Origin of the sequence: Texcoconibacillus texcoconensis (genome assembly GCF_014202575.1) — a bacterium.
Classification (GTDB): domain Bacteria; phylum Bacillota; class Bacilli; order Bacillales; family Salisediminibacteriaceae; genus Texcoconibacillus; species Texcoconibacillus texcoconensis.
The window spans coordinates 57672-173014 of the sequence record NZ_JACHHB010000005.1 but is presented as its reverse complement, the minus strand read 5'-3'; the positions used below and the strand labels follow the sequence as shown (position 1 = coordinate 173014).

General features: G+C 39.9%; 114 protein-coding genes, 1 other RNA gene, 1 riboswitch and 1 other annotated feature (2 of these 117 cut by a window edge). Of the genes, 75 read left to right on the top strand and 40 right to left on the bottom strand.

Annotated elements, in window-relative coordinates:
* The 3 genes from HNQ41_RS07205 to HNQ41_RS07195 all read left to right on the top strand — a co-directional run.
* Positions 1–442, top strand: the 3' portion of a protein-coding gene (locus tag HNQ41_RS07205; RefSeq protein ID WP_184663749.1) for a hypothetical protein. The gene continues 302 nt to the left of window position 1, outside the view; the window shows 442 of its 744 coding nt (coding positions 303–744); its start codon lies off the left edge, out of view; its stop codon occupies positions 440–442.
* Positions 442–1152 carry a hypothetical protein gene (locus HNQ41_RS07200; protein ID WP_184663748.1) on the top strand — a complete coding sequence of 237 codons (711 nt, stop codon included), beginning with the start codon at positions 442–444 and terminating at the stop codon, positions 1150–1152. The genes HNQ41_RS07205 and HNQ41_RS07200 overlap by 1 nt, the downstream gene beginning before the upstream one ends.
* 235 nt (positions 1153–1387) lie before the next feature.
* Positions 1388–2548: a cysteine desulfurase family protein gene (locus tag HNQ41_RS07195; RefSeq protein ID WP_184663747.1), complete on the top strand. Its 1161-nt coding sequence runs from the start codon at positions 1388–1390 to the stop codon at positions 2546–2548.
* Between the two features lie 344 nt (positions 2549–2892).
* Here HNQ41_RS07195 and HNQ41_RS07190 read toward each other — a convergent pair whose 3' ends face one another.
* Positions 2893–3102 (bottom strand): hypothetical protein, encoded by a 210-nt coding sequence (locus HNQ41_RS07190; RefSeq protein WP_184663746.1) that lies wholly within the window; start codon positions 3100–3102, stop codon positions 2893–2895.
* A gap of 230 nt (positions 3103–3332) precedes the next feature.
* Here HNQ41_RS07190 and HNQ41_RS07185 point away from each other — a divergent pair, with 230 nt between their 5' ends.
* From HNQ41_RS07185 to HNQ41_RS07170, 4 genes are all read left to right on the top strand, one after another.
* Positions 3333–5183 (top strand): serine hydrolase domain-containing protein, encoded by a 1851-nt coding sequence (locus HNQ41_RS07185; RefSeq protein ID WP_184663745.1) that lies wholly within the window; start codon positions 3333–3335, stop codon positions 5181–5183.
* A 24-nt stretch (positions 5184–5207) separates the two neighbouring features.
* Entirely contained in the window at positions 5208–5414 is a 207-nt protein-coding gene (locus HNQ41_RS07180) for a zinc ribbon domain-containing protein (protein WP_184663744.1), read from the top strand.
* A gap of 25 nt (positions 5415–5439) precedes the next feature.
* Entirely contained in the window at positions 5440–5994 is a 555-nt protein-coding gene (locus HNQ41_RS07175) for a GNAT family N-acetyltransferase (RefSeq protein WP_184663743.1), read from the top strand.
* A gap of 73 nt (positions 5995–6067) precedes the next feature.
* A riboswitch (TPP riboswitch) is annotated at positions 6068–6167 on the top strand.
* Positions 6168–6272: 105 nt separating this feature from the next.
* A complete protein-coding gene (locus tag HNQ41_RS07170) occupies positions 6273–6878 on the top strand; it encodes a YkoF family thiamine/hydroxymethylpyrimidine-binding protein (RefSeq protein WP_184663742.1) in 606 nt (201 codons plus the stop codon).
* Between the two features lie 32 nt (positions 6879–6910).
* On the opposite strand, the gene splB is transcribed toward HNQ41_RS07170, so the two are convergent.
* The 5 genes from splB to treP form a co-directional block, all read right to left on the bottom strand.
* Positions 6911–7939: a spore photoproduct lyase gene (gene splB, locus HNQ41_RS07165; RefSeq protein ID WP_184663803.1), complete on the bottom strand. Its 1029-nt coding sequence runs from the start codon at positions 7937–7939 to the stop codon at positions 6911–6913.
* A gap of 114 nt (positions 7940–8053) precedes the next feature.
* A complete protein-coding gene (locus HNQ41_RS07160) occupies positions 8054–8293 on the bottom strand; it encodes a transcriptional regulator SplA domain-containing protein (RefSeq protein WP_184663741.1) in 240 nt (79 codons plus the stop codon).
* Positions 8294–8392: 99 nt separating this feature from the next.
* Positions 8393–8716: a phasin family protein gene (locus HNQ41_RS07155; RefSeq protein ID WP_184663740.1), complete on the bottom strand. Its 324-nt coding sequence runs from the start codon at positions 8714–8716 to the stop codon at positions 8393–8395.
* Between the two features lie 2 nt (positions 8717–8718).
* Positions 8719–10389 carry an ABC1 kinase family protein gene (locus HNQ41_RS07150; protein ID WP_184663739.1) on the bottom strand — a complete coding sequence of 557 codons (1671 nt, stop codon included), beginning with the start codon at positions 10387–10389 and terminating at the stop codon, positions 8719–8721.
* Positions 10390–10629: 240 nt separating this feature from the next.
* Positions 10630–12033 (bottom strand): PTS system trehalose-specific EIIBC component, encoded by a 1404-nt coding sequence (gene treP, locus HNQ41_RS07145; protein ID WP_184663738.1) that lies wholly within the window; start codon positions 12031–12033, stop codon positions 10630–10632.
* A gap of 414 nt (positions 12034–12447) precedes the next feature.
* On the opposite strand from treP, the gene bioB reads away from it, so the two are divergent.
* Entirely contained in the window at positions 12448–13449 is a 1002-nt protein-coding gene (gene bioB, locus HNQ41_RS07140) for a biotin synthase BioB (protein ID WP_184663737.1), read from the top strand.
* A 281-nt stretch (positions 13450–13730) separates the two neighbouring features.
* On the opposite strand, the gene HNQ41_RS07135 is transcribed toward bioB, so the two are convergent.
* The 7 genes from HNQ41_RS07135 to HNQ41_RS07105 form a co-directional block, all read right to left on the bottom strand.
* Complete coding sequence (locus tag HNQ41_RS07135) at positions 13731–14786, bottom strand: ABC transporter permease (protein WP_184663736.1); 1056 nt, start codon at positions 14784–14786, stop codon at positions 13731–13733.
* Entirely contained in the window at positions 14776–15651 is an 876-nt protein-coding gene (locus tag HNQ41_RS07130) for an ATP-binding cassette domain-containing protein (RefSeq protein ID WP_343043339.1), read from the bottom strand. The genes HNQ41_RS07135 and HNQ41_RS07130 overlap by 11 nt, the downstream gene beginning before the upstream one ends.
* The gene (locus HNQ41_RS07125; RefSeq protein ID WP_184663734.1) at positions 15641–16036 is read right to left on the bottom strand and encodes a GntR family transcriptional regulator; all 396 of its coding nucleotides are present in this window, start codon (positions 16034–16036) and stop codon (positions 15641–15643) included. Before HNQ41_RS07125 ends, HNQ41_RS07130 begins: the two co-directional genes overlap by 11 nt.
* 184 nt (positions 16037–16220) lie before the next feature.
* Positions 16221–16973 (bottom strand): ABC transporter ATP-binding protein, encoded by a 753-nt coding sequence (locus HNQ41_RS07120; protein WP_184663733.1) that lies wholly within the window; start codon positions 16971–16973, stop codon positions 16221–16223.
* Positions 16970–17668 (bottom strand): ABC transporter permease, encoded by a 699-nt coding sequence (locus HNQ41_RS07115; protein WP_184663732.1) that lies wholly within the window; start codon positions 17666–17668, stop codon positions 16970–16972. Before HNQ41_RS07115 ends, HNQ41_RS07120 begins: the two co-directional genes overlap by 4 nt.
* 31 nt (positions 17669–17699) lie before the next feature.
* On the bottom strand, positions 17700–18545 hold the full coding sequence (locus HNQ41_RS07110; protein ID WP_246421532.1) for an ABC transporter substrate-binding protein: 846 nt from the start codon (positions 18543–18545) through the stop codon (positions 17700–17702).
* A 5-nt stretch (positions 18546–18550) separates the two neighbouring features.
* Positions 18551–19471 carry a substrate-binding domain-containing protein gene (locus HNQ41_RS07105; RefSeq protein WP_184663730.1) on the bottom strand — a complete coding sequence of 307 codons (921 nt, stop codon included), beginning with the start codon at positions 19469–19471 and terminating at the stop codon, positions 18551–18553.
* Between the two features lie 359 nt (positions 19472–19830).
* On the opposite strand from HNQ41_RS07105, the gene HNQ41_RS07100 reads away from it, so the two are divergent.
* Entirely contained in the window at positions 19831–20721 is an 891-nt protein-coding gene (locus HNQ41_RS07100) for an NAD-dependent epimerase/dehydratase family protein (RefSeq protein WP_184663729.1), read from the top strand.
* Between the two features lie 20 nt (positions 20722–20741).
* Positions 20742–21005 (top strand): CGCGG family putative rSAM-modified RiPP protein, encoded by a 264-nt coding sequence (locus tag HNQ41_RS07095; RefSeq protein ID WP_184663728.1) that lies wholly within the window; start codon positions 20742–20744, stop codon positions 21003–21005.
* Positions 21006–21148: 143 nt separating this feature from the next.
* Here HNQ41_RS07095 and HNQ41_RS07090 read toward each other — a convergent pair whose 3' ends face one another.
* Positions 21149–21415 carry a stage VI sporulation protein F gene (locus HNQ41_RS07090; RefSeq protein ID WP_343043338.1) on the bottom strand — a complete coding sequence of 89 codons (267 nt, stop codon included), beginning with the start codon at positions 21413–21415 and terminating at the stop codon, positions 21149–21151.
* 660 nt (positions 21416–22075) lie between these two features.
* Here HNQ41_RS07090 and HNQ41_RS07085 point away from each other — a divergent pair.
* Complete coding sequence (locus tag HNQ41_RS07085) at positions 22076–22933, top strand: polysaccharide deacetylase family protein (RefSeq protein WP_184663726.1); 858 nt, start codon at positions 22076–22078, stop codon at positions 22931–22933.
* A 56-nt stretch (positions 22934–22989) separates the two neighbouring features.
* Here HNQ41_RS07085 and cydS read toward each other — a convergent pair whose 3' ends face one another.
* Genes cydS through HNQ41_RS07075 form a run of 3 tightly spaced genes read right to left on the bottom strand, consistent with a single transcriptional unit; the run spans position 22990 to position 25534 of the window.
* Complete coding sequence (cydS, locus tag HNQ41_RS16760) at positions 22990–23124, bottom strand: cytochrome bd oxidase small subunit CydS family protein (RefSeq protein WP_281393985.1); 135 nt, start codon at positions 23122–23124, stop codon at positions 22990–22992.
* A gap of 13 nt (positions 23125–23137) precedes the next feature.
* Complete coding sequence (locus HNQ41_RS07080) at positions 23138–24166, bottom strand: cytochrome d ubiquinol oxidase subunit II (protein ID WP_184663725.1); 1029 nt, start codon at positions 24164–24166, stop codon at positions 23138–23140.
* Between the two features lie 6 nt (positions 24167–24172).
* Positions 24173–25534 (bottom strand): cytochrome ubiquinol oxidase subunit I, encoded by a 1362-nt coding sequence (locus HNQ41_RS07075; RefSeq protein WP_184663724.1) that lies wholly within the window; start codon positions 25532–25534, stop codon positions 24173–24175.
* 246 nt (positions 25535–25780) lie between these two features.
* Between HNQ41_RS07075 and HNQ41_RS07070 the strand changes: the two genes are divergently transcribed.
* The 7 genes from HNQ41_RS07070 to HNQ41_RS07040 all read left to right on the top strand — a co-directional run bounded on the left by HNQ41_RS07070 (position 25781) and on the right by HNQ41_RS07040 (position 31056).
* Positions 25781–26386, top strand: a complete 606-nt coding sequence (locus HNQ41_RS07070) for a response regulator transcription factor (protein WP_184663723.1) — start codon at positions 25781–25783, stop codon at positions 26384–26386.
* 109 nt (positions 26387–26495) lie between these two features.
* On the top strand, positions 26496–27221 hold the full coding sequence (locus tag HNQ41_RS07065) for an urease accessory protein UreH domain-containing protein (protein ID WP_184663722.1): 726 nt from the start codon (positions 26496–26498) through the stop codon (positions 27219–27221).
* A gap of 298 nt (positions 27222–27519) precedes the next feature.
* Positions 27520–28215, top strand: coding sequence for a CoA transferase subunit A (locus HNQ41_RS07060; RefSeq protein WP_184663721.1), 696 nt, complete (start codon positions 27520–27522; stop codon positions 28213–28215).
* Between the two features lie 23 nt (positions 28216–28238).
* On the top strand, positions 28239–28874 hold the full coding sequence (locus HNQ41_RS07055) for a 3-oxoacid CoA-transferase subunit B (protein ID WP_184663720.1): 636 nt from the start codon (positions 28239–28241) through the stop codon (positions 28872–28874).
* A 145-nt stretch (positions 28875–29019) separates the two neighbouring features.
* A complete protein-coding gene (locus tag HNQ41_RS07050) occupies positions 29020–30315 on the top strand; it encodes a globin-coupled sensor protein (protein WP_184663719.1) in 1296 nt (431 codons plus the stop codon).
* A 127-nt stretch (positions 30316–30442) separates the two neighbouring features.
* Positions 30443–30658 carry an alpha/beta-type small acid-soluble spore protein gene (locus tag HNQ41_RS07045; RefSeq protein WP_184663718.1) on the top strand — a complete coding sequence of 72 codons (216 nt, stop codon included), beginning with the start codon at positions 30443–30445 and terminating at the stop codon, positions 30656–30658.
* Positions 30659–30774: 116 nt separating this feature from the next.
* Positions 30775–31056: a hypothetical protein gene (locus tag HNQ41_RS07040; protein ID WP_184663717.1), complete on the top strand. Its 282-nt coding sequence runs from the start codon at positions 30775–30777 to the stop codon at positions 31054–31056.
* Between the two features lie 87 nt (positions 31057–31143).
* On the opposite strand, the gene HNQ41_RS07035 is transcribed toward HNQ41_RS07040, so the two are convergent.
* The 7 genes from HNQ41_RS07035 to HNQ41_RS07005 all read right to left on the bottom strand — a co-directional run bounded on the left by HNQ41_RS07035 (position 31144) and on the right by HNQ41_RS07005 (position 38780).
* On the bottom strand, positions 31144–32235 hold the full coding sequence (locus HNQ41_RS07035; RefSeq protein ID WP_184663716.1) for an ABC transporter ATP-binding protein: 1092 nt from the start codon (positions 32233–32235) through the stop codon (positions 31144–31146).
* A gap of 151 nt (positions 32236–32386) precedes the next feature.
* Positions 32387–33322, bottom strand: coding sequence for a PucR family transcriptional regulator (locus tag HNQ41_RS07030; protein ID WP_184663715.1), 936 nt, complete (start codon positions 33320–33322; stop codon positions 32387–32389).
* Between the two features lie 44 nt (positions 33323–33366).
* Positions 33367–33582 carry a DUF5342 family protein gene (locus HNQ41_RS07025; RefSeq protein WP_184663714.1) on the bottom strand — a complete coding sequence of 72 codons (216 nt, stop codon included), beginning with the start codon at positions 33580–33582 and terminating at the stop codon, positions 33367–33369.
* A gap of 159 nt (positions 33583–33741) precedes the next feature.
* A complete protein-coding gene (locus tag HNQ41_RS07020; RefSeq protein ID WP_184663713.1) occupies positions 33742–34875 on the bottom strand; it encodes a YheC/YheD family endospore coat-associated protein in 1134 nt (377 codons plus the stop codon).
* A gap of 59 nt (positions 34876–34934) precedes the next feature.
* Positions 34935–36314, bottom strand: a complete 1380-nt coding sequence (locus HNQ41_RS07015) for a YheC/YheD family endospore coat-associated protein (protein ID WP_184663712.1) — start codon at positions 36312–36314, stop codon at positions 34935–34937.
* Positions 36286–37398 (bottom strand): YheC/YheD family endospore coat-associated protein, encoded by a 1113-nt coding sequence (locus HNQ41_RS07010; RefSeq protein WP_184663711.1) that lies wholly within the window; start codon positions 37396–37398, stop codon positions 36286–36288. The genes HNQ41_RS07015 and HNQ41_RS07010 overlap by 29 nt, the downstream gene beginning before the upstream one ends.
* Positions 37395–38780, bottom strand: coding sequence for a YheC/YheD family endospore coat-associated protein (locus tag HNQ41_RS07005; protein ID WP_184663710.1), 1386 nt, complete (start codon positions 38778–38780; stop codon positions 37395–37397). The genes HNQ41_RS07010 and HNQ41_RS07005 overlap by 4 nt, the downstream gene beginning before the upstream one ends.
* 154 nt (positions 38781–38934) lie before the next feature.
* Here HNQ41_RS07005 and HNQ41_RS07000 point away from each other — a divergent pair, with 154 nt between their 5' ends.
* The 5 genes from HNQ41_RS07000 (at position 38935) to HNQ41_RS06980 (ending at position 44156) form a co-directional block, all read left to right on the top strand.
* Complete coding sequence (locus HNQ41_RS07000; protein WP_184663709.1) at positions 38935–40092, top strand: DUF445 domain-containing protein; 1158 nt, start codon at positions 38935–38937, stop codon at positions 40090–40092.
* 86 nt (positions 40093–40178) lie between these two features.
* Positions 40179–40541 carry a YlbF/YmcA family competence regulator gene (locus HNQ41_RS06995; protein ID WP_184663708.1) on the top strand — a complete coding sequence of 121 codons (363 nt, stop codon included), beginning with the start codon at positions 40179–40181 and terminating at the stop codon, positions 40539–40541.
* Between the two features lie 606 nt (positions 40542–41147).
* Entirely contained in the window at positions 41148–42008 is an 861-nt protein-coding gene (locus HNQ41_RS06990) for an HAD family hydrolase (RefSeq protein WP_184663707.1), read from the top strand.
* Between the two features lie 155 nt (positions 42009–42163).
* A complete protein-coding gene (locus tag HNQ41_RS06985; RefSeq protein WP_184663706.1) occupies positions 42164–43696 on the top strand; it encodes a coproporphyrinogen III oxidase in 1533 nt (510 codons plus the stop codon).
* Between the two features lie 31 nt (positions 43697–43727).
* Positions 43728–44156 carry a PaaI family thioesterase gene (locus HNQ41_RS06980; RefSeq protein ID WP_184663705.1) on the top strand — a complete coding sequence of 143 codons (429 nt, stop codon included), beginning with the start codon at positions 43728–43730 and terminating at the stop codon, positions 44154–44156.
* A gap of 61 nt (positions 44157–44217) precedes the next feature.
* On the opposite strand, the gene HNQ41_RS06975 is transcribed toward HNQ41_RS06980, so the two are convergent.
* Positions 44218–44403 carry a YhzD family protein gene (locus HNQ41_RS06975; protein ID WP_184663704.1) on the bottom strand — a complete coding sequence of 62 codons (186 nt, stop codon included), beginning with the start codon at positions 44401–44403 and terminating at the stop codon, positions 44218–44220.
* A 380-nt stretch (positions 44404–44783) separates the two neighbouring features.
* On the opposite strand from HNQ41_RS06975, the gene HNQ41_RS06970 reads away from it, so the two are divergent.
* The 7 genes from HNQ41_RS06970 (at position 44784) to HNQ41_RS06940 (ending at position 54216) form a co-directional block, all read left to right on the top strand.
* Positions 44784–45683 carry an ATP-binding cassette domain-containing protein gene (locus HNQ41_RS06970; RefSeq protein ID WP_184663703.1) on the top strand — a complete coding sequence of 300 codons (900 nt, stop codon included), beginning with the start codon at positions 44784–44786 and terminating at the stop codon, positions 45681–45683.
* The gene (locus tag HNQ41_RS06965; RefSeq protein WP_184663702.1) at positions 45676–46929 is read left to right on the top strand and encodes an ABC transporter permease; all 1254 of its coding nucleotides are present in this window, start codon (positions 45676–45678) and stop codon (positions 46927–46929) included. The genes HNQ41_RS06970 and HNQ41_RS06965 overlap by 8 nt, the downstream gene beginning before the upstream one ends.
* A 153-nt stretch (positions 46930–47082) precedes the next feature.
* Positions 47083–48333 (top strand): metallophosphoesterase family protein, encoded by a 1251-nt coding sequence (locus HNQ41_RS06960; protein WP_184663701.1) that lies wholly within the window; start codon positions 47083–47085, stop codon positions 48331–48333.
* Complete coding sequence (locus tag HNQ41_RS06955; RefSeq protein ID WP_184663700.1) at positions 48330–51338, top strand: AAA family ATPase; 3009 nt, start codon at positions 48330–48332, stop codon at positions 51336–51338. The genes HNQ41_RS06960 and HNQ41_RS06955 overlap by 4 nt, the downstream gene beginning before the upstream one ends.
* Positions 51339–51423: 85 nt before the next feature.
* Positions 51424–51993: a GbsR/MarR family transcriptional regulator gene (locus tag HNQ41_RS06950; RefSeq protein ID WP_246421531.1), complete on the top strand. Its 570-nt coding sequence runs from the start codon at positions 51424–51426 to the stop codon at positions 51991–51993.
* 214 nt (positions 51994–52207) lie between these two features.
* Positions 52208–52879, top strand: coding sequence for a response regulator (locus HNQ41_RS06945; RefSeq protein ID WP_184663698.1), 672 nt, complete (start codon positions 52208–52210; stop codon positions 52877–52879).
* On the top strand, positions 52876–54216 hold the full coding sequence (locus HNQ41_RS06940; protein WP_184663697.1) for a sensor histidine kinase: 1341 nt from the start codon (positions 52876–52878) through the stop codon (positions 54214–54216). The genes HNQ41_RS06945 and HNQ41_RS06940 overlap by 4 nt, the downstream gene beginning before the upstream one ends.
* Positions 54217–54404: 188 nt before the next feature.
* On the opposite strand, the gene HNQ41_RS06935 is transcribed toward HNQ41_RS06940, so the two are convergent.
* Positions 54405–55634, bottom strand: a complete 1230-nt coding sequence (locus HNQ41_RS06935) for a hydrolase (protein ID WP_184663696.1) — start codon at positions 55632–55634, stop codon at positions 54405–54407.
* A gap of 193 nt (positions 55635–55827) precedes the next feature.
* On the opposite strand from HNQ41_RS06935, the gene HNQ41_RS06930 reads away from it, so the two are divergent.
* Entirely contained in the window at positions 55828–56094 is a 267-nt protein-coding gene (locus HNQ41_RS06930; RefSeq protein ID WP_184663695.1) for a hypothetical protein, read from the top strand.
* Positions 56095–56103: 9 nt separating this feature from the next.
* Here the strand turns inward: HNQ41_RS06930 and HNQ41_RS06925 are convergent, their stop codons facing one another.
* From HNQ41_RS06925 to HNQ41_RS06915, 3 genes are all read right to left on the bottom strand, one after another.
* Complete coding sequence (locus HNQ41_RS06925; protein ID WP_184663694.1) at positions 56104–57168, bottom strand: P1 family peptidase; 1065 nt, start codon at positions 57166–57168, stop codon at positions 56104–56106.
* Positions 57169–57179: 11 nt separating this feature from the next.
* Positions 57180–58034 carry a D-amino-acid transaminase gene (gene dat / locus HNQ41_RS06920; RefSeq protein ID WP_184663693.1) on the bottom strand — a complete coding sequence of 285 codons (855 nt, stop codon included), beginning with the start codon at positions 58032–58034 and terminating at the stop codon, positions 57180–57182.
* A 194-nt stretch (positions 58035–58228) separates the two neighbouring features.
* Entirely contained in the window at positions 58229–59140 is a 912-nt protein-coding gene (locus HNQ41_RS06915) for a peptidylprolyl isomerase (protein WP_184663692.1), read from the bottom strand.
* Positions 59141–59511: 371 nt separating this feature from the next.
* On the opposite strand from HNQ41_RS06915, the gene HNQ41_RS16925 reads away from it, so the two are divergent.
* The gene (locus tag HNQ41_RS16925) at positions 59512–59592 is read left to right on the top strand and encodes a YjcZ family sporulation protein (protein WP_184663802.1); all 81 of its coding nucleotides are present in this window, start codon (positions 59512–59514) and stop codon (positions 59590–59592) included.
* 52 nt (positions 59593–59644) lie between these two features.
* Here the strand turns inward: HNQ41_RS16925 and HNQ41_RS16625 are convergent, their stop codons facing one another.
* On the bottom strand, positions 59645–59824 hold the full coding sequence (locus HNQ41_RS16625; RefSeq protein WP_246421530.1) for a hypothetical protein: 180 nt from the start codon (positions 59822–59824) through the stop codon (positions 59645–59647).
* Between the two features lie 124 nt (positions 59825–59948).
* Here HNQ41_RS16625 and HNQ41_RS06905 point away from each other — a divergent pair, with 124 nt between their 5' ends.
* Positions 59949–60533, top strand: coding sequence for a YpmS family protein (locus HNQ41_RS06905; protein ID WP_184663691.1), 585 nt, complete (start codon positions 59949–59951; stop codon positions 60531–60533).
* A gap of 115 nt (positions 60534–60648) precedes the next feature.
* Here HNQ41_RS06905 and HNQ41_RS06900 read toward each other — a convergent pair whose 3' ends face one another.
* From HNQ41_RS06900 to HNQ41_RS06880, 5 genes are all read right to left on the bottom strand, one after another.
* Positions 60649–61191: a DUF3267 domain-containing protein gene (locus HNQ41_RS06900; RefSeq protein ID WP_184663690.1), complete on the bottom strand. Its 543-nt coding sequence runs from the start codon at positions 61189–61191 to the stop codon at positions 60649–60651.
* A 154-nt stretch (positions 61192–61345) separates the two neighbouring features.
* Entirely contained in the window at positions 61346–61891 is a 546-nt protein-coding gene (locus tag HNQ41_RS06895) for an HTH-type transcriptional regulator Hpr (RefSeq protein ID WP_184663801.1), read from the bottom strand.
* Between the two features lie 235 nt (positions 61892–62126).
* Positions 62127–62486: a YtxH domain-containing protein gene (locus HNQ41_RS06890; protein ID WP_184663689.1), complete on the bottom strand. Its 360-nt coding sequence runs from the start codon at positions 62484–62486 to the stop codon at positions 62127–62129.
* Positions 62487–62545: 59 nt separating this feature from the next.
* Positions 62546–63631, bottom strand: a complete 1086-nt coding sequence (gene serC, locus HNQ41_RS06885; RefSeq protein WP_184663688.1) for a 3-phosphoserine/phosphohydroxythreonine transaminase — start codon at positions 63629–63631, stop codon at positions 62546–62548.
* A gap of 95 nt (positions 63632–63726) precedes the next feature.
* Positions 63727–64155, bottom strand: a complete 429-nt coding sequence (locus tag HNQ41_RS06880; RefSeq protein ID WP_184663687.1) for an HIT family protein — start codon at positions 64153–64155, stop codon at positions 63727–63729.
* A gap of 127 nt (positions 64156–64282) precedes the next feature.
* Here HNQ41_RS06880 and HNQ41_RS06875 point away from each other — a divergent pair, with 127 nt between their 5' ends.
* The 4 genes from HNQ41_RS06875 to HNQ41_RS06860 all read left to right on the top strand — a co-directional run bounded on the left by HNQ41_RS06875 (position 64283) and on the right by HNQ41_RS06860 (position 68266).
* Positions 64283–65437 carry an MFS transporter gene (locus HNQ41_RS06875; protein WP_184663686.1) on the top strand — a complete coding sequence of 385 codons (1155 nt, stop codon included), beginning with the start codon at positions 64283–64285 and terminating at the stop codon, positions 65435–65437.
* Between the two features lie 85 nt (positions 65438–65522).
* Positions 65523–66266, top strand: a complete 744-nt coding sequence (locus HNQ41_RS06870) for an ABC transporter ATP-binding protein (RefSeq protein ID WP_184663685.1) — start codon at positions 65523–65525, stop codon at positions 66264–66266.
* Positions 66263–67480: an ABC transporter permease gene (locus tag HNQ41_RS06865; protein ID WP_184663684.1), complete on the top strand. Its 1218-nt coding sequence runs from the start codon at positions 66263–66265 to the stop codon at positions 67478–67480. Before HNQ41_RS06870 ends, HNQ41_RS06865 begins: the two co-directional genes overlap by 4 nt.
* Before the next feature lie 27 nt (positions 67481–67507).
* On the top strand, positions 67508–68266 hold the full coding sequence (locus HNQ41_RS06860) for an EcsC family protein (RefSeq protein ID WP_184663683.1): 759 nt from the start codon (positions 67508–67510) through the stop codon (positions 68264–68266).
* A gap of 27 nt (positions 68267–68293) precedes the next feature.
* Here the strand turns inward: HNQ41_RS06860 and HNQ41_RS06855 are convergent, their stop codons facing one another.
* Together HNQ41_RS06855 and HNQ41_RS06850 are read right to left on the bottom strand one after the other, a co-directional pair.
* Positions 68294–69499 (bottom strand): amidohydrolase, encoded by a 1206-nt coding sequence (locus HNQ41_RS06855; protein WP_184663682.1) that lies wholly within the window; start codon positions 69497–69499, stop codon positions 68294–68296.
* Between the two features lie 82 nt (positions 69500–69581).
* Positions 69582–70322, bottom strand: coding sequence for a cytochrome c biogenesis CcdA family protein (locus HNQ41_RS06850; protein ID WP_343043337.1), 741 nt, complete (start codon positions 70320–70322; stop codon positions 69582–69584).
* Between the two features lie 528 nt (positions 70323–70850).
* Between HNQ41_RS06850 and HNQ41_RS06845 the strand changes: the two genes are divergently transcribed.
* The 19 genes from HNQ41_RS06845 (at position 70851) to yajC (ending at position 90522) form a co-directional block, all read left to right on the top strand.
* Positions 70851–73043, top strand: coding sequence for a transglycosylase domain-containing protein (locus HNQ41_RS06845; RefSeq protein ID WP_184663681.1), 2193 nt, complete (start codon positions 70851–70853; stop codon positions 73041–73043).
* 333 nt (positions 73044–73376) lie between these two features.
* Entirely contained in the window at positions 73377–74438 is a 1062-nt protein-coding gene (gene hemE / locus HNQ41_RS06840) for a uroporphyrinogen decarboxylase (protein WP_184663680.1), read from the top strand.
* A gap of 19 nt (positions 74439–74457) precedes the next feature.
* A complete protein-coding gene (gene hemH, locus HNQ41_RS06835) occupies positions 74458–75384 on the top strand; it encodes a ferrochelatase (RefSeq protein ID WP_184663679.1) in 927 nt (308 codons plus the stop codon).
* Positions 75385–75397: 13 nt separating this feature from the next.
* Positions 75398–76813, top strand: coding sequence for a protoporphyrinogen oxidase (hemY, locus tag HNQ41_RS06830; RefSeq protein WP_184663678.1), 1416 nt, complete (start codon positions 75398–75400; stop codon positions 76811–76813).
* 362 nt (positions 76814–77175) lie between these two features.
* Positions 77176–78336, top strand: coding sequence for a sensor histidine kinase (locus HNQ41_RS06825; RefSeq protein ID WP_184663677.1), 1161 nt, complete (start codon positions 77176–77178; stop codon positions 78334–78336).
* Between the two features lie 117 nt (positions 78337–78453).
* On the top strand, positions 78454–78993 hold the full coding sequence (locus HNQ41_RS06820) for a Spo0B C-terminal domain-containing protein (protein WP_184663676.1): 540 nt from the start codon (positions 78454–78456) through the stop codon (positions 78991–78993).
* Positions 78994–79037: 44 nt separating this feature from the next.
* Entirely contained in the window at positions 79038–80330 is a 1293-nt protein-coding gene (gene obgE, locus HNQ41_RS06815; RefSeq protein ID WP_184663675.1) for a GTPase ObgE, read from the top strand.
* 146 nt (positions 80331–80476) lie between these two features.
* A complete protein-coding gene (locus HNQ41_RS06810) occupies positions 80477–80929 on the top strand; it encodes an ACT domain-containing protein (protein ID WP_281393983.1) in 453 nt (150 codons plus the stop codon).
* Positions 80930–80946: 17 nt separating this feature from the next.
* Complete coding sequence (gene pheA / locus HNQ41_RS06805; protein WP_184663799.1) at positions 80947–81843, top strand: prephenate dehydratase; 897 nt, start codon at positions 80947–80949, stop codon at positions 81841–81843.
* 220 nt (positions 81844–82063) lie between these two features.
* A complete protein-coding gene (safA, locus tag HNQ41_RS16755; RefSeq protein ID WP_184663673.1) occupies positions 82064–83170 on the top strand; it encodes a SafA/ExsA family spore coat assembly protein in 1107 nt (368 codons plus the stop codon).
* Positions 83171–83301: 131 nt separating this feature from the next.
* A complete protein-coding gene (locus HNQ41_RS06795; protein ID WP_184663672.1) occupies positions 83302–84108 on the top strand; it encodes a YhcN/YlaJ family sporulation lipoprotein in 807 nt (268 codons plus the stop codon).
* Between the two features lie 152 nt (positions 84109–84260).
* Positions 84261–84995, top strand: coding sequence for a YebC/PmpR family DNA-binding transcriptional regulator (locus HNQ41_RS06790; protein WP_184663671.1), 735 nt, complete (start codon positions 84261–84263; stop codon positions 84993–84995).
* A 212-nt stretch (positions 84996–85207) separates the two neighbouring features.
* On the top strand, positions 85208–85765 hold the full coding sequence (locus HNQ41_RS06785; protein WP_246421529.1) for an intercompartmental signaling factor BofC: 558 nt from the start codon (positions 85208–85210) through the stop codon (positions 85763–85765).
* Positions 85766–85937: 172 nt separating this feature from the next.
* Complete coding sequence (gene ruvA / locus HNQ41_RS06780) at positions 85938–86558, top strand: Holliday junction branch migration protein RuvA (RefSeq protein ID WP_184663670.1); 621 nt, start codon at positions 85938–85940, stop codon at positions 86556–86558.
* Positions 86559–86590: 32 nt separating this feature from the next.
* Complete coding sequence (gene ruvB, locus HNQ41_RS06775; protein WP_184663669.1) at positions 86591–87592, top strand: Holliday junction branch migration DNA helicase RuvB; 1002 nt, start codon at positions 86591–86593, stop codon at positions 87590–87592.
* Complete coding sequence (locus HNQ41_RS06770) at positions 87589–87807, top strand: DUF2905 family protein (RefSeq protein WP_184663668.1); 219 nt, start codon at positions 87589–87591, stop codon at positions 87805–87807. Before ruvB ends, HNQ41_RS06770 begins: the two co-directional genes overlap by 4 nt.
* 85 nt (positions 87808–87892) lie before the next feature.
* Positions 87893–88927, top strand: a complete 1035-nt coding sequence (queA, locus tag HNQ41_RS06765) for a tRNA preQ1(34) S-adenosylmethionine ribosyltransferase-isomerase QueA (RefSeq protein WP_184663667.1) — start codon at positions 87893–87895, stop codon at positions 88925–88927.
* Between the two features lie 18 nt (positions 88928–88945).
* On the top strand, positions 88946–90091 hold the full coding sequence (gene tgt / locus HNQ41_RS06760) for a tRNA guanosine(34) transglycosylase Tgt (protein WP_184663666.1): 1146 nt from the start codon (positions 88946–88948) through the stop codon (positions 90089–90091).
* A 167-nt stretch (positions 90092–90258) separates the two neighbouring features.
* Positions 90259–90522: a preprotein translocase subunit YajC gene (gene yajC, locus HNQ41_RS06755; RefSeq protein WP_184663665.1), complete on the top strand. Its 264-nt coding sequence runs from the start codon at positions 90259–90261 to the stop codon at positions 90520–90522.
* Between the two features lie 101 nt (positions 90523–90623).
* Here yajC and HNQ41_RS06750 read toward each other — a convergent pair whose 3' ends face one another.
* Complete coding sequence (locus HNQ41_RS06750) at positions 90624–91004, bottom strand: TIGR04086 family membrane protein (RefSeq protein ID WP_184663664.1); 381 nt, start codon at positions 91002–91004, stop codon at positions 90624–90626.
* A gap of 140 nt (positions 91005–91144) precedes the next feature.
* Between HNQ41_RS06750 and HNQ41_RS06745 the strand changes: the two genes are divergently transcribed.
* On the top strand, positions 91145–92434 hold the full coding sequence (locus HNQ41_RS06745; RefSeq protein WP_184663663.1) for an ArsB/NhaD family transporter: 1290 nt from the start codon (positions 91145–91147) through the stop codon (positions 92432–92434).
* A 139-nt stretch (positions 92435–92573) separates the two neighbouring features.
* Entirely contained in the window at positions 92574–93248 is a 675-nt protein-coding gene (locus tag HNQ41_RS06740; RefSeq protein ID WP_184663662.1) for a YetF domain-containing protein, read from the top strand.
* A gap of 21 nt (positions 93249–93269) precedes the next feature.
* Here HNQ41_RS06740 and spoVB read toward each other — a convergent pair whose 3' ends face one another.
* Positions 93270–94823: a stage V sporulation protein B gene (gene spoVB, locus HNQ41_RS06735; RefSeq protein WP_184663661.1), complete on the bottom strand. Its 1554-nt coding sequence runs from the start codon at positions 94821–94823 to the stop codon at positions 93270–93272.
* A 216-nt stretch (positions 94824–95039) separates the two neighbouring features.
* Between spoVB and HNQ41_RS06730 the strand changes: the two genes are divergently transcribed.
* From HNQ41_RS06730 to HNQ41_RS06650, 17 genes are all read left to right on the top strand, one after another.
* Positions 95040–95348, top strand: a complete 309-nt coding sequence (locus HNQ41_RS06730; RefSeq protein ID WP_184663660.1) for a post-transcriptional regulator — start codon at positions 95040–95042, stop codon at positions 95346–95348.
* 149 nt (positions 95349–95497) lie between these two features.
* Positions 95498–96814: a protein translocase subunit SecD gene (gene secD, locus HNQ41_RS06725; protein ID WP_184663659.1), complete on the top strand. Its 1317-nt coding sequence runs from the start codon at positions 95498–95500 to the stop codon at positions 96812–96814.
* Entirely contained in the window at positions 96804–97748 is a 945-nt protein-coding gene (gene secF, locus HNQ41_RS06720; RefSeq protein WP_184663658.1) for a protein translocase subunit SecF, read from the top strand. The genes secD and secF overlap by 11 nt, the downstream gene beginning before the upstream one ends.
* Positions 97749–97915: 167 nt before the next feature.
* A complete protein-coding gene (locus tag HNQ41_RS06715) occupies positions 97916–98824 on the top strand; it encodes a cation diffusion facilitator family transporter (protein ID WP_184663657.1) in 909 nt (302 codons plus the stop codon).
* Positions 98825–98830: 6 nt separating this feature from the next.
* Positions 98831–99154 carry a LapA family protein gene (locus HNQ41_RS06710; RefSeq protein WP_184663656.1) on the top strand — a complete coding sequence of 108 codons (324 nt, stop codon included), beginning with the start codon at positions 98831–98833 and terminating at the stop codon, positions 99152–99154.
* A 76-nt stretch (positions 99155–99230) separates the two neighbouring features.
* Positions 99231–101594: a single-stranded-DNA-specific exonuclease RecJ gene (gene recJ / locus HNQ41_RS06705; RefSeq protein ID WP_184663655.1), complete on the top strand. Its 2364-nt coding sequence runs from the start codon at positions 99231–99233 to the stop codon at positions 101592–101594.
* A 43-nt stretch (positions 101595–101637) separates the two neighbouring features.
* Positions 101638–102150, top strand: coding sequence for an adenine phosphoribosyltransferase (locus HNQ41_RS06700; RefSeq protein ID WP_184663654.1), 513 nt, complete (start codon positions 101638–101640; stop codon positions 102148–102150).
* A gap of 609 nt (positions 102151–102759) precedes the next feature.
* Positions 102760–104940 (top strand): RelA/SpoT family protein, encoded by a 2181-nt coding sequence (locus HNQ41_RS06695; protein WP_184663653.1) that lies wholly within the window; start codon positions 102760–102762, stop codon positions 104938–104940.
* Positions 104941–104962: 22 nt separating this feature from the next.
* The gene (gene dtd, locus HNQ41_RS06690) at positions 104963–105400 is read left to right on the top strand and encodes a D-aminoacyl-tRNA deacylase (protein ID WP_184663652.1); all 438 of its coding nucleotides are present in this window, start codon (positions 104963–104965) and stop codon (positions 105398–105400) included.
* A gap of 86 nt (positions 105401–105486) precedes the next feature.
* The gene (locus tag HNQ41_RS06685; protein WP_184663810.1) at positions 105487–105678 is read left to right on the top strand and encodes a hypothetical protein; all 192 of its coding nucleotides are present in this window, start codon (positions 105487–105489) and stop codon (positions 105676–105678) included.
* Between the two features lie 60 nt (positions 105679–105738).
* Positions 105739–105979 (top strand) — a binding site (T-box leader).
* 98 nt (positions 105980–106077) lie between these two features.
* Complete coding sequence (hisS, locus tag HNQ41_RS06680; protein ID WP_184663651.1) at positions 106078–107346, top strand: histidine--tRNA ligase; 1269 nt, start codon at positions 106078–106080, stop codon at positions 107344–107346.
* Between the two features lie 18 nt (positions 107347–107364).
* Positions 107365–109170 carry an aspartate--tRNA ligase gene (gene aspS / locus HNQ41_RS06675; RefSeq protein WP_184663650.1) on the top strand — a complete coding sequence of 602 codons (1806 nt, stop codon included), beginning with the start codon at positions 107365–107367 and terminating at the stop codon, positions 109168–109170.
* A 181-nt stretch (positions 109171–109351) separates the two neighbouring features.
* A non-coding RNA gene (ssrS, locus tag HNQ41_RS06670) (6S RNA) lies at positions 109352–109539 on the top strand.
* Positions 109540–109977: 438 nt separating this feature from the next.
* Complete coding sequence (locus HNQ41_RS06665; protein ID WP_184663649.1) at positions 109978–111564, top strand: L-lactate permease; 1587 nt, start codon at positions 109978–109980, stop codon at positions 111562–111564.
* 232 nt (positions 111565–111796) lie between these two features.
* On the top strand, positions 111797–112516 hold the full coding sequence (locus HNQ41_RS06660) for a (Fe-S)-binding protein (RefSeq protein WP_184663648.1): 720 nt from the start codon (positions 111797–111799) through the stop codon (positions 112514–112516).
* Positions 112517–112532: 16 nt separating this feature from the next.
* Complete coding sequence (locus HNQ41_RS06655) at positions 112533–113954, top strand: LutB/LldF family L-lactate oxidation iron-sulfur protein (protein ID WP_184663647.1); 1422 nt, start codon at positions 112533–112535, stop codon at positions 113952–113954.
* Positions 113951–114667 (top strand): LutC/YkgG family protein, encoded by a 717-nt coding sequence (locus tag HNQ41_RS06650; RefSeq protein ID WP_184663646.1) that lies wholly within the window; start codon positions 113951–113953, stop codon positions 114665–114667. The genes HNQ41_RS06655 and HNQ41_RS06650 overlap by 4 nt, the downstream gene beginning before the upstream one ends.
* Before the next feature lie 531 nt (positions 114668–115198).
* Here the strand turns inward: HNQ41_RS06650 and HNQ41_RS06645 are convergent.
* Positions 115199–115343, bottom strand: the final stretch of a protein-coding gene (locus HNQ41_RS06645) for an RsfA family transcriptional regulator (protein ID WP_184663645.1). Its footprint extends 596 nt past the window's final position; the window shows 145 of its 741 coding nt (coding positions 597–741); its start codon lies off the right edge, out of view; its stop codon occupies positions 115199–115201.

Sequence of the window (115343 nt, the reverse complement as noted above, 5' to 3'; positions counted from 1 at the left end):
TCATTTGTCGAATATATCATTTCTTTTGACAACAAGTCTAATCGGAGGCGTTTCAGCATTATGTGCGAGTGTATTGCTTAAAGTGATCATTTATTTTATGAATGATCCTGAAGTGACGGTTATTAAAGATAGTTATGCACTACAAGAATGGATATTAGGTGTGTTAGTTATTGCGCTTTACTTATTTTTGTTGACATCTAGCGGTTATTTTGTAGGGATGCTCGTACAATTAAACAAAATATTTATCGTGATTTTACCGGCTATTTTATTTGGCTTTCTCATTTTAGAACTTATGTTTGGGGGGGCGTTTGTTTCTCCTATTGTACAATTTTTTGCTACAGAAACGTCATTTCTATTATTTTCACTGAAAGTATTAATCACAAGTAGCTTACTTTTTGTGAGTTCGGTATTTGTTGGCCGTCGATTGGAGGTGCGATCATAATGCGATTGTTCTTTGTGAGTACTTTTATTTTTACTGTTTTGTTTTTAATCTTAGCTGTGATTTTTAAGATATTGTCTAAATCCTCCTTTTTTCAATACCGAAAGAGAGCCCAATCCATATTAATTATGTACGCATCGGTTTTATTTATTGCGGTCATTACCTTTTATATGATTCCAGAAAACAAGGATGAAGCTCATAACGATGTAAGTGAAGATGAGCTTAGGGAGATCGAACAAACGAGCCTTGAATTCATGGAAAATAAGAGGAAAGGAACCTTAGATGAAATAGAAGGTGTGTTTGCCAATGAGCGATCAACATTCACATTCGACCAAGAAAAATTAGCAATCACAACCTCAAGGCAACCAGACCAGCACACGTCTTTACAAGTTTATTTTGAATACGCAGAAATAGATAAAATCGAAGTGACACATTACATGACGCCGATGGTCATCGGTGGAAAAGATATGACAAAAGAACGTGAAGCGCCGGATATGTCTTTACAACAAGATGAACTTGTTTTTGTTGAGTCTAATGAACTCACTTTGGAAGAGAAGTCCTTTATGAAGGAATTTCCGATTACGCAATTTACAGAGGAGGAACGCTTTGGACATAGGGGACCGTCTATCAGGGGCAAAGAAGCGGTCTATGTACAGATTCCTAAAGAAATCAACGTTACAAGAACAAGCGGCCAAGTTGAAATGATTCAGTAGTAAGTGAGAACTTGCTTCCCTCTTCAACTCACCTTTATTGAGTTGAGAGGGGGGTGGCTTTTTTGAGCTTCTTTTATAATGACTCGTTTCGTTTTTCCCCTCTTTTGTGTGATATTTATACATATGTTTTCATATCAGTGTAAGCACCATCGACTGATTAAACATTTTGCTGAGAATGTAAAAATATGCTATCTTCACAATAATTAACGATGAGATTAATAGGGGGGCGAAAGCAATGGAACGGATTTACCTGGATTATAATGCAAGCACGCCACTAAAAGAAGAAGTTATTCGTGCTATGGAGCCTTTTATATACGATCATTTTGGAAACCCTTCAGCGAGTCATTGGGCAGCAAATAAGGCGTCATCGTCGTTAGAACAGGCAAGACATCAAGTTGCTCAAAGCATTGGTGCTCAAACTGAGGAAGTGATTTTTACAAGTGGGGGGAGCGAGGCGAATAATTTTGCATTAAAAGGTGTATTTCAATCTTTACGTGATCGTGGAAATCATATCATTACGTCTAAGGTCGAACATCCAGCGGTGATGAACCCGTGCGATTATTTAGAAAAACAAGGAGCGCAGGTGACATACCTTGAGGTTGATGAGTTTGGCCAAGTCGACCCAGAGGATGTAGAAAATGCGGTGACTGATGAGACGATTCTGATTTCAATCATGCATGCAAATAATGAAGTGGGAACCTTGCAACCCATTTCAGAGATCACAGCGATTGCTAAGAAAAATGGGATTGTTATGCATACGGATGCTTCCCAGTCTATCGGAAAAGTGCCCATTGATGTTGACCAGTTACAAATCGATTTATTAACAGTTGCTGGACATAAAGTTTACGCGCCGAAAGGAATTGGTGCCTTATACATTCGCCAAGGTACCCCCATTGAACCGCTTATTCATGGCGCCGGTCACGAAATGGGGATGAGAGCCGGGACAGAAAATGTCATGCTTGCAGTAGGTCTAGGTGAAGCTTGTTCATCCTCCACGTCAACTTCATCATTTCATCAGATTGAGGAGATTCGTCAGTTACGTGATAAATTTTGGGAGCGATTACATCGTTTACTTCACGGCCAATTGACATTAAATGGTCATCCAGATGAACGTCTTGCCAATACGTTAAGTGTGAATTTCCCTGGGTTTACGGGAGAAGAGGTCCTAAGACAGATACCAGAAGTTGCTGCATCAACTGGTTCTGCGTGCCATTCAGGTAATGTCCAACTGTCGTCTGTTTTAAAAGCAATGGGTGTGGAAGAACATGTAGGAAAGGGAGCAGTTCGTTTTAGTTTAGGTCATTATACAACTGAAAAAGACATCGATCGCGTGATTGACCTCTTGGAAGAACGTGTTCTGCAAAGAAAATATCAAGATTTGAAAATGAACGATTAAATGCCAAGGAACAGGGGAAACGAGCAAAACACATGTAATTTCACACAAGAGATTACATGTGTTTTTTTGGTGTATCAACGGGGAACTCTTGAGGAAAGAATTTTTCCATATGGGAAGAAAAAGAATTCCTTCAAACGGGAGGAAGGTCCTAATTCACTCATAAAATGACGGATTCCACTCATAACGGACCACGTTTCACTCATAAACTTCCTGATTTGGCTCAATGTGAGAATGCATCTATGTTTTTCAGTTTGGCACCTCACAAGTTGTATCCGTTAGTATTAACGCTTGTGCTATTTACTTTGACATAATCAATCGTCTTTTGTCATGTCTTGATCGTTTACTTATTGAATGCTTTGCAATTTTTCAATGATTTCTAATATCCCGTATAAAATCGCAGCGATTCCAAAGAAAATAAGTGTCGTTGACAGAGACGAAGCCATAGTAGAAAAATCAGATGAACGGAATTCTTCGAGAGTAAATATAGAGGAAATAATACCGAACGTTAGCGAAAGAAATAAAATGATGTTTATAAAGCGGATACGTGGATTCATCCGAAATCCCCCTCTCTGAAAGAGTATTCTTCATCAAATTTAACATAATGAACGTAATAGTAATAGGTGAAAAAAGTGATGTTTACCCATTATTCGATTTGAATATCTCGAATTGATCAAGGGCGGTATATCAGTTAAAAATCTTTAATAGACTCAGCAAGCATTGAAGAAGGAAGCTATGGTACGATAATAGAAACACCAATGTTGTGAACACAAAAGGAGTAAACAGTATGAATAGGATAAGACAAGCAATTACCTTCTTTTTTTTGACACTGTTGTTCGTATTGATCATCTCACCGGTGGAGTTGAGTGCCAATGAAAACGTGGATGAGTTGGATTGGGAAGAAGTGATTAACAAGCAACTTGATGAGTATGGCATTCCAGGAGCCACAGCTGTGATCTATCACGAAGGAGAAACAATAGCGAACATCGGAGCCGGATGGGCTGATATTGAAAATGAACAAGAGGTTCAAAGTGATAAGACATTGTTTCATTTAGGGTCACTTCATCAATGGGCTACTTGGGTGGGCCTTCTACAACTCATTGAAGAACGAGAAGTTCGTTTTAATGAGCCAGTTCAAAGACACCTTGACATCGATGGGCTTTTCGATGACACAGGTAGGCAAGTGACGATTAAACATTTATTGAATCACACAAGTGGTTTTGCAGAAACGAAAAATCTCTCAACGTCAAATGAAGATCACGTGTTGCCTTTATCTGAATATTTACATGAGTTTACTCCAGCAGTCATACAACAACCTGGTAGCGAAGTGATGTATTCAGAATATGGTGTTGCTTTAGCAGGCCAGATTATTGAAGAAGCATCAGGCCAGTCGTATGAATCATATATTGAAGAAAATGTGTTAAATCAGTTAGATATAGAAGGGTACGATATTGGTCAAAGGCCACGAGATTCAGAGTCTGTAAGTGTTGGTTATATAAACAACAACGAACAAGTTCCCGCTGAGTGGTCGAATGTGTTACCAGCTAATGGAGGATATGCAACATCAGAAGCAATGGTCTCGGTGATTGAACTGTTTCTAGGCGAACGGGAAGGGATTCTATCAACACCATCACTTGAACGTATGTTGACAACCCAGTTTACTCATGACGAACGCTTACCAGGGTTAACGGATGGTCTATATGAAAAGGATGTTCATGGCGAGCGCTGGGTCGTACAAGAAGGGGAGTCAAATTCATTTCAAAGTCTGCTTGCGGTTCACGATGATTCGAATACAGGGGTGTTCGTTTCTTATAATCATCCTGAAGGCTTAAAAGCGCGGGATGATTTACTTGAAAAAGTCACTGAAAAATACATTGAAAGTGAAAATGCAGCTATTGATCCTGTTAAAAATGACGAAATGGAACCATCTATCGGTGAATATACGGGCTCATATATGATGAATCGTGCAGAATCCAGTTCATTTCATGCAATATCGGATTTATTATTTAGAACCGTACGTGTTAATGAAGGAAATGAAAGCCTGATGATTGATGGTTACACGTTTTTTGAAACAGGTGAACATTTGTTTATTAGAGAAGACGGGAAGGAACAAATCGCCTTTGCAACGAATGAATTTGGAGCTATTGATCGATTAGTTTTGGATAATCGACCACTGGCGGTCGCCTATAAGCAAGCGTGGCATGAAAGCCAGGTGACTCACTTATTGTGGATCGGAGTTAGTGTCTTTACGTTTATCACGACGATGGTATCAATCATCATTCGCTTCATACGTCAAGTGCGCCGTAAAGGACGTCACACAGGTAAGAAGACTCACTTGAAACGTGGTGATATGATTGCGTTCATTCAATCCTTGTTCTACATCGCTGGATTAGCTAGTGTATTATGGATTATCGGTACTGGCACAGTTTATGAACATCAAACATTCACAGTTGTTAGTCTGTTGATGCTCATATTAGGGGCAGTGATGTCTGTTCTGCTTATTCCGTCACTGATTGTACGTTGGCGAGATGATGAAGGGAAAGCGTGGATGAGAGTCTTTTTCGGTTTTCATGTGTTCATTTCCATGTTTTTTATTATGTTTTTAAGTTATTGGAATTTGCTAGGGTTTCATTACTAATATATTTGTTGGAGGAGAAATATCATGGAAGAAAAAGGATGTATTAAGTGTGGAACGCGGGATGCAGAAACGAAAGAAATTGCGACTACAGGTACAGGGTTATCCAAATTATTTGATGTACAGCATAATCGTTTTATCGTTGTCTACTGTAAAAATTGCGGTTATTCGGAGTTTTATAACAGAGAAACGACGACAGCTTCTAATGTCATCGATTTCTTTTTCGGTGGCTAAAAGCAAAATATAGGGAGGCGACTAGATGTTTACGTATCCAATTGACCGTGACACTTCTTTGGAATTACTCCAATATAAGCACGCAGAGGCATTGTTTTATTTAACGGACACAGGACGTTCTTATTTAGGGAAATGGCTTCCTTGGGTTGAATATACGAAAACAATTGCCGATACGCGTGCGTTCATTCAATCAACGCTTCAAGATTTTGCGGGACAGTTTGGAATGACCGTCGTGGTTTTGTATCGCGGAGCGGTAGCAGGTGTTGTCGCTTTCCACGCATTTGATTGGATCAATATGAAAACGAGTATCGGTTATTGGTTAGGTGAACAATATCAAGGTAAAGGGTTGATTACGAAAGCAGTCAAGGTGCTCATCGATTATGCGTTTGGAGAACTTCGCCTGAATCGCATTGTCATTCAGGCAGCGGAAGATAATGTGAAAAGTTGGGCGATTCCAGAACGACTCGGTTTTACGTACGAAGGGACGCAAAGGCAAAATGAGCGGATTGGTAACAGATGGGTCGACCATCGTACGTATGCTTTACTGAAAGAGGATTGGCAACCACTGACGAGTACTTAAGGTTGCTCGGTTCGTATGACTTTACAGATTTTTTAGTCGTCGTTAAACTGGCATTACAACATTGAAAATACTGCATACGCACTAGGGGAGCGAAAGCTGAGAAACAGGTGATCCTGTGACCCTAAATACCCGAACTAGGTTATGCTAGCGTGGGGAAGTGCGGTGAATGATATTGACTACTTGTCATCAATCTAAACATTTGAAGAAATTCAATATGTTGATTCACTGCATATCCCTTTAGATATGTAGTTTTTTTGTGGGAAAAGGAGGAGAGAAATATGGAATCGTTAACTTGTGGAAACAGTCGGATCGTTGGTTGTCGTTTTTCTGTTCACCCGATGGCAGATGATTTTAAGGAAATGATTTTAACAGCTTTAAATGAAGTCGATATGTCTAAGGTTTGGTCAGAAACTGACGACATTACAACTTGTATCCGTGGACGCAGTGAACATGTTTTTGATGTGACAAGAGCGATATATGCGCGCCTTGCTGATACTGGCGTACATGTGGCTTTTAATGGAACATTTTCTGTCGGTTGTCCAGGAGATACTCAAGGCCATGCTTATATGGACGTCGATGGTGAACGTTTAAATATACCATTAGAACGCCAATCGTCAATGGATAGTTCTGCTCACTTTGCTGTTTACCCGATGGGCACAGAGAATTATATGCCAATCATTGCTAGTGCTGTAGAAAAAGCACAAGAACACGGTACGTTTACAGAAGGGGTTCATTATGCAAGTCGTCTTGATGGAAATGTACATGATGTGTTTGCAACATTAGAAGAAATGTTTGTAACAGCAGCCCAGCAAGATGAGAATGGTCACTTGCTACTAACGGCAACGTTATCGGCAAATAGTCCGTCGAAACAGAAAACATCATGAAGAAAGAGCGGATGCATATTATGCGTCCGCTTTTACGTGAAATATTCAATGTTCGCTTCTGGAAAATAGGAATGAACAAGACGTGTCAACGTAGATTCGATTTCTTCTTGTTCATCCGTTTGGTACACATATTTTCCAATTCCGTACTTCCCCCATTTGTATTTGCGTCTCTCTTCATCTAATTCCAGCTTTGTCATTGGATAATTTTTTTGAATCACGCGTTTTGCAGGTTTTGTAAAACGGTGCTGAATTAATTCGAATGTTAAATCACGACGGGCGGCGTGTGGGAGCTGTTTGTCTAGTTTCTGAAACATATCCTCGTAGCCTTCTTTCCAACCTTCATGTAAGTAAATAGGAGCAATGATAAAACCGAGTGGGTATCCTGCATCAGCGACCTTCGCAGCTCCTTCTATTCGCTTTGTTAAAGGAGAAGTCCCGTGTTCAAAATTTCGAATCACGTAATCTGCGTTGATGCTAAATCGAAAGCGCGTTTTTCCGTTATGTTTTGCATCTAAAAGGTGATCAACGTGATGATACTTTGTAACAAAACGTAGTTTCCCTTTTTCTGATTGACCAAAAAATTCGATCGCTCGTTTTAACGAGTGAGTGAGGTGATCAATACCAACGATATCGGAAGTACAGGCGGCTTCGAACCGTGTTTCTTCTGGGAGGCGTTCTTCCATATATTTTGTGGCTGCATCGAGGATCTCCTCAACATTCACGTAAGTACGTATATACGGTTTGCTTCCCATCGTTGTTTGTAAGTAACAATATTGACAGTGTCCCATACAGCCTGTAGCCAAAGGAATCGCGTATTCTGCTGAAGGTTTTGATGTATCAAATTTTAACGTTTTGCGAACACCGATGACGAGTGTTGATTTTGCATTTCGATATTTTTGTAAGTCATTCTCACCTGGAATATTGCGAACTTGATTATGCGAAGTCGTTTGTCGAATTTCAATGCCCATCTCAGCGAATTTGTTTTGAAGTTGTCTTCCTAAATCGTATTCTAAAGCACGTGGTTCAATATAAACCCGTTGTGGAATAAATGGTTCAATGATGATAAACACCCTCTTTAAGTAGTAAGATTTTTGTGTTGTTAGCCGACTGAGTAGTAAATGAGATGTTAGCTGGACATTTAGCTTTTTCACCTCATAAGCTACGGAATAAAGGTGTTATTCGTGTGGAAAACCGAAGACATCTTCATAAACTTCAGCTGCTTTATCATAATTAGAGAAAACAGCGAGATCTTTACTGATTGGATAATATTCTTCTCTAGAAAATAAAGATAGTTCTCCAGGCTGATGAGGACTTTCTACAATCGTCGCTTCTTGAATTTGTGCGACTGACTGTGTATGAGGGTTACGTTGGATGACGTAAACAGAATCCCCAGCTTGCCATTTTTCGTCGTTCATGATGAACCTCCTTTCTGTATATGCTTAGTTTGAAAGTGTTTTAGCTCGTTATACATAAAAAAGCCAGCAGGATGGATTTCCTGACTGGCTGAAATTACGCTATTCATGATCTTTCTGTTCGTTTTCACTTGAGGGAAGTTTTTCCTCTAACGTAGCAATACGTTTTTTTAGTTCATCGACTTCTTCCTTTGTCGGAAGATTCATGTCGTGTAAAAAAGAACGCATTTTCTCTTTAGATTGTTCATTCCATTCTTGTTCCTTATCTTCTCCTTTTTTAATCAGCGAATCAAACATATCTTCTGCTTCCTTTGGCGTCATCTGCCCTTTGGTGACTAGATCATCTAGGTAGTTCTGTGCTTTTTCTTTACTAGTAATAGCAGCTCCTAAACCGAGTAAGAATCCTTTTTTTACGAGTTCATTCATGATTATCCACGCTCCTTTAGATTAGTTGACAAATTTGAAATTTGTTTTATCCATTTTTTATGATAACGCATCGTTAGCGCCACCGACAGAGAAGAAATGACAGTAATACTTCCTGTTATAAAAGCAAAAAGTTTTTGTTCTAATAAAATAGCGATAAAAGTGAATGTAAAAGACATTAAGAATATTAGAATCGTGGTGATCATTTTCACAAGATAAGTATGATGGGTATATCTTTGTGCTTGTTTTTGTTGATCCCAATGTCTTTGGTACTTTGGCGATTCTAACCACCTGTTAAGGTTGCGTGGTATTGAAAGCATTGGTTTTGCTGATTCTTTAAGTACATGAAATGGAAGTTTATCTGTATTATTATCATCAATGTTTTCCAGCCACTCTTGAACGACCGGTTTTCCGAGCTCGATAAAATCAACGTCAGGATCGACAATGCTTAATACACCGAGGCAACTCGAGATTGCGCGTCCTAAAAAGGCGAATTCAGCAGGGAGTTGTATTGGCTGCTCTCGAACGAGAATTTGGATATCTCGTAGTATTTGTTCGATCATGTGCCGGTCCAATCGGCGTAAATCTTCTTCAAGGTAAAAATCTACAGCATTACGCAAGATCGATTCTAGTTTTCTTTTATCGGTGTTTGGAAGTAAAAAATTTAATGCCTCTAATTGTTCGAAAATGAGGTCGTAATCATCTAGAACAAACCCTTCGATAATCAACTTTTTAAAGTGGTAGGCATCTTGATTACGCAATTCGCCAACCATGCCAAAGTCAATTAAAACGACATGACCGTGTTCATTTACAAATAAATTTCCAGAGTGAGGGTCGGCATGAAATTTCCCTTCATCTATCGTCTGTTCGACAAAAGCTTTAAACAGGCGCTCTGCTAATTGCTTTCTATTGATATTATGTCGATCGAGATAGGACGTGTCGGTAATTTTTGCCCCCTCTATCCATTCCATTACAAGGACATGTTGTGTCGATAAATCGTCATAGTATGATGGAACATAAATGTCATCGTGTTGCTGAAATTTCCTTTGAAAATAATGTGCATTTTGAAGTTCCTTTGAAAAGTTTAACTCATTGCCAATGATATGAACCATTTCATGATAGAGGACATTGATGTCTGTCGTTTTAGCGATTTTTGTGAATCGCTTTGTCATCCAGGCAACAATACGTAAAGCCTTAAAGTCAGTTTTAAATATCTTTTTAATGTTATGGCGCTGGATTTTGATTGCTACTTTCTCACCGTTATGTAGTGTTCCCTTATAAACTTCGCCAACGGAAGCGGAAGCGATCGGTGATGTGCTCAAGTCTTTTAAGTAATGATCGTACGTTCTTCCCCATTCATTTTCTAAAACTTGTTTAGAAATTGTAAAAGGAACAGGGGGGACACGATCAACGAGTTCGTCCATTTCTTTTAAAAATACTTCAGGAAAGATATCGGCTCGTGTACTTAAAAATTGTCCAACTTTAATTAAGAGTCCTTCTAAATGAATGGCTTTTTCTCGATACTCTTCTGCGATTCCCTTCAACAATTGTTTCCATTTTTCCTGCGTATTTGCATCCCACGTTCGATTTCGTTTATTGAACCAATAGATTTTAAAAACAAACTTGATGAACATGGTAATAATGACGCTAATGCGGTAAATGGAGAGATTTTTCATAGCGTCACCTCCGTGAATAACGTTGAACGTTCAATCATACACCTACCTATTCCCGTTTATTCATAAATGTATGTCAGAAATTCTCGATATTCTAGAAATTTTAATAATTTGAAGGTGAAATTTGAAAACATATCATTGAAAGCATGGAACAGCTATGGGGGGAGGCTGGTACGGTGTAACGCAATAGAGTGAGTAGATAAACAAGAAAGAGTGGCAAGTGCCACTCCTTTGTTAGCGAATTTATTTTTTGAATTTACCGTAAAAGTAAGTAAGAGCAAATGGTATGATAATCGCGATCGCCATACCGATGAAAAATGGACCCCAATCTTGTGGGAAAATTGACAAGAATGCAGGTAAACCACCAACACCAATCGCAGATGCAAGGACGCCATTCATTGTAATAAACACAGAGGCAGTCGCTGCTCCAATGATGGCACAAATAAATGGATACATAAAGCGAATGTTTACCCCGAACATGGCAGGTTCGGTGATACCTAGGTATGCAGAAATCGCAGATGTACCAGATAAACCACGTAATTTTTCATCACGGGAAACAAACATCATCGCAAGTGCAGCGGATCCTTGAGCAATATTGGAAAGCGCCAGAATCGGCCATAAGAATGTTCCGCCACCACCAGCAGTCAATTGTAAGTCTACGGCTAAGAATGTATGGTGCATACCTGTGACAACAAGTGGTGCATAAAGGAGACCGTAAACGAGACCACCAATTGCAGGGACTGTATCAAAGATTGTCATGAAGAATGCAGTAATACCATTACCGACAGCAAATGTAACAGGTCCAATAATAATGAATGCAAGGAAACCAGTAACGAGCAACGCAATCGGTGCAACGACGAGCATTTTAATTGCATCAGGCACTCGTTTTGATAAGGCCAGTTCAATTTTTGCTAATACGTAAGCTGATACAAGAACCGGTAAAACTTGTCCTTGGTAACCAATCTGGTTGACTTCAAGGCCAAATAAGTTCCACGTAGGGATTTCACCTTCTGCTGCGGCATCCCCATATGCCCAAGCATTTAATAAATCAGGGTGAACGAGAATTAAACCGAGCACAATACCTAATAATTCACTACCACCAAATCGTTTCATTGCCGACCAACCGATTAAGACTGGTAAAAATGTAAAGGCAGCGTTTGCGATTAAATCGATAATATCAGCAAAGTCACCCCACTGAGGATATACCTCAACAACAGCCTCTTCCATGAAGATGCCAGGAGCTGTGAGAATGTTGTTAATACCCATTAATAAACCGGCGGTTACAATAGCAGGTAAGATTGGTATGAAAATGTCAGCAAGCATTTTAACAAATCGTTTGAACCAATTTTGGTTCTCAGCGGACGCTTCTTTGACATCATCTTTTGATGCTTCACCGATATTGGTTTGAGCAACCATTTCTTTATAGACAGTATCGACAGTACCTTGTCCAATGATGACTTGGAATTGCCCATTTGTTGCAAAGGAGCCTTGCACGATGTCTATTTCTTCTATCGCTTCAGTATCGACGACAGAGTCATCTTTTAATACGAAGCGAAGGCGTGTAACACAGTGCGTTGCTGTTTGCACGTTTTCTTCCCCGCCAATGGCGGCGAGGATTTGTTCAACTTGTTGTGTGTATTTTGCCACAACGAAACCCTCCTGTCAGCGTTTTCATTTAAGGTAAATTAACGTTGGTCTAAAATGTGGAATGCATTTACATCACCGAACAAGATGATATCCATCGTTATTATTAAACAGTACTGTGTATATCATTCAAAAAAATTATGTATGATGGGCAGTTCAGTAAGATAAACGCATTCACAATAGTTTGTATAGACAAGTTACGACATAATTCTACCTTGTATATACAAGATTGACAAGAGGTTGAAACATTTTCTTGTTTATTTTTTGGTTCAGGTGTGTTATTTACGAATTTTGAAATTATTATAAAATTTTCAGTTCCCCTATTTAGTGAAAGGGTTGAAAATTCAGAAATATATTGTCATTAACAGCTTGCAATGTTAACCTAATTTTAAAATTAGTTAACGAAAGGGTGGGAGCATGTCACTTAATATTGTTTCACAACGGAGATGGGGGGAGTTTGCCGCAAAGGTGTTAAAGGGGGAGCAGTTAACAATTGAAGAAGGATTGGAAGTTTTACAAGCCGACGATGATGAAGTTCTCCCCATATTACAAGCGGCTTTTCATGTCCGAAAGCATTATTATGGGAAAAAAGTAAAATTAAACATGATTATTAATGCCAAAAGTGGCTTATGCCAAGAGGATTGTGGCTATTGTTCTCAATCAATTGTCTCTGATTCACCTATTGAAAAGTATACGTTTTTAGATAAAGAAACGCTCGTGTCAGGAGCAAAAGAAGCGATGAATCGAAAAGCGGGTACATATTGTATCGTTGCTAGTGGTCGTGGACCAACGGACAAAGAATTAGATCAGGTGATTGAAGCGGTTGAGGAAATTACAGAAGAGATGCCGCTAAAAATTTGTGCATGCCTCGGGTTACTCAAAAAGGAACAAGCAGATCGATTAACTGAAGCAGGGGTGCATCGTTATAATCATAACCTTAATACGCATAAAGACCACCATTCAGCGATCACATCTACGCATACTTATGACGATCGTGTAGATACTGTTGAACATGCGAAATCATCAGGGATGTCACCGTGTTCAGGCTGTATTATCGGTATGGGAGAGACAGATGAGCAAATCGTCGAAACAGGCTATGCGCTAAGAGAGTTAGATGTCGACTCGATTCCAGTTAACTTTCTCCACCCGATATCCGGAACGCCTTTGGGCGATTTACAACGTACGAAACCGATGAAGGCTCTCAAAGTACTTGCATTAATGAGATTTTTAAACCCGTCAAAAGAGATTCGTGTCTCAGGGGGAAGAGAGTTAAGTCTACGTACGTTACAACCTTTAGCACTTTACGCTGCAAATTCAGTTTTTGTTGGTGATTATTTAACGACAGAGGGACAAGAAGCGTTTGATGATCATAAAATGATTGAAGACCTAGGCTTTGAAATTGAAGAGTGTGCCTTATAGTCCTAAGATATGTAGGAGGAAGAAAATAGGGGACGCGGACATGTATTCCGTTATTTTAGTGAATATTTCCGATTTTTATGTGTTTGTGGACATGTGTTCCGCTATTGATTGAAAATGACTAAGATTTTGTTATCTTGCTGCTAAATAGCGGAACGAGTGTCCTCGTTCCCTTGAAAAAGCTGTATTTTTTCACAAATAAGGGATCACATGTCCGTTTGACCCCTTACCTTATTCCTTGAAGGGGGCTTACTTGTTGCCAAGAAGCAAGCCTCCCTTTTTTGTTACGTTTTGCTTTTTAATGTGATATTCATTCGTTGCAAACGTCGAACAAGTAAATAGGCGAAAAAGGCAAAAAGATTGAAACCAATCCAGTACAAAAAGATTCCGAAAAGACTTCCGTTTGATAGCTGAAAAGGGATGAAACTTCTGATGAACATGCCCCCTAGTAACCCAAAACAAACGACGATCCCTGTGTTTAACACAGGTTGTAACAACTTAAAAATAAGAAACTCACCGTTGTGTTCTACCTTATTTCGTTCATAAAGAAACATACCGAGGATGAGAAAAATGACGGTACCAGTGATAACGATGAACGTTTCTAAAATAAACGGTTCATACATACTAAGGTCGCTTTGATAAGGTCTTTCCAATACCATATAGTACGGCAGTGTAATGTAGCTGATCCATTCATAATAATTAATAAGGTTAGAAGTCGTGGTGCTTGTATGAATTCGTAAACCTTCATCAATTAAGATGATCAAACCAAATGGCAAAACAGAGAATATGAGCGTTAAAATAACTTGAGAAATCATTTCACCTGCAATTGTACCGATGAGTAAAGCAAAGGTGAAGAAAAGAATAAAACCTATCAAGCGAACAATCAAGTCACTCGTCATTTGTATATCATTTAAAATCGGTGCAAATTCAGAGTTAGAGACAATGATATAAGCCAAGCCAACATTAAAAACGAAGAAGGTTATGATCGCAAGTGTCCCCATCAACCATTTTGAAAAGAAAATGTCTCGTCGGTGGAAAGGCCAGGAAAGTAAAAAATCGTGTTTGCGTGTGTTGCGCTCTAAACCAATCATCATCCCTGCCAAAATCACGAGGACAAAAACCATAAAAACACCAGAACCAGGATTGACAAATACATTGTAAATATCCCTTGCGGTAATGTCAGCGATTGTATAACGATCTATTCTTTCAATACGATCTCGCCAACCTTCCATTGAAACTAAGGCATAGAAAGGGAAGGACATGAATAATACGACGAACATAATCCCTAACATAATGCGCGTTTGTTTCCAATTCCAAAGCCAAAGCGCTTTATGAAACATCAGAATCACCTCCAAGTTTTGTGACGAATAAATCTTCAAGTGAAATCGGTAATTCTTCAAACAAGACAGGTTGATGATTCGCGATAACTTGTTCTGCTTCTTCATCACTTTGATCAATGATAAGTGTGTACACACGTCCCGTTTGATTGAGAATATTGACATGTTTGGTAACATCAGCAGGCATTTCTTTTTCAAAAACGACTTGAACTTTTTTGTACATTGTTTTCATTTCAGCTAGCTCATAATGGCTTTCAATCGAACCGTCTTTCATTAAAATAATTTCATCGCACATAAATTCCAACTCATCTAAACGGTGGGAGGAAATGATGATTGATACATCTCCATCTGCGACTTCCTCAATCAGAAACTGTAGAATCTGTTTTTTCACGATGACATCTAGCCCGTCTGTCGGTTCATCGAGCAAAATGTATTTAGCACGAGTGGAAAAAGCGAGTATAAGTGAAAATAGTGCTTTCATTCCTTTAGAATAGTGAGTAATTTTTTTCACTGTAGGAAGGGAGAAACGTTCCATTAGTTCGTAAAAATAATTGCGATCAAAACGATGATACGTCGCTTCGTAAATACGCACGATTTCATTTGTAGAATACTGTTTCAAAGCTTCTGGTGAATCAGGGACAAACATGACATCTTGTTTTTTGGCAGGTTGTTTGAAAATGCTTGCTTCATCGATCATCACATCACCATTGGTAGGTAATAAAATGCCGACCATTGTTCTAAGTAATGTTGTTTTACCAACGCCATTTCTTCCGACAACACCGATAATATGCCCTAACTCAACATTAAAGTTGATATCGTTCAAAATCGTTTCTTTTTGAACAACTTTTGTTATACGTTCAACTTTCATCATCTTCTCCTCCAATCTCCTCATAAAAATCCTCAAGCCAAGAAAATAACGTTTCTTTTTGAACCCCCGCATAGTAGCTATCAATGACGAGTTGTTTTAATTCATTTTTAATCTTTTCGCGTTGTGCAGGGGTTTGTTCGGAAATGAAATCTTCAGATATAAAAGTGCCCCTACCATGAATTGAAACAATGACACCTTGCCTTTCTAACTCACGGTAAGCTTTACTGACTGTATTTGGATTAATCAGCATCTGTGCGGATAACTCTCGTACAGAAGGAAGCTTTTCATTTGGGGATAGTACGCCCCGAGCACAAAGTTCTTTAATTTGTTGTATGACTTGTTCATAAAGAGGAGTGACACTTTTTGGATCAATGTTCAAAAGCATTGGTTCACCTCCTTGTGATAAAAGAATGAGTTATCTGTATTATGTGTATTATATGTCATAGTACACTTGAAGTTTAACCATCATTTATCATTTCGTCAAGAACGTATTTCGATGAACTTAGGGAATAAGTTGGTTTGTGAGAAGGGATGGGGGAAACACAAATAAGAAAAAGCCTCGACCAGGGTTATTGCACCCCAGGGTCAAGGCCTTGTTTTAATTGATTCCATGCATGAAGAAAAGGAGCGGCAATATCAGAAGGGGCGTTCAGTACGTCTCGAACATTTCCTTTTTGAATGATTCTACCGTCTATGATTACTGCTAGTTTTTCACTCATTGCTTCGATTTCTAATAAGTCGTGACTGACAAAAATCGCGGTTATATCGCGTTCGCGTAAGATGGATTTTAGCTCATACATCAAGGAAGCTTTCGTTGGTGCATCTAATGCGGAGAAAGGCTCGTCCATAAATAACGCTTCAGGCTCTAAAGCAAACGCACGTGCTAAATTCATCCGTTGTGCTTCACCACCGGAAAGGTTGTACGCATGCTCATTTGATAGATGATCGATTCGAAAACGTGTGAGCCATTCGTGCACGCGTTGCTCGCGTTCATTTTTAGCAATTCCTTTGATCTTTAAACCGAGCGCAACATTTTGAAATACGGTCATATCAAAACGTTGAGAATGTTGAAATACCGATGCAGTACGGTGACGTAAAGAAATAGGGATTTTATTCGGGTTTATTTTCATGCCATCAAACGTAATTGTACCTGATGTCGGTGGCTCGAGCATTGCTAAAATGTTGAGTAACGTACTTTTTCCAGCACCATTAGGACCGATAATGCCAATATGATCACCGCGTTTGAGCGAGAGTTCATCAACTTGCAAAATCATTTTATTTTGTTTCTGATAAGAGATGGCCTCTAACTGTAGAAGTGTCATCTAATTACCTGCCTTTGTTGAAAATACGTTAATAAAAACGTGATGAGAAAAGCAATCGTCATGAGGATAAACGATAGAGCAAAGGCAACATCGAAATTCCCGCGTGATACTTCCATGACCATCGCCGTCGTTAAAATGCGGGTATCGCCTAGTAAATTACCGCCAACCATCTGTGCTGCACCAACTTCAGCTAATACTCTACCAAGCCCAGCCATAACAGCAGCGACAATCCCAAATCGTGCTTCCCTTAATAAGAACCACCCATATTGCAAGCGAGTCGGTCCGAGTGCTTTTAGTTGTTTTTTCAACTGAGGATCTAAACGCTGTAAAGCAGCATAAGTAAGCGATATAATAATTGGCAACGATACGACGACTTGGGCTATCACGATCGCAGTCGGTGTAAACAACCATTGTATTGAGCCAAGAGGACCCGAGCGCCATAGGAAAATCGTTACCCATAAGCCAGCGACGACAGGAGGGAGGCCCATTCCAGCTTGTGCTAAAACGATAAGGAATCGCCGGCCAATAAAATGCTTTAACGCTAGCAGCATTCCTAAAGGGATCCCGATGATCATACTAATGAGCGTCGCTAAAATGCACACACGTAAAGTGAGCCAAGTGATATCAAAAATGTCGCGGTCCAACTCAATAATCATGCGGAAAGCTTCACTTAATCCAGAAACAATTAACTCCATGGTGGTAATATCCTCTCATTAAAATCTATGATTACTCATTTGCAACGGGAAAGAAGAGAGGTTCTCCATATTCTTCGGTTCCAAAGACCTCAATGATATCTTGGATCTCCTCAGTTAACAAAAATTCTACAAAGGCTTCACCTTTTTCACCATTGACCATATCAAATTCATCAGGATTGACTTGCATCACGTGATAAGGGTTTTCTAAAACTTCATCTCCTTCAATCACGATATCTAGCGTCTCTAACTGTTCTTCTAAAGAAAGGTACGTTCCACGATCGGTCAAAATATACCCGGCGCGTTCTGCAGCGATTCGTAATGTATCGCCCATACCCTGGCCAGACTCTTCATAATTGGAGAAGTCCGTCTCTACATCTGCTTTTTCCAAAATAGATCGTTCTTTTTTATGTGTACCAGAGTCATCACCACGGGAGAAGAATGGTACGTCAGCTTCATGAATGGCTTGAAATCCTTCAGCAATATCGAGGTCGCTAACATTGGCTGGGTCTTCTTCAGGCCCTAAAAAGACAAAGTCATTATACATCACGTATTGACGATTGATAGCACTGCCACCTTCAACAAGTTCTTTTTCAGCATCTGGGGCATGTACGAGTAGGGAGTCAGCTTCTCCACGTTCTCCCATTTCTAAAGCTTGTCCTGTACCTACGGCAATGATTTTTACATTCACGTTTTCTTCATCTTCGAACTGTGGAACGAGTTCATCAAGTAACCCGCTATCATACGTGCTCGTTGTTGTCGCTAAAATCATTTCATCCATTTCATTTTGGTTTGCTTCGTTTGAATCCGTTGTTTCACCTTCTGCTTGACAAGCAGTTAAAAAAAGAATAGAACATATCGCTAATAAAGATTTTTTCATGTTTTTCATACCTTTGTTTTTGTTGTTTGGTACAGAATTTGTCCTGATTTCTCGAGGTCGTACCCTTCAAATGTTTTCAAAACATCAATAAGCTGTTCATTTTGCAAAGTGTCCAATAAAGCTTGTAGCTTTTGTGAGGAATTATCGTTCCACTTGATCACGAGGTCAAACTGTTCTTCAACAAGAGGGATGAAGTTCAAATCAAGTTGTTTGGCTGCGGCTTCAATGCCTAACGTTACATCGCCTTCGTTTGTTTTTACTTTCGTCGCTGTTGCAAAGTGGTTGACTTCTTCATCATCGTAACCACTAATGCATGAAGGGTCGATCCCTTGTTTTGCAAGATGTGTATCTAGCAAACTTCTCGTTCCTGAACCCCGCTGTCGATTGACGAATGTGACATCATCTCTCGTTAAATCAGAAAATGATTCAATTTGTTTCGGATTTTCTTTGGTGGTGATGAGACCTTGGGCTCGTTTGGCGAAATGAACAACTGTAATCGGTTCATTCATGAAAAAGCGTTCTACTAAAGGGACATTGTAAGTATTTGTTGACTCATCAAGCCAATGAAGTGAACATACGTTTGCTTCGTTTCGGTATAAAGACATGCACCCTTCGAGACTACCGGTAAAAGCCGATTGTATCTGCAAACTTTCTTTTGAATAACTAGATGCCAGATGGATAAATTTTTCAAGTAACAGGTCGTGACTTCCAGTTAAAATTAAATGGTTTTCAGAAGTAGCTTGATTTGTTTGTCCACCTATTCGTTGGCGCTTTTTATATGACTCAAAAGCAGTTGCTTCAATACGCATTTTGTTGCCAACTTTAAAAGCTTCTAATTCACCCCGCTTAATTAACTCATAAACGGTATGTTTAGATATTTGTAAAAGTGAAGCGATATCATCAGGTGTATATATAGGTTGATTCAATTTCTAATCCCTCCTTTACTCATTTAAGATCTCGTTGTTAGCCATATTGTTTTATGTTTTTTTGCATTTAAAGCGAACCTGAATGTGATATATAAAGCAACGATCAATGCTCACAAAAACCATGATAAAATAATGAGCATGTTTGATTCTGTGACTTTGCACACATTCCAGTTAATTTTCATTTGGTTTTGTTGAGTTTCGTTAAGGTTTGTTTAGAGAGTGGGCGCTGTCATAGAAGGGGAGGTTGTGCTATACTTCACATGGTTATACATTCGTAAAGTGATTTCTCCTGATTGTGATTTTCATCATCAATGACAAAGTATGGTCATGTTACTGTGAAAGAAAGCGAGGAATTTATAGTGAGTAAAGTCCTTATATTCGGTGGCACTAGGTTTTTCGGTAAACGGCTCGTTGAAAAATGTTTAGCTAATGGGGATGAAGTGACAATTGCAACGCGGGGCAAACAACGAGATGATTTTGGGAACCGCATAGAACGAATAACAGTCGATCGTGCCAACCAATTATCCATGGAGACCGTTTTTGCAAAATCATTAACCAAATGGGATGTTATTTATGATCAAGTTTGCTTTTCTCCTTATGAAGCACAAATTGCATGTGATTTGTTTGCAGGACAAGTAGGCAAGTATGTGTTTACATCTTCTTTGTCAGTTTATGATATAGACGATCAACCGCTGAAATGTGAAAAAGACTTTGATCCGTTTTCGTATCCAATTCGTTCAGGTGGGCAAGAGGCGTTTTCATATAGTGAAGGAAAACGACAAGCTGAAGCGTTTTTTGCTCAAAAGGCTAGCTTTCCAGTCACCATGGTGCGTCCACCTATCGTTTTAGGGGAAGATGATTATACAGAGCGCCTCCATTTTCACGTACGTAAAATATTAAAAGGTGAACCGATTGGTATTGATTATCTAAATACTAAGTTATCCTTTGTAGGTTCTGATGACTTAGCGCAATTTTTATGTTGGATTGGGACAAATGATTTAACAGGACCTGTCAACAGTTCAGCCCCTGACCAAATCACATTAAATCATTTACTAGCTATTATTGAAGGTGGAAGTGAACATCAAGCTGCGGTTGTCGATTCTAAAGAAACGGAAGCGGAATCACCATTTAATTTTCCGAAATCAATTTATCAAGATGTTTCTGTCGCTGAGGCATCTGGCTATTGTTTTCAACCACTGAATCGCTGGTTAGCTCCGCTTATCCACAAGCTCCTCGCTGCTGAAAAATAATCAGGGAGAGGGATAATCACGTGAAAAACAAAAATTGGTCCATTGATTTAGAACACGAACCACATGATCAAGACAAAGCGCTCGTTATAGAAGATGGATTGAAGGCTGTTGAAGAGACTGCGCCAGGTTGCTATGTCAACTTAGTAACTCCGAGTGCGTTTGGAAATCCTGAGTCTTACCTTGGAGAGAGAGTTAAAGACCGTTTTAGAGAGGCGGTAAGCGTGTCCTATATTGATCAGTGTGGGTGTGGTGGGCACGTGTTACGTGTGACAATCAAATACTAAAGAAATGACCATTTCGTAAAGTCGACTAACAATAAAAGGTTTGTGGTCGACTTTTTAAAAGAAATAATCGCTCATACGACGTAAAAGTTGATTTTAAGCAAATAAAAAACCAAGGGGGGACCCCCTTGGTTTAAAGTAGCATGTTAATCTTTCTTTTTGTTATTCATCATTTGGCTGACTGTATTAAAGTCAATGGATCCTGAATCGTTCATAATCTTTTGAATCAATTCATCCTCAACTTCTTTGGAAACCGGTTTGTTGGCTAAACTACCTACTTGTTGGATTAAATCTCTTACGTTTTCTTCATCCTTTAAATCGTAATCTTTGACGGACTCAGCTAATTTTTTCACTTCATCCATGTTGACGCCTGTTTTTTTCTCGAAGTTTTTAAAAAATGGGTTGTTACTCACAGTACGTCTCCTCCTATTCCTCATTTTTTCCGGAAAAAGTCATATGGCTTTCCTTTCCGTCCTATAAAATAACTATATGCATAAACACTGCAGACGTTTGGGCGACTAGTAGTATTCAGGAGAAAAATCAAAAGAAATTTCATTCGTACATGTCAGATGAATTGGGCATGAAGCGCACAAATATTAGGTATTTGCATAGAGTAGCTAGTGAAAGGAAAGGAAGAAAGGAGAGAACCACCCATGTTCTATCACCATCACCCGCATATGTTATGGGGCCATCACCCGCATCATCCAACAGGGCATTATCATTACGGATATATGCATCACACCCCATGGCATGATCACCATGGACATCACGGATGGCATCATGGAGGGCATCATGGAGGGCACTATCCATGGCAACACCATCACTGGCATCCTCACTGGACTCATCACGGGCATGGATTTCACCCTTGGTTCGGGCCTATCTCCCCTTACCTACAATGGTAAAAGAGAATTTTGATCGGTATTTCTTTATGGCGGAGAAGTGAATGTCTCCGTCTTTTTCTTATGCAAAATCGCATGTTTGAATATATTTTTAATTATTTTCGCGATGGGCGAATAAAAGATTCATGGTTATAGAAACTATTCATGGACTACAAAATGAAGGAGTTGGCAAAAATGAAGAGGACTTTGTCCAAGTTACTGTTTGTGATGGCTCTTTTCATCGGCCTTCAAGCGATTGGGTTAACAAATGTGCTTGCCAATGATGCTGTTGAACAATCTTGGTGGGGAAACGATGAAGAGGAACAAACAGAAGAATTACCTGATTTAAGGGGGGGTTCGGAATATGAAAATCGTATTCAAGAACCAGTTCCCCAAACACTGTTGCAACAACTATACCCTGATACTGTATTTTTAAGTGGTCCGTGGGCGGAAAAAAAGGTCGCAATCACCTTTGATGATGGTCCTGACCCTCGTTTTACACCTGGTGTTTTGGAAAAGTTAAATGAACATAATGCAGCTGCTACTTTTTTTCTCATGGGAGCAAGAGCAGAAGCTAACCCAGATCTTGCGAGACGAATTGTAGAAGAAGGACATGATATTGGAAACCACACATATTGGCATCCTGATCTTGTTGAAGAAGGAAGCGTGGATACACTTGTAAACGAAGTAACTAAAACAGAGGACCAAATCGCAGAAATAACTGGGAAACGGACAAGCCTGTTCCGCCCACCATATGGTTTCCTTTACGAAAAGCTTGTCGAAGAATTAGCGGATTTACAGTATAACGTGATCGGCTGGACTGTTGATTCTTTGGATTGGCAAGAACTTCCTGTCGATGAAATTACGAGTAATGTCGTTGATAATACGCACCCTGGTGCGATTATTTTGATGCACGATGGTGGTGTTGAAGAACAAGATTTGACGAATACGATCGAATCACTTGACCGCATCATCCCTGAATTGCAAGAGCAAGGTTATGAATTTGTTACTGTTTCTGAGCTACTTAATATTCCAGCTGAGAAAGCGGAATAATTATGAACAAAAAGTCCCGGAAGAACAAGAGCTTGTATACTTCCGGGACTTTGTTTTTATTGTTTTTGTTTTTCCTCTTCCTTTAACCAATCAGGTGTTTTTGCTTTAGCGCCCCAAATAAATGGAAAGGCAATTGAGGCAATTAATATAAGTGGTGATGCGATCATGATGAGAAACCAGCTCATGTCCATGTGCAATTCCTCCCTATGCTTTTTTGTCTGCTTCATGCCCTTTAACGTAATTCGTATCAAATAAAAATAGGCGCATGAGTAAATAAAGCGATGGAATCAATAACAACAATCCTGCTATGAATACAATGATCAAAGAAATGGCCATAGCGTCATTAGTCACGCCGTCATAGATTGTTAAATGTGGATACAATAGGTACGGAAGGTGAGCTGCCCCGTATGCAAAAAATGCAGTTGCAAATTGTAACATCACAAAGATAAAAGCAAGGCCATATCGTTTTCGTTTCCAAATGAGTATTACCGCAGCCAAAAAGAATACGACAGAAAGTCCATACAACCATGATAAATCTGTCATATTTTGAAAGTGCGATGGATTGCGTTGATTCATTCCGAAAAATGCAATTACACAAGCGATAATCGTAGGAAAAGACCAAGCCAATGCATATTTTCTTAACAAATCTAGCGCGGGTTGGTCACCGGCTTTGTGAGCATAGAAAGTCATAAAACTACCAGAGATAAATAAGACACTAACGATCGCTAATGCGACGACGCTCCAGGAATAAATACTCGTAAAGAGCTCGCCATACAGCAGTTGAACATGGTTTTCTTCAACGGAAACATAGCCTCCAACAGCAACCGTGAGAACTGTTGTGAGGGAAGCAGGGATTAATAGGCCTGTTCCCCCATACAAAAACGTATATAGGTGACTGTCCTTTGAACCGTAGGTCGCAAATGCATAGTATGACCCGCGAAGGGCGATTAAAATGATCGAAATACTCCCCGGTATTAAAAGCGCTGATCCATAATAGTACGCTGTGTCAGGGAAAAATCCGACGATTCCAACAAAGAAGAATACGAGGAAAACATTCGTTACTTCCCAAACAGGCGACAAATAACGTTGAATCATATGGTGTACTTTATGTTTGTTGTTCGTGATTCTGCTGTAATAGCTGAAAAATCCTGCGCCAAAGTCGATTGATGCAACAATCAAATAACCATATAAAAACGTCCAAAGAACGGTAATACCTATCAATTCATAACTCATAACTGATTAAGCCCCCTCTCTTTCAATCCCGCGTTCAACGAGCTCGTGTTCAACTGGATAATGCTTGAACATTCTACGAAGTACAATGAAGCTCGTAACACCTAAAATGGCGTATAAAATAGAGAAAAGGACGAGCATGATATCAACATGCTGTGATGATGTTGCTGCTTCGCTAACGGTCATAACCCCATTAATAATCCAAGGTTGTCGTCCGATTTCAGCGAAGAACCACCCCGATTGCGTTCCTAACATGGCAATCGGTCCTCCAGCTGCGATCGCCCATAACATTTTGTTACTGAACCCATTAAACCGTTTGATTGGATTAAAGCGGTTGTGCCAATTCATCAAGACAAATGCTACCGACACAAGGAGTAAATACATACCGATGAAAACCATGATATCAAACAAGTAATGGACAAAGAGTGGGGGTAATTCCTCTTCAGGAAATTCATTCAAACCGATTACTTCTTCACCAGTTGTTCCCCCAGCTAAGATACTTAATGCATAAGGAATTTCTAACGCATAATTGACTTCATTATCTTCTGTCAAAACGCCACCTAAGACAAGAGGCGCTTCAGATGTCGTTTCGAAGTGCCATTCAGCTGCTGCTAATTTTTCTGGTTGATATTCGTGTAAAAACTTTCCGGACAAGTCACCAATTGCAGCAGTAGCAATCGCAAACACAGCACCTGTAACCATTGTCATATGGAGTGCTTTTTTATGGTAAATATGATTGCTTCCACGCATTAATTTAAATGCTGCAATCGCCGCTAAGATAAATGCAGTCGTTAAATAACATGTAATAATTACGTGCGATACTTTCGTTGGTGTTGCAGGGTTAAACATCGCTTGTAGCGGACTCACATTCGTTAGAACACCATCAACCAAATCGAACCCGTACGGTGTATTCATAAAGCCGTTGACGGTTGTGATAAAGAACGCTGAAGCTGTCGCACCGATGACGACTGGAATAACGAGTAAGAAATGCTTCATTTTACTCTTAAAGCGATCCCATGTGTATAAATAAATACCTAAGAAAATCGCTTCAAAGAAAAACGCAAAAACTTCCATAAATAATGGGAGGCCAATCGTATGGCCAGCTGCTTGCATAAAGTTTGGCCAAAGCAAACTGAGTTGTAAGCCAATGGCTGTACCGGTTACGACGCCGACGGCAACGACGACGACAAAACCGCGCGCCCAACGTCTTGCTAACAGTGTATAATGCGGATCATTACGTTTGATCCCCATCCATTCAGCAATGGCGATCATTAGCGGTGCACCGACCCCTACTGTCGCAAAAATAATGTGAAAAGATAGTGTTATAGCCGTTAAAATCCGACTATATAACACCGGATCGTATTCAAACACGCTTCATCCCTCTTTTCTTTTAAAGTTATGTTCATTCTTTTGATCATCGACTGTTTTTGTAGTAAAACAAAGTTGTACTTAATGGCATTGTATAAAATCACACAAAACAGTAATATAGGGGTTAACACCTAGTATAGGAGATATTTGTTGCGAATGAGTGAACAAAAAATGATGATTTTTTGACAAAAATATTGACATTTTAAATGAAAACTTAAAAATTGGAAAAATGAAGAAAGGTTGAGGGCGATGAAAATTATTTTGGCAGATTCTGAGGCTGTCTTTCGTTATGGACTTTCCCAATTGTTAAACGATCTATTTACGGTTGAGGCACTTACTTCTGTTGATCATTTTAGTCATTTATATGAACAAGTTCATCGTTACACATTTGATATTATTTTTTTGGATGTGGAATTAGAGGGGGGAGGCGATGTATTTGGCGCTGTGCAACAACTTCGGTCAATACCGACACACCATCGCATTATTGTTACAAGTCGTGATGACAACCAAGAGATGGAAAAACAAGCGTATATGGCAGGAGCTGATGGGTTTTTAGAAAAACGTGTGTCACTTGATGAGGCGATTGATGATTTACAAAAAATTCATGATGGAGAAAAAGTATTTTATTTAGATCGATATCGCTTTCGTTCTACAGAAAACAATCTTACACAGCGTGAGAAAGAAGTTTTCAGGTTGACTGTATATGGATATACAATAAATGAAATAGCGGACATATATAACATCGCAACAAAAACCGTAGAAAATCACCGCAGAAACATTCGTAAAAAACTAGGTGTGAAGACGAAAAAAGAGTGGATTACTAAGGCAAAGGAAATAGGATTAATTAATTTTTAGTTGTTTAATAACCATCGATAATTATGTTAGCTATGCTTATTTCTAGTTTACTTTCGACATGATAGACTAGTTTTAATGAATAAGAAGTTTAAAAAATGGGGAATATATCATGTTTGAATTGGTCGATCAAATTAGCTATTTTTTTCGTGAACCATTTCTGAATGCAGCTAATCAGTTTGAAAATATCCCGATTTTAGCAGCGTTTTTATTAGGCGTCGTTGGTGCATTGGCACCATGTCAGTTTTCGGGTAATATTAGTGCGATCACTTTGTACGGAACGAAATCTGTCAATAAAGGCATTTCTGGGTGGGATACGTCTTTTTATGTACTAGGTAAAATCGTCGCTTTTTCAGGGATTGGTTTCATCGTATGGTTACTTGGACAAGAGTTTCAACAGTCTCTGACTGAATTTTTTCCATGGATAAGGCGATTGATTGGGCCGATGTTAATTTTGATCGGTTTATATATGCTCGGGCTCATTCGAATGCATTGGACATTGAATTTATGGAAGCAAAATGAAATGAAAAAAGAAGGAAAATGGGGTGCTTTTTTACTAGGTTTTAGTTTTTCGTTAGCATTTTGTCCTACGATGTTTTTATTGTTCTTTATGACGTTAATGCCACTAGTATTGTCAACATCTTACGGTGCAATTTTACCAAGTATATTTGCGGTTGGAACCTCAATTCCATTCCTTATTGTTATTGGGGTCATTTGGTATTTAGGCTTTAGTGGAGGTGTCATGAAGAAGGGACGTAAGCTCGGAATGGTTGTTCAAAAGGTTGCTGGAGGTATGATGATTTTTATTGGGGTTATGGATATTTTGACATTTTGGTAAATAGAGAAAAAAGAGGGTGTTTCAAACGTTGGTATAAAACTGATTTTTGAGGCACTTTTTTTGTGTCTTTCTAACGGATAAGTGAATGATTTGTTATCAATTTTTTGTAACAGTCTTTTCTTCGGACAATCAGAAGTCGGTTACGTGTATATTTCTCCATTTTGTTTCGTAAGTATCGAGTAGACGGTCAAGCATCAAAAAGGTGATGAGTCATCGATTATCGTCTTGGCTATGTATCTCGGGCGTCTTATTTCAAAAAATCACACCCGTCCGGTATCAGATGAAAGGGGGAATTATGATGAAGCATGTACACACGTCGTTCGATGAAGCTGTTGCTCCGATTCAAGATGGTGCAACGCTACTCGTGGGAGGTTTTGGGTTGTGTGGTATTCCTGAAGGGTTGATCCAAGCATTACAACGTTCTGGTGTCAAAGGATTGACAATTGTTTCAAACAATTGTGGTGTTGACGATTGGGGATTAGGTTTACTGTTAAAGAAAAAACAAATTGATCGCATCGTTGCATCGTATGTTGGTGAAAATAAAGAATTTGAACGTCAAGTATTAGCTGGTGAATTGGAGGTTGAACTCGTACCTCAAGGGACTTTAGCAGAACGAATTCGTGCAGGTGGGGCAGGAATTCCTGCATTTTATACGCCAGCTGGTGTCGGAACAAAAATAGCTGAAGGAAAAGAAGTTCGTACATTTGATAATCAAGAATACTTGTTAGAACACGCCATTAAGGCAGACTTTAGTCTTGTACGGGCGCAATATGGAGACACATACGGAAATTTAATTTACAACAAAACGGCCCGTAACTTTAATCCGATGATTGCAGCTGCTGGTGAACTAACGATTGCTGAAGTAGAAAACCTCGTTAAACCAGGGGATCTAGACCCTGCTGCTGTTCATACGCCAAGCATTTATGTTGATGAGTTGATTGTTGGGGAACAAGAAAAACGGATTGAACGAAAAACCGTTGCAGACAGCAAGTAATGAGAGGGGAAGGGGGAAAAAATATGGATCGAAAAAAAGTACGTGAACAAATTGCGCGAAGAGCTGCACAGGAAATTCATGAAGGTGACTATGTGAATTTAGGAATTGGTATGCCAACGATGGTGGCTAATCATATTTCAGAAAATAAAAAAGTGGTTTTACAATCAGAAAATGGGTTATTAGGTATTGGACCATATCCAACAGAAGAAGAGCTTGATCCTGATTTAATTAATGCAGGGAAGGAAACAGTTACAGCGATTGATGGAGCTGCTTATTTTGATAATGCAGAATCTTTTGCAATGATTCGTGGTGGTCACATTGATGTGGCGATTTTAGGTGGGATGGAAGTCGCAGAAAATGGTGACCTCGCCAATTGGATGATTCCAGGGAAAATGATTAAGGGTATGGGTGGTGCCATGGACCTTGTTCATGGTGCAAAAAAAGTGGTCATTATTATGGAACATGTTAACCGAAATGGAGATCCGAAAATATTAAAGCGTTGTCAATTGCCGTTAACAGGAAAAGGTGTAGTCAATCGTATCATAACAGACCGTGCTGTTATAGACGTGAAAGAGGATGGTTTGTACCTTGTTGAAACGCTAAATGGCTATTCGAGTGAAGAAGTACAAAATTCAGTAGAGCCAATGCTGATTATGTGAAATAAAAGCAGCAAAGTTGTGTAACATATAGAAGGTGAAAAAGTTGAGAAATTGTCAGAAACATCGTGTTTTATAGGTCTTTTATCCTGTTATCATGTTATCATGATTAGATCGCATGGTTTTAGAATAGGATAGGGGGCTTTTGATGTTTTTCAAAGCGAAAAAATCGATGAACCAACAACCTAAAAGGCTGAATACAGATTTAGAGGTAACTTTAGACATTCCGGATCAAATGACTAAAAAGCAAGTCCAGTTAGTAAAGCTGACGAAAACGGATTTATCTATAGCGAAGTCTTTACAGCCATTGATTGACCAACACTTAGATACAATAGTAAATGGCTTTTATGAACAAATTCTTTCGATTCCGAAACTAAATGATATGATCCACCAATATAGTACAACAGAACGGCTAAAATTAACATTGTCCACTCATATCCAACAAATGTTTTCAGGTTGTATAGATAATGATTTCTTTTCAGTTAGAAAACAAGTGGCTCAAGTACATTACCAGATTGGTTTACGTCCTAAATGGTATATGGGGGCATTCCAAAACCTTTTAACATCTTTAATGAGCGTTTTAAGAACAGAAATTGAAGACCCAGATGAATACGACCGAGCGTTTCAGGCCATATCAAAGTTATTGAATTTCGAACAACAACTTGTGCTTGAGGAATACGAAAATGAGGAAAAGTTGCAAAGAGAAAGAGTATACGAGCAAGTAAAGAATGACTTAAAGGAAAAAATCACTGTTCTATCCGAAGAATTAGCTACCTTGTCACAACAAACATCTTTGTCTGTGGAACATTTGATTGAAACTACAGATCATGTCAATCAGACGATTCAACATGGAGCGATGCAATCAAAAAAAACCTCAACCCACGCGCGAGATGGGAAAAGTCGTATGGGCGAACTATCCAATAATATGGATGATTTAAGTGAAAAGTCACAAAATATGCAAGGTTTTGTTAATCAGTTAGCGACGTCTTCAAATGAAATTAAGCGTGTAATTGGCTTAGTAAAAAGTATTGCAGAGCAAACGAATTTACTAGCGCTGAATTCTGCGATTGAAGCAGCTCGTGCTGGTGAATATGGAAAAGGTTTTGCAGTTGTTGCTGACGAGGTTCGCAAACTTTCTGATGAAACAAAAGATTCTGTCGAGGTCATTGAACAGCTTGTTCAGTCATCAATAGAAGATAACGAAAAAGTCACAATGGCTACCCAGGAAGTCGACGAACTTATTGTGAGAGGAACAGAAGAAGCAAAACAAACAGAGGAATCGTTTCAAAATATTGCTTCAGCGACCGACGAAAATATCGAATTGATTACAAGTGTTGATGATCAATTTAAACATATTGTAGAAACGGTTAAAGAAATAAGAAAAGCCTCAGAAGAAGTCGCTTCTTCAGCTAAGCAACTGAATGATAATACAAAAGAAGTCTAGAGCAATATTGAAAGCAGATAACCATAAAAAGCCAGGAAGTTTCTAAATTTTACTAACCCCTTCTTACACATAGGAATTGAACATCGACGTACACTATGCCTACAAACAAAAAGGGGGGTGAAAAAACATGGAAACAAACAACAGAAGTTCAAGCAGCAACCAATTAGTAGTACCTGGCGTACAACAAGCTTTAGATCAAATGAAGTATGAGATCGCACAAGAATTTGGTGTTGAGCTAGGTCCAGACGCGACTTCTCGCGCAAACGGATCTGTAGGTGGAGAAATTACAAAACGACTTGTTCAAACAGCTGAACAGCAATTTAGCGGTCAGCAACAACAATAAATAATAAAATAACATGGCTGTAGAAGAGGTGGAATCACTCCATCTCTTCTTTTTATCGATTACTTTGGGTAAATATGGTGGTGAATTTCATTTAACCTAAAGAGGAGGAAGAGGGTTTGTTATGTCCGGTTTGCAACGGGTTGACGGAAGTGAGTGTCCAATGTCCGACTTGTAAAAGTCCGCTTAAAGATCAAGGAAAAGAACTCGATCGATTAGATGATTATAGTGCCTATGAAGAAGTGGATACAGTGAAGCTAGCTGATGGTATTCCAGATGATGAACAAAATCATCGATGCCCCCATGCAACGATTTGTCCTGAATGTAACTGGGAAGGCATTGTTCTTGTAGAGGAGTGGCCAGAACAAGCTTTGAACTATGATGACCAGCATGATATGTGAAAAAGAAAAACATAAAAAAGGAGCTGACTCAAAGGGGGATCTTTGAAAAAAGTCAGCTCCGTAAAACACTTTTAAGGTTAAGTTTAATTAACGAATTCTCAGCTCAGTATCTGGGTCAAAGAAGTGTACTTTGTTCATATCTAATGCTAACTTAATGTTTTGTCCACCTGATACATCTGCACGAGAATCAACCCGGGCGACAAAGTCTTGTTCGCCAATTTTAGAGTATAAGATCGATTCAGCTCCCATTAATTCAGCAACGTCAATGAGTGCTTCTAAGCTAGTGTCAGGAGTTGATTCGATAAATACAGGTTCATCATGGATGTCTTCAGGACGAATTCCGAGTACAAGTTCTTTGTTATTATATTGTTCAAGTGATTTCAGTTTTCCTTCTGGAACAGTAAGCGCCATGTCCCCAATATAAAACTTACCATCGGAAAGTTTTCCTTCTAAGAAGTTCATTGCAGGTGAACCAATAAAGCCACCAACAAACATATTTTCCGGGTAGTCATAAACCTCTTTTGGTTTACCTACTTGTTGAATTAAACCGTCTTTCATAATGACAATTCGTGTTGCCATTGTCATGGCTTCGGTTTGGTCGTGGGTAACGTAAATCGTTGTCGTTTGTAGACGTTGGTGTAATTTTGAAATTTCTGCACGCATTTGTACACGCAATTTCGCATCTAAGTTCGACAATGGTTCGTCCATTAAGAATACTTTAGGATTACGAACAATCGCACGACCGAGTGCAACACGTTGACGTTGACCACCAGACAACGCTTTCGGTTTACGGTCTAGTAATTCATTTAACCCAAGGATATTTGCCGCATTATTTACACGTTCTTCAATATCATTTTTATCAAATTTACGTAATTTTAGGCCGAATGCCATATTATCGTAAACGTTCATATGTGGATAGAGGGCATAGTTCTGGAATACCATCGCGATATCGCGATCCTTTGGTGCAACATCGTTAACACGATTACTATCAATGTATAAATCACCGTTTGTGATCTCCTCTAAACCTGCTACCATTCTTAGTGTAGTTGATTTACCACAACCTGAAGGACCAACAAAAACGATAAACTCTTTATCATTAATCTGCAAATCGAAATCAGATACCGCTTTCACATTACCATCAAAAATTTTGTCAATATGGTTAAAAGAAATCTCAGCCATTGTATTCCCTCCTCGAATTTCGTAACGGAATGTATCCGTTTTCAACTAGATTTAGTGTAGCGTGTAATTGAGGTGTATACTAGTGTCATTGTGCACAAAAATCCGTGCGAACGTATTGTGCAAATTGCAATCGTTTTCATTGAAAGGTGTTTTAAAAGCTATTCGAGTGATCATGAAGGAGCATCATGATGACGTAAACGGCTGCAGCGTTATGAAACTTTTTAATATCAATATTTGTGCGTTCAATAAATTTGTCGATGCGATATTGTAAACTATTTCGGTGCATATATAAAGATTTGGCTGCAGAAGAAATGTTCATATTGCAATCGAGAAATGTTTTGACGGTTTGGAGTAGATTGTAATCATTACCAACTGGATGAAGCTTGTCTATAAATTTTTGCTTTGTTGTTTCGTCTAGTTGAGATAAAAGCCATTGGAGAATGATTTCTTGTTCGATAAACACAGACTTTCTTGGTGTTTGTTTTCGTGCGTAATAAAAACCTGTATTTTCAAATTGATAGCGATCATAAGCATGCTCAACACCCGTGAATGGAGAACCGATATATAGCCAAAGTTGAATAAAAAAATCGCTTACAAGTGTATCTACATATTGTTGAACATGATCATGTGGCTCGTCGTCGTTTTCATCCACACGTTGTATAAGGACGCCAGCCTGCCCAGATCGCCAAATAATGGTTTCCGTTTCAGGGAAGAGGCTCTCTAATGCTACCTGAAAAGACTCCGTCTCTGACGGCGTATCTTTTAGAAGGAAGTGGATAAATCGAAAGTTTTGCTTACGATCATTTGCAAATTTATAATCACTGTTTTCATTTGTTTTATTTTTTAATAAAAGGTTATACCAGAAAGAAAGAACTGGAGATTGTTCTTTTGTTTCTCCTTCGTAGACAACAGTATATAACGAACGGAGTAAGCGGATTTCTTCTTCAGTTAGTTTTTGTTTATGAAAGGTCAGTTTATTTTTAGATTCATCTTCCAATGTCAATACATCCATTGACGATGTTTGCATGTTTTTATCTTCATGATCGACAATTGCAAATTCATATGTGTCATATAATTTTTCTAACATCGGTCAATAACGCCCCTTTTTAAGCCTGTTCTAAAGAAGTTGTTTTAATGTTCGTAAATATGAAAGAGCATTAAATCATGTACAGCTGATTCAAGGTCTGTTTTGTCTTGGAGGTTTTCACTGTCAGGAGAAAGCCATTCAATTTTTCCGTCATAATGATAGATGCCCCGATGTTTCTTTTGTCGGTAAAAAAATTGAAAGGACCACGATTTTTTTCCTTCATTGGAGATTTTAGGTGTGTAATGGAAATGGCTAATCATCGTTTTTCCTCCTTTTGTGATTATGTTCGTTTAGTCGATCGGTGAACATTGATATTTTCATCGTATCATATCTCAATGTCATCGTGGTATGAACGTTATATCGTCATAAATTTTCCACAGGTGCTTCCGGAAAACAAACCGATGGATCATAGCAGGATGTTACGAACCATCGGTTTGTTTGATAAAACCCTCTTGAAAAATAGAAACGAGGGCGTTATTCACTGACTGTTGTATATCTTTTTCATCAAAGGACATCGGTTTTGCATTGATATCTACAATCCATAGTCGATCTTTTTCATCGACGAGTACATCAATAGAAAATTCTTGTATGCGAGAATCTACTTGTTGGATCATTTTTCCGGTCATATTTACCAAAGCTTCAAGTTTCGAATCGATCTTGGATACGTCAAATTCATCCTTCGATCCGATTTCTCCTCCGCGTGGTACGTGTGTCGTCAGTTGCTGTTTATTAGCAAGTCGTATGCCAACCCCTGTTCGTTGCCACGCGTTGTTTAATTTGTGAGCGATGATGCGAAAGTCATAACGTTGACCTGCTTTTGATTTATAAGTGAGCGCAGGTTGGGCAATGTATCGAGTTTTTGTCAACGCAGGGGACAGCTTATACCATAGTTTGTTTAAATTAGGAAAATGGAAACGGTCTGTTTGCGTTGTTAATGACCATTTTTTGTCATCCATCTGATGGACGAGGGCAATCCCTTTTCCTAAAGAACCGATTACGGGTTTTAAATAAATGGATTGATATTTATAACAAAAAGAGCAGAAATGATCTAAATCAGAGATGTTTACTGTTTCGGGAATATATTTGCGTAAATGCAGATTTCTCGTCAAATGATTGAAAATAACATCTTTTTCAAAAAATGAGGGGTTGAAGAGTGGAATGTCGTGTTGATCTAATTCTTTACAGAAGTTTTGGAATTTACTCGAATGTTCTCCTCTCCGTGATGGATAGCGATTGTATACGATATCAGGTAAGGGACAATGTGTTTGATACCACTTGTTTCTTTTAGGAGAAAACAACCAACCATTTTTTATCGTATCACTTAGTGTATGAGATAACGGAAGCATATAGAGAATGCCTCCGTTATTGGATAAATGTTTTGCTAGTGCTGTGAACCAAGGCTGGTCGTGATGAGGTATTTGTTGTATTGATTTTCCTACTAGTATGCCCACAATTGGACCGACCCGTTGTTGATGATGGAGGACGGAAAAAAAATCTTCTGTTCTTTTATTTTCTTGATATTGTACGAGTTCTTCGTTTTTTCCGATGTACAATGGACAGGCTCCAGGATGGCAGTGAAACCATGTTGATTGTTGTAAATCGAAATAAATATTCATGATAGGATCGTACGCTCATTTTCGTGATGGAGCGCTTGTTTTTGTTGTTTAAATGCGTAGACGGCATATTCAAATGGGAGAGTTCTTGTTTTCCAATCACTTTGTTGCATTTTAGGGTGGTTAAAAATGGTGCGTCCTGGTTTGGAGTTGGCTTCGAACATCCATACATTGTAATCGCGATCGATTCCTAAATCAAAGCCGATTTCTGCAACGTGTCCCCGCACTTTGTCGTCGATCACTTCACTTAAAGTAAGTGCTGTTTTTCTCAGTTTATGAAGTAATGTTTTTTTCTCCTGTAATGTTTCTAAAATTTCTTGAGTGGTTTTCACTTCACCCCCACTGCGGACATGGGTTGTGACGCTTCCGGATCCAGCAATTTTTGCAGCGGTTGCGCTAATGATCCATTTCCCATCAATGTTTTTGTTTGTATGCAAACGAAAATCGATGGCGTGTCGGTCGTGTTGTAGTAAATCAATCCCTTGTTGGGCGATGAGGTGTGAGCGATCATGACCAATTTGTTGTTCGAGTAGTCGTTTTAAAGAAGAGTAGCGTCGCAGGCGGTTTTGTTTACCGTCTCGAAAACGACAATAGTAAAATGAGTCATTCGCCGGTTGGATAATTTGTTGTACACCATGCCCAAGACTGCCATTCACGGGTTTAAGGTATACGTGGTGGTAGCGTTGCATGAGTCGTTCGATGTCCTTATCGCTCGGGTATTGGATCGTTTCTGGCATATATTTGGCAGTGTCAGGATCGTGCAATAATTGCTCATACATATCCCATTTGTTAAAGAAACCAGGGTTAAACCAATGAATAGCGTATTCTCTCTTCAGTTTGTTACACACTGTTTGGATACGTTCGTTTTTCTCTGCCCGGCGATTAGGAAGACGGTCATAAATCACATCAGGAAATGGGACTTCGATTTTTTCCCAGCCGCTTTTATGAAAGAAATACCCTTGGATTCTTCCTCGTTTCCAATCAATATGAGGTGTGCCAAAAACGAATGCAGTCACACCTGCTTTTTGTGCGGCTGTTAAATATTTTGCAAATAAAAAAGAACGCTCTCCGATTGGACGTAACGAATGGTTTGTAAATCCTGCAGTAAAAATACCTACCAATGGTCCAATAGATAGATGCTCAAGGCTTTTGGTGAAACGAAGGGTTTCGGGAAAAGGTAAAGACAATTTTTTTAAGACGTCCTCACTAATGAACCACGAGCTTCCTTCAGCCTCATGAGGTGAAACATTGATCTGTGTGTGTTCGCTACCGAAGGACAATTGTTTAGGGATGTGCTCTTTTTGCCAACTTTGAAATTGTTCTTTCGGAACATAAATTTGTTTTTTTTCACTAGATTTCGCTTTCTGAATGTGGATCATTTGGGTGATCACCCCTTTCTGAATGTTTCCTTGGCAAGTTTCGGTCGTTTAAAAAGAGACAGTAATCAATAAGGTTTTGATATGCAATCGTTTTTTGTTGCTCACTACCTATCTTACGAATCGTTTCATATCCAGGTTTTGAATTTACTTCTAGAAGGTAAACATCACCTTGGAGAGTAATGCCGATGTCGATACCAATCTCAAAAAGTGGTGGAAATGAACGATCCAATTGATATAGTAGTTTTGTGTTTAATGACTCAATCACGTATTCTAATTTCTCTTGCGTTGTATCTGTATATATTTCTTTCCATTTTTGCCAGTCATAAACAACGCCACCTGTATGAAGATTAGAAGTCAATTGTGAATGTGGTGCACAGCGTACACCTCTTCCTAGTTCTGTCCACTGTCCGAAGCCGTCTTTTTGTAATAGAATCCTTAAATCATATGGATGGTGGTCTTCTGTCGTTAATTGTAAATAAGGTTGAATGATGTAAGGTTCATCGTGAAGAAAACGAAGTTGTTGGTTGTTTTGGGTATCTAGTGTAGACAGTTGTTTTTCTTCATGGTTCCGATTTCGAATGGTAAGGTGGTTGCCATTTTGGGTAAGTTGATAAATGTCTCTTCCTTGCGAACCATAAACAGGTTTGACGATGACTGTTTTAAAACGTCTGAGCATTGATTGGATGGTTTTTGCACTAGCCAGTTTTGTATAAGGTAAAAATGGCTTTAAGTTATCTTCCTCTTGTAGTGCATTGTAAACGCGCCATTTATTTGGTAAACCGTAACCAATAAAGGTGGTTTTTACTTTTAAGTGTTGGACGCGTTGCCATGCGATTTTAGATGCTTTGGTTGGTCGATAAAAACAGCGGTCGTAAATAAATTGTGGAAGTGGAAAAGTCCTTTTATCCCACATATTTGTTTGTTTATCGTATGCGCGTCCAAAGATGGTATTTCCCCCTTTTTTTATATCAAAGGGGGAAAAATGATAGACTTGCACACCTTTTTGTTGGCCATATTGAGCCACAGCCTTGTGCCAAGAACTTTTGGCATCATTTTGAAACTCGACGATTCCTAATGAAATCATTGATACGCCTCCTGTCCTGCAAAGGTCGAGGACATTGCTAAAAAACGTGCATACTGAACGAGGTGACGAGCAGAGGGGCGAATCGTCGCTTCGGTTTCACCGAACGATTGTTTAGAAGGTTTGGTATTTGCCTCGATAAACCATGGATGACCATTTACGTCAAAGGCAAGGTCGATGCCTAGTTCTGCGTACGTCCCTCTTGTATAAGCATCAATTGTTTTGCAACTCGCTGTGGCGAGTTCGATTAACATCCGTCCTGCGTGCTTGGCTTCATATTCTGGAAAAAGTTGATCTAAAACATCTTTTATACGTTGCTTTTCTCCCCCTTTAGATAAATTTGATACAATGGAATTCCAATTGGCAATACGAGCAACGCCTGATACGACATTCCACGCCTCGGTTTGATCTTTAATGCAGAGAAGTCGATAATCGATACTCCGTCCGTCTAGGCGTTGTAAATGAAGGTGTTGTTGAGCTATATAAGATTGGTAATTTAATCGGTTAGAAAAAGCTTTGAAAAAAGATTGCTTTGATGAAAATGTATAGTTATCGTATTGTGAGTGAGATGGATAAGTGACATGAAGCGCATTTTCCCGCTTTCGAACTAAGAAAATCCCTTTTCCTTCATGGCCATCTATTGGTTTTAAAATGAGTTCATCATATTTTGATAGCATGTCATAAAGGTCTTCTTCATTTTTTATTGGACGAGTATCAGGGACATATGGTGTTAAGCAATCTTCATTTTGTAATATTTCATTGATTGTCGATTTATTGATGAAAGAATCATTGAATAAACAAGTACCCTTTGATTTTAAAAGCTGAAACTGCTTTTGTACGTGACGTTTTCGTTCGCTTTTTCTCGAAGTTAATCGATTATATGATACGTCCGGAAATGGAAAAGTCCCTTGTATCCAACCGTGTTCGTCGCTCCATGTGAAACCGTGAACTGATTCAGTTGAAATATCTTTCGTTTGAAATACGTAAAAACCGATTCCCATTTTCATACTTACTTGTGCTAATTCTTCTATAAAAGGTGCTGTACGCTGTACAGGAAATTCACGTTCATAAAAGGAGGGGACGATGACAGAAAAAATAGGACCGATCTGAACACGTTTTTGTTCATGAAAGTAGCAACTTAAAACCTTTGTTGGATTGAAACATAGATCAAATGAAACAGGAGGGTAACTGACAACATTTCCAGTTAATTGTGAATCAATGAAACAAGTGACGATTTTAGAAAAGCGACCGATCGTGATTGTCACGGTTTGTTCGTTTTCAATGTGCCATGCCTTACTAATAGCTGGAGAAATGCGCCAATAGGTTTCAAGATCCGTATTTTGTGGAACGCTTTTATCAAAGTGTAGGAACATTGACCGTTCCATAATGATCACCTATTTTCTTAAGACCTTTTTGTATGAAAGTGATTCCTTCTTAATAAAAGGAATGAGCGCCTTATTGTCAAAGGAGTCATGTTTTAATCTATGTAGGCCATTGTTGATGCGTGAAATGTTAATTAAGTAGAGAAGGTGACGGTAGATGATACAAATGATTTTGGTTGTTTTATCAATGACATTGATTGGAGCGGTGATCGGGGCATTGACCAATGTGTTTGCGATCAAAATGCTTTTTAGACCGTTTCGTCCTATTTACTTTGGGCGCTTTCGGTTACCTTTTACACCTGGGTTGATTCCAAAACGACGAAAGGAATTAGCTTTACAATTAGGTAAGCTCGTTGTTGATCATTTATTGACACCAGAAGGGATCGCTAATCGTTGGTTGCATGATGAATTAAAAGAAGACGCAAATCAATGGTTACGTCAACGGTGGCATACGGTGGCAACGAGCCAACAAACACCGAGTGATTGGGTAGCTGATCATTGTTCTTCTGAATTTCAAACAGGCAAACAAAGACAAATGGATGTATTCTCAATTGAAGAACGAATCGACATTCTTGTAGATGAATGGACGAATCAGCCGATAGTTTCATTAATATCTAATGAAATGGAAGCGGATTTACGTAAACAGTTTCAAGATTGGTCGAACTATTTGTTAAAACGAGGTGTCGAATATATTGAGTCGCCAGAAGGGAAAATGCAACTGGAAACGGTCGTGAGTCGTTTTTTTGATGGGAAAGGAACGATTGGTGGGTTGGTTGGTCGTTTTGCAACGTCAGATAAGATTGTTGAATGGTTGCGTGAAGAAATCGTTCGCGTATTAAAAGATGATTATAGTATTGAACTGGTTACACAACTGATTGACCGAGAATATGAGGAGATTCGCAATTGCCAAGTGAACGAACTTGTGAATGCAGAAGCGATCGATGCTGCAAAAGTCACCCTAAAACAAACATTATATGAACAGGTGCCGATGTTAAAACATTGGAACCAACCATTTATGAACTGGATGCCAGAATATGAAGAGCGTGTTTTTAAAGAATGGACACCAGTTGTTATTGATTCTTTGTTTGAATTTGTGAAAAATCGTTTAGAATGGTGGATAGAACAGTTGCGCATCGATGAGATTGTTCGTGATCAAGTGAACGGTTTTCCACTAGAGCGTCTAGAGGCATTGGTATTATCGATTTCTAGGCGTGAATTGAAAATGATCACATTATTTGGTGCCTTATTAGGAGGAGGAATTGCTGCTCTTCAAGGAGTTCTTATGATTATTTTCGGCATGAATTTTTCCTCATGAGGTGAATTCTGTCGTTAAACATGTTATAGTCGGGTCTAGAATGCCGTTCACATGAATGGTTAGTTTTTAAAGGAGGAACATTCCCTATGACAAAAGTGTACGATAAGGCTCACGAATTAGCGCGTGAGTTAAATGAAAGTGAAGAATTTACAAATCTAGAACAACTTCATCAACAAATTAACGAAGATGAAGTGGCCAAGCGTATGCTTGATAACTTCCGTCAAGTTCAAATGGACTTGCAACAAAAGCAAATGCAAGGTGAGCAAATTTCCGAAGAAGAAATTCAAAGTGCTCAACAGCAATTTGAACTTGTTCAACAACATGAGGCGATTTCTCAACTTATGGAATCTGAACAACGCGTAAGTCAAATGATCACTGACTTAAATAAAATCATTACTGAACCACTTGAAAAACTTTACGGTACGCCAGAAGAAGGTGCTCAAGGATAATTGATCCTTGTTTTAATAAAAAGCTGATTGCTGTGTCTTATTTCGAAGTCATAGTGATCGGCTTTTTTTATGCTCTTGATCCCCATCGATGTCTCTTCAATGTGATCCTGGTAGAGTAAAAGACACTGTGTCTCTTGTGTCCAAGGCGTTTCCGCTTTTCTATTGTCTAGCTTTAGGCGCTATCGGCTCGAGATCGCTTCAGGCCTTTTCTGAAGCCATAAAGCGGCTTATGCTTCTTAGCAATCCAAAGAGCGTTTACTTCAGCGAGTAAGCGACGATTTGCCTCGACGGATCCACTTCTTAGAAATACAAGTAGAGGAAGAGGCAGCGCTTGCTCCTGCGCACTTCGCTGCTCGTCGCAGATAACCCCCTGTCGCCGATAAACAAGCGCCTAAAGCTTTTCTATTGTCTAGCTCCAACGCCTACGAGCTCGAGGTTGCTTCAGGTCGTTAATGAAAGCCAGAAAGCGGCTTCCTTTTAACGACCTTCCAGCACTTGTCGCTCGTGCCCAAGGCGTTTCCGCTTTTCTTGTTCTATTTGTTTTTTGGGGGGCATATGCTTCAATTAAAGTACTTAGTAGGGAATCGACGAAGGGGGAAGACAACAATGGCTTATCGTTTATTAGCAATTGACATCGATGGAACCCTATTAAAATCCAATCATCGACTGACGAAATACACGAAGGATGCCATCGACTATGTTAAAAGTAAAGGCGTTTATGTCACTTTAGCGACAGGACGTTCTTTTCCATCTGCGAAAAAAGTAGCTAAAGCATTAGGTGTGGAAGACAATTTATTGATCACTCATGACGGTGCTTTTATTGGTAATGATAGCCATCAACCGGTGTTTGAACGTCGGCTTGATCACGATTCAGTATACCGAGTCGTTGACTGTTTAGAAAATTATCATTGTCATGTTCGACTTATGCATGAAAAGTATGCAATCGGTAATAAAATTCGTGAAAAAAGACAACTCGTTGGGCGGGTGAATTTAGGCATAGGAGACCCACTGTTTTATCCTGTGCAATTCAATGATTCATTAAGTCATCACTTAATTGATCAACCGCTAACAGTTCCGAAAATCCGTGCCCAGTTTTGGAATGATGAGGAATACCAAGACGCACGTGATGAACTAAAAGAAGCGGTTCCTGGTATTCGTGTATCCTCATCTGCAAAAGGTAGTCTTGATATCGTTGAAGAAACGACGTCAAAAGCCCGTGGACTTCGGGTTGTAGCTGACCATTTAGGGGTTAACCTAAATGAAACTGTTGCGATTGGGTGTTACTACAATGATAAAGAGATGATTCAAGAATCAGGTCTAGGTGTTGCTATGGGGCATGCACCTGAGGACATTCAACAAATAGCGGATTGGATCACACGTTCAAACGAACAAAATGGTGTTGGATATATGGTTCGCGAAGTATTCCGCAAACAGCTTCGTGTTGACCTGCTAAACGAGACGAAGTAACGAATACGTTATAAAAGTTCGGCATGAATAAATTTTAAAATTGCTAGCATAGGGTCGGTCTTGTATAGACCGGCCTTAAGTATGTGGTTTGACCGAGTGGCTCTGCTTCGCTACACTAGATGAAGTATCTAGGAAGTAGAAAGAAGGGAAAAACTATGAAAGTGAACGTTTTCGGTATACAAGAAGTTGAGCAACGCTCGTGTGAACGAGTGATCCAATTATTTGATCAAGAAGCAACCGTGCAATTTTTAGACAGTCAAAATGACGGTGATGTTGGTCAAGCGGATATAACGTTCACCTTTACGTCGTCTACAATGGAAAAAGACGTTTTTATAAAAGGAGAGCTCATTGGAGAAGAAGGAAATGTCAAACTTAGTGATGAAACGACATTTTCCTATGAAGATAACGAACAAAAAAGAAGGAAACAAGCCATTCTCTACGTATTATTAAGTTTGTTAGAGACACATACAGGTAGAGTGCAGCCTTGGGGTGTTTTAACAGGGATACGGCCAACAAAACGATTTCATTCCATGCACCGTGACCGTGGGTTGTCGTTTACAGAAGTTCGTGAAACTTTGGAAAAAGAATCATTAATGCGACCAGAAAAAAGTCGTCTTCTTGAATCGATCGTTAAGCAACAACTAAAAGTGGTCCCTGATTTATATGATTTAAATAAGGCAGTCAGTCTTTATATTGGCATTCCGTTCTGTCCAACAATGTGTGCCTATTGTACATTCCCGGCCTATGACATTAATGGGAAGCAAGGGAATGTGGATGCCTTTTTAGAAGGGTTATTTTATGAGATTAAAGAAACAGGGAAGTGGTTAAGAGAAAACGGTATTTCTGTTACAACGGTTTATTTAGGAGGGGGAACACCTACGAGTATTTCTGCTTCTCAAATGGACCGATTATATGAAGTCATGTATAAAGAAATTCCAGATATGGACAGCGTCCGTGAATTTACAGTTGAAGCAGGACGCCCGGATACAATTGATGAAGAAAAAATCGCTGTTTTAAATAAATGGAATGTGGATCGCATTAGTGTAAACCCGCAATCGTTTCACGATCAAACACTTCGCGCGATCGGTCGTCACCATTCAGTTCAAGAAACGATTGATAAGTACAACTTAGCGTATGAACACGGGATGACCAATATTAATATGGATCTGATTATCGGCTTGCCAGGAGAGGGCTTGAATGAATTTAATGAAACGCTAGATGTCATGGCGCGTCTGATGCCGACATCCGTGACCGTTCATACCCTTTCGTATAAACGAGCTTCGCAAATGACAAAGTATAAAGAAAAGTATCACGTTGCTGACAGTGAGGAAATTCATGCAATGATGGATGAGGCGACGGTGTGGATGGATGAACATGGATACGAACCGTATTATTTATATCGCCAAAAAAACATTTTAGGGAACTTGGAAAATGTCGGGTACGCTCAGCCGAACCAAGAAAGCATATACAACATCATGATCATGGAAGAAGCACAGACGATCATCGGTCTCGGCTGTGGTGCAGCAAGTAAATTTGTTGATCCAGAAACACGTAACATTACGCGATTTGCAAACCCGAAAGATCCTGTTAGCTATCAGCAAGGTTATCAATCGTATACGGAGAAAAAAATAACATTGTTAGATGAATTATTTTCTTCTAGCGACCAAGGGAATTCACCGCAATCTTAAAAAATGATATACAAAAACGGAGGTGAGAAACATGGAGCAAGGTTATTGGGAGGACAAGGCAAAACAAGCTGTTGAAAAGCAAAATCGAGGAGAAGGGGCATTTTTATATTCGCTATTAGATTTTACGTTCACTTATGATGAACAGGAAGAAGCGCTTTATATTGATATTCCCATTTCAGAACCAATGTTAAATTCAGGTGGTTCGATACACGGAGGAATGTATGCTTATATTGGTGATACGGCGATGGGGTATCTATGTATGAATTACGGTGCAGGGCCTAGTGTCACCTTAGAGCTGAAAACGCAATTCTTTCACGCGGTGTCAGAAGGAAATATACGAGCAAAAGCGTATTTTTTGAAAAAAGGAAGAACGGTCCAATTCACTGAAGCGACGATTCATAGTGAAGAAGGAACGCTCTTAGCAAAGTTAACAGGAACATTTTATAAAATCAAAAAGTAACGAACAAACTGGCTGTGAACACGACTCTGTTTAAGATCGATGGTATCACAGCCTTTTCTTTTTAAGAATGAAAGTACACGAGACCAGCAGATGATCGGGTCACCCGAGCGGGATAACCGTGAAGGTTTTCTCCTTTCAGTTTTCTTAAGCCAATCGATTTCGCGTCATTGTCAGAAATTGCCTCGAATGATTCGTTTAGAAGTGTCTTTCCTTTTGAATCGAAAGCTGTTACGATATATTCGCCCATTTTCAATCCCTCCTCTGTTACCCCTTGTTTAAAGATATATGTACTGATGTAAAAATATGAAACTTTTACATAATAGAATGAATTTCATAATAGATAATGTAAATCTCATATCCGAACATTGATTGTGATTTTCACTGCAGGTGGACGCTTTCCCAAGGGCTTGTCTTCAGCTAAATTCAGCTCCACAAACCGTCGCTGAATTGGATATTCAGACTGCGCTGATCCTTTGGGCGTCGTCGCCTTTCGTTTCAATCAGTTATCACGAACGTTAACCTTCGTGACCATTCGTGATGTTTGTTAAAACCCTTCATTATGAAATTGGTTCAATAGTGGGAATTTAAGGTTTCAATAAATGAAAATTATGGAAGGTGTCGGTGAACGTGACGCTTATTTTAGATCAAGTATCAAAGAAGTTTGCAGACGTGCAAGCTGTTCAAAGGATCAATCTCAAGCTGCCAAAAGGTGAGATCTTTGGAATTGTTGGTGCAAATGGCGCTGGAAAAACGACGACATTTCGAATGATTCTAGGTCTTATTGAACCGAGTGAAGGGAAGATTACTTGGGAAGGGAATCAGTTTAAAAATGTCGTGAGTAGTAAAATTGGCTACTTGCCCGAGGAAAGAGGACTGTACCCGAAGTTAAAAGTTAAAGACCAACTTATTTACTTAGGTAGACTACGTGGGATGAAACGTCAGGAAGTCGTGCGTCAAGTTCGTTATTGGCTTGATCGATTCAATGTGCCTGAATTTTATACAAAAAAACCAGAATCTTTATCGAAAGGGAATCAACAAAAGATTCAATTTATTGCTGCGGTTATGCATCGACCAGAGCTGCTTATTTTAGATGAGCCATTCAGTGGTCTAGATCCATTGAATGTAGCGTTATTGAAAAACGCTGTTGTGGATTTGAAAAATTCAGGAACATCGATCTTATTTTCTTCTCATCGTATGGAACATGTCGAAGAACTTTGTGAACATATCTCAATTTTACATCGAGGTCAGCAAGTCGTACATGGTTCATTAAAAGAGGTTAAGAGAGATTTCGGAAAGTTAAACGTGACGGTTCACGCTGATTTTTCGCTTCATGATTTCAGAGATTACGAAGGTGTCGTACATTTTATGAATACAGCCGAAGGCGCTCAGTTTCAAATCGAAAATGAACAAACCGCTCAACATCTATTTCAAGCTTTAGCGGAAAGTGGTTTCGTCCGTAAATTTACTTTAGAAGAACCATCATTAAACGATATCTTTTTAGAAAAGGTAGGCGCGGATGATGAGTAAATTTTTTATTGTGATGTTTCATACATTCATATCAAAGGTGAAAACGAAATCGTTTGTATTTTCAACGTTAGTTATAGCTGGATTTGTTTTAGGACTTGTACATATGGACCGAGTCGCTTCCTTATTTGACGGTGGTAATCAAGTCATAGAGGTAGCAGTTGTTACGGAAATATCTAAATATGAAGAGCATTTAGAGGATTTCACCTCTCAACAAGATGATATTGAATTCGTGGAGTATAATGAGAAATCCACTGCCAAAAAAGACGTGAAATCAGATCAATTAGAAGCTGTTTTTGTCATAAATGAAGATGAGCAAGGTTTTTTAGAGGGCGCTTATTATTCTGAAAGTGTGGCAGAGCAAGAAACATCGAACTACCTTAACCAAGAGCTACAGCAATTAAAAGAAAGCATTGCTACAGAACAACTCGGTTTAGAGCAAGAACAATTAGAGCAAATTTATGAACCGGTTACCTTTGAGACAGAGGCGCTAAGTGATCAAGCAAGATCTGAGGAGGAACTGAAGCAAGCGCGAATTCTTGTCAACATTCTTGTCATGCTTATCTATTTCTCTGTTATTGGTTACGGTAATATGATCGCGACAGAAGTAGCGACAGAAAAGTCATCGCGAGTGATGGAGATTCTTATCTCAAGCGTTTCTCCAGTGAAACAGATGTTTGCGAAAATTACAGGCGTTGCCCTCGTCGGTATAACTCAATATGTCATCATTTTCGTTATCGCAGCAGCATCCATGTTCAATCGAACTCCGTTAAATGAAACCAATGCAAGTTTGGCTCCACTTGACCTATCTACAATGCAGATCGATTTAATCGTTTATGCCATGATCTTTTTTATTCTAGGTTATCTGCTATTTGCAACGATCGCTGCTACGCTAGGGTCGATAGTAAGTCGGATTGAGGATGTCAATCAATTAACGGTACCTCTTACGCTCGTTGTTATCGTTGCATTTTTTATATCTATTTTTGGATTAAATACACCCGACGCTCCATTTGTCACGATCGCGTCTTATATTCCGTTTTTTACACCAATGGTTATGTTCTTACGCGTAGGGATGCTAAACTTACCGTTCTGGGAAATCGCGTTAAGTATCATCATTCTTATTGCGACAATTGCCTTATTTGCATGGATAGGGGCACGTGTATATCGCGGAGGTGTACTGATATACGGTAAGTCATCATCTTTCCAAGACATACGTCGAGCCTTAAAGTTATCACATAAAGAAAAATAACAATTTTTCCTCGCTGACGGTCAATTCTGTTTATTTTATCTATGATGAATGAGCAGAATCGGTAAAGTCAGCTCTTTTTATGTTTCAGTACGAACGTACGTTCAGTTATCGTGTTATACTAAGTGGAAGAGAATTGTATTTGGAGGTGTTAATTTGAACTCATTGACATTTATACATTGTGCAGACTTACATATTGACCGACCATTTAAAGGATTACAGTCTTCCCTTCCAGATTCCTTATATAACCTTGTTAAAAAAGGAAGTGCGATATCATTTACACGTATCGTTGACGAAGCCATTAAGCGAGAAGTTGATTTCGTCGTGATAAGTGGTGACCTTTTCGACGCCGAGAAACGTCGCATACAAGGACAGCTCCACGTACGAAATGAGCTTAATCGCTTGCACGAAGCTAAGATACCAGCATACATCATTCATGGCAATCACGACCCATTACATGAACAAATTCAATCATTAAACATGCCTGAAAACGTACACGTTTTTCCGCCTGAAAGTGATGTGTTTGTTTATGAACGAGGAGACGGTGTTCGTGCCTATATGTATGGTTTTAGTTATCAAAGCCGTTCATTTACCGACGATCCACTCGTTTATTATAAAAAGGTTGAGGATCTAAATGGTTATCACATTGCTCTATTGCATGGACAAGAACGTACCCAAACAGGGCACGACCCTTATGCAAGCTTCGATTTGTCGGCATTATATTCTTTGAATATGGACTATTGGGCACTTGGCCATATCCATAAACGGCAAGAATTATCAACATCACCACCCGTCGTCTACCCAGGGAATATTCAAGGGGGGCACCGTAATGAACAAGGTGAGAAAGGGGCATATGCCGTTGCATTATCAAGAGACGATGCTGAACTTCATTTTATAGAAACGGCACCTGTCGTCTGGGAAACTTGCTATGTACCGATCGATGACCTAACAACAGTAGAGGCATGGATTGATCGATGCCAACAAATGTTGAAGCCGTTTGTTGACGCAGAAAAGACATACATCGTGACGGTGATCGCGCACGGTAGAGGAGACCTCCATCGTGAGTTGGTCGATGAGCATGGCCGTCAATCCCTTCGTGAAGCATTGAATGAAGCTTATGATGAGGATGAACCGTCTATTTGGATTGATCGAATAGAAACGCAAACTGGTTTGCACATCGACCGCGAGAGTCTACGCGAAGGAGATGACTTTGCAGCGGATATTGTCCGCTTAAATGATGAAAGGCTTACGAACCTTGACCAAGTCGATGAATTGTATCGACCTTTATATCAACACCGTTTAGGACGAAAATATGTTTCAACGTTTACGAATGAGGAAAAGCGAGAGATTTTGCAGCAAGCCGAGCAACTGATTTTATCGGCCCTGTATGAGGAGGGGCGCTCATGAACATTCGCGACATCCATATATACGGTTTTGGGCCGTTCGTTGATGTTAAATACTCTTTTGACCATGATGGCATTCATGTCATATATGGGAAAAATGAAGCGGGGAAATCATCGCTCATGGCGTTTATTCAGGCGATTCTCTTTGGATTTCCTAAGCGTAACCAAAAGGCAAACCGCTTTGTTCCTAAAGGTGGACACACTTATGGCGGAAACATTCGTTTTTCTAGTTCTCGTTACGGTGATGTAACGATTGAACGTGTGAAAAAGTCCAAAGCTGCAGGGGATGTGACCGTTTACTTGTGGGATGGTACATCAGGTGGCGAAGCTTTATTGCATCAAGTGTTAGCAGGAATGGAGCAGGGACAATTCCTAGGTGTTTATGCTTTTGATGCCCACGGTCTTCAAGGTGTCGAAGAAATGGGAGCTGATGAATTAAATCGATACGTATATGATACGAGCGCAACTGGTGGTGTATCACTTAAGGAAATCGAGAAAGGTTTGACGCGAAAAAAAGAAGAGCTTTTTAAGCCAAGAGGACAAAATCAAACCATCAATCGATTATTAAAGTCGTTAGATGACATCGCTCAATCAGAAAAGCAGTTGACAAAGCAATACGAAGATTATGATACGCTCGTTTATAAGCGGATGAATCACGAAGAGCGATATGAGCAATTACAAGAAGAGCGGCGACAGTTACTCGAAGAAGAACGTTCTTTGGCGAAACTTGAACAGTTGGATCCGCTCATCGAACAATATGATCAATACAAAAGTTTGAAAAACGAGACAGAAGATATGGACACCTTCCCTGAGAATGGCCTTGAACGTTTAGAGTCTGTAAAAGAGCGTTTGCTTTTACTAGATGTTGACTTAACGGAAAAGAAAAACGAGCACGAGCGTATCGAAAACGAACTTGCAAATCAAAAAGTAACAGAAGAAGAAGAGGCGTTAAAGGCAAAAATTGAAACAATACGCGAAGAACTAGGAAGTTATGAAGCGAAAAAAGAGCAAGTAAACACATTTCTAAACACGCTTGAAGACGAAATAGAAAAAAATCAGTCGCTGATTCGTTCATTAGGAGATCAAGTAGATGAGGAACAGATCGACCGGATCGATATACATACCGAGGATGAACAGAAGTATCAAAGTTTGAAAAAAGATTATGAACAAGCCGCGTATAACCTTGAACGTCTACACGAAGAAAGACAACAATGTTACGATACGTTACTGACTCACGAACGAAGAATCGAATCGTTGCAACAGGAAAGTCTATCAGAAGACAGGCGCCAGTGGCTAGAGGCAATGGTCGATTTTGGAGAGAATAAAGACGAAAGGATACAGGAACTAGAAAGGAAGCGTGAGCAGGTCGCTCAGAAGAACCAATTGAACGAAAAGCAGTCCAAGTCACATAAAGGATTTACTTATGCGTTGGTGGCGCTAGCTGGCGTGGCTAGTTTCCTTAGTGTATGGTTCTTTATTCAAGGGCAGAATGGATTAGCATTATTGTTTCTCGTTTATAGTCTTGTTAGCTTCGGAGGTTTTTCCGAAAGACGTCGGAGTCATCAACATAAAAAAATGCAAATTCCTGAAGTGAATCAGGAAGATCATGTCCGTTTGCGCGAGTTAGAAGAGCGATTGGCATCGTTCGAACGTTTATCATATGAAGATGTAAAAAAACAGTGGGACGCAGAACAACAACGTGTTAGGATGCTAGAAAGAGAAGAAGAATTATATGAAGACCGCTGTCGTGAATATGAAACCATTAACCTGCGTTTTGAACGTTTTGAGACGCAGATGGATACGTTTCATAAGCAAATCATCGATTGGGTAAAAGAGAAACAATTACCAGTCTATGAAGATCTGACGGTATATGACCGTGTGATTCAAATGGTCAAAACGTGTCAAGAAAATAAGAAGTCTATTGAACGAAATAAAAAACAATCCGAATCAATTGGCGATGAATTAGCTCAATTTGAACGAGAAGTCATGCATGTGCTTGAAAAATTAAATGAACCACAAGATATGTCTGTTCGCAAGGCGCTAGAAAAAATGTATCAATTTTTACATCAATATGAAGAGAAAAAACAAACAGAAGTAAAGCTAAAGGAACGGCTCAATCGATTGGATGAAGATATTCGACTCACGAAGCAAAAATTGAAAAAATGGAAGCAAGAACAAGATGTTTTATTTGCTGAAGGAAAAGCTGAAGATGAACAACAGTTTCGACAATTGGCTAAAAAATGGGAACAACATCGTTCGGTGGAAGAAAAGTTACGCACACTAAAGTATGAGATGGAAAGGGTATACACTGATCCCCAGGAATTAGAAGCGGCTAGTCATTCACTAAGGCAAGGCTCAATTGATTTTGATAAATCTAAACAGAAGTTTCAAATGCGTCAAAAGGAGATAGAAAATAAAGAAAGAGAAGAAATGGAAGCCATTACGGAGTGTAAACAAAAAATTGAGGCGTTAGAAAAAGGGAAAGGTGAGGAAAGTCTACATGGTCAAAGGTCACTTCTCGAAACGGATTTACAAGAAGAAAGTAAAGCATGGGCTGTTTATTTAACAGCAGAGCATTTGCTCGAAAAGGCGAAACACATTCACGAACGAGAACGTCAACCTCTCGTCATTCAAAAGGCACAAGGATATTTTGAAAAAATGACGAACGGTCGTTATACAAATGTTTTTGTTCCAATAGATGAGCAACGTTTTGTCATTGAACGTTATGACGGTGTTCGTTTTTCCCCGCATGAATTAAGTCGGGGAACATATGAAATGTTGTATTTGGCAGTTCGTTTTGCCTTGATTCAAAGTATTCATCACGACGAGTCGTGGCCGGTTATTATCGATGATGCATTCGTGAATTTTGACCCTAACCGCCGTCAAAACGTGTGGAACATGTTGCAGTCATTTACCGACCGGCAAATTTTTTATTTTACATGTCATCCTTACGTTTTAGAAGAAGGTAGTTGGGAAAATCAGCATGATTTGCAAGCAGATTTTATATAACTAAAAAAAAGCTTTCCTCGTTTCTTTTATATGTCATCAAGATTTGATAAAATCAGTTCAGATAGAAGAGATGGAGGTTATTCCGTTGTCTGAGGAAAAAAACGATCAATATAAACAACATGAGTGGGAAAAGTACGAAGAAACGAAAGATCAATTCATTCAAAACATAGCCAAAAATATGAATTTGTATGAGATTACGCCATCGATTGGTCGACTTTATGGCACGCTGTATTTCTCAGATGACCCAATGACTTTAGATGATATGCGGGATTCTTTAGGAATGAGCAAAACGAGTATGAGTAATGGTGTTAGGACATTACTCGATATGAAGATGGTTGAACCTGTTTTTCGACGTGGGGTACGTAAAGACTTATACCGTACAGAGGATGATTGGTATAAATCGTTTACAGCACTTTTTTCTCGTGAATGGAAGCAATCAGCAGAGACGAATATTGAAGAGACAAATGAAGCGAAGGATGAACTGTTACGCCTGTATGAAAAAACAGATGATACGTCGCTTCGTGAAAGGATCGAAAATGATTTAAAACGTCTGGATTACGCTGAGGAATATTACGATTGGCTGTTACGATTTGTATCATCGGTCGAAAGTGGAAAAATATTTGAAGTCGTACCTAAACGTAAAGAAAATGAGTAATAATTACTGATGAAGTAATGTCATGAATGAAGTAAATATTTGTACATCCCTATTATCTTTAGAGACGGACCTTATCGGTCGGTCTCTTTTTTCGAAAATCGTGTAATCTTGTCTGATATATGGGAGAATTGTTCATTTTTATATCTAAATACGCTAAAATACAGACTAGGTCATGGTTGACTAAGACAACTCTCCTAGTTAAGGGTGATATAAGGTGAACGGATTTACAATTTATCTAGTTGAAGATGAAGAAAACTTAGCAGAAGTTATTAAAGCATATATGGAAAAAGAAGGTTGTTCGGTGAAAGTGTTCAAGGATGGCCGCGAAGCTCACCAAGCTATTGAACACCCGCCCCACCTTTGGATTTTGGATATTATGTTACCAGGAATGGATGGCTATCAATTACTTAAGGCCATTAAAGGGCATGAAGATACACCTGTTATCTTTATCTCAGCACGCGATAAGGATTTGGATCGTGTATTAGGTTTAGAGTTAGGAAGCGATGATTACTTAGCGAAACCGTTCATGCCGGAAGAATTAATGATTCGAGCAAAAAAACTTCTTGAACGTGTATATAAGAATGATCTCTCAACCAAAGAAGTTGTAGAATTGAATGGATATTCGATTGACCCTACTTCAAGGACGGTACAAGATGAAGGAAAACCGATTGAGTTAACAACGAAAGAGATGGATTTGATCATTTTACTAACATCTAATATTGGAAAGGCACTTTCAAGAGAGGAAATTATCGAATACGTATGGGGCAGTGATTATTTCGGCTCCGAGCGAGCTGTTGATGATGTTGTTCGTCGCGTGCGCAAAAAACTTCCTCGTATCCAGGTTGAGACGTTATACGGTTTTGGATACCGTGTTTTATTAACATGATTAAACTGAATTTAACACAACGGATATGGTTTTCATTTATTGCGCTCATTTTAATGCTTGGTATTTTAATTGTTTTAATATATCCGATTTCATTAAATAGTTCTTTAACAGAGGAAACGTATCGAATTATTGAGCAAGAACAAGCGCGTTATGGTGATCCATATGGTGAACACATTGTCCCACCTGAATCAGAATATGATTTTATTGAACGTAGAGAAGCTCAGCGCTCAGTGGGGCATATTTTTCTCATGAATCAATTTGGAAACTTAGAAGGTGACCCTGTTCCGAACGAGGTTTTACGTGAAATGGCGGATCGAGCACAAAACCAAATGACGCGAAGAGGAAGATACGAACTAAATTATAATGATGCGACTCTTTTTTACGTCGTTGTGAAAATGTATACGACTGGTGGCGAAGCTTACCATATCTCATATATGTGGGATACGTACCGTGATCATATGGTGAATCACTTATGGACACGCCTTGCATATATCATGTTGATTGCAGGGGTCGTTAGCTTAATTCCAGCTTTTTGGCTCAAACATTATTTGAAACAACCGTTAACGAGTTTGGGGAATCATTTTGAGCAGATTGCTGAAAGGAACTGGCGTGATCCTTTCCGCTGGGAAGGTGACGATGAATTTGAAAAATTGTCTACGCAATTTGAGCAGATGCGGCAAAATTTAATGAAATATGACCGAGCGCAAAAAACGTTTATTCAACACGCATCGCATGAATTAAAAACACCGATCATGGTTGTGCAAAATTACGCTCAATCCGTCAAAGATGGAATTTTGCCACGCGAGAATCTAGAAGGTTCTATGGATGTTATATTAGAAGAATCGAAACGGATGGAAAAGCGCGTGAAAAATATGCTTTATTACACAAAATTAGACGCTTTGAAAAATGATCGTCTTGAAAAAGAGACTTTTTATTTTGGGGCAGCAGCCCATCGAATTAAAGAACGCTTTTACGTACAACGAGACGATGTATCGATCGATGTTATTGGTGATGATACAAAAATGACCGCTGACAAAGAACAACTTCAAGTTCTGTTAGAAAACCTAGTGGAAAATGCACTTCGTTATGCGGAGGATTATATTACGATTTGTGCAGAACCGATGGATAATCAAGTGGCGGTGAGCGTGAAAAATAATGGTGAAAATATTCCTGAAGAGGAGTTGGAACATTTATTCTCGCCGTTTCGTAAAGGAAACAAAGGGCAGTATGGTTTAGGGTTGGCGATCGTTGAGCGTATTTGTGACCTTCACGACGGAAAGCAAGAAGTTATAAATGAAGAAGACGGGGTACGTTTTATTATATATTTACCTCGGTGAATCACTCCCACCACTTACCATCCTTATGGGTTGCTTGAAGTGGGACTTCCTGCTTCCTTCTTTCGGAAGTACGGTAAAATAAAAACATGCTAGGCATTGAGCCTAGCATGTTTTTATGCGAAGAACGTGGTAGGGTCTACGAGGTAGTTTTTGTTTAAGCTTGTGTCCGAGGAGCTCCACCTTTCAACCTACTTTACTTCTTCAGTATTTTCATATCGGCTATCTAAAAAGTCGACAATGTGGATCAAATAGCCTTCAATGGTTTGTGGTTGTTTAATGCAAGCACCCCATTCTGGGAGCCCGTGGTGACACAGGATACAATGAGACATTTGATGAATCTCTTCTAAAGACATTTCAATGCCTTCCGTTTCTATTAATTTTGTGAGCATGAGTACGCCGTATGGGATATGACCAACCATTAATCCGAGTTCATCCATTGCAATTCCTGCTTGCTTTCTATTCTGTGTGCTAGATTGATCGGCGGTTGGAAATAGGAATTTGAACTCTTCAAATGTTTTACCTGCATGGTCGTACTCTAATAATTTTCCGATGTCATGAAATAAGATGCTCGTCATGATTAAGTCATAATTTGGACTGTTTTCTTTATGCTCCATCATGCCGTAAAGCATCTGATAGAGGTGATCGATCGTACCTTTCCAGACTAAATGTTGGTTACTGTCACCGGATTGAAATTGTGACCAAAGTTCATTTTTGTGCGCTTTTTCAACCACATTTATGAGCTTTAGGGTGGCTTGGAAGTGATTCTCCTCTTGTTTCAAAATGTATCTTGTAAACCTCATTAAACCGACTGTGTGCTTAAGTAAACCACCTAAATAATTATGGTGAAACCCTTTTGCTGCTGGTCTCATTCTAAATTGATCCCAAAAACGGTTCATGGCAGCTAATGCGATATCTTTAAAGGGTGATGATAATTCCTGAAGATAGGAGATCAGTTCAACAGTCAAGTCTTCGATATTTTGATGTGTATAAGCTAACAAAGAAAAAGGGTTTACTTCTTCAGCGCATGGGTGTAATTGTTCAATCGTTAAAGATTTATGTCCGCGGAACTCATCAATTTTTGCCTCAATATCAAAAACAGAGAACTCCTCTAATAGAGGTGTGTTTCTCTCGACGGCGCCTTGGTTGTCCCACATTTTTGCATTGATGATGCCGGCATTATTGCTAAACTTCATTTTTAAAAATTGTTTATTTGTCTTCGTCATTTGTACTTGATATTCATTGAGAAGCACACGAATACGGACAGTATTTCCTTGTTCTTCATTTTGTATGTCAAAGTACTCCTCACTCGTTGGAAGAGTAGGAGGGGGAAACTTTTCGATAATATGTTCTTGTTCACTTTCGGAAACTTCGAATGAAATAGGAATGAAATCATAAAAATATGATTTTTGTTCAGACATTTGTAATCAACTCCATTAATAAGTGAACTGATGGTTCCAAGTCCAATCAGTTCAGTTTGTAAATTCTCGATGTGATGCCTCTATGATCACCACTGCCATCCACATGATTTCGTAATGTGAATGGATTTTTGCATAAATGGGACGAGCTTTTCATAGGTTGTATGGAAAAGCTTGTCCAAAGGAGAGGGTCAAAGTGAAACCTATTTATGTTATTTTTACAGTTCTTGGCTTAATGTTGTTTGCCTTTATGATGAGAATCGTATTTTTGACGACGCCCCTATACGATATATTCGCACATTCACCTGTGTGGCAGGGAGCGATCATTTTAGCAATCATCTACTCAGCTTACCGTTATTTCAGCGATCGTTCAACCCGAGTAGAGACGGAGGCAACCAAGGAATCAGAACAGGCATTAGCAAAGTGGCTTTTACGCTATCGTGATAAAAAGATGGGTCAGTAAAAGATTGATTCACTTGTAAAAGGGTAAAACCGTTCGCTGGCGTTTTCCGCTTGTCGCAGTAGCAAATTGTAAAGAGCGGACGATGGCTTCTTCACAAGCCTCAGCAGCTGCCGTAAAGCATTCGTTCATTACAGGATGGTCGTCGCGAACTTGTGTCTTCACTTCCGTATGACTTTTAGCAAAATGGTCATGTCGGTGAGCTGTTGAAAATGAAATGACGATATCGCCACTGCCATTATGGAAGTTTCCACCAGTTCTTCCGAGTCCGATGCTACAACGTTTGGAGAGACGACGTAATTGCCTGTCACTCATCGGTGCGTTTGTAGCGCAGATAATCATGATGGATCCATCTGAAGTAGGTGCCTCTTCATCGTTTGTTTTACTTGCAGATGGGTCGATAATGCGCGCATCTTGTTTTGAACCGAAGTTTGAAAGAACAAGGCAACCGATCGTATACGAAATGGATTCGCCTTGGACGTTTACAATTCTGGATGAGGATCCGATGCCACCTTTATAACCAAAACAAACCATTCCTTTTCCTGCACCAACTGCACCTTCCTCACTAGGTGTAGTTTTTGCATTTTCAATGGCTTCAATTGCATGTTTGGGTTGGATTGAAAACGTCCGTATGCTATTTAAATATCCGTCATTACATTCGCCTACAACAGTGTTAACAGTTCCTGTAGTGTCACCGATTTCTGGATTTTGTTTTAAAAGGTATTCGAGTGTACCTTGGGTAACGGCAGGGATACTGAAAGTGTTTGTTAACATGATTGGTGATTCAAGTAACCCTAATTCATCAATTTGAATGAGTCCCGTCGTTTTACCGAAGCCATTAATAATATAGCTTGCTGCTGTCACTTTCTCCCGAAAAATGTTTTCGTTGTGGGGGAGAATCGCAGTCACACCAGTACATGCATAATCACCGTTTTCATTATCTAACGGTTCATCGAGCGTGACGTGCCCAACGTGTACACCGGGTACATCTGTAATACAATTGTTTTCCCCTTTATTCATTCGCCCGATAGAGACAGGGTCTGTTTTGTGCGACAACGATGTTCCTCCTTTTCGCATCTGCTTTCGTTTTAGAAGGTAGAGGTGCACTTCGCCTCATTTAAAAAAGAGTTAAAGATTTTGGTTGTTATTTTTCCAGGCTGACCGTGACTAATCATTTGATCATCAACTTTTATAATTGGCGTTACTTCCAAAGTGGTGCTTGTGATGAACACTTCATCAGCATTTTTTACATCTTCTGGCGTGATCTCGGTTTCTTCACAAGGAATCGAGAGTGAACTTGCGAGATCAAGGATTGTTTTTCGAGTTACACCTGCAAGGATGTGGTGTGAAAGAGGTGGTGTATATAATGTTTCTTCTTTCACGATGAACACATTCGAACTCGTACCTTCACTGATATAATGATCACGTATGAGAATAGCTTCACCGAATCCTGCATCGGTAGCTGTTTGTTTGGCTAAAATGTTAGGCAGTAAATTTAATGATTTGATATAACAGTTTTTCCATCTTTCGTCCTCGTGGAGCATGGCCGTCATTACGCGATCGTGAATATTGTTTGCTGAAAATTTACTAGAGCGGACGGTCATTGAAACAGAAGCGGGCACGTTAGGAAATAAGTGCTGTCTCGTCGCGATACCACGAGTGATTTGTATGTACACGTCCGCGTTCTGTAATTGTGATTTTTCAATCCCTTGGTAGATAATAAAACGAAGGTGTTCTCGTTCAGTGTTAGCGGATTGAGGTAGTTGGATTGCTTTCATGCTCATCTCGAGTCTGTCTAGGTGCTCTTCAAGTTTGAAAGGTATGCCATTATAAGTACGAATAACTTCATAAACCCCATCGCCAAATTGATGTCCGCGTTCATCGATAGGGATGACAGAATCATCAGTAGAGATAAATTCACCATTGAAATAACCAATTGTCATTTGAATTCCTCCTCTTCTACACGTATTTGAACTACTCTTATCTTCTCACAACTGCTACGTTTTTCGCTATAGGCATTAAGTTAATTCATATTATCATTAAAAAAGCTATTTCTAATAACAACAACCTAGACGGCAGACGAAAAGAGATAAATAAAAAACGATGAGGTCGTATTGACCTCATCGTGAAGAAACATTTACATGTCAAAGAGATGTTCGAAACGTTCATCTTGTACATCGATGTCAGCATTTTCGATCAGTTCCCTTTGTGCTTCGATCATTCTCTCTTCCATTGATTTGTTTTTCCGTTCATTAATGGCTGCAATCAATTGTTGTTGTTCTTCTTCTAAAGAACTTTCAAATGGGATACGGTCGGTCACTTCAATAATGTGATAACCGAACTGTGATTCAACTGGCTCGCTAATTTCACCTTCATCTAAATGGAAAGCAGTCTCTTCAAATGATGGGACCATCTCTCCACGGCGGAAAGAACCGAGGTCGCCGCCTTCTTCAGCAGAACCATCTTGAGAGTATTCTTGAGCAAGCTCTGCAAAGTCTTCGCCATCTTGTAATCTTTCATAAAGATCATTTGCCTCTTCTTCATCATTAACTAAAATATGACGCGCTTGAACTTCTTCACCAGCTTCATATTCTCGTTCAACATCTTCATCTGTCACTTCATCGTCATCGATGCCAGCTAAATGTTGTAAAACGATTTGTGTTTTAATTTGGCTGCGAATTTGTTCTTCTCCACCCATACCTTGCATTTCAAGCATTTGATAGAGCTCATCGTCAGAGGAGACGCCCATCATTGCTTTTAGTTCTTCTAACTCTTCGTCAATTTCATCTTCACTTATATCCATTGATTCAGCTTTACTTTCAAATATTTTTTCTACGACGAGTTGCTCGAGGATAGCATCGCCATACTGATCAACGAGAGAATGGACGAGCTCTCCTTCTGTAATTGATCCTGCATTTGTGTCAACGAGAATGTGATCGTTGTTCGTTACATTCTCTTCATTCCCTTCAGCGGTATCTTGTCCATTGTCGTTACAAGCGCTTAATAAAAGGACAACGGTAGAAGTCATTAAAAGTAACGATTTTTTCAAACTGCTCCACTCCTCTAATTGTTTTTCTTATGTAAATTTGTACTTATCAACTATAGCATATTTTCCAATGAGATAAAAATATGTCATTGAATGAAGTGAGAAGAGGGGAGTAATAGGCCTGGCCGTGGAATTTTTAATTGTTTGGATGAGTATGTATACGTCATTTTATCATACTGACTATGATATTACAGAAAAGGTTACAAGGGAGGGAAGGCTGTTCTGTGAATCACTCCCACCACTTACCACCCATACGGGTTGCTTGAAGAGGGAGACTTCTTTCAGAAGTACGTTAAAATGTAAAGTCATTAAAAGGTCTTCATTTTAAAGAGTGCCAAGTCGACGATGGATTATTTAATAAAGGAGGTGTCTGTATGCATAAACACACAACAGGGTTTGCTTTGGTTGTTGTTCTCTTTGTCCTGTTGGTCATTATCGGGGCAGCATGGGTTTAAACAAAGATATAAAAAAGAGGGGGGATTCCCCTCTTTTATATTTCGATTTACATTATGCAATGAAAATCCGGAAATAAGCAGAAGTCAATAAAATAGTGATTAATACGTTAATTGTACGAAATACTTTTGGCTGTTTTTCTTCTGGTATTTCTCTTTGGATACATAGGCTGTTCGTCATCGAGTTGATGGTGAACATATAAAAGAATGCGAATAAAAAGTATGGAATGAACATCTAGCAACCCCCATAGTAAAGGTGACTCTCCTTTACTTTACCAAAAGTTCTTTTAAAAAGATAGATTTTTGGGTAAAATTTATAAGACATATTAGTGACTAACCTTGGTGGAGGCTTATCACAGATGGAAAATTTCAAGGAAAGAAAATGGAAAATCGCCTTTTTTAGTTTAGTATCAGTCTTACTCATTGCTTTCGTAGGTATTGTGGTCAGCTGGTTTACTTTGTTATCCTCGCCAGCAGACGAAGATGACTGGAGAATCGAGGTCCAAGAACAACCAGATGAAGCACAATTCCATGTCTCGACTACGAAGGTTCAATTGAATCAATTATTAGCAAGGCAAACGAGTGATAGTGATAGGGTTAATTATCATGTAGAATTAGCAGACGATGTAAGAACTGAAGTAAAAATTCCAATATTTGGACGCACAACAGATGTTAGCCTTTCACTGTTTCCAGAAGTGCTAGAAAATGGAGACTTAAAATTAACAGATCCTCATTTTCAGTTACAATCTTTCCAGCTCCCCGTCAGACAAGCTTTGTCTTTGATTGATCAATATATCGACTTACCTCATTGGGTATCTGTTCTCCCGGAAGATGAAGCGATTTATGTTCAAGTGACGGCCATTGACTTGGAAGGAATGAGAATTGAAACAAAATCATTTGATTTACAGAATGATAAAATTGAGTTTATCTTCTATATATCATGATATCGTTTGTAATTAAAATGTCCGCTAACCTCTTGTCAGGTGTTGAAAGAGAGAAGCGGACATTTTTAGTTATTTTTTATACCCATATTAGCATGTAGGGCGTTTCAATGTGTTTTTATCCAACTTGATTGACTGATAAGATATGGAATGATCCACCCTTATCTTCTATCCAACATTTTCTCGGTGCCTTCAGGATCGGCTGTAAATACATAAAGTCATATACACAAATCCCGATATTGAACGAGGCCATTAAAGCGAAATAATGGAGAAACTGTGGATACTGTAAAGAGGCAATAATTGCCATTCCTGTCATAAAAAACGCCGGTGAGCAGATGGAAACTACTGTCAAAGATTTAGGTGTTACCTCTTTAATCATGCAATACATACGTGGGTATCGTTGAAGTATAAACCCTATTTTCGCTTTTTTTCCCATAACCCAAACCGGAATGCAATGAAATAACTGATGTATGGGAATGATTAAAACCAAACTAATAACCATGGAGAAAAACCCATAGTCAACAAGTACCTCTTGTGAGAAAAAGGTGCGAAAAATCATGAAATAGAAAATAAAAAATAGACAGGCAATAAGAAACGATAAAAATAGTAACCTTTGTTTCCCAGTACGATTCAAAATGTCAACAGTTTGATAGCAGTTCATCTGCTCACCCCCTCTTTTTAATTCCTAAGGTAATTTACGCTTTTTCAAAGGAAAAATCAAGAGGGTTTCAAAAAATTTTAGCGTTGATTTTTTTGGAACCTAAATAGGCTTTAGTACTGTTCTGAACAAAAGTTATAAAGCAGTAAAATCCACCTTATACGGGTTCAGATTTGTTTCCGTTTTCTGAAGACAACACACTGTTTTCGTCTTCAAGGATATCCTCATCGATAAGATCTAATGATTTTTCGAATAAAACCATAAAGTCCTCTCCATAAATATGTTTAACAATGGTTGTCAGTTCCGAAAATTCAGGAAACTTACCGTATAATTCTTTTATTGGTAGACTTCCTTTATAAACTTGATAATTGTTTGGATCATAAGCTTTTAGCGTTTCAAAAAGCAAATCGTTTCCATCTTTCGTAAGCATGACGTACGTATTTCGTTTGTCTTTTACGTTTTTAGAAAATCGCAGGAGGCCTCGATCTTCGAGTTTCTTTGAGAAATTAAACGCAGTTGATACATGCATCACGCCAAACTTAGCGATATCAGAGATCGATGCTCCTTCAAGGTGATGTGCGATCCACAAAATATGATGCTCGTTAATATTTAAATTGAACGGTTTGATCCATTGCTGCCAGTCCTTTTCAATCGATTTCCAAAGTGCTTTACTCAGCTGCGTCATCCTTTGGTTAAAAATCATCGATTCTAAAATCGATGGATTTTTAGAGTCATACAATGGTACTCGCCCCCCTCAATATTTTAGAGTGTTAAATTCCGAAAATTCATTACTTTTCCAACAAAATGATATGGATATCTTAACATAGAATGGTAATCGCCTCAACAGTAGGGGGTTTATTTTCTGAACATTTAAACAACTGATTTGTTATTGGATGTTTCAGTCCTATTGTTGAGAGGGAGGCTCGTATTGGGAATTGTTATGACTTGTATTTTAATACTTTTTCTAGTTCTTTTATTTTTTCCTCGATAGAATGGCGGTAAGATTGCAATTGTTGAATGTGATCTTGAACCTCAGACCTCCATGACTGTATGTCTTGTTTAAGTTCATAAACTGTAGGTGGAATTGTTTTTTTAGATGTCGATAAAAGTTCATTTAGTTGGCGTTGGATGGCTTTTAATTCCTGCTTCTTTTCGATTAATTTTTGTTTTGTGTCTCTCGTTTTGTGTAAAATATCCCTTTGCGTTTCTTTTCCACTATTAGGAGCGGTTAATAAGGCGACCCCCCCGGAAATGAGGCTACCGAATAAGAGTCCATATTTAAACGAACGATGGCTCATGGAAATTCCTCCTGATGAAAGGGTAAAGTGTTGTTATTGTAAAATTATTTTGGTTAACATTATTGATGGCGATGGCGGAAATCGTCCATGAATGAACAAAGGGCATTTACTGCTTCTAGGGGAACGGCATTATATAATGATGCTCGCAGCCCACCTACTGACCTGTGTCCTTTTAAGCCAGAAAAACCTGCTTCTTCTGCTTCTTGTAAAAACAATTCTTCTAATTCCTTATTCTCAAGTGTAAAGGTTACGTTCATAGCTGAACGACTAGCGACTTCAGCATGTCCTTTATAAAAGTTGTTACTATGGTCAATCGCATCATATAACTTTTCTGCTTTTTGTTTGTTTAACGATTCAATCGCATCAATCCCACCCTGTTCTTCAACCCACTTCAACACGAGATTCAACATATAAATAGAAAATGTTGGTGGTGTGTGATAAAGAGAGTGTTTTTCAACATGGGTTTGATATGAAAAAATCGTTGGAATGTCTTTACGGCTCTTTTCAAGGAATTGTCGATCTGCAACGACGACCGTTACACCTGAAGGGCCGAGGTTTTTTTGTGCCCCTGCATAAAATAATGAAAAGGAACGAACGTCAAAACGGCGACTAAGAATATCACTCGACATATCCGCGATTAAAGGAGTTGTATCTGTTTCAGGGAAATCTCTCCACTGTGTTCCGTAAATCGTGTTGTTACTTGTTAAATGAACATAGGCTGTTTTTTCATTGATATTCTGAATGGAATGAACATCTGGAATTTTAGTATAATTTGTATCTTTCGTACTGGCATATATTTCAGCTTGTCCAATGCTTTTCGCTTCCTTTAATGCTTTTTCTGACCACGAACCAGAAACAATATAAGATGCAGATTGTTCTGAATTTAAAAAATTCATTGGAACCATAGCAAATTGTTGACTAGCGCCACCTTGTAAAAATAACACTTCATATTGCTCAGGAATGTCTAAGAGAGAACGTAAACGTTTCACCGCTTCAAAGTGAATGTCTTCGTATGATTTTGAACGGTGAGAGAGTTCCAGTACGGACATATGTGTAGAATCATAGTTGGTAAATTCTTTTTGAGCAGTTTCAAGGACCGACTTTGGAAGCGCGGCCGGTCCAGGGTTAAAATTGAATCTTGCCATCGTCAAACGCCTCCTTGATTATATTTTGCCTTGAAATGAAAAACATAGTAGAAGAGAAAGGGGAAAACGCCTTCTTAGCGAGGCGCCCTTTCTCATTAAGAAAGGTGGTTAGAAATTGCAGAAGCCATATTTTGTAAATCTTCTGGAGAATATTCACGTCCGTGCTCTTTCCATACAGCTCCAAAGCCATCACCTTCACCATAGCGTGGGAGTAAATGGAGGTGGTAATGGAACACAGATTGTCCTGCCTTTTCTCCATTATTATTCAAAATGTTCAGACCAATCGGTTGATATGTAGACTGAATGGCATTTGTGATTTCTGGAACAACCGAAAAAACTTCTTTTGCTTCCTCTTTTGGTAATGAATAAATGTCTTCGTGATGGTTTTTTGGTATGACGAGTGTATGCCCTTTTGTTACTTGGCTAATATCGAGAAATGCATAGACGTGTTCGTTTTCGTAGACTTTCGCAGAAGGGATGTCCCCCTTAATGATTTTACAAAATACACAGTCTGTTTGACTCATCTTACCACCCTTTCACATATATTTAAGGGTTATTTTACCATAACAATTTTAGAAATGCGATTTTGTCTAATTGTTCGTCTAAATTTTTTCGTTGTTTCATAGGGTGGCAGTGAAGGGGGAATGGGGAATGGACATGCAACCTCAGACACGTCAAACGATGATCCTATGTTTCGTGCTGTTCTTTTTATTTTTAGGAACCCATATGCAATCACCTTTCTTCGCCCCTTTTGCTGTCTCTTTAGGCGCGAGTAGCTTTTTAGTGGGTACAATTTTAAGTGTCACTTCATTTGCAAACATGACAGGGAATTTATTAGCTGGCCCGGTGATTGACAAAGTAGGAAAACGTCCATTTATTATTTTTCCATTAGTATGTATTGCGATTGTATTTTTGTTGCATATGGTCGTAACTGATGTTAAACACCTTTTTGTATTGCGAATGATTAATGGGTTTTTACTTGCTTTTTTGACACCTGCATGTATGGCTTTATTGTCAGGACTGGCTCAAACTTCACGTGAAAGAAGCCGTAATATGGCTTTAAATGGTTTGATCATAACGGTTGCGACGATTGTCGCCCCATTAATTGGTGGAAGGGTTGCGGAGGATGCTGGCTTTCCTGTTGCTTATCTCATCATAGGAACGCTAGTTTTTGCTAGTTTTTTATTTGCGCTACGCCTTGCAAAATGGGAAGATATCGTCACTGTTAAAAAGCATGAGTCAACGGAAAAAAAGCAGAGCGTATCGATGCTTTTACCGATTTCGGTTACCGCATTTGCGATGATGTATGCACAAGGTACGTTGATGTATGAACTTCCGTTTTTAGCGGTTGACGATAAAGCCGGAAAAGGAGACGTAGGCCAATTTATTAGTTTAATTGGGCTTGGGACTTTAGGGGTTCTCCTCTTCCCATTAATACATCGTATTCCAGCTATTGTTCGTGCGTTTCTCGGTTTATTAAGTTTTGCGGTTAGTTTTTATTGGATTTTACTCGTTGGTCCAATTCCAACACCTGGCGCGTTACTCGTTTTTGGAATTGGCTTTGGGCTCTTATTCCCGTCCGTGACGACGTTAGTAGGTGAGAGGTTGGACCGTGGAGCATATGGTAAAGGGTTTGCATTTTTATCGGCAGTGTTTTCCCTTGGTTCGATTTCGAGCCCGTTTATTGCGGGGGTTGTTCGTGATTTTATGTCACCATATTTTATTGCATTTTTGCTCGTTGCAGTAGCATTTACGATTATGGGAATGGAAATGATACGAATGATTCGTGGGACAACGATGGGGTAGTCAAGTAAATGGATTGGCGCTTCTTTTCTGTTGACTTCCTTTGCGGTATAGTAGAGGGAGCATGAAACGGAAGGAGCCAATGAAAATGGAAGAAGTATTGAAGGTGCAAACACTAAAAGGTGGTTACCAACGAAATAAGCCAGTTCTTCATGAGGTTGATTTTTCTGTTTCTTCCTCTGAAATCGTCGGTTTGATTGGTTTGAATGGGGCAGGGAAAAGTACGACGATCAAGCATATCCTTGGCTTCATGGAGCCCTTTTCTGGAAACGTCACCATTCAAGGTAGAACGTTTCTTAACGACCCAGAAACTTATCGAAGTTCCTATACTTTTATCCCTGAGACACCGATGTTGTACGAGGAGTTAACTTTAAAAGAACATCTGGAATTAACGGCTATGGCATATGGTGTGGCAGAGGATGATTATAAAAAACGTTCAAAGAAACTTTTAAAAGAATACCGTATGGAGAAAATGGCGAATTGGTTTCCGAGCCACTTTTCAAAGGGAATGCGGCAAAAAGTAATGATTATGTGCGCATTTATGGTATCGCCACCTCTCTATGTCGTTGATGAACCATTTGTTGGCTTGGATCCGATCGGGATTAAATCGTTTTTAGACCATATCGTTTCCTTAAAAGAGCGAGGCGCTGCCGTCTTAATGTCGACGCATATTTTAGCGACTGCTGAGCGTTACTGTGATCGTTTTATTTTGTTACATGATGGTGAAGTCGTCGTTTCTGGAACGTTAGCTGATTTGCAGGCGCAAACGGGGCTTCAAGGCGCTTCCCTCGATGACATTTACGTTCATGTGACAAAGGAAGATGTCCGATGATCAATATTCAATCATTGTGGTCAAAACGTGTGAAAGAATATTGGCGAATGGCGATTCGTTATTTACGCCTGATTGGAAACAGTGGCTTTTTATTTACGGTTTACATATTGATTGTATTTGGGAGTTACTATTATGGGATTTTCCTTGATGAACTACCAGCAAGCTTTCCGACAGAAGTTTTTTTAGCTCTCGTTTTCGCTTTATTTTTAAGTAAGGTGCGTGTGCGCACGTTTTTAAAAGAAGCAGATGTCGTATTTTTGTCTCCATTAGAAGGGAAAATTGATCGTTACTTTCGTACATCTTTTTTCTATAGTTTGGCTGTTCAATCGGCGTGGTTACTCTTATTAACAGTAATTGTGACACCGATGTATGCAGATCGAATTACTGCAAATGTTGGTGCGTTATTTGCCTCGTTTTTAGCTTTTGTTTTGCTGATTGCTTGGAATATGTATGCGTCATTTAACGAACAGCGTTTACAAGAACGTGGTGTACAAAATATCCATCTTATATTGCGCTTCGTCGCTAATGTTGTTATGACATTATTCGTTTTTCACCTTGTAAATGTGTTTGTACTTGCTATAGGTTTTATTATCCTTGCGTTGATAACAGCGACCTATTATCAACGCCTCGGTCGAAATCATAGTTTGAAGTGGGATCAACTTGTCGAAATTGAGGATCAAATGCTTACGATGTTTTATCGGATCGCAAATTCATTTACAGATGTCCCACGTTTGAAAACGAAGGTTCGAGCTCGAAAATTGTTGACACCGGTACTTCGCCTTGTTCCGTATGCGCAACAGCGTACATTTCACTATTTGTATAGTCGAGCTTTCTTACGTTCGAATGATTATTTTGGGATCTATATGCGGCTAACAATTGTTGGTTCCTTGCTTTTAATTTGGATTCAAACGGATTGGGCACAGTGGTTCATCGTCGTTTTATTCACCTATATGACAGGGTTGCAGATCGCTACTTTGTATCGGCACTTTCATACAAACCACCAAGTCGACCTTTATCCAATTGCAAAAAGTGAGCGTCAACAAGCGGTTCAAGCTGTCGTTTTTTGTTTACTTCTATTACAAGTAGCGATTTTTACAGTCGTGATTGTTAGTAGTCACAGCATCAATTTGCAAATGTTTATCGCTTTCGTTTTAGGGGTTGGAACGAGTGGCGTATTTACTTACGGTTGGATGAGAAAAAAGTTGTTGGCTTAATTGAAACAACGTGAAGAGGTGACCATTTTGCAAGCATCATCGTATGAACAAAAAGCAAAGCGTGAATTAGAACGATGGCAACACCGCCTTCATCGTTCTCCTTCATTACCTAATCAAGTTGTTAAACGTTGGCAAAAAAAAATAAACGAGATGATGCCAAAGCGCGTGCACGCGACAGTGTCCGAAGCAGTTAAACAAATGGTTCGTATGACATTAACTGGAGCTCAGTGGACTTCAAATCAAACTTTGTTGGTAGGGGATGAAACACTTGAAGAACGTGAAATGAAGGTTGAGGAACTTCGAGCGTTTTATAAACGTACAGCAGCAGTTGAAGGCGCTGGGACAGGGTTTGGTGGTATTGTTCTTGGACTTGCTGATTTTCCATTATTTTTAGCCATCAAAATGAAGTTGCTATCCGATACAGCAAAAGCTTATGGTCGAGATGTAAATTTAATTGAAGAACGCGTGTTTATGCTGCTCGTTTTCCAATTAACGTTTGCAAAACCAGAAAATCGAACAGCAGTTTACGAGAGACTTTGTCATTGGGAAGAAGAAGCAAGTCGTATTCGTGAAAAACAAGATTATATAGGTGAAATTGATTGGACAGATTTTCAACTTGATTATCGGGATACGATTGATTTGCCGAAAATGTTACAAATGATTCCGGGGTTTGGAGCGGCTGTCGGTGCTGTTGCCAATCGTCATTATGTGGATGTGTTAGCGGACAGGGCAATTAATGCTTACAGATTGAGGTGGTTTGAGGAATTAAAAGGGAGGAAGGGTTAATAAAGCCCTCCTCCCTTTTTTTTAGTGCTATTTAATGTGTTCAAACCCTTCTGCCTGTGTTGTTCCTGTACGCTGTAGTACAGTGCGAGCGAGGGTTTTTGATGCGATCAACATTGATCGTTCATCTATGTCAAATTTAGGGTGGTGATGAGGGATTGTTTCTGTAACGTCTTTTGGTTTCGCGCCTGTAAAAAAGTAAGTACCAGGAACAGCTTGCACATAATAGCTAAAGTCTTCGCCTCCCATTTGAGGTTCAGCATATTCAACTTCTTGAACTTCTTGGATGCCTTTCGCGGCATTGGCGACAGCATCAGATGCAGATGGATCATTAACGACTGCTGGATGTCCGTCAAAATAATTGAATGTATAGCTAGCACCATAAGATTGACAAACACCATTGATTGTCTGGTCCATGACCCTTTTGATGTCTTTTTGTATGTCAGGATCAAAAGTTCTTACTGTCCCTTCCATTTTCACTTGATCAGCGATCGCATTGAATGGGTTGCTCGCCTCAATACTAGCCACAGAAATGACGGCTGATTGAATAGGGTTGAGACGTCTACTGACAATATGCTGTAATGACTGAACGACATTTGATCCGATTAAAATCGCATCTTTAGTTACATGAGGTTGTGCACCGTGTCCACCTTGTCCTTGAATGACGATCTCAAAGCGATCAGCTGCAGCCATAAATGGCCCATGCTTATACTGAATTTTTCCGAGCGGCTCTGTTGCCCATAAATGGGTTCCGAAGATCTCATCGACCCCTTCTAAGCAACCATCATCAATCATTTGCTTGGCGCCACCTGGTGATACCTCTTCTGCGTGTTGATGTATAAACACGACCGTTCCGTGAAGGGAGGAGCGCCTTTCTGATAATGCTTTAGCAAGGGCGAGAACCAGTGCGGTGTGTCCATCGTGACCACAAGCATGCATGACTCCAGGAATGGTTGACTTATATGGAACATCCTTCTCATCTTGAATCGGTAGTGCGTCAAAATCAGCACGAACAGCAATTGTTTTCCCAGGATATGCTCCTGTTAAGGTTGCAACAACGCCACGTCCTCCAACATTCGTTCGAACATCTAAGCCTAACTGTTCGTGATAATTTGCAATGTAGCGCGGCGTGTGTTCTTCTTGGTGAGACAGTTCCGGGTATTGGTGTAAAAAACGTCTAATATCGACCATTTCATGAAATAATGCATTTAATCGATTGGAAATTTCATTTTCCATCGGCTATTCCTCCTCTTCGTTGTTGCCACTTACATGTAATATAAGGATAGCAGATTTTGGTACTTATTACGATCTGGGCAACTTAAATGTTAAAAGGAATATAATTTGCCAAGTAAGCAGAAATTCGGTTGAACCAACCAGTAAACAGAAGTACACCGAGAATAATCATAATAACGCCACTAACTTTTTGAATGATCGGTAGGTATTTATTTAAATTACGCATTTTGTTTAGTGAACGTGCATAAAACAGGCCGATTAGTAAAAAAGGAATACCGATTCCAACAGAATAAGCTGATAGTAAGATCATCCCTTCCGCTAAAGAAGTTCCCTGCATCGCTAGAGCGATAATTGAGCCCAACACGAGCCCGATACATGGAGACCAACCTGCTGCAAATACGAATCCGAAGCCAATTGAGCGGAAAAAACTTGTCGCCTGTTTTGGTTCGCGGAGACGTTTTTCACTCATCAAAAATTGAAGGTTTAGTATTCCGTACATTTGTAAACCGAATAAAACGATGATGATTCCGCCAAGCTGTTGCAAAAGTTCTCGGTTTTGGGTGAATAAAGACCCGATGTACGTAGAGGATGCACCGATCAGTAAAAAGATTGATGTAAACCCAATAATAAAACCGATACTTCGCGATAAAATGATGCGACGATCAGCGTGAACTTGGTTGTTGGAAATTGATGATCCTGTTAGCTGGGCTAAATATGCAGGTACCATTGGGAATATACATGGTGATAGGAAAGAGATGACCCCTGCAAATAATGCGATCCAGATTGATAGGAACGTAAAGTCATTTACCATTAATGATTCGCCCAATATGATGACACCTCCGACTTTTTAAAAGTTGTTTTTTTGTTTTTGGTATTTGCACGATGTAAATGTGAAAAATTTTGGGCATTGTTAGTCTAGTCTATTATAGCGAAAAAAAATCATGCACTAAAGTATCTTGACTTCTCACCGATAAAAAAAGCGGGTTTTGAAAAGGTTTCATCATTCATTAAACCACTTTTTTGTATAGACTGTTATTATTTGAGAGCGTGGTGCATGGATACATTACGTGACAAAGTCTTTCTTGTCACACCCCTATATATTCAGTTTGCAAAGTAGATGTACAAGAATATGATACCTTGTTGCATCCTTTATCTACAACCGACACGCTTTCGGTATTTAAAAGTTGGAGGCCGTATATAAAGGCGATTCATCTCACTAACACCAAAATGATGAAAATGACCCCAAATCTTATGTAAGGCAAAAACTACATGAAGTGTCTTACTTTTTTGTTGCCTTTGTCAAAAATGCTCGATTGTTGTTTTCTTTTAGTTTCGTTTTTTATCTAGCTATTGTATGATAACGATAATAATAGAAAAGGGGGGAACACTGCTGAAAAAGCGTATATTGATAGGAGCTGCTGCCCTTTTATTCGTTTTAATTGTAGGGTTTACGATATATTTAGGTTCGATTCTTTTTGGAGATTATGCTATTGACGATAAAGAACTCGTGTTAAGCGAAACATCAACTGTCGTTAACTTAGAAGGTGAGACGATTGCAAAACTATTTGATGAAAATCGAGAACTGGTATCAATTGATGATGTCCCAGAACATGTTCAACAAGCTTTTATTGCCATTGAAGATGCCCGCTTTTATGATCATACAGGTATTGACTTACGTGCAATTGGTCGGGCTCTGTATCGGGATATTGTTGCTGGTGGAATCGTAGAAGGTGGAAGTACGATTACGCAACAGTTAGCAAAAAATACATTTTTGTCGCATGAGCAAACGTTTATACGGAAAACAAAGGAAATTTTGATCGCGATGAATTTAGAGCGACGTTATGATAAAGATGAAATATTAGAAATGTATTTGAACCGGATCTACTTTGGTCACGGTGCTCATGGTGTTCAAGCAGCAAGTAAGCAATATTTTGATAAAGATGTAGAAGAATTAAACGTGCAAGAAGGTGCACTCCTCGCAGCACTTCCGAAAGGACCTAATAGTTATTCACCATTGCGTGATGAACAAAGAGCGAAGGGGCGTCGGAATCTCGTATTAAATGTTATGGAAGAACAAGACTATATAAGTGCTGAAGAAGCTGTCCGCCTACAAGGTACAACATTAGGGACGGACGATTATCGCTTTGAAAATGACCAGGCATTTGCGACGTATGTGGATATGGTCATCGATGAAGCGAGGGAGCGGTATCAATTAACTGAAGGGGAAGTTCGACGAGGTGGTTATGAGATCGTCGTTCCTTTAGATAAAGAAAAGCAACGCGTTGCTTTTCATCATTTTCAAAATGGAGATTTATTTCCTGACTCACCAGGAGAACGCCCTGTAGAAGGGGCGTTTGTCCTACTTGACAATGAAACAGGAGCTGTTGTAGCTGCGCAAGGTGGACGTGAATATGTTACCCGAAATTTAAATCGCGTCACTGTTAAAAGGCAACCCGGATCAACTTTTAAACCTCTTGCTGTTTATGGGCCGGCTCTCGAAAGTGGCGAATATGAACCCTACTCTCTCCTTCGAGATGAGTTGCTTGATTACGGAGACTATCAACCTTCGAATCTATCTGGAACTTATCAAGGGGAACAGTTGATGTATGACGCCTTGAAATATTCTATTAATGCCCCCGCTGTTTGGTTATTAAATGAAATGGGTGTTGAGAAGTCAAAAGCTTATTTAGAGGACCATCGTTTGGATATATCGGACCAAGGGCTTGCGGTGGCTTTAGGTGGTTTAGAGAATGGTGTGACGCCTCTTGATCTAGCGGCTGGGTATGTCCCCTATGCCACAGGGGGCGTGTACCACGAACCGTATGTGATTAATGAAATGACGAATCGTCATGGTGACATTGTAGAAGGCGCAGATCTAGAATCAGATAGGGTTGTCTCACCACAGACTGCATGGTCGATGACGCGCATGTTAGAAGCAGTTGTAGAAGATGGTACTGGCTCTCATGGCAGTTATGATTATGCTCTAGCTGGTAAAACAGGAACAACTTCTTATGAGTCGGTAAAAGGTGCAGCACGTGACATCTGGTTTACAGGTTATACCCCAGAGGTGACAGGTGCAGTGTGGATGGGTCATGATCAAAATGATGAAGACCATTATTTAACCGCTGGTAGCCAATATCCAACTCACCTTTTTAAGTCGATTTTGAGTGAATTTCCTATGGATGACCAAAATATACAAGTTGCATTCGATCAACCTGAAGGGACACAAGATATAGAACCACCCATACGTTTAACTGCTGTTAACGATTTACAAGTAAATGTTGAGTTTGGATTGACAGGTTTTGAAACGACGTTATCCTGGATGGGGACAGATGATGAACGGGTACATTATCACATCTATGAAAAGAGTGATGGTAAAATGAAGAAAGTTGATACTGTTGTCGGAAAAACGAATGCTTCATTGTCATCTTTCAATCCATTTGAAGAACGCGAGTTTCAAGTTGTCCCATATAATCCACAACGTGATGAGGAAGGAGAACCTTCACAAATTGTGCAAGCAGAAGCTCGTTGGTTTACCCAAGGTTAAACCTATAAATGTTAAAAGAGGCGGACTCATGAAGTCTCCTCTTTTTGTTATAAACAACATGGTGTTTGATAAACTAAGCAAAGGAAACAACAAGCAACATGTGTAAAAATGTGGACGTTATAAAAAGGTAGCGATGTCAGTGATCAAAGGATTAAATATTGAAATGAATCGACCCGGTAGAAATCCATCAATAGTAAGTATCGATTTGATGACAATTTCTAAAAGAAACTGTACAATCGATTTGGGACTAAGTATAGTAAAGGCGATTTAAAGATTGAATATAGAGAATGTTAACTTTAGAAGTGATCGTCTCGGAAAATAGGGGGAGTATAAATGATTGAGCAACCATTTAATGATCAATTTTTAAGGGCAGTTAGAGGAGAACAAGTGGATCATGTACCTGTTTGGTATATGCGTCAAGCTGGGAGGTCTCAACCTGAATACCGTGCGTTAAAAGAGAAATATTCGTTGTTTGAGATTACCCACCGTCCAGATTTATGCGCTTATGTCACTCGTTTGCCTGTAGAACAATACAATAATGATGCTGCGATTCTTTACAAAGATATTATGACACCATTACCGGCAATCGGTGTTGATGTAGAAATTAAACCAGGGATAGGTCCTGTTATTGACGAACCAATTCGCACGTATGCTGACGTGGAACGTTTAGGCGAAATTGATCCAAAAACGGATGTACCTTATGTTCTCGATACGATTAAGCTATTGCGTGAACAATTGACTGTTCCTCTTATTAGCTTTAGCGGTGCACCGTTTACGTTAGCGAGCTATATGATCGAGGGTGGGCCGTCGAAAAATTATAATAAAACAAAGGCAATGATGTATAGTCAACCACAAGCTTGGTCACTTCTTATGGACAAGCTAGCGAAAATGACAGTTACTTATGTGAAGGCACAAATTGAAGCAGGTTCCCAAGCAATTCAGATTTTTGATTCATGGGTTGGAGCTTTAAATGCCGAAGATTATCGTACTTATATTAAACCGACAATGAACTGGATTTTTTCTGAACTTCGAGGGGAAGGTGTACCACTGATTATGTTCGGAGTGGGCGCTAGCCATTTATCGAATGATTGGCAGGATCTCCCGCTTGATGTCGTCGGCTTAGATTGGCGAACGCCAATTGCTCAAGCACGAGCAAACGGTATTTATAAACCAGTTCAAGGAAATCTCGATCCATCCGTTTTATTAGCACCATGGGATGTTATTGAAGCAAAAGCGAAAGACATTCTTGATCAAGGAATGAAGCAACCAGGTTTTGTTTTCAACCTCGGTCATGGTGTGTTTCCGGAAGTACAACCAGAGACGCTCAAGCGTTTAACAGCTTTCGTTCATGAATATAGTCGTGAACATTTTAAAGCATCAAATAAGTCACTGTAGGAATTTGGGGGAGAGAATGATGACACAACAAACAATCGGGTTGCTCGTTATGGCGTATGGAACACCGCGTCATTTAAGTGAAGTGGAGTCGTACTATACACATATTCGAAGAGGAAGAAAACCTTCAGAGGAACAGTTGAATGATTTGATCTCTCGTTATGAAGCGATTGGAGGAATCTCTCCTTTATCGAAAATTACAAATGAGCAAGCGAAAAAGCTAGAGGAAAAGTTAAATGAACGTTTTGCGGATAAGACGTTCAAAATGTATTTGGGGTTAAAGCACATTGATCCATTTATTGAAGATGCTGTTCAACAGATGAAAGATGATGGCATTGAGGAAGCGGTCAGCATCGTATTAGCGCCACATTATTCTACATTTAGCATCAAATCCTATAATGGTCGTGCGAAAGAGGCAGCGGAAAAGATTGATGGACCGACAATCACAAGTGTAGAAAGTTGGTACAACGAACCTAAGTTTATTGATTATTGGGCGCAAGAATTGCAAAAAACGATGGCTGAAATGAGTGAAGAATCTCGAAACAACTCATGTGTCATCTTTTCTGCACATAGCTTACCCGAGAAAATTTTACAAGATGGCGATCCTTATCCAGATCAATTAAAGGAAACTGCTGATTTAATCGCCGAAAAAGCAGGGATTGATACGTACACGATTGGTTGGCAAAGTGAAGGCAACACACCTGACCCATGGATTGGCCCAGACGTTCAAGATTTGACGCGTGATTTATATGAAAAACATGGTTACCAAGCGATGGTATATTGTCCAGTTGGCTTTGTGGCTGACCATCTTGAAGTTCTTTATGATAACGATTACGAATGTAAAGTCGTGACAGATGAATTAGGTATTGAATATTACAGGCCAGAAATGCCAAACGCAAAAGATGATTTTATCGATGCGCTAGCAACGGTAGTGGAAAAAGAATTGTAAAAGGCGGGTTTTGATGGAGAAGCGAAAGATTGCTGTGATAGGGGCTGGCATAACAGGTTTAAGCGCAGCCTATTATGCGGTAAAAGAAGCAAAGCAACAAGGTTTGGGTGTAGAGGTTACCGTTTTTGAAGCAGGTGATCGCGTCGGAGGGAAAATCCATACAGACTATACCGATGATTTTATTATCGAGTTAGGTCCAGATTCATTTTTGGCAAGGAAAACAAGTGCTGCAAACCTCGCTGAAGAAATAGGTATTGATGGAGAACTCATCCGAAACCAAACAGGACAATCATACATCCTTCACGGTGATACGCTTCACCCAATGCCTGGCGGTTCTATTATGGGTGTTCCAACTCAATTGGGTCCCTTTGCATCAACAAAGCTCTTATCTCCAAGCGGAAAAGTGCGTGCTGCTGGAGACTTGTTTCTCCCGCGGACAATGAAAGACGGTCGCGACCAATCTTTAGGTACGTTCTTTCGTAAACGTTTAGGAAATGAAGTTGTTGATCGTTTGATTGAACCCTTATTATCGGGGATATACGCAGGAAACATTGATAACATGAGTTTACAATCTACATTCCCAAACTTTCAGAGCCTTGAAGATAAATACCGTAGCTTGATCCTTGGGATGAAATCTTCAATGAATCGTGGGGGACAAACTTCCAAAGCAAAAGGGACTGGCCAAAAACAAGGGATGTTTTTCTCATTTACAGGTGGCTTGCAATCTTTTGCTGACGCGATCGCTGATACACTGCCGGAAGAGTCATTACGTTTACAAACGGTGATAGAACGAGTTGGAAGAACAGATGGTGGGTATCTTCTTTCTATTGAAAATGCTGATGACGTATATGTTGATGACGTGATTATGACAACCCCACATTATGTAAATGCATCATTACTTCCGTCATTTTCCAAAAGAGAAATGTTACAAGATATCCCAGCAACTTCAGTAGCGACAGTAGCTTTAGCATTTCCAAAATCGGCGGTTAAACAAGATATCGATGGAACAGGATTTATCGTTGCTAAAACAGGGGACTATACGATCACTGCATGTACGTGGACGCATAAAAAGTGGTCCCATGCTGCGCCAGAAGATTATGCGCTTTTACGTGCTTACGTTGGTCATGCTGGTAATGAGGACATCGTTTTTGAAGAAGATGAGACAATGATTGACGTGGTCCTTAACGATTTACGAAAAATTATGGACATCGATTGTGAGCCAGAATTTTACCGTATTAAGCGTTGGAAAAATGCGATGCCTCAATATACAGTTGGACATAAAGATCGTATGAAAGAAATGAAGGAGACGTTAGAAAAAGAGTACCCGAACCTAGAAATGACAGGTGCTTCTTTTGCAGGGATTGGTCTTCCTGACTGTATTAATCAAGGTGCAGAAGCTGCAAGGAAAATCCTTGCAATAGCGAAATAAAAATTGAGAAAGCAAACTCAAAGGGACTTCCTGGAAAGTCAACGTACACTAACCATCAGTATTTGATGTCACTGTGTAACGTTGGGGGCGGGGGTCCCATATTCATTTTTGAAAGTAACTTTTTATAGCGAAAATACTTACCTAAAGACTTTAGCTAACCTAGCGTTTCGTCAAAATGTAGCAAATTTATGCGGTTTCATTTTTGCAAATGTAGGAAATTAGAAGGTTGCGATCTGTCGAATGGATGTAAATGACCGTAAAATTTCTCGAATGACAAACTATTTTGTCAAAAAAACGTTTCAGTTGTGAAATCAAAAATGACGTATACTATAGGAGGCAGAAAAATGAAAGGGAGATCTTAATTGGTATGCGATGAGGGGATGCGAGTAGAGAATAACTTACTATTGTTTATAGACGAATTATTAGAAAAAAAAACACAGATCATCAACCATCTGATTGAGCAATCGATCTTAAAAGGCTATGATGGTGACATTAACAAGTTGCTCCCTTTTTTAAACGAAGCTTTTCTTATCATCGTTCAATCCTTGAATAAGTGGGATGATGAATTAATTGAACGTTTTGGTGAATTAGTGAACCATTTTCAAAATAACATCCCTATTCAATTTGATGTGGTGGTAGACGGAGTGAACTTTGTAAGAAAAGAGTTAGAAAGTGTTATTAAAGATTCGGCATTAAAAGATATCGAGAAAGTAGAAGTCATTTCCAAGGTGAATGAACACTTCTTTTATTTACAAAAGCAATTGAGTTTAGATGAAATTCAAAAGAAAACAGAGATCATTGAAGAAAAAGAGCAACTAGTTCAATTATTAAATCACGAGCGGATGACAATACTAGGAAAGTTATCGACGACCTTCGCACATGAATTAGGCAACCCATTAACGTCATTAAAAGGGTTTATTCAACTATTAGAAAGTCGTTTAGGTAAAGAAGAGCAAGAAGCGACATATATTAACCACATTCAACGAGATATTAAACAAATGGAAGAACATGTGCAACAATTTTTGCTTCTATCTCAAGAGCAAAATCAAACCGATGCGTCCAAACAAGCGCTAGATTTAACGAAGGTATTAAGAGAAGTTATTGACAAGTTTAAGCCTGTGTTTAGTGAACAAAATATACGGCATCATATTCAAAATTATGATCCGGCGATTGTTTATGGGAATGAACAACAACTTAAATTATCGTTTATGAAGCTTGTTAATAATGCTGTAGATGCATTGCTTCATCGAAAAACGGACCGCCGACTTGCAGTAAAGCTATGTCGTCGTGAAGACATTTATGAGTTGATTTTCACAAACAATGGACCTAAAATTCCGGATCATTTACAGCCGAACATCTTCGAGCCGTTTGTAAGTACGAAGGAACTTGGTAAGGGACTTGGCTTATCCATGTGTAAACAAGTAATCGAAAAACATCATGGACAACTGACTTGTTCATCAAAAGATGATCAGACGACATTTATCGTCCAATTGAATGTTTATGAAAGTGAAGATTGGTATTAATATTCAGTTTTTGGGTACGCTCAGGAAATTGAATGTGATAAGATAGGAAACGGTTATTTTACGAGTGAGCAAGCTACGTATACAGAAGATTGTGAAATTGTGCTTAGGAGTGTACGTATGTCAAAATCTGCACAAATCGTTGAAGCGTTACGCCATTCTCGTCACGATTGGTTAAATCAGTTACAGTTAATCAAAGGGTATATGGCTTTAGAAAGATATGACCGTATGAATGATGTAATTGAGGAAATAATTCAACAAGCGCATCAAGACAGCAAAATATCCAGCTTAAATGCGCCAGTATTTGCCGAGCGTTTACTTACCTTTAATTGGCATAATCATCCTTATCAATTAGCGTATGAATGTTTGCTAGAAAGGTCAGACTTAAGCGATAAGGAAGCGAAGATCGTGCGCATACTAAATGAGGGGTTCATTGCCTTTGACAAATCGAGTCAAATCGGAGAAGACAATCATCTTCTCCTTGTTTTAAAGGACCTCGATCATTTGACGTTTGAGTGGGATTTTCACGGGCGTATATCATCTTTTGATGAAATTGAATGCTTTATAGAACGAGTGACGACAAAAGAAACAGGCGTTAAATGTAAAGAAAAACAATTTATGGAAAATGAAATTTTCGTTAGCCTTGAAATCGGGCCTTGAGCAGGTAGGTGTAAGGGTAACGGAAAGAGAGGTGTCATGAAAGCATGTTTGTCGATAACGTCAATATTTATGTGAAAGCTGGAGACGGTGGGGACGGAATGGTCGCCTACCGGAGAGAGAAATATGTACCAAATGGAGGACCAGCAGGTGGTGACGGAGGAAATGGGTCAGATGTTGTCCTTAAAGTAGATGAAGGACTTAGAACATTAATGGACTTTCGTTATCAGCGTCACTTTAAAGCTGACCGTGGTGAAAATGGTCGACCGAAAAACCAACACGGAAAAAATGGAAAGGGATTTATTGTACGTGTCCCACCAGGAACGACGGTCATAGATGAAACGACTGGTCAAACGCTTGCTGATTTAACAGATCACGGTCAAGAAAAAGTCGTTGCTAAGGGTGGTCGTGGAGGCAGAGGAAATACTCGTTTTGCGACGCCTGCAAATCCAGCACCTGAACTTGCAGAAAATGGTGAACCAGGTCAAGAGCGTAACTTAAAATTAGAACTTAAGTTATTAGCCGACGTGGGTCTTGTCGGTTTTCCGAGTGTTGGAAAATCCACGCTTCTTTCAGTTGTCTCCGCTGCGAAACCGAAAACAGCTTCCTATCATTTTACGACGATAAAACCGAATTTAGGGATCGTCGACACCGAAGACGGTCGGAGTTTTGCTATGGCTGACCTTCCAGGATTGATTGAAGGTGCGCACGAAGGTGTCGGTTTAGGTCATCAATTTTTACGGCATATTGAACGAACGCGAGTCATCGTTCATATGATTGACATGTCCGGGTTTGAAGGACGAGATCCGTATGAAGATTACACAAAAATTAATCAAGAACTTGAACAATATGATTTACGCTTAATGGAACGTCCGCAAATTGTTGTTGCTAATAAAATGGATTTACCTGAAGCTGAAGATCAACTTGAATTTTTTAAAGAGCAGGTTGGTGAAGAGGTTGATATTATTCCGATCTCTGCTGTTTCGAAACAAGGACTTGCTCCATTATTAAGAAGAATTGCTGACCTTCTTGAAACGACGCCAGAATTCCCACTTCTTCAAGAAGAAGAGGAACAAGAAGATCAGCGAGTTGTTTATCGCTATGAGGAAAAACAAGAAAAGCCATTTCATATTAGTCGTGATGATGATGGTACCTTTGTCGTTACTGGTGGAGAAATTGAGCGAGTGTTCAAGATGACTGATTTCACACGTGAAGAATCGGTTCGTCGTTTCTCACGTAAATTACGTCATATGGGTATTGATGATGCGCTGCGAGATCGAGGGGCACAAGGTGGTGACACTGTTCGTATTTTAAAATACGAATTTGAATTTGTTGAGTAAAAAAACTGTACATTCGTATATTTGTTTAGGCTGCAAGAACTAAGATCTTGCGGCCTTTTATGTTTTTTCGATGCATGACCATTGTCTTTGTTTGGAAACGACTTTATAATAAAGAAATACTAATAAAAGATACGGTGGTGGTACCGTTGCGCAGACAATCAGACCAGTTTTATCTTGTCCGAGAGGATATGCTATCTGATGCCATGCTGAAAACGGTTGAAGCAAAGAAATTACTAGAAAGTGGGAAATTTGAAAAAGTTTCTGATGCGACAGATTCAGTTGAATTGAGTCGCAGTGCTTTCTATAAATATAAAGATGGCATCTTCCCGTTTCATACTATGGTTAAGGAGAAAATCATGACCCTTTCCATTCATCTCCAAGATCGTTCTGGTGCGCTATCCAGATTATTAACGACCGTTGCAGAAGCGGGGGCTAATGTACTAACGATCAATCAAACGATCCCTTTGCAGGGGCGAGCAACAATCACGTTAACGATTGAAACCGCAGCGCTGACGGGGGATATTGGCCAACTTACAGATAAAATGGAAGCCCTTGAACCGGTTGATCGTGTGGAAGTGATTGGATCAGGAACGGACTAAGGAGGATAGAACAGATGATGAAGGTAGGTTATTTAGGTCCAGAAGGAACGTTTACAGAAGCTGCTACCCAAGCAGCTTTACCTAGTGTGAAAAGAGTGGCTTATGAGACAATCCCGAAAAGTATTGATGCCTTGTTTTCTGACGAAGTTGATGGCGTTGTCGTCCCGCTAGAAAATACGATTGAAGGGTCCGTTAATATTACGCTTGATTATCTTATTCATCATCGTCGGGCAGAAATTTGTGGTGAAATTATTGTTCCGATTCAACAACATTTCGTTACTCATCCCAATCATACAAAATCGTGGTCGTCTGTTGAAGTTATTTATTCACATCCTCATGCGATTGCACAGTGTCATCAGTTCTTACGACAAGTTGTTCCACATGCAAAGGTTGAAACGATGTCTTCGACAGGAGCTGCAGCTAAATGGTTATCTGAACAACCTGAGGACAATGCAGCAGCAATAAGCAATGCATGGGCAGCTGAGAAGTATGGTTTAGATATCGTGCAGCATGATATCAATGATTACCCAAATAACCATACACGCTTTGTTTTACTAAAAAATCCTGCTTCTAAAGGGATATCAATCTCATCAGGGCAACCAGCATCAGAGAAAACGACGATGCTTGTAACGTTACCATCAGATTATTCTGGTGCATTACATCAAGTTCTTTCTGCGTTTGCTTGGCGAAAATTAAATTTGACGAAAATTGAGTCGAGACCGATGAAAACAGAGCTAGGCAGATATTATTTCATCATCGATGTTGAGGGGCATCAAGATACCCCACTTTTTCAAGGTGCTGTAGGCGAGTTAGAAGCGCTAGGTTGTGGTGTTGACTTGCTCGGTAGTTATCCATGTTTTTCTTATGTGGCACAGGCTGTTAAAGAAACGCAAAATTATGGGTCTTCGTTTTAAAATTTTACGTTTATTTTGTACTTAGCACAGTTGTGTATCAAAACGCAACTGTGCTTTTAAGTATCCTTTTCCCAGACCTTTGATAGGTGTGAATGAAGTAACGTTCTACTTATTTGGTTGAGTTCATACAAAATATTTAGGGTTAAAAGTTGTAAAGTGGGTGACGAATCGCCTACCTCTGCATAGGATGTAGCAGAATTCGTATGGGAGGGAATTAGACGTGAAAATTCATATTGTACAGAAAGGCGATACTTTAGGGAAATTAGCACAATATTATGGTGTTGATTATGAAGAATTAAAGTCTGTAAATGATCATTTGAGTAATCCTGATTTAATTATGCCAGGTATGAAAATTAAAATTCCGAGCCAAAGTATACCTGTAAGACAAGAAACTGGATATGAATTCGTAAATGAAGAGAGAAAAGAACAAGCGCCACCGAAAGAACAGGTGAAAGGTGTTAAGGAAGAACCGGCACCTCCGATGCCAGAGCCAGCACCAGCGCCAGCACCAGCACCAGCACCTGAAGCACCTCCAGCACCGCATTTTCATCAACAACAGCAACAAGTAGCACAAAACCAGAAAATGAACATGAACTTTAATGTTTATAAACAACCTAAAATGCCCGCTCCTCCTAAAAAACCAAAGCCAGAGCCGAAAATGAAAAAGCCAAAAGCACCGCAAAAAATGATGAAACCAAAACCAGTGAAGCACAAACCAGCACCTGTTCATTGCTTTGATGCGTATCCAGTGTCGCCAGTGTTACCAGGGTGTGCACCATCGGCTGGTTACCCAATGAATTATGGCTATCCAATGATGGGGGCACAACCATATCCAATGCAAGATGCTCATCAATATCATTGGAATCAGGCAAATTGGAATAATAATGATAATAATAATAACGATCATCAAATGCCGTGGATGAATATGAATGATGAAGATGCGGAACACGTCCCATCGCCGATGATGCCAATGCAAGCAGAGCAACAGACCCCTGAATATGGCGATGTAACGCAGCACCAGCATCCTAATGGACATATGGCACCTGGCATGCACCCAGGTTATCAGCAGCCAGCGCATCAAGGCATGCACCCAGGTTATCAGCAACCAGCGCATCAAGGCATGCACCCAGGTTATCAGCAACCAGCGCATCAAGGCATGCATCCAGGATTCCAACAACCTGGCTATCCTGTAATGCCACAACCTGGAATGCCTATGTATGGCTACCCACAGCAGCAAATGATGCCAGGTTATGAGATGCGTTATGATTGGGAAGAAGAGGAAATAGCTGCTCAGCATCCATCTGAAGGGGAAGAAGAAACAGAATAACGACTATACCGTTTTTAGCAGATTGGTTTGATTTTTATCAGCAACCAATACCACGGTTATCCTTCCTGTAAATAACAGACTAATCCTCCTTTCATGACACATGCTATATCATGAAAGGGGGATAAAAAAATATGAAGAAAACCGTTTTGACATTAACAGCAGTGACAGTTCTGACTACAGGTGGTATGGCAGGTTGTGGCGATGTTGATGAAGGTGCACGAGGTCCTTATCAAGGTCAAACTGAAAATTATATGGACCCTGATCGTTACGACAATGGTTACTTGGGAGCAAGAAATGATGCAAGTGATCAGTATGGAACGTATCAACGTCCGCGCCGTGAAACTGTAGGTGACAGAAATCAACGTGATTTTGACCGCGGTCTTGGTGGAACTCGCTTTGGTGGGCAAAGAAATGATGGAAACCAACGTGGGTTTGGAATTACAGGAAATGATCGTGACGGAATGGCTGACGACAATGGTATTGTTAACAATCGTGGTATCACAGGTCAACATAACCGTGACGATGACTTAACTGGTACACGTGACCGTGATCAAGTGGATCGAAAAGATCAAGAAGGTACTCGTAGTCAAAACTTCAATCGTAGCGAATACGACGGAAATACGACTAAACGTGTACAAAATCGTGTAGCGGATATTGATGGTGTCGATGAAAGCCATGTCATTGTAAATGGTGATGATGTCATTGTTGCAGTTGAAGACGGTGAAGATGTTGAAGATGAAGTTCGCGAACAAGTAAATAAAATGGATGACGATAAAAACGTCCATGTTGTTACAGACCGAGATCAAGTAGGTCAAGTTCGCGATATTGATGAACAAATTCAAGCTGGTGAACCATTTGAAGAGTTCGGTGCAACATTCAATGAAATGCTTGACGACCTTGGCGATGCGGCACAACGCCCGTTTGAACGAAGTCGTTAGGACAATGAGATAGAGAGAAGGGTCACTCAAACATTAACAACTTCGTGAAGTTGTTGACGTAAATGGGTGACCCTTCGTTTATTTTAAGTCCATTTTGACCGTATTTATACGCTTGTGCTATAGTGAGTGTGGAAAAAGGAGGGAGAATGCCGGTGGCAGGACATTCAAAATGGAGTAATATTAAGCGGAGAAAAGAAGCGCAAGATAAAAAAAGAGGCAAAATTTTCACAAAGATTTCAAAAGAAATTTTCGCAGCTGTACGAAACGGTGGAGATGACCCAAGTACAAATAACCGTTTACGAATGGCGATCAATAAAGCGAAAGCTTCCAACATGCCGAACGATAATATCGAGCGGACGATCAAAAAGGCGACTGGAGATGCTGGTGCTGTCCAATACGAGGAAGTTATTTATGAAGGATACGCGCCGCATGGTGTTGCAGTATACGTCCATGCTTTAACCGAGAACCGAAATCGAACCGCTGCTGAAGTTCGTCATGCTTTTAATAAACACGGAGGAAACTTAGGGGAAGATGGTTGTGTATCATTTATGTTTCAACGGGTAGGTCTATTGACGATGGAACTAACTGAAAATGACTCGTTTGATGAAGAAGCATTCATGTTAGAAGCGATTGATGCTGGTGCTGACGATGTAGAAACTGAAAATGAGTTTGTTTTTATTCATACAGCGCCAGAGCATTTTGAAGAGGTCAAACAAGGTTTAGAAGGTCAAGGCTACCAGTTTACGACTGCAGAAGTGACAATGGTCCCAGATACAAACATACCCGTATCCGATGAACAAGCTGAAGAAATTGAAGAATTACTGGATGTACTGGAAGATAATGATGATGTCCAGAACGTATACCACAACCTACAAACAAGTGCATAATCAGCAAAGAAAGTTTCATATGTATAAAAGCTTTTAAAGGCGGCAAATATAATAATGCCATCTTTAAAAGCTTTTTTATAACCTGATTTTTCTTAAACTGATTGTTTCTTTACAAAAACATCATCAATACGACTGCATGATGTTCCTACAATTTGATTATTTGAATCAAAGTACTTTCATCATGTTGTGAGTAAAGACAGGAGGCTCACTTTATGGTAAACGTTAAGTCAAGAAAACAAACCAAATGGATCGGAGTCATGACAATCTTATTGATTGTAACGACAGCTTTTTCATTTTTTCTAAATGAACCAAGCAGTCTAGCTGAGGCTGAAGAAAATGAATCCACTTATGAAATCGATGGCCCCAAAACAGTTGACGTTGTTTTACAACGTGTTTACATTGACGGTGAGGTGAGTGAAGAAACGATAGAACAAACAATCTGGTCAATGGAAGATTTCTGGGCTGCCTATAATGATTGGCAACTAGTGGAACAAAGCGAAGAGGAAGTCGTATTCCAACAAGAAATTAATGACCTTTCCCCTGTTATGAAAATAAATGGCCATTTTGGCATATCGCAAGAAGGGGTGTTACATTTATACAATGGACAACCTGAAAACAGTGAAGCGATTCAATCGTTTTTTCAAATTGACACGGAGCGGTTAAAAAGCCATCAGTTCGATGAGTTGCAAAATGGTATTCCAATTTTTTCTAAAGAAGATTATTTGGAAGTGATTAATGAATTGGAAATATACGAAAAGAAAGAAATGTAAAGAAGCTGGCCCAGGGGTCAGCTTTTTGTTTTACGATTCAGGGACGTAATTTTGTTTATTTATTGATCGATACGTATGTATCCCCTATGAAATATCGTCGGCTATGATAAAATAGAAATGTCTGTTCGCCTAGTAAGTGCGAATAGATTACGCATGGAGGGGAGATAGAAACATGATTTCATTTGTAGAAGGAACGCTTGATTCTGTGGAAACAGATCATATTGTCGTGAACGTCTTTGGTATCGGTTATATGATTTATAGTGCCAATCCTTACTTATTTCAAGACCAAATGGGACAACCAGTGAAAGTCTATACATATCAACATGTTCGAGAGGATGCGATTCAGCTTTATGGATTTCAAACAAAACAAGAGAGGCTCTTGTTTTCTCAGTTGTTAAACGTATCTGGGATTGGTCCGAAAGGTGCTTTAGCGATTTTAGCGTCTGGCCAACCCGAAAAAGTTGTCGAGGCGGTAGAAAAAGAAAACGAATCTTTTCTCGTGAAATTTCCGGGCGTCGGGAAAAAAACCGCAAGGCAGATGATCTTGGACTTACAAGGAAAATTAGATGACTTCTCTGCTTCGATCACAGAGGGGATGCTGACGCAACAGAATGAATTAGCTGCTCAACCAGATGAAGACGATGAATCACAACTTGATGAAGCGATGGATGCGCTGCGTGCGTTAGGCTATACTGAGCGAGAAATCAAAAAAGTGTACCCGCAACTACAATCATTAAGTTTGCGAACGGACGAATATATTAAAAAGGCATTGCAATTGATGCTTCAACAGTAATGGTGTACGGAATCTGATGGGGGGATAAGAGTATGGAAGATCGTATGGTCTCTCAGGAGGCTCAATATGATGAAGAATCTGTGGAATCGTCGCTAAGGCCGCAAACGTTGGCTCAATATATCGGCCAGCGTCAAGTGAAAGAAAATTTACATGTATTTATTGAAGCAGCGAAAATGCGCGAGGAATCTTTAGACCACGTATTACTAGATGGACCTCCTGGGTTAGGAAAGACGACGCTTGCGACGATCATTTCTAATGAGATGGGGGTTAATATCCGAACAACGTCAGGTCCGGCGATTGAGCGACCAGGTGATTTAGCGGCTGTGTTAACGGCTTTAGAACCAGGAGATGTCTTTTTTATCGATGAAATTCACCGCTTGCCTCGTTCAGTAGAAGAAGTGCTGTATCCAGCGATGGAGGATTTTTGTTTAGATATCGTCATCGGAACAGGTCCTTCAGCGCGCTCAGTTCGTCTTGATTTACCGCCATTTACGCTCGTGGGGGCGACGACGCGAGCTGGGTTGTTATCTGCGCCACTTCGCGATCGTTTCGGTGTACTCAGTCACCTTGATTATTATTCTCACGAGGAGTTACAAGAAATTGTAGAACGGACTTCAGAAGTGATGGATGTTGAGATTGATGAATATGCAAGTGCAGAAATTTCTCGTCGCTCGCGAGGGACACCTCGTATCGCAAATCGTTTACTTCGACGTGTCCGTGATTTTGCTCAAGTTCAAGCTGACGGAAATGTTAATGAAAAAGTCGCTGTTGAAGCGTTAGAAAGGTTGCAAGTTGACCCGCTTGGTCTCGATCATATTGACCATAAGTTGTTAAAAAGTGTGGTTGAAAAGTTTCGCGGGGGTCCAGTTGGCTTAGAGACGATCGCAGCAACCATCGGTGAAGAAGCGGATACAATTGAAGATGTTTACGAACCTTACTTATTACAAATTGGTTTTTTACAGCGTACGCCAAGAGGTCGTGTGGCAACTGCGAAAGTTTATGAGCATTTACAAATGGAGGTGCCAGAAAAGTGAATTCGATACCGAAACTGTTAATGTCGGTCGGAGTCATTTTAATCATCGTTGGTTTGCTTTGGCAAATAGGCGGGCGCTTTCTTTCTCTTGGTAAGTTACCGGGTGATATTTTTATCCAGCGAGGGAATACGACGTTTTATTTTCCGATTGTGACATCGATTGTATTAAGTATTGTGATTTCGCTTGTTCTTTACTTTATTGGTCGATTTCGGTAAGGGGAGAACTTGCTTCGGTGCTTACCATGTACTATGCTAATGAAAGTCATTTCTAAGTATGAAGTTAAGGAAAGGTTGAACGTGAATGGACGTTAGTCAGTTTGATTTTGATTTACCAGAAGAATTAATCGCACAAACCCCACTGAAAGATCGAACAGCTTCGAAATTGCTCGTCGTTGATAAGGACAAACAGGAAAATGATCATAAGCAATTTTCCGATGTCGTTCAATATTTGAATCCGGGAGACTGTCTCGTTTTAAATGATACGAAAGTGTTACCAGCGAGACTTTTTGGTCAAAAGGAAGACACTGGTGGGAAAATTGAAGTTCTGTTACTATCACAAGAGGAAGATCATCGCGATCGTTGGTCTGCACTTGTAAAGCCTGCGAAAAAAGTGAAAGAAGGGACTGTTATAAGTTTTGGTGACGGTCGTTTAAAAGCCACTTGTATAGAAGTTCGTCCTGAAGGCGGTCGACTTTTAGAACTTTCTTATGAGGGGATTTTGCAACAGGTCCTTGATGAACTTGGCCATATGCCACTACCTCCTTACATCCAAGAAGAGCTTAATGACCGTGATCGTTATCAGACTGTTTATGCTGAGAATGAAGGTTCAGCTGCAGCGCCAACAGCAGGTCTCCATTTCACACATGATCTTTTGCGGGAGGTAGAAGCAAAAGGGGTTCATATCGTTACTTTGACGTTGCATGTTGGTCTCGGAACATTTCGGCCGGTTAATGTGGACAATGTCGAAGAACATCAAATGCACGGTGAGTACTATGAGTTATCAGAAGAAACAGCTCGTACGTTAAACGAGGTTAAAAGTAATGGAAAGCGGATTATCTCGGTCGGAACAACATCAACGCGTACGCTTGAGACCGTTGCTAATGAAGGTGAAGGGACGTTTCATGCTTCATCGGGTTGGACAGATATTTTTATTTACCCAGGCTATCAATTCCTGGCAGTTGATGGGATTGTAACGAACTTTCACTTGCCAAAATCGACGTTAGTGATGCTTGTTAGCGCTTTTGCAGGGCGCGAACGGATATTGTCTGCTTATGAAGAAGCGATTGCTCATCGCTACCGTTTCTTTAGTTTTGGCGATGCGATGTTATTAATGTAATGAAAGAGAGGAACGAGGATGACACAACCACCAATTACATACGAGCACATTAAAACATGTAAACAGTCAGGAGCGCGTCTTGGGATTGTGCACACACCGCACGGTTCATTTGAAACACCGGTGTTTATGCCTGTTGGGACGCTTGCGACAGTGAAGACGATGAGTCCTCAGGAGTTAAAGGAAATCGGTGCGGGAATTATTTTAAGTAATACGTACCACCTTTGGTTACGACCAGGAGAAGATATCGTAAAAGAAGCAGGAGGACTCCATAAGTTTATGAATTGGGATCGTCCCATTCTAACGGACTCTGGAGGATTTCAAGTTTTTAGTTTGAGTGATTTGCGTGAAATTGATGAACAAGGTGTTCACTTCCGTAATCACTTAAGTGGTGCGAAATTGTATTTGACGCCTGAACGTTCCATGGAGATTCAAAATGCACTCGGTCCTGATATTATGATGGCCTTTGATGAATGTCCACCTTATCCTGCTGAGTATGACTATATGAAAGCGTCGGTAGAAAGAACAAGCCGTTGGGCGGAGCGGTGCTTAAAAGCGCATGGGCGTCCAAATGAACAAGGGTTGTTTGGGATTGTTCAAGGTGGCGAATATAGCGATTTACGAAAACAAAGCGCAAAAGACCTTGTATCGCTTGATTTCCCTGGATACGCTGTTGGCGGCTTGTCTGTTGGTGAACCGAAACCGATTATGAATCAGGTACTTGAAGAAACGACACCGTTGTTACCAACGGACAAACCACGCTACTTAATGGGGGTAGGGTCACCTGATTCATTAATTGACGGGGCGATTCGAGGAATTGATATGTTTGACTGTGTACTTCCCACAAGAATTGCTCGAAACGGAACATGTATGACAAGTGAAGGAAGAGTTGTTGTCAGAAATGCGAAGTATGCACGGGACTTTAGCCCACTTGATCCAAATTGCGATTGTGCTGTATGTCAAAATTATAGCCGTGCATATTTAAGACATTTGATTAAGTGCGATGAGACATTCGGCTATCGTCTGACATCTTACCACAATCTCTATTTCTTAATTCAATTAATGGATGATTTACGTCAAGCGATTCGCGAAGACCGCACGTTAGACTTTCGTGAAGCCTTTTTTGAGCAATATGGTTTCAATCGACCAGATGCGAAAAACTTTTAAAATGATAGAATTATTTCCTATACGAATGGATAATCATTGATTTTTCATTCATAGATTGTCTACAATAGTACGGGAGACATAGAAAGGTGATTTAGAAATACTGATGTCCGCTTGAGTCTTTTATGACGAAACGAGCACAGTTTTTCAACATAGAAAGGGGTGAAAGAATGGAATTATTAGGAGCACTTTTACCATTACTCCTTATGTTTGCGGTGTTTTATTTCTTGTTGATTCGTCCACAGCAAAAGCGTCAGAAAAAAATACAAGAAATGCATAATACGTTGCAAAAAGGAGATAAGATTATTACGATTGGTGGCGTTCATGGAACGATTGATGCGATTGATGACGACCGTATCATTGTTCAAGTTAACGGTGAACAAAAACTAACGTTCGATCGCCAATCCGTTCGAGAAGTTGTGAATCCAGACTAATCGGCAAATGAAAAAGAGGCACTCATGGAAGAGGGTTCAGTCACGAACCTTTTCTTGAGTGCCTCTTTTTGTTTTCATGAAATGTAAATGATCCGATTTAGCTATGATTGTGAATTAAATATGTTTACACCTAATACGCCGCCAACGACTGAACTTGCTAAATAGCCTCCATGTCTTAACCATTCTTGTACAGTAAAGTTTTGATCATATCCAAGTGTCGTCATTAAGTAAATGATAAATGTAAAAAGTAGAGCTGTTGCTCCTCCAGCAAGCCACCCTTTTTGACCAGATAACCCTCCTGCAATGAGTCCTCCTGCAAACAAAGCGATAAATGAAAAGACAGTAAGAACCCAACCGATTGATGTTTCGGTCATAGATGTAAACCGTAAGACAAGTGATGCGATAAAGCTTGTAAGTAAAATGAATACAAAACAAACGAGCAACCCCCGACTTATCGCAAGTCCGAATGAACGTTCTACCATTCGTTCCCCTCCTCATGCTAGTATCGTTTACCTCATTGTATTCTCGGCTCGTCTCATTTAGAAGTTGGATTTTCAATCATGAACACCCCATGTCATACATAGGCATGTACAGAATGGACGAGATTGAAAGGGGAACGGTTATGGAGGTCACCGCCGCGTTTTTAATTTTCGTAATAAGTTATATATTCATCATGACAGAAAAAGTCAATCGTGCACTTGTTGCGTGTTTTGGCGGTGTGCTTATGCTGTTTGTTGGTGTCTTAGATTTGGATGCTACCTTTGTTGAGCATATAGATTGGCACACGATTGTACTATTGTTGTCGATGATGATTCTCGTATCAATTACGAGTCAAAGTGGATTTTTCGAATATGTTGCTATTAAAGTCGCTCAATTGATAAGGGGAAGGCCGATTTTGTTGCTTATTTTCACAGCGACGATGACAGGGGTAGGATCGGCATTTTTAAATAATGTGACGATGGTTCTCCTTATCGTTCCGATTATTTTAACGTTGACTCGGATGCTGGAGGTTTCAGCGATTCCGTACTTGTTAGCAACGATTCTTGCTTCTAATATTGGGGGAACCGCAACATTAATTGGAGACCCACCGAATCTAATGATTGGCCAAGCTGTTGACCATTTAACATTTAACTCGTTCCTTGTTCACCTAGGGCCTGTCGTTATCGTTGTCTTTATCGTTGTTATGGTAGGTGTAGCCCTTTTATATCGCAAACAGTTAACAGTAAGTGTTGATAAGCGGAAAGCGTTAATGTCAATGGATCCAAAAGCGTATTTAGGAGAAGCCCCTTTATTGTTTAAATCGCTTATGGTTCTAACGATGACAACAGTAGGTTTTATGCTACAGCCAATTCTTCAAGTAGAACTAACGAGCATCGCGATGGCTGGGGCTTTGTTATTAATGCTTCTTACCCAACGAGAACAAGATACAGAGGAAGTGTTGGGATCTGTTGAATGGGTGACATTATTTTTCTTCATCGGTTTATTTATGCTTGTTGGTGGTTTACAAGAAGTAGGGATTATCGATGAGATTGCAAAATCCATCATTTATTACACAGAAGGAGATGTCCCGAAGACATCTATGCTCATTCTATGGGTGTCGGGCATACTTTCAGGTTTTGTTGACAACATTCCTTTTGTGGCTGCGATGATTCCTGTTATTCTAGAATTTCAAGAATATGGGATGCAAGATTTGGATCCACTATGGTGGGCGCTCGCATTGGGGGCATGTCTTGGAGGGAATGGTACGTTGATCGGTGCCTCTTCTAATGTCATTGTTGCTGGTTTAGCCATAAAAGCAAAACAACCTTTTACGTATATGGACTTTTTAAAAATAGGTGCGCCGACTGCGCTGATCTCATTTATCATTTCAAGTGTATATCTATATGTTCGTTATCTTATGCCGCTTTTATAAAAGCGGCTTTTTTAAGTTATGAAGTCTCGAATGTTGCGTGAAAATAAGATTTTCCAAGAGACATGTTTTTTTATGTGTCGGGGGAGACTAAAGGTAGCCAATGTGCTCTTCGACAATGTGAAAAGGAGATAAAAAAACGGTGGTATATGGGACAATCATTTTACGAACAGTCATTATCTACATCGTCATTTTACTTGTATTTCGCCTCATGGGAAAAAGGGAAATTGGGCAATTATCAATCGTTGATTTTGTTGTTTCAATTATGATCGCTGAATTAGCCGTTTTATCGATTGAGAATACGGAAGTGTCGATGGCAAGGCAACTTGTTCCGATTATTCTATTGATGCTTATTCAAATTTCTCTTGCTTACGTATCGTTAAAAAGTAAAAAGTTAAGGCAATTGATTGATGGTAAGCCATCAATTTTAATTCATCGTGGAAAAATAGATGAAGAGGAAATGCGAAAACAGCGTTATAACTTTGATGATCTCATGGCCCAACTTCGTCAACAACAAATTAGTGATGTTGACAAGGTGGAATTTGCCATATTAGAAGCTTCAGGAGAATTGTCTGTCATTTTAAAAGAAGGTGAAGGAGGGTGGGAAGATGAAGAGGAACACTTATTAAGTTATCCATTTCCACTAATTTTAGATGGTGAAATCCAAGAAGATCATGTGGGAAATGCCGGGAAAAGCACCTTGTGGTTGCGACAAGAGCTAAGAAAGCTGGGTTACGATGATATTGGAGATATATCGTATTGCTCCTTGAAAAGAGGTAACCGCTTATATATTGATATTAATGATCGGAAAAAATAAAGATGGCTAATCGTAGCCATCTTAAGAAATCCACCGATTAATAAACGGTATTTTCTTCCACTCTTCTTTTTTAACAAGCCCGCTCATGATGATTAATGTAAAATAAACGCCCATTGAAATGAAGACGCCAAGAGACGTTTTCATCAGCAATGTTTCATTCGAAAAAGCTTGGCCTTTTAAAGTTGCTGCAATTACGCCTGTAATGGTAATTGCAATTAAAACTTTAACGACATCTTTAATGTAGATGGTAAAGCTGATTGCTTTAACTAATGTTGCGAAATGTAAGAGTGTAACGAGAATAAAGCCGATGACAACGGCCAATGCTGCCCCCATAATGCCGAGTTCTGGTCGAGAGGCGAGAATGAAAATAGCGGCCATTTTTACAATCGCTCCAATCAAGCTATTCATCATCGCGGCTCTTGCTAAATTCATTGCTTGTAAAGCGGCCTGAAGGGGCCCTTGAAAGTAAAGAAATAGTGAAAATGGCGCCATAACTTTCAAATAAGTAGCAACGCTTGGTGCATCATAGACTAAATCCATAATTGGTTCTGCGAAAACGTAAAGGACGACAATAGAACCGCCGCCGGAGACAAGCGCGAGTCTAAGTGCTTGCCCTAGCCGAGTGTGAATCATTTCATAATTTTTTTGGTAGTGGGCTTCACTAATTGCAGGCACTAGTGAAACGGAAAGTGATGCCGTAATAAAAGTTGGTAACATTAACAACGGAATAACAAACCCAGAGAGTTCACCATATTGGGCTGTAGCAACAGCTGTTGCTACACCAGCAATCGCCAAACTTTGTGATACGACAATCGGTTCAAAAAAGAAGGAGAGAGATCCAATTAAACGACTGCCTGTTGTAGGTAAAGCGATGGTCATTAAATCGTCAAACGTTTTGCGTCCGCCTTTTGCAAACTGAAAAAAGTCGTGTCGGACCCGAAACGGTTTGTTTCTGCGAAAAATCCAAATCATAAATAAAAGAGAAGCGAGTTCGCCGATGACGACAGAAATCATCGCCCCAGCTGCAGCATATTCAACGCCGTGTGGTAGAAACATACTCGTAAATAACGCGACAAATGAGATGCGAACAACTTGCTCAATCATTTGAGAGTAAGCTGTTGGTTTCATGTTTTGTAAACCTTGAAAATATCCGCGCATAACCGAGGATAGCGCAACGATCGGTACAATTGGTGATATCGCCACTAATGGGTAAAAGGCACGCTCATCGGTTAAAAATGTTGAAGAAACAAATGGCGCTAATAAGATCATCAGCGTTGTGAAAACAACACTTAAAATCCCTGTCACTGATAATGAAACGACGAGAATACGCTTTACTCTTTGTCGGTCATTGACCGCTTCAGCTTCAGCGACAAGTTTGGATATTGCTACGGGAAGTCCAAGTTGTGTAAGCGTAATGATGAGCAACAGTGTCGGTACGGCCATCATATAAAGGCCGACCCCTTCAGCGCCCATAATGCGTGCAACAACGATTTTATTAATGAACCCTAGTGCACGTGTGATAAAACCTGCAGCTATTAAAATGAATGCTCCTTTAAGAAACGATTGTTTAGACATGTACGGCCCTACCTTCTCGGATCTTATCGTTTATATCTACTGAACTATATGCAAAAAAGGTGGCCAAGCATGACAAGTTTTCAGAGTTTCGAACAAAAATGAAAAAGCAATTGAATCATGGTTACGTTAGAAGGTAAACTTGTAGATGAAAATATGAACGCTGTTTACATACATAACTAAACATACAAACAGGAGATCAGGGAGGTTTCATGCACAATGAATCAAGACGTGTGGAAGGAAGAGTTACAAGTTGTGTTAGAAAGTAAAGTGGACGAGTTTCACCACCTCGGTTATGAGCGCGCATCTTCAGAAGATGTATGGCAATGTTTACAAAATAAATGGAAAAATAACCCTCCGATTCATATTCATCAAGCGGTCAGTGATCTATTGCGCCTTTCGCCTAATGAATACATGAATTGGCTGACAATGCAGGTTTATCAGGCTCCTAGTTTATTTAATGATGAGGGTACATTTCGACTTGAAGATTTTGAACCATCTCCAACTTCAGAAGGGGAGTCGTCTTAAGGTCATTGACATCTTGAAAAAAACGTCGCTATAATTGTTCTATTGGCCTTTGCCAACTTGTTTTATAAAGGATCGTTTCCAAATCCTGCGATTTTTACATAATGAATCGCTTTTTTATGAAGGTAGACTTGAAGGAGGCATTAGCATCGATGAAAAAAGGAGTAAAAAAAGGCCGCATTGCGCTCTTTTTTGCGATTGTCATCGCTGTCGGCGCGTTGATTGCGTCAACAGTATTTGACACCGCTGAAGATATTAACCTAGGGCTCGATTTGCAAGGCGGTTTTGAAGTATTATACGAAGCACATCCAATCGATGATGACCAGGAAATCAATAGTGAAACATTGAGCGATACAGTTGATTCTCTAAACGCTCGTATCGATGTCCTTGGTGTATCAGAACCATCTATTACCATTGAGGGTGATAATCGGATTCGTGTCCAACTGGCAGGAGTTTCTGACCAGCAATCTGCACGGGAATTGTTAGCAACAGAAGCGGAGCTGTCATTCCGTGATGTTGATGACAACTTATTAATGGATGGGTCTGACCTTGTAGAAGGTGGGGCTAGACAAAATTATCATCAAGATACCAATGAACCCATTGTTACGGTAACGCTACAAGATGCCCAAAAAATGGGGGATGCGTCTCAGCATATCATCGATAACTACGATGGACCGGATGAAGTGATGGCGATTTGGCTTGATTATGAAGAAGGAGATACGTTCGAAGAGGAGATCATGAAAGAAGATTCAAAAATTATCTCGGCTCCTGGTTTTTCCAGTGGCGCTTTATACGAGACGGATATTATGATCTCCGGGAGCTTCACAACCGAATCAGCGCAAGAACTGGCAGGGATTTTAAACTCTGGTGCACTTCCTGTGGAATTAGAAGAAGTCTATTCCAATTCTGTCGGAGCTTCTCTTGGTGAACAAGCGATGGAGCAGACAGTTATTGCTGGTTTAATCGGTGTGGCACTAATCTTTGCTTACATGCTTGCTTACTATCGTTTTATGGGAGTCATTGCTGTTGTAACATTGACGGCTTACATGTATGTTGTCTTAGTGATCTTTAATTGGATGAACGCAGTTCTTACCCTTCCTGGAATTGCTGCACTTGTACTCGGGGTAGGTATGGCCGTTGACGCCAATATTATTACGTACGAACGGATTAAAGATGAGTTACGCTCTGGAAAATCAACGATGAGTGCGTTTAAATCAGGGAACCGTCGTTCGTTGTCAACCATTTTAGACGCCAACATCACGACGTTGTTAGCAGCAGGTGTTCTCGTTTACTTTGGGACAAGTGCTGTACAAGGATTTGCGGTTATGCTGATTGTCAGTATTTTGACAAGCTTTTTAACAGCAGTTCTGGGGACACGTTTACTATTAGGATTATGGGTGAATAGCCGTATCCTCAACAAGAAACCGCGGATGTTCGGCGTGAAGGAGCGTGAAATTCGTGAACTTTGATCCGTTAAACTCTCGAATAGATTTTGTTAAACATCGAAAGAAATTTTTTGCATTTTCAGGGATCTTCTTAATGGTCGGCTTGGTGCTGCTCATGACAATCGGTATGAACTTAGGGATCGATTTTAGAAGTGGTACAACTGTGGAAGTACTTGCTGATGACACGTTAACTGCAGAAGAAGTCGAAGAGCAGTTTGCAAGCATCGGTTTTGAACCCGATGACATTACCTTGGCTGGAGATGATCATGAAATCGCCCATGTTGCTTTCATAGGTGACTTGAGTCAAGATGAGACGTTAATGATTCAAGACCATTTTGAGGATACGTACGGACATACACCGACGATTAGTACCGTTACGCCTCTTGTTGCTGAAGAGTTGGCGCAAAATGCGATCATTGCTGTTGCCATCGCCGCAGTCGGGATTATAATATACGTAAGTATTCGTTTTGAGTTTTTATCTGGTGTATCAGCGATCATTGCATTATTGCATGATACGCTCTGGATTTTAACGATCTTTACGGTTTTACAGATTGAAGTGAATATCACATTTATCGCAGCAGTATTAACGATCGTTGGTTATTCGATTAACGATACGATCGTTACCTTTGATCGAATTCGTGAAAATATGCAATTAGAGAAAAAGGTCAAAACAAAAGAGGATGTAGCACGTGTCGTTAACAAAAGTCTCGTGCAAACATTGGCTCGTTCGATTAACACGGTTCTTACTGTCGTTTTCGCTGCCGGTGCGTTGTTTATTTTTGGCGGAGAAGCGATTCGTTCCTTCTCCTTCGCACTTGTCGTTGGTCTAGTTGCAGGTACGTATTCGTCGTTATTTATCGCTGCACAAATTTGGTTAGGATTTAAAGGAAGACAGATTGAGCGTCGTCGCTTTGATGGTGATAAACAAGAAGTAGAAGACCCTCAACCAGAAGGATAATGTATAAGAGGAGTTGGCTCATTATGAACCATCCATACGTCGTCATTTAGGAAAGGATGAAGATGGATGTCATGTTGAGCCAACTTTTTTCATGTTTTGAAAAATGAGGGGTTACACTAATAGGCGATCGATGTTTCGGGGAGAGTTCGTCAAGGAGTGTGCGTATTGTGGGAAATAAAGATTACAATGAAGAACGTTATCAAAAGGTACGCCTTGGTGCATGGATTGGCATTATTGGGAATGTGTTGTTAGCTGTCATTAAAGGTGGAGTCGGTTTTATTGCTAACAGTCGGGCACTAGTAGCAGATGCTGTTCACTCAGCTTCTGATGTTGTAGGGTCAATCGCCGTTTTAGTTGGTGTACGGGCAGCGAAGCGTCCCCCTGACCAGGACCATCCGTACGGTCATGGGAAAGCTGAGTCGGTTACAGCGATCATCGTAGCAGTGTTATTGTTTTTTGTCGGTTTAGAAATCGCCTTCAATGCCATTGAGGCTTTTTTTGAACCGATTGATGTTCCGAAAGTCGTCGCTATATATGCTGTATTTTTCTCGCTCGTCGTAAAAGAACTGATGTTTCGTATAAAGCTTCACTTGGGTAAAAAATACAATAGTGAAGCATTAGTAACAGATGCTTGGCACCATCGCTCAGATGCTTATTCCTCTGCGGCAGCGCTTTTAGGTATTGGAGCAGCGATTATTGGAGGAGCATTGGACATTCAATGGTTAGTTTATGCTGATCCGCTAGCAGGTGTATTTGTGGCAGTGTTAATTTTGCGGATGGCCTGGAAATTGGGGAGTCAGTCGATCCATAATACGCTTGACCATGTTTTGCATGATGAAGATACAGAAGAGATGCGTAAGAAAGCTGCTGGGGTAGAAGGCGTCGAGAAGATTGACGAGTTTTTAGCGCGCGAGCACGGCCATTATGTAATCATAGATATTAAAGTAGCAGTAGATCCAAAGATTACTGTTGAAGAAGGACATCGAATTGGTAAGTGTGTAAAAGAAGCGCTCGTTGATGATTATGTACAAGATGTTCGTGTTCATATTAATCCGTATGAAGAACCAGGAGGTTGATTTAACATGAAAGGTCAATGGGGACTGATTGTAGGTCTTGTCGTCGTGTTCTTAATTACGATTTTTGCTGTTATAAATGTAGATCCTGTTGAAGTGAATTATTTATTCGGACAGGCAGAGTGGCCGCTTGTTCTCGTGATCATTGGCTCAGTGGTGATGGGGGCTGTAATTGTCGGAGGCGTAGGAATGTACAAGTTGTATTATGTTCAACAAGATTTACGACAAGTAAAACAAGAAAATGAACGCTTGAAAGAGCGGTTAGCCTCCAAGGAGAAATCAAGTTCTAACGAAAAGCAAAAAAACGACAATAAGAATAAAAAACAAGAATGACAAAAACATCCTCTACGTTAAAGATTGCCACCTCAAGCGAGCTTTTGTATAATAGCTTGGTCAGGGGTGGTTTTTAATGTTACGAGCAAATACGAGATGGGAATATCCAGAACATAACCAAACAGTCGTGCAACAATATGTCGAACGGTTTGGTGTTTCAACGTTAACAGCAAAAGTACTCGCTGAGCGAGGTTTTCAATCGGAAGAAGATATTGCTTCTTTTTTACAAATAGATGAAACATCGGTTCATGACCCTTTTTTATTGAAGGGGATGAATGAGGCGGTGCCACGTATTCAAACAGCTATTCGTAACAGGGAACCGGTTCTTATTTTTGGTGATTATGATGCGGATGGTGTGAGTAGTACTGCCGTTTTGTATGAAACATTAGCATCATTAGGTGCTGTTGTTGATACGTATATTCCCAACCGATTTACGGAAGGATATGGTCCAAACGAAGCGGCTTTTAGACAAGCACATGATGCTGGGTGTAAATTGATCATCACTGTTGATACCGGGATATCAGCGGTAGCAGAAGCAAAAGTTGCAAAAGAATTAGGCATTGATTTAATTGTCACCGACCACCATGAGCCACCACCAGAATTGCCTAATACATATGCGACCATCAATCCAAAGCAACCTGGATGTACGTATCCGTTCCCTGAATTAGCAGGGGTAGGGGTCGCATTTAAATTGTCCTGTGCATTATTAGGATCGTTTTCAGAACAGTTATTGGCCCACGTCGCGATCGGTACAATTGCCGACCTGGTACCTTTAACAGGGGAAAATCGTTATTTGGCTAAACGAGGAATTATCGTCTTGAAACAGACGACGCATCCTGGCTTACAAGCGTTAAAATACGAGTGTGGCATTGACGATAGTGTCTTATCAGAAGAAGAAATCGGTTTTGCTATAGGTCCACGGATTAATGCAGCTGGTCGATTAGATTCTGCAGACCCTGCCCTTATGGCGATGACCGCAACAACTTTTGAAGAAGGACAAGCGTATGCAAAACAGATTAATCAATTGAACGAACAACGCCAAGGGATTGTCCGGGATATTACAGAAGAAGCCAAAAAGGAAGTTGAAGCACGAGACCCTAATGGAGAGTCAAGCGTCATCGTCGTAGCCAAAGAAGGATGGAATGAAGGCGTGATTGGCATTGTCGCCAGCCGTCTCGTTGAGGCTTACTACCGTCCAACGATCGTGCTTAGTATTAATCCTGAGACCGGGTTAGCGAAAGGATCTGCTAGGAGTATCGAAGGGTTTAACATGTTTGAAGAACTCTCTAAATGTCGCGAATGGCTCCCACGCTTTGGTGGACACAAAATGGCTGCAGGTTTAACGATGGAAACGACAGATATTGAACGCCTTCGTCAACAATTAAATGATCAAGCAAAATCGGTTCTCACAGCAGAAGATTTTACACCACTAACGAACATCGACCTTGTAGCAGATATTCAAGAGGTTACGGAAGAAGCGATTGAAGATTTACAGCGGTTAGCTCCGTTTGGAATAGAAAACCCAAAACCAAACGTTCTTCTTAAAGGACTATCTCTTGCTCAAAAGCGTAGAATCGGAGCAGAACGTAACCACTTAAAAGTGATGTTTGAACACGGTGGTCATTCTTTAGATGCGATCGGTTTTCGGTTTGGTGAAGTGTATGATGATTTATCGCTACAATCACCAGTTGATGTTGTTGGTGCATTATCGATTAATGAATGGAATGGACACAGAAAGCCACAATTAATGATGAAAGATATCGCCGTGGATGAATGGCAGTTATTTGACTTACGTGGTGAGAAACAAATCGCTGACCGATTACAAGGCTTACCGAAGAAGCGTATTTTATGTGTCAGTTTTCGTGAAGAGACATTACATGAAATGAAGGATGTTGCGAATCAATGGGAAACGATATCGATTGGGTTTGATGGGCGAGGAAGTCAACCCATTGATGTTAACGGACGTTTCTTAGTTTTACTTGACTTACCGATCACCGAAGAACAAGTGACGACATGGTTTAAGAACATTGGTTGTCCTGATCGAATCTATCCTATTTTTCATCAAAGAGAGAGCCAATTTTTCTCAGGTGCTCCTTCAAAAGAAGATTTTCGATGGTTTTATGCATTTTTAAAAAAACATCACATTTTCCACCTCGAAACGCAGACAGCAAAGCTCATCAAGGCTCGAGGATGGAGAAAAGAAGATTTAACGTTTATGATACAGGTGTTTTTTGAATTGGATTTTGTTAAAATAAATGAGGGCACAGTGAAGATTGTTGATCAACCCGAAAAACGATCACTTACGGACTCCTTAACGTATCAACGCAAAATCGAAGAAACAAAGATAGAACAAGAATATCTATTCTCTTCGTATCAAGAGTTAAAGCAAAAGTTTGCGGCAATGATTGAAAATAAGGAAAGAGTAACGGTACAAGCCTGAGTAACTGGATGAATTTGAATCGACGCTAGGAGGAACATTGAAGATGGATTTTAAAGAGTATATTACGGTTGTCGAAGATTTCCCAAAAGAGGGAATCAAATTTAAAGATATAACGACTTTAATGGAAAATGGAGAAGCATTTCGCAAGGCGATTGATGAATTGGGTAACTTCGCAAAACAAAAAGGAGCGGACTTAATTGTCGGCCCTGAAGCGCGAGGGTTCATTGTAGGTTGTCCACTTTCATATGCGCTTGAAATTGGTTTTGTCCCTGTTCGCAAAGCAGGAAAACTTCCGCGAGAAGTTGTTGGAGTAGATTATGGCTTAGAATACGGTAAAGATCGTTTAACGATGCATAAAGATTCAATTCAACCAGGTCAAAAGGTATTGATTACGGATGACTTGTTAGCTACAGGTGGAACAATTGAAGCTACCATCGAAATGGTCGAGCAGTTAGGTGGCACAGTTGTAGGTATCGCTTTTCTTATTGAATTGACGTACTTAGAAGGTCGTGACAAGCTTGAAGGTTACGATGTATTTACATTAATGCAATATTAAAGAGCAAGAGTGCTCGAATTGAGCGCTCTTTTCTTTCATACACAAACGATAACTTGTATATGCAGGTTATCGTTTGTGTATGAAAGAAGTGAGGTCACATCACTTTCTTTTGTTTATATGTGATTCAATTATAGAAGGAAAGGGCTGTTTTAGGTGGCTTGTGTTTCGCCGCCGCGGACATACGTTCCGTTACTTCAGCCTAGTACGCTATTTTTAGGAGTCGGACGGACATCTGTTCCGTTCATGGTCTCTTTTGCATGCAATAAAGAGCGTTTATTTACAAATAGCGGAACTCGTGTCCATGAAAAGACCAAAATCAGCCCTTTTTAAGTAAATAACGGAATCAATGTCCGAAGCGATCGACACGATGGGCGTAACCGAGTTTAACTACCTAGGGCCGCCATCTTACGCTTCTCTGAGTTTATCAAAAACAACCAAGTTTATGAAAAGAGCGTCGTGAAAAGATGAAATTGCCAGTTTAAAACATTTCTCTTTTTTTCGAATAATATGTTATGCTATACATTATATTCAAACGGAACGTTACTTTTTTCGACAGGTCCTTAACCAAAAATAAAACCGATGATTTTAGAAAGTAAATTAGGTGATTCCATGACGAGTGAGCAAGTGTTAGAACAAGCAAGTGAATATATGTCTCAAGAGGACGTATCGTTTTTACGTCAGGCCTATGAATATGCGGAGTATGCACACCGGGAACAGTTTCGGAAGTCTGGAGAACCATATATATGGCACCCTGTGCAAGTAGCTAGTATCCTTATTGAGCTAGGGATGGATGCTAATACTGTAGCGGCAGCGTTTTTACATGATGTTGTTGAAGATACAGATTTTACGTTACAAGATTTAGAATCCTCTTTTGGTGAGGAAGTAGCGATGCTCGTAGATGGAGTCACGAAGCTAGGAAAGATTAAATATAAATCAAAGGAAGAGCAACAAGCAGAGAATCACCGTAAAATGTTTGTTGCCATGGCCAAAGACCTTCGTGTGATCCTGATAAAACTGGCAGACCGATTGCACAATATGCGTACGTTAAAGCATTTACCGCCAGAAAAACAACGGAGCATTGCTAACGAAACTTTAGAAATTTTCGCCCCTTTAGCTCATCGTCTCGGTATTTCAGCCATCAAATGGGAGCTTGAAGATACAGCGCTTCGTTATTTAAATCCACAGCAGTATTATCGAATTGTGAATTTAATGAAGAAAAAACGCGCTGAACGTGAAGAGTATATCGATGGTGTTGTCGATAAAATTGAGGACAAACTGGAAAATGTAAATGTGAAGGCTGATATTCACGGACGTGCGAAACATATCTATAGCATTTATCGCAAAATGGTATTGCAAAATAAACAGTTTAATGAAATTTATGATCTTCTTGCTGTTCGTATTATCGTTAATAACATTAAAGATTGCTATGCAGTATTGGGAATCATCCATACTCATTGGAAGCCGATGCCCGGTCGTTTTAAGGATTACATCGCTATGCCGAAAGCAAACATGTACCAATCATTGCATACGACCGTCATTGGTCCAAAAGGTGATCCGTTAGAAGTGCAAATACGTTCTGCAGAGATGCATAAAGTTGCTGAATACGGGGTTGCTGCTCACTGGGCTTATAAAGAGGGGAAAGCGGCTGTAAATGGAGAATCTTTGGAAACGAAACTCACATGGTTCCGGGAAATCCTCGAGTGGCAAGATGATACAAATGATGCCCAAGAGTTTATGGAATCGCTGAAAATTGACCTTTTCTCGGACATGGTCTTTGTTTTCAGTCCGAAAGGTGATGTTATTGAACTTCCAAAAGGATCTGTTCCCCTTGATTTTGCGTATCGTATTCATACTGAAGTTGGAAACCGTTGTATTGGTGCAAAAGTAAACGGGAAAATGGTACCGCTCGACCATAAATTAAAAACGGGCGATATTGTCGAAATATTGACGTCGAAGCACTCTTACGGACCTAGTCAAGATTGGATAAAAATTACCCAAAGTTCGCATGCGAAAAATAAGATCCGCCAATGGTTTAAGAAAGAACGGCGTGAAGAAAATATCGAAAAAGGAAAAGACCTCGTTGAAAAAGAAATTCAACGTCGTGGCTATGAACTGAAAGATGTTCTGACAAATGAGAACATTGAAACAGTAGCTAATAAATTTAATTTTTCATCCGAAGAGGATATGTATGCTGCAGTTGGATACTCAGGTATTACCGCTGCTCAAATTGTGACGCGACTAACGGATTCGATTCGTAAAAAGCAAGAAGAAGAACAACAAGTGAACCAAACGCTAGAAGAAGCAATCTCTGATGCTCACACAGAAAAGAAACGTCAAAAGACGACGACTGGTGTACGTGTCAAAGGCGTGGATAATATGCTTATACGTATTTCACGCTGCTGTAATCCTGTCCCAGGGGACGACATCGTTGGGTATATTACAAAAGGTCGTGGTGTTTCAATTCACCGTTCTGATTGCCAAAATATTTTAGATGAAAGTGTTCGAGAACGTCTCTTACCTGTCGAATGGGAAGGAACGCAAAAGAGTAAAAATTATCAAGTTGATATTGAAGTCACTGCCTATGACCGTCGAGGTCTATTAAACGAAGTGTTACAAGCAGTCACAGAAACAAAGACGAATATCAATGCTGTATCTGGTAGGTCGGATAAAAATAAAGTCGCGACGATAGACATGACAATTTCTATCCAAAATGTCGCGCATTTGCAAAAAGTTGTTGAGCGAATAAAACGAATCCCAGATATCTATTCGGTACAAAGAGTGATGCATTAATTAAAAAAGGTGAGGATAGTTCATGCGAGTGATCGTTCAACGGGCTAATGATGCTCAAGTATACGTAGATAACGAAGTAGTAGGACAAGTTGACCATGGCCTCGTGTTGCTCGTTGGCATTACCCATGATGATGGGGAAAAGGACGTTGACTATGTCGCTGATAAAATTGCCAACTTACGGATTTTTGAAGATGCTGATGGAAAGTTGAACGATTCCGTGTTAGATGTCGGAGGAGCGATATTGTCCATTTCGCAATTCACATTATATGGTGATTGCCGCAAAGGGCGTCGACCAAACTTCACTGCAGCTGCGAAACCAGAGCAAGCAGAAGCTTTATATGAAACATTTAATGATAAATTGCGCGAAAAGGGACTTCAAGTTGAAACGGGTACCTTTGGTGCGATGATGGATGTTCAATTCACGAACCATGGTCCTGTTACGTTGATCGTTGAAAGCTAATCCTAACTAAAGTTAAGCTAAATGTGTAACGGTCTGTAGCAATGGGCATGCTATCACCAAACCAATATTGCGGGAGGGTGATAGACGTGCGTACAGCTCATCAAGGGCGCCGTTTAGCGCGTAGTGATATGAATTTGTTTGGTGTTAATTTACACCAATTTATTGAAAAGGAAGCAGTATTAAGTAATTTCGAATTAGCGCAAGAGTTCGGGCTAGCGCTAAAAGATGTAAGGAATTTAAAAAAACAAATGGGGCGCGATAGCATTTCACCTTCTTAAATGATGATTGACAAGCGCCCTTTAGAACCTTAAAATACATTACTATACGAAAAGCCGTCGAAAATACCGTTGAGGGAGCATAGTAATTAAGATCATCTATGAACAGAGAGGATGTGCCATAGGCTGTAAGCGCATCTACATGGACCTTAATGAATGAACACTCCTAAGGTGCTTTACTGAACGAGGAAATGACCTTTATTAGGTAGAGCCGTCTAACAGGCGTTAACTGTTTGAAGTGGAAGAACGTATATACGTTCTTCAATTAGGGTGGCACCACGGGATATATACTCTCGTCCCTGATCAATATCAGGGAGGGGAGTTTTTTATATGCTTTTTTATAGTTAATAATGTGAATAACTAAACCCAACTTTTCTTATTCAGATTGAGGAGGAAATAAATATGAATTATCAGATTCCAAAGGGTACGCAAGATATTCTTCCTGGCGAATCGGAGCGTTGGCAATACATAGAACAAAAAGCACGCCAGTTGTGTGAACGATATAATTATCGTGAGATTCGCACACCGATGTTTGAACAAACCGAACTTTTTGCACGTGGTGTAGGGGATACAACTGATATTGTACAAAAAGAAATGTACACATTTAAGGATCATGGTGGACGTAGTATTACGCTTCGTCCAGAAGGAACGGCAGCAGTTGTACGTTCATATGTTGAAAATAAAATGCATGGATGGGCCGAGCAACCACAAAAATTATATTACACTGGTCCGATGTTTCGGTATGAACGTCCACAATCAGGAAGGATGCGTCAATTTGTTCAATTTGGGATTGAGGCGATAGGCTGTGAAGATCCTGCAATTGATGTTGAAGTGATGGCATTAGCGATGGATTTCTATCGGGAGTTTGGGCTAAACAATGTAAAACTCGTTATTAATAGCTTAGGTGATCAGTCGAGTCGTAAGGCACATCGTGATGCTTTAGTTCGTCATTTTGAGCCGAGTATCGATGAGTTTTGTAGCGACTGTAAAGAGCGGCTTGAAACAAATCCATTACGCATTCTTGATTGTAAACAAGATTCCGACCACCCGTTAATGGCGGATGCTCCTTCGATATTAGATTATTTAAACGATGAATCCAGGGAATATTTTGAAACGGTCAAATCTCAGCTAGATTCCCTCGGTATTCCTTACGAAGTTGACCCAGGCCTTGTTCGCGGACTCGATTATTACAATAGTACAGCGTTTGAAATTATGTTAGAAGGTGAAGGGTTTGGGGCGATTTCTACGTTGAGTGGTGGTGGACGTTACAATGGTCTCGTTGAAGATATTGGCGGACCACAGGCGCCAGGAATTGGTTTTGCTCTAAGTATTGAACGTTTACTCATGGCTTTAGATGCGCAAGGAATTGAATTACCGATTGAACATAAACTTGATGCTTATGTCGTCGTCATGGGTGATGTGGCAAAGCAAAAAGCTGTTCAAGTTGTTCATCATCTACGCAAAGACGGTTACCGCGTCGAAATGGATTACTTAAATAAGAAGATGAAAGGGCAATTTAAAGCTGCAGATAGGCTAGGGGCTAGCTATACGATTGTCATAGGCGAAGATGAAGTAAACGCAGGCACAGTGAATGTAAAGAATATGCATTCAGGTGAACAAAAAACAGTAGGTTTTGAAGAAATATCGAATACAATCGAATCTAGCTTATAAACGAAAGGGGTAACAACAGTGAACGAACGAACGCACTTATGTGGAAACTTAACAGAATCAATGATAGGACAAACAGTCCAATTGAAAGGATGGGTAAAAAAACGCCGCGACTTAGGACAAGTCATTTTTGTTGATTTGCGTGATCGCGCAGGGATTGTACAAGTCGTTTTCAACGTAGAGGAAAACCCCGAGGCGCTAGAAACCGCAGAGCAAATTCGTAATGAATACGTTATTGAAGTGACGGGAACCGTTATAAAACGTGAAGCTGGAACGATCAATGAGAATCTTGCAACAGGTACGATCGAAGTCACTGCAGATCATGTGTCAATTTTAAATCGTTCGAAAGGGCTTCCTTTTATGATTGAAGATGACAGTGACGCTTCTGAAGATGTTCGTCTTCGCCATCGTTACCTCGACCTTAGACGTCCAGAAATGCAAAATACAATGAAACTTCGTCACCAAACAACGAAGTTCATTCGTGACTTTCTAGATGAAGAAGCGTTTTTAGAAATCGAAACACCCATGCTTAACAAGAGCACGCCAGAAGGGGCACGTGATTACCTTGTACCTTCTCGAGTTCATCCGGGCTCGTTTTATGCGTTACCGCAGTCACCGCAAATTTTCAAACAACTATTGATGGTATCAGGCTTTGAGCGTTATTTCCAAATTGTTCGTTGCTTCCGTGATGAGGATTTACGTGCAGACCGTCAACCAGAATTTACGCAAGTTGATATTGAAACATCGTTTCTAGGGAAAGAAGACTTGCTTGCAATGATGGAAAGTATGATGACGAAGTTGCTTAAGAAAGTTAAAGGTGTTGACGTAGAAGGTCCATTCCCGCGTATGTCTTACAACGAAGCAATGGAGCGATACGGATCTGATAAACCGGATACTCGTTTTGAGATGGAACTTGTTGAGTTATCTGAGCTTGTTCAAGATTCAGGTTTTAAAGTGTTTTCAAGCACAGTGGAAAATGGCGGAGCAGTCAAAGGAATTTGTGTAAAAGGCATTGCTGACGATTATTCCCGTAAAGATTTAGATGCTTTAAGCTCAGTTGTCGAAGTTTACGGTGCAAAAGGACTTGCTTGGTTGAAAATAGAAAGCGAAACTGAAGTAAAAGGGCCAATCGCGAAGTTTTTTGACGAAACAAAACAACGAGCATTAATTGATACGTTTGCTGCAGAAGCTGGCGATGTTCTTTTCTTCGTAGCGGATAAACGTTCAGTTGTTAATGATAGTCTAGGTGCATTACGTATTAAGTTTGCAAAAGACTTAAACTTAATTGATTACAATCAATTCAACTTCTTATGGGTAACAGAATTTCCACTTCTATCCTACGATGAGGATGCAGACCGATATGTCGCAGAACACCATCCGTTTACGCGTCCTGTAAAAGAAGATGAAGAACGTTTAACAAGTGAACCTGAAAACGTGCGTGCCGAAGCATATGACCTTGTCTTGAATGGATATGAGCTTGGTGGCGGCTCGCAACGTATTTACGAACGCGAATTACAAGAGCAAATGTTCCAGGCGCTTGGTTTTTCCGACGAGGAAGCGAAAGAAAAGTTCGGCTTCTTACTCGATGCATTTGAATATGGTACACCTCCACATGGTGGGATTGCTCTTGGGTTAGATCGTCTAGTAATGATTTTAGCAGGACGTGATAACTTACGTGATACGATTGCGTTTCCGAAAACCGCAAGTGCAAGTTGCCTTATGACCAATGCTCCTGGTGAAGTGGACCCTGGTCAATTGGATGAACTTCAACTTTCTGTGAATGTTCGTGAAGATGAGCAAACGGAAAGTCAAGCAAGTGAAGAATAAGCTTTAAAAACATCACGGTTAAATCATGACATTGTCATCGATTTAGCCGTTTTTTTATGATTAGCAGGGCTATATTAGGAGTGTATGACCATTATTTATTAAATCAATATTTGTAGAAAAAGAAACGATTTTATGTTGAAGCGCTTACAACACCTTTGATATACTGTAATTAATTCAGAAGAAGATCCTATATTGTTCGGAAACAGAACTGAGGTTTTGCCCAACATTTTCAAGTCGGGAGTCCGAGTTTCACGCGCAGCTTGCATACCTCGTTAAGCGGGAGGTCGCATTAAACGCGGAACAGGACACCCACGTTACCAAGAGGTGGGCTCGGAAACTGAGGATGGTAACGGCAATGATGGGATCCACCAATCATTAAACTCAGTCATGGAAGTAAGTTTATTAAAACGGATGCTAAGGTGATGTTCTTTCACCCAGCGGTCGGTTTTATAGACTTAGCTTATTCCATGGCTGAGTTTTTTTGTATGCTCATTGGACAAGTTCTATGAAAATGTGACAATTTCAAATAAAAAAAGAATTATTTTCAACAATTACTTGAACAATTTGTGAACATCTAATATAATGAAAGCGATTACAACAGGTCATCTGATGACCTGTTGATGATTGAAGAGATGGTGCGAAAAGATAGAAGAAAAGGTGGGATAGTAACTCAAGTATTTTACTGATCATATAAGTTTCATTTAAAACATCAGGTCATCATATAACAAGTTGAATTTAAAGGCGGACAAAATCAAATTTTCGATTCCTTTTCACTCGTTTTTAAACAAACAAAGGGGGGTTGTTTGAATGTTATTACTTGTCGCATTAAGCGCAATCATTGCACCATTGTTCTTTTTAGTTTTATTAAGAATGCCAGCAATGAAAGGGATGTCACTAAGTGCACTCATTGTTATTTTCTTAGCAGTGACCGTTTGGGGGATGCAAGCAGAGGTTATCTTTGCATCAATGTTGGAAGGTTTACATACAACGATAACGATTCTATTAATTTTATTTGGGGCTTTATTGTTGTTAAATACTCTCCGTAATACTGGGGCGGTTGATCGAATTAACCAAGGCTTTCAAGGTATATCTGCAGATATGCGTGTGCAAGTTGTCATCGTTGCGTTTTTATTTGGATCATTATTAGAAGGGGCGTCTGGATTTGGTGCGCCTGCGATGGTAACGGGACCGTTGTTACTCGCTTTAGGTTTTAAACCATTAGCAGCTGTGTCCCTTGCATTAATTGCTGATAGTTCAGCAGTGGCTTTTGGAGCTGTAGGTACGCCGGTATTAGTAGGGTTAGGAAATGTCCCCGTGGCAAGTGCAGAACTATATCATGAGGTTGGGGTAACAGTAACATTAATTGATTTGTTTGCAGGAACTTTTATTCCATTCATATTAATTGTTATTTTGACATTGTTTTTTGGTAAAGGGAACGGAATCAAAGATGCGATTGCGATGTTGCCATGGACTTTCGTTATTGGCATCACATATACTGGCTCAGCTTTCATGTATGCGAATCTCTTTGGTCCAGAATTTGTTGCGATTTTAGGTTCACTAACAGGTGTAATAGTGGCAACATTTACGGCGAAAAAAGGTTGGTTAATACCGAAGGATGTTTGGACGGATGCTTTACAAGAAGGGTTTGAAGTAAATACAGAAAAATCAAGCATGGGATTAATAGCAGCTTGGTCACCCTATTTGATCGTCGTTGTTTTGTTACTACTTACACGAACAGTACCAGTATTGCAAGATTTTACGCAGTCAGCAATAGACTTAACGTGGAGTAATATCTTAGGTATCGAAGGGATTACATCAAATTGGGAGGTTCTTTATTCACCAGGTACGGTTTTGATTGTCGCAGCATTATTGGCTGTTTTCACCCAAAGAAAGTCGGTGAACAATTTTACAAGTGCAGCCAAATCATCATTTCCGACGATCAAATCGACAGCTATTACTTTGACAGCGACGTTAGCGATGGTTCAAGTATTTAGTAACTCTGGCATGAATATGAATAATCTCATTAGTATGCCTGACTATATTGCACAAGGTTTAGTGAGTGCTTTCGGTGGTATGTGGATTTTTGCGGCGCCATTTCTAGGTGAACTTGGTACATTTATTACAGGGAGTGCAACAGTTTCAACATTAACATTTTCACCTATTCAATACAGTATTGCGGAAGCAGCTGGTATGAACACAAATGTCGTACTGGGTGCGCAACTTGTCGGTTCTGGTGCTGGTAATATGATTGCTGTCCACAACGTTGTTGCAGCTGGTGCTACAGTTGGATTGGTAGGAAAAGAAGGGGATATTATCCGTAAGACGTTAGGCCCTGCAATCTTTTATGGTATTTTAGCAGGGATCGGCGGTTTTATACTACTAGGTCTTTTGTAGTGTGTCGATGTTATAACCATGAAGTATAGGCTCATGAGTGATATCATTTAAGAAAGTAAAAATGAAAAAATATTTTTATTTAATGAAAAATGTTTAACTGAATTTGGTAGGTGAGGACATAAACAATCTATGGATCTCTGAAACGTACGTGACCATACGATATGAATTCGTTTATGTCCTAGAATATACACAAGTCATCAGATGACCTTATGTGTTGAAGGGGGAGAAACGAATGAAAGTATCGTTGTTTTTAACTTGTCTTGCTGATGTAGTTTATCCGGCATCAGTTGGTCGAAGTACAGTAGAATTGTTGGAGCGGTTTGGTTGCGAAGTTGATTTTCCAAAAGAGCAGACTTGTTGTGGCCAACCAGCCTTTAATAGTGGATTTCACCGAGAATCAAGGGAGATTGCAAAACATATGATTGAAACATTTGAAGAAGCTGAATACGTTGTGAGTCCTTCAGGTTCATGTTCAACGATGTTACACGAATATGCAGGTTTATTTAAAGAAGACCCAGAGTGGCAAAAACGAGCGAAACAATTAGCAGAGAAATCATATGAACTTACACAATTTATCGTCGACGTATTAGGGATTGAAGATGTTGGCGCTCATTTTCCAGCGAAAGTAACTTACCATACGTCTTGCCATATGACTCGTTTACTTGGTGTTAAAGATGCGCCGATGAAACTTTTGGAAAATGTTAAAGGCATTTCATTTATAGAGCTACCAAATAAAGAACAATGTTGTGGTTTTGGTGGAACATTCTCTGTGAAAATGAATCCGATTTCTGAACAAATGGTGGATGAAAAGGTTCAGCACGTTGAGGAGACAGAGGCTGAGGTTCTTGTTGGAGCCGACCTCGGTTGTTTAATGAATATCGGCGGACGTATTGAGCGTCAAGGAAAGCCAGTCAAAGTGATGCATATTGCAGACGTTTTAAATAGTCGCTAAGCGAAGGGGTGAAAAAATGAGTGTAAAGATTAGTGATGAAAAGTTTTTTGATCGGGTGGACAAAGGGATTCATGATGATTTTATGCGCAAGGCCGTAACGGAAGCGCAAGGGCGTCTCGAAGGAAGAAAAACGGCGTCACAAGCAGAGTTAGACTGGGAAGCATGGCGTGATTTATCAGAAGAAATTCGTCAACATACGTTAGAAAACCTTGACTATTATCTTGATCAACTTGCTTCTGAAGTTGCTTCGCGAGGTGGGCACGTCTATTTTGCTGAGACAGCTGAAGAAGCGAATGCGTATATTCAAAATGTAGTCAAAGAAAAAGAAGCAAAGAACATCGTCAAATCAAAGTCGATGGTGACAGAGGAAATCGGTATGAACGATGCGCTGACATCGTTAGGGTGTAATGTCGTCGAATCAGACTTAGGTGAGTGGATTCTACAGTTAGACGATCATGATCCGCCTTCGCACATCGTTGTTCCTGCTTTGCACAAGAATAAGGAGCAAATTCGCGATACGTTTGAAGAGAAGCGCCAGTATAACGAGACGTCTGATCCAAATGAGTTAGCGGGGTTTGCTCGTGAACAATTACGTAAAGACTTTTTAAGTGCCGAAGTTGGTATTACTGGATGTAACTTTGCCGTTGCTGAATCAGGTTCAGTTTCGCTAGTGACCAATGAAGGAAATGCACGCATGGCAACGACGCTTCCGAAAACGCAAATTTCTGTGATGGGGATGGAGCGTGTTGTGCCGACGTGGGAAGAACTAGATATTCTCGTCAGTATGTTATGTCGAAGCGCAGTAGGCCAAAAGTTGACTAGTTATATTACTGGTTTGACAGGACCAAAGAAAGAGGGAGAAGTTGATGGCCCAGAGGAATTTCATCTCGTCGTCGTTGATAATGGACGTTCAAAGATTTTAGGCACTCAATTTCAGTCCGCATTGCAATGCATTCGTTGTGCTGCTTGTATTAATGTCTGTCCTGTATATCGTCACGTTGGTGGGCATTCATACGGATCAATTTATCCAGGGCCGATTGGAGCTGTATTAACGCCGCTATTAGAAGGTTACGATGACCATAAAGAATTACCTTATGCGTCGTCACTTTGTGCAGCGTGTACCGATGCTTGTCCAGTCAAGATTCCACTTCACGAATTGTTAATTGAGCACCGAAGGGTAATCACCGAAGAAGAAGGGAAAACATCATTTACAGAAAAAGCTGCGATGAAAGGTTTCGAAATCGGTGCAAGCAATCCTACGCTATATAAAATGGGAAGTAAACTTGCCCCATCTGTGATCAGCCCGATAGCGAAAGCGAAAAAAGAGAAGGGGCCAGGACCAATTAAGGATTGGACGAATATTAGAAACCTTCCTGAACCTGGTGATTCTTTTAGAGAGTGGTTTGAAAACCGTAACAAAGGGGAGGGTGAAACATGAGCCAAGGAACAATACAAAATCGCGATCGTTTTTTAAAAAATGTTGCTGATCGTCTCGGTCGAAAACGAAAAACAGAAGGGGTTACACGACCGAAATGGTCTGTCACTCCGCAGTATGATGTATTGGCAGAAGCGAGCCAAGATGAACTGATGCATGCTCTAATCGAGCAATGTGGAAATATTCATACGAACGTTCACGTAACGAAGAAAGATACTCTCGTTGAAACGTTTAGGCAAACGATTGAAGAATTAGGCGCTGGATCAGTTGTTAAATGGGATGATGAGCGATTTGCAAAGTATGGTTTATCCGAAGCGCTCAACGCTAAAGAAGAAGGGCTACATGTTCATACGTGGAATCCTTCTTTGAAAGAGGAAAACATCAAGATCGCAGAACGAGCGAATATCGGTGTGACCTTTGCGGATATGGCACTTGCTGAATCGGGAACGGTCGTCTTGTTTAGTGATGAAGGGAAAGGTCGCTCGGTCAGTTTATTGCCACAAACATATATCGGGATTATTCCAAAAAGTGCGATCGTCCCTCGAATGACACAAGCAACGGAAAAGGTTCACCAGATGGTCGATGGAGGAAAAGACGTGCCAACGTGTGTTAATTTCATTTCTGGACCGAGTAACTCAGCGGACATTGAACTTCGCCTCGTCGTAGGTGTACACGGTCCTGTAAAAGCAACCTATATCATTATTGAAGACGAATAGACCGAAAAGTTGAAGTGCCTTGCTCACGAGCGACAAGCACTGCCTCTTCCTCTTCTAGCCTTGCCTTGGTGCATATCCGTCGAGGCAAATCGTAGATTCTCGCCGATGTAAACGCTCTTTGGATGAGCGTGGGAGTAAAGCCGCTTTTTGGCTTCAGAAAAAGGCCTGAAGTGACCTCGAGCTCGTAGGCACTGAAACTAGACAAACCGAAAAGCTGGAGGCGCTTGGTCATCGGCGACTTCAGGTTGGTTAAATTCGACCGTGGTCATACCACTGTGTTATTCGCTTCAGACATTATTCCTTTATTGCCTGCAAAAGAGAGAATTAACGGAACATATGTCCGGAGCAACCACAAACCACGTTCACCTGACCAGGTCCAATTCATGTCAAAGGTCGTGTGGTCGTTGTTTTGGTGGTGCGGATTTCTCCTGTGAACGAATTCGTTAACAAGCAACAATCTTTTAGAAAACAGCCTTACAAAAAAGGTTGACTCACAAAATGCTCGGTCATTGTGAGCCAACCTTTTTTCGTTTACTTTGCTACTTTTTCTAAGTTGCCGTTTTGGTCCATACGAAATGCTGGTGTATGCACCTCATGTTCTTCTGCATCTTCAGTGAGTGCTAGGCGACGGGCGCGATTCATAATGTGAAGCATTGATTGATAATCGGCTTCAAGT

What these genes read in the sequence shown, in the direction of transcription:
- obgE (WP_184663675.1), top strand. Translation starts at nt 79,038, where the DNA reads ATGTTTGTCGATAACGTCAATATTTATGTGAAAGCTGGAGACGGTGGG.
- recJ (WP_184663655.1), top strand. Translation starts at nt 99,231, where the DNA reads ATGTTACGAGCAAATACGAGATGGGAATATCCAGAACATAACCAAACA.
- HNQ41_RS07180 (WP_184663744.1), top strand. Translation starts at nt 5,208, where the DNA reads ATGGAAGAAAAAGGATGTATTAAGTGTGGAACGCGGGATGCAGAAACG.
- HNQ41_RS06955 (WP_184663700.1), top strand. Translation starts at nt 48,330, where the DNA reads ATGAACATTCGCGACATCCATATATACGGTTTTGGGCCGTTCGTTGAT.
- HNQ41_RS06935 (WP_184663696.1), bottom strand. Translation starts at nt 55,634, where the DNA reads ATGTCTGAACAAAAATCATATTTTTATGATTTCATTCCTATTTCATTC.
- HNQ41_RS07150 (WP_184663739.1), bottom strand. Translation starts at nt 10,389, where the DNA reads ATGAAAAATCTCTCCATTTACCGCATTAGCGTCATTATTACCATGTTC.
- HNQ41_RS07125 (WP_184663734.1), bottom strand. Translation starts at nt 16,036, where the DNA reads ATGCTTTTGAACATTGATCCAAAAAGTGTCACTCCTCTTTATGAACAA.
- HNQ41_RS07065 (WP_184663722.1), top strand. Translation starts at nt 26,496, where the DNA reads ATGTTTGAATTGGTCGATCAAATTAGCTATTTTTTTCGTGAACCATTT.
- HNQ41_RS06820 (WP_184663676.1), top strand. Translation starts at nt 78,454, where the DNA reads ATGTCAAAATCTGCACAAATCGTTGAAGCGTTACGCCATTCTCGTCAC.
- HNQ41_RS07155 (WP_184663740.1), bottom strand. Translation starts at nt 8,716, where the DNA reads ATGAATGAACTCGTAAAAAAAGGATTCTTACTCGGTTTAGGAGCTGCT.
- HNQ41_RS06695 (WP_184663653.1), top strand. Translation starts at nt 102,760, where the DNA reads ATGACGAGTGAGCAAGTGTTAGAACAAGCAAGTGAATATATGTCTCAA.
- HNQ41_RS06795 (WP_184663672.1), top strand. Translation starts at nt 83,302, where the DNA reads ATGAAGAAAACCGTTTTGACATTAACAGCAGTGACAGTTCTGACTACA.
- HNQ41_RS07110 (WP_246421532.1), bottom strand. Translation starts at nt 18,545, where the DNA reads ATGAAAAAATCTTTATTAGCGATATGTTCTATTCTTTTTTTAACTGCT.
- hemY (WP_184663678.1), top strand. Translation starts at nt 75,398, where the DNA reads ATGGAGAAGCGAAAGATTGCTGTGATAGGGGCTGGCATAACAGGTTTA.
- HNQ41_RS06730 (WP_184663660.1), top strand. Translation starts at nt 95,040, where the DNA reads ATGAATCAAGACGTGTGGAAGGAAGAGTTACAAGTTGTGTTAGAAAGT.
- HNQ41_RS06980 (WP_184663705.1), top strand. Translation starts at nt 43,728, where the DNA reads ATGGAGCAAGGTTATTGGGAGGACAAGGCAAAACAAGCTGTTGAAAAG.
- HNQ41_RS06925 (WP_184663694.1), bottom strand. Translation starts at nt 57,168, where the DNA reads ATGCGAAAAGGAGGAACATCGTTGTCGCACAAAACAGACCCTGTCTCT.
- cydS (WP_281393985.1), bottom strand. Translation starts at nt 23,124, where the DNA reads ATGGACATGAGCTGGTTTCTCATCATGATCGCATCACCACTTATATTA.
- ruvA (WP_184663670.1), top strand. Translation starts at nt 85,938, where the DNA reads ATGATTTCATTTGTAGAAGGAACGCTTGATTCTGTGGAAACAGATCAT.
- HNQ41_RS06660 (WP_184663648.1), top strand. Translation starts at nt 111,797, where the DNA reads ATGAAAGTATCGTTGTTTTTAACTTGTCTTGCTGATGTAGTTTATCCG.
- HNQ41_RS06895 (WP_184663801.1), bottom strand. Translation starts at nt 61,891, where the DNA reads ATGATTTTTAACCAAAGGATGACGCAGCTGAGTAAAGCACTTTGGAAA.
- HNQ41_RS06965 (WP_184663702.1), top strand. Translation starts at nt 45,676, where the DNA reads ATGAGTAAATTTTTTATTGTGATGTTTCATACATTCATATCAAAGGTG.
- HNQ41_RS06700 (WP_184663654.1), top strand. Translation starts at nt 101,638, where the DNA reads ATGGATTTTAAAGAGTATATTACGGTTGTCGAAGATTTCCCAAAAGAG.
- HNQ41_RS07170 (WP_184663742.1), top strand. Translation starts at nt 6,273, where the DNA reads ATGGAATCGTTAACTTGTGGAAACAGTCGGATCGTTGGTTGTCGTTTT.
- queA (WP_184663667.1), top strand. Translation starts at nt 87,893, where the DNA reads ATGGACGTTAGTCAGTTTGATTTTGATTTACCAGAAGAATTAATCGCA.
- HNQ41_RS06995 (WP_184663708.1), top strand. Translation starts at nt 40,179, where the DNA reads ATGACAAAAGTGTACGATAAGGCTCACGAATTAGCGCGTGAGTTAAAT.
- HNQ41_RS06650 (WP_184663646.1), top strand. Translation starts at nt 113,951, where the DNA reads ATGAGCCAAGGAACAATACAAAATCGCGATCGTTTTTTAAAAAATGTT.
- HNQ41_RS07005 (WP_184663710.1), bottom strand. Translation starts at nt 38,780, where the DNA reads ATGGAACGGTCAATGTTCCTACACTTTGATAAAAGCGTTCCACAAAAT.
- HNQ41_RS06975 (WP_184663704.1), bottom strand. Translation starts at nt 44,403, where the DNA reads ATGGGCGAATATATCGTAACAGCTTTCGATTCAAAAGGAAAGACACTT.
- HNQ41_RS07000 (WP_184663709.1), top strand. Translation starts at nt 38,935, where the DNA reads ATGATACAAATGATTTTGGTTGTTTTATCAATGACATTGATTGGAGCG.
- HNQ41_RS07045 (WP_184663718.1), top strand. Translation starts at nt 30,443, where the DNA reads ATGGAAACAAACAACAGAAGTTCAAGCAGCAACCAATTAGTAGTACCT.
- HNQ41_RS06890 (WP_184663689.1), bottom strand. Translation starts at nt 62,486, where the DNA reads ATGAGCCATCGTTCGTTTAAATATGGACTCTTATTCGGTAGCCTCATT.
- tgt (WP_184663666.1), top strand. Translation starts at nt 88,946, where the DNA reads ATGACACAACCACCAATTACATACGAGCACATTAAAACATGTAAACAG.
- pheA (WP_184663799.1), top strand. Translation starts at nt 80,947, where the DNA reads ATGAAGGTAGGTTATTTAGGTCCAGAAGGAACGTTTACAGAAGCTGCT.
- HNQ41_RS06940 (WP_184663697.1), top strand. Translation starts at nt 52,876, where the DNA reads ATGATTAAACTGAATTTAACACAACGGATATGGTTTTCATTTATTGCG.
- HNQ41_RS06845 (WP_184663681.1), top strand. Translation starts at nt 70,851, where the DNA reads ATGATAACGATAATAATAGAAAAGGGGGGAACACTGCTGAAAAAGCGT.
- serC (WP_184663688.1), bottom strand. Translation starts at nt 63,631, where the DNA reads ATGGCAAGATTCAATTTTAACCCTGGACCGGCCGCGCTTCCAAAGTCG.
- HNQ41_RS07030 (WP_184663715.1), bottom strand. Translation starts at nt 33,322, where the DNA reads ATGTTAGAAAAATTATATGACACATATGAATTTGCAATTGTCGATCAT.
- HNQ41_RS06665 (WP_184663649.1), top strand. Translation starts at nt 109,978, where the DNA reads ATGTTATTACTTGTCGCATTAAGCGCAATCATTGCACCATTGTTCTTT.
- HNQ41_RS07060 (WP_184663721.1), top strand. Translation starts at nt 27,520, where the DNA reads ATGAAGCATGTACACACGTCGTTCGATGAAGCTGTTGCTCCGATTCAA.
- HNQ41_RS06870 (WP_184663685.1), top strand. Translation starts at nt 65,523, where the DNA reads ATGGAAGAAGTATTGAAGGTGCAAACACTAAAAGGTGGTTACCAACGA.
- HNQ41_RS06745 (WP_184663663.1), top strand. Translation starts at nt 91,145, where the DNA reads ATGGAGGTCACCGCCGCGTTTTTAATTTTCGTAATAAGTTATATATTC.
- HNQ41_RS07160 (WP_184663741.1), bottom strand. Translation starts at nt 8,293, where the DNA reads ATGAACGACGAAAAATGGCAAGCTGGGGATTCTGTTTACGTCATCCAA.
- secD (WP_184663659.1), top strand. Translation starts at nt 95,498, where the DNA reads ATGAAAAAAGGAGTAAAAAAAGGCCGCATTGCGCTCTTTTTTGCGATT.
- HNQ41_RS07200 (WP_184663748.1), top strand. Translation starts at nt 442, where the DNA reads ATGCGATTGTTCTTTGTGAGTACTTTTATTTTTACTGTTTTGTTTTTA.
- HNQ41_RS07055 (WP_184663720.1), top strand. Translation starts at nt 28,239, where the DNA reads ATGGATCGAAAAAAAGTACGTGAACAAATTGCGCGAAGAGCTGCACAG.
- hemE (WP_184663680.1), top strand. Translation starts at nt 73,377, where the DNA reads ATGATTGAGCAACCATTTAATGATCAATTTTTAAGGGCAGTTAGAGGA.
- HNQ41_RS06880 (WP_184663687.1), bottom strand. Translation starts at nt 64,155, where the DNA reads ATGAGTCAAACAGACTGTGTATTTTGTAAAATCATTAAGGGGGACATC.
- ruvB (WP_184663669.1), top strand. Translation starts at nt 86,591, where the DNA reads ATGGAAGATCGTATGGTCTCTCAGGAGGCTCAATATGATGAAGAATCT.
- HNQ41_RS06985 (WP_184663706.1), top strand. Translation starts at nt 42,164, where the DNA reads ATGAAAGTGAACGTTTTCGGTATACAAGAAGTTGAGCAACGCTCGTGT.
- HNQ41_RS07175 (WP_184663743.1), top strand. Translation starts at nt 5,440, where the DNA reads ATGTTTACGTATCCAATTGACCGTGACACTTCTTTGGAATTACTCCAA.
- HNQ41_RS07025 (WP_184663714.1), bottom strand. Translation starts at nt 33,582, where the DNA reads ATGATTAGCCATTTCCATTACACACCTAAAATCTCCAATGAAGGAAAA.
- HNQ41_RS07185 (WP_184663745.1), top strand. Translation starts at nt 3,333, where the DNA reads ATGAATAGGATAAGACAAGCAATTACCTTCTTTTTTTTGACACTGTTG.
- HNQ41_RS06710 (WP_184663656.1), top strand. Translation starts at nt 98,831, where the DNA reads ATGAAAGGTCAATGGGGACTGATTGTAGGTCTTGTCGTCGTGTTCTTA.
- HNQ41_RS06900 (WP_184663690.1), bottom strand. Translation starts at nt 61,191, where the DNA reads ATGAACTGCTATCAAACTGTTGACATTTTGAATCGTACTGGGAAACAA.
- HNQ41_RS07010 (WP_184663711.1), bottom strand. Translation starts at nt 37,398, where the DNA reads ATGATTTCATTAGGAATCGTCGAGTTTCAAAATGATGCCAAAAGTTCT.
- HNQ41_RS07050 (WP_184663719.1), top strand. Translation starts at nt 29,020, where the DNA reads ATGTTTTTCAAAGCGAAAAAATCGATGAACCAACAACCTAAAAGGCTG.
- HNQ41_RS07135 (WP_184663736.1), bottom strand. Translation starts at nt 14,786, where the DNA reads ATGTTTCATAAAGCGCTTTGGCTTTGGAATTGGAAACAAACGCGCATT.
- HNQ41_RS07195 (WP_184663747.1), top strand. Translation starts at nt 1,388, where the DNA reads ATGGAACGGATTTACCTGGATTATAATGCAAGCACGCCACTAAAAGAA.
- yajC (WP_184663665.1), top strand. Translation starts at nt 90,259, where the DNA reads ATGGAATTATTAGGAGCACTTTTACCATTACTCCTTATGTTTGCGGTG.
- HNQ41_RS16925 (WP_184663802.1), top strand. Translation starts at nt 59,512, where the DNA reads ATGCATAAACACACAACAGGGTTTGCTTTGGTTGTTGTTCTCTTTGTC.
- HNQ41_RS07070 (WP_184663723.1), top strand. Translation starts at nt 25,781, where the DNA reads ATGAAAATTATTTTGGCAGATTCTGAGGCTGTCTTTCGTTATGGACTT.
- HNQ41_RS07015 (WP_184663712.1), bottom strand. Translation starts at nt 36,314, where the DNA reads ATGATCCACATTCAGAAAGCGAAATCTAGTGAAAAAAAACAAATTTAT.
- spoVB (WP_184663661.1), bottom strand. Translation starts at nt 94,823, where the DNA reads ATGTCTAAACAATCGTTTCTTAAAGGAGCATTCATTTTAATAGCTGCA.
- hemH (WP_184663679.1), top strand. Translation starts at nt 74,458, where the DNA reads ATGACACAACAAACAATCGGGTTGCTCGTTATGGCGTATGGAACACCG.
- HNQ41_RS06750 (WP_184663664.1), bottom strand. Translation starts at nt 91,004, where the DNA reads ATGGTAGAACGTTCATTCGGACTTGCGATAAGTCGGGGGTTGCTCGTT.
- HNQ41_RS06785 (WP_246421529.1), top strand. Translation starts at nt 85,208, where the DNA reads ATGGTAAACGTTAAGTCAAGAAAACAAACCAAATGGATCGGAGTCATG.
- HNQ41_RS07190 (WP_184663746.1), bottom strand. Translation starts at nt 3,102, where the DNA reads ATGAATCCACGTATCCGCTTTATAAACATCATTTTATTTCTTTCGCTA.
- HNQ41_RS07130 (WP_343043339.1), bottom strand. Translation starts at nt 15,651, where the DNA reads ATGAAAGTTGAACGTATAACAAAAGTTGTTCAAAAAGAAACGATTTTG.
- dtd (WP_184663652.1), top strand. Translation starts at nt 104,963, where the DNA reads ATGCGAGTGATCGTTCAACGGGCTAATGATGCTCAAGTATACGTAGAT.
- HNQ41_RS06990 (WP_184663707.1), top strand. Translation starts at nt 41,148, where the DNA reads ATGGCTTATCGTTTATTAGCAATTGACATCGATGGAACCCTATTAAAA.
- HNQ41_RS06855 (WP_184663682.1), bottom strand. Translation starts at nt 69,499, where the DNA reads ATGGAAAATGAAATTTCCAATCGATTAAATGCATTATTTCATGAAATG.
- HNQ41_RS07085 (WP_184663726.1), top strand. Translation starts at nt 22,076, where the DNA reads ATGAAGAGGACTTTGTCCAAGTTACTGTTTGTGATGGCTCTTTTCATC.
- hisS (WP_184663651.1), top strand. Translation starts at nt 106,078, where the DNA reads ATGAATTATCAGATTCCAAAGGGTACGCAAGATATTCTTCCTGGCGAA.
- HNQ41_RS06865 (WP_184663684.1), top strand. Translation starts at nt 66,263, where the DNA reads ATGATCAATATTCAATCATTGTGGTCAAAACGTGTGAAAGAATATTGG.
- HNQ41_RS07120 (WP_184663733.1), bottom strand. Translation starts at nt 16,973, where the DNA reads ATGACACTTCTACAGTTAGAGGCCATCTCTTATCAGAAACAAAATAAA.
- HNQ41_RS07035 (WP_184663716.1), bottom strand. Translation starts at nt 32,235, where the DNA reads ATGGCTGAGATTTCTTTTAACCATATTGACAAAATTTTTGATGGTAAT.
- HNQ41_RS06875 (WP_184663686.1), top strand. Translation starts at nt 64,283, where the DNA reads ATGGACATGCAACCTCAGACACGTCAAACGATGATCCTATGTTTCGTG.
- HNQ41_RS06905 (WP_184663691.1), top strand. Translation starts at nt 59,949, where the DNA reads ATGGAAAATTTCAAGGAAAGAAAATGGAAAATCGCCTTTTTTAGTTTA.
- HNQ41_RS07115 (WP_184663732.1), bottom strand. Translation starts at nt 17,668, where the DNA reads ATGGAGTTAATTGTTTCTGGATTAAGTGAAGCTTTCCGCATGATTATT.
- HNQ41_RS07080 (WP_184663725.1), bottom strand. Translation starts at nt 24,166, where the DNA reads ATGAGTTATGAATTGATAGGTATTACCGTTCTTTGGACGTTTTTATAT.
- bioB (WP_184663737.1), top strand. Translation starts at nt 12,448, where the DNA reads ATGTCACTTAATATTGTTTCACAACGGAGATGGGGGGAGTTTGCCGCA.
- HNQ41_RS06655 (WP_184663647.1), top strand. Translation starts at nt 112,533, where the DNA reads ATGAGTGTAAAGATTAGTGATGAAAAGTTTTTTGATCGGGTGGACAAA.
- HNQ41_RS16625 (WP_246421530.1), bottom strand. Translation starts at nt 59,824, where the DNA reads ATGTTCATTCCATACTTTTTATTCGCATTCTTTTATATGTTCACCATC.
- dat (WP_184663693.1), bottom strand. Translation starts at nt 58,034, where the DNA reads ATGACAATTGGTTATTTCAATGGTGAATTTATCTCTACTGATGATTCT.